We start from the raw sequence: 109856 nt of genomic DNA, 5'->3' as shown, positions 1-109856 counted from the left end.
GGCAGCCAGTGAGCAATGCCGTGACCGGCGTGCGCTTCAGTCTTCGCTTCACCGTGGAACGCGATGAAGATCAGGCGGAAGGTGTACAGCGAGGTCATGAACGCACCGACCAGACCGGCGTACAGCAGACCGTTGTTGCCGCTGGCAAACGCTTCCCAAAGGATTTCGTCCTTGGAGTAGAAGCCTGCAGTCACCAGTGGCAGGGCCGCCAGGGCCGCGCCGCCGACGATGAAGCTGGCGTAGGCCAGTGGCAGCTTCTTCCACAGGCCGCCCATCTTGAAGATGTTCTGCTCGTGATGGCAGGCAACGATCACCGCACCGGACGCAAGGAACAACAACGCCTTGAAGAACGCGTGGGTCATCAGGTGGAAGATCGCGCCATCCCAGGCACCCACGCCCAGCGCCAGGAACATGTAGCCGATCTGGCTCATGGTCGAGTAGGCGAGGATACGTTTGATGTCGGTCTGGACCAGTGCGGCAAAACCGGCGAGAACCAGGGTCACGCCGCCGACGATGCCGACCAGGTGCAGGATCTCCGGCGCCAGGGTGAACAGACCGTGGGTACGGGCGATCAGGTAGACACCGGCGGTCACCATGGTCGCGGCGTGGATCAGTGCCGAAACCGGGGTAGGGCCGGCCATCGCATCCGCCAGCCAGGTTTGCAGCGGCAGTTGCGCGGATTTACCGACAGCGCCGCCCAGCAGCATCAGGGTGGCCATGACCATCCAGAAGTCGCCGGCCTGGAATTTCTGCGGTGCCAGCACCAGCAGTTCCTGGACGTTCAGCGTGCCCAGTTGGGCGAACAGGATGAACAGGCCGATGGCCATGAACACGTCGCCGATGCGGGTCACGATAAAGGCTTTCAGTGCGGCGTTACCGTTGTTGCGGTTGCTGTAGTAGAAACCGATCAACAGGTAAGAGCACAGGCCCACGCCTTCCCAGCCGAAGTACAGGAACAACAGGTTATCGCCCAGCACCAGGAACAGCATGCTGGCGATAAACAGGTTGGTGTAGGCGAAGAAGCGCGAGTAACCGGCTTCACCGCGCATGTACCAGGACGCGAACAGGTGGATCAGGAAGCCGACGCCGACCACGACACCGAGCATGGTCAGGGACAGACCATCGAGGTACAGGGCGAAGTTCGGCGTGAAGCCTTCCACCGCCATCCACTGCCACAACACCTGGGTGTAGTGACCGCCTTCAGGTGGCGCGACGTTGAATTGCCAGATCACGTAGGCCGTGACGATGGCGGACAAGCCGATGGAACCGACGCCGATCAGCGCCGACAGGTTTTCCGAGAGACGTCCACGGGAGAACGACAGCAGCAGGAAACCTATGAGAGGGAATACGAAAGTCAGATAGAGAAGATTCATCCGCGCATCTCGCTGGCAGCGTCGATATCGAGAGTGTGGAAGCGGCGATACAGCTGCAACAGAATCGCCAGGCCGATACTGGCCTCGGCGGCTGCCAGGCTGATCACCAGGATGAACATGATCTGTCCATCCGGCTGCGCCCAGCGGCTACCGGCAACGATGAACGCCAAAGCGGAGGCATTCATCATGACCTCCAGGCTCATCAGCACGAAGAGAATGTTGCGGCGGACCATCAGGCCGACCAGACCGAGGCAGAACAGGATGCCGGCGACCGCCAGACCATGCTCCAAAGGGATAGCAGGCATCGTCATTGCTCCTTGGCTTCGTTGCGGCCCAAGTGGAACGCCGTGACGGCTGCGGCGAGCAGCAGCATCGAGGCGAGTTCGACCACCAGCAGATACGGACCGAACAGGCTGATGCCCACGGCCTTGGCGTCTACGGTGGTGTGACCGATGGCCTGACCGCTCTGGTGGGTGAACAGCACGTACAGCAGTTCAACCAGCAGCAGGGCACCGAGAATCACCGGGCCGAGCCAGATGCCGGGCTTGAGCCAGACGCGCTCTTGCTGAACCGAGGCCGGGCCCAGGTTCAGCATCATCACCACGAACACGAACAGCACCATGATGGCGCCAGCGTAGGCGATCACTTCCAGAACACCGGCAAACGGTGCGCCGAGGGCGAAGAACGTCATGGCCACGGCGATCAGCGAAATGATCAGGTAGAGCAGGGCGTGCACAGGGTTGGTGTGGGTGATCACGCGAAGCGTGGACACCACAGCGATACCCGATGCGAAATAGAAAGCGAATTCCATCTTTCTTCCTTAAGGCAGCAAGCTCTTCACGTTGATCGGTTCGGCTTCATTCTGCGCGGAGCCTTTCGGCTTCCCGGCAATCGCCATACCTGCAACACGATAGAAGTTGTAATCAGGGTTTTTGCCGGGGCCGGAGATCAGCAGATCTTCTTTCTCGTAAACCAGGTCCTGACGTTTGAACTCGGCCATCTCGAAATCCGGTGTCAGCTGGATCGCGGTGGTCGGGCAGGCTTCCTCGCAGAGGCCGCAGAAAATGCAGCGCGAGAAGTTGATGCGGAAGAAGTCCGGGTACCAGCGACCGTCTTCGGTTTCAGCTTTCTGCAGCGAGATGCACCCGACCGGGCACGCCACGGCGCACAGGTTGCAGGCTACACAACGCTCTTCACCGTCAGGGTCGCGGGTCAGGACGATACGGCCACGGTAGCGCGGCGGCAGGTACACGGCTTCTTCCGGGTACTGCAGCGTGTCGCGCTTGCGGAAGGCGTGGCCGAAAATCATCACCAGGCTGCGAAGCTGGGTGAAGAAGCCATGCACGATGTCAAATATGTACTTCATGATTCTCTATCCTCACTGAGCCGCGACGGCGGGCGTGTTGAGCAACACGATCGCAGCGGTCACCAGCATGTTGACGAGGGTCAGCGGCAGGCAGAACTTCCAGCTGAAATCCATCACTTGGTCATACCGTGGGCGCGGAATCGAGGCGCGCAGCAGGATGAAGATCATGATGAAGAACGCGGTTTTCAGCGCGAACCAGATGAACGGGATCTGCGGCAAAATGCCAAACGGACCGTGCCAGCCACCGAAGAACAAGGTCACCAGCAGCGCCGAAATCAGCACGATACCGATGTACTCGCCGACGAAGAACATGCCCCATTTCATGCCGGCGTATTCAATGTGGTAACCGTCGGCCAGTTCCTGCTCTGCTTCCGGCTGGTCGAACGGGTGACGGTGAGTCACGGCGACGCCGGCGATGAAGAAGGTCAGGAAACCGAAGATCTGCGGAATGATGAACCACAGGTTCTGGGCTTGATAATCAACGATGTCGCGCATGTTGAACGAGCCGACCTGGATCACGATGCCCATCAGCGACAGGCCCATGAACACTTCGTACGACACGGTTTGCGCCGAAGCCCGCAAGCTGCCCAGCAGGGCGAACTTGTTGTTGCTCGACCAGCCGGCGAACAACACCGCGTAGACCGACAGACCGGCCATGGCGAAGAAGAACAGAATGCCGATGTTCAGGTCCGCCACGCCCCAGGTCGGGGTGATCGGGATGATCGCGAAGGCAATCAGCAGGGCGCTCATGGCCACGACCGGTGCCAGGGTGAAGATCATCTTGTCGGCGAACGGTGGCGTCCAGTCTTCCTTGAAGAACATCTTGATCATGTCGGCCGCGATCTGGAACGCGCCGAACGGGCCGACGCGGTTCGGACCGTAACGGTCCTGCCAGAGGGCGAGCAAACGACGCTCGACCCAGCTCAGCAGCGCGCCGCACACCACAACGGCGAGCAGAATCACGATGGCCTGGATGACCGAGATGATCACGTCGATCACTTCAGGAGTGAACCAAGTCATAGCGCTGCCTCCTGCAGACCGTCAACGGATTTGCCAAAGATCGCTGGCGGAATGCCGGCGATGCCCGCAGGCAATGCAACCAGACCGGCACCCAGCTCTTCGTTGATGCGCAGCGGCAGACGCAAGGTCTGGCCAGCAACATTCAAGCTCAGCAGGGCACCATCGTTGACACCCAGACGATCGGCTTCGGACTTGGCCAGCGCCACGTAGGCAGCCGGAATGCGTTCCTGAACCGGTGCGGCTTTCGAAGAGTTCTCTTCGCTGCCGAGCAGGTGGAAGAACGGCACAACCTGCCAGGTGCCTGGCGCCGGGTTGAATGCGCGCGGAACAGCGGCGAACCAGTTCAGCGAGTCACCGCTGCTTTCGATCAGGCGAGTGCCCGGGTCGCCAGCGCGGATGTGACCACCGACTTCGTCCTGGAACTTGTTCCAGGCTTGCGGCGAGTTCCAGCCCGGAGACCAGGCAAATGGCACTTGCTGACGCGGTTCGACCGAGCCCGAGTAACCTTCCATCGAGAAGTTGAACGCGGTGTCGTTGTCTTGCGGGGTACGCGGTTCGTGCACGCTGATGTCGGCGCGCATGGCGGTGCGGCCCGAGTAACGCAGCGGTTCGCGGGCCAGTTTCATGCCCTTGATGCGGAACGCGGCGGACGGAGCGGCATCGACGATGCGGTTCAGTTGCGGCGTGCTTGCAGCAACGGCAGCGGTGACGTGGTCCAGCTGGGTCCAGTCGATCGGCTGGTTCAGCAGGGTGGCGCGCAGGGCATGCAGCCAGCGCCAGCCTTCGTGAACCAGGATGCTCGCGTCCATGTATTTCGGATCGAAAACCTGGAAGAAGCGCTGGGCGCGACCTTCCTGGCTGACCAGCGTACCGTCGCCTTCAGCGAAGCTGGCGGCTGGCAGAACCAGGTGCGCGCGATCGCTGGTGGCGGTCTTCTGATGGTCTGCCACGATCACCACTTTCGCGGCGGTCAGGGCAGCATCAACCTTGGCTTTGTCGGTGCGAGTGTACAGATCGTTTTCCAGCACGACGATGGCGTCGGCCTTACCGTCGATCACGGCTTGCAGGGCTGCATCGACCGATTCGCCACCGAGCATGGCCAGGCCGAGGCTGTTGGCCTCAGGCACGATCAGGCTGATGGAACCGTTCTTCTCGCGCAGCTTCAGGGCTTTGGCGATGTTCGCCGCGGCTTCGATCAGCGCTTTGGAACCCAGCGAGGTGCCGGCAATGATCAGCGGACGCTTGGCGGCCAGCAGGGCATTGGCGATGCGCTGAGCCAGTTCAACGGCTTCAGCGTCCAGGCCTTCAACGGCAGGCGCGCTGGCGTCGAGGGCGTGAGCCACGGCGAAACCGATGCGGGCCAGGTCGTCTGGCGCGGCGTGAACGCATTCTTCGGCGATGTCGTCGAGCTTGGTTTCAGCCAGGCTGGCGATGAACAGCGGGTTCAGTTCGTGCTGACCGATGTTCTTCACGGCGGCGTCGAGCCAAGGCTGGACACGCATGGCGTCGGCCATGTCTTCGGCCTTGCCCTTGACCGATTGACGCAGGGACAGGGCCATGCGTGCAGCAGTCTGGGTCAGGTCTTCACCGAGGACGAAGATCGCGTCGTGGTCTTCGATGTCGCGCATGTTCGGGATCGGCAGCGGGCTGTCTTTCAGCACCTGCATGACCAGACGAATGCGTTCCAGCTCGGAGGCTTCGATACCGGAGTAGAAGTGCTCGGCGCCGACCAGTTCGCGCAACGCGTAGTTGCTTTCGAGGCTGGCACGCGGCGAACCGATACCGACGATGTTGCGACCGCGCAGCAGGTCAGCGGCTTTATCCAGCGCTTCGTCGAGGCTCAGCTTGGTGCCGTTGGCCAGCAAAGGCTGGCGCGGGCGGTCTTCGCGGTTGACGTAGCCATAGCCGAAGCGGCCACGGTCGCACAGGAAGTACTGGTTGACCGAACCGTTGAAGCGGTTTTCGATCCGACGCAGTTCACCGTAACGCTCGCCCGGGGAGATGTTGCAACCGCTGGAACAGCCATGGCAGATGCTCGGCGAGAACTGCATGTCCCACTTGCGGTTGTAGCGCTCGGAGTGAGTCTTGTCGGTGAACACACCGGTCGGGCAGACCTCGGTGAGGTTGCCGGAGAACTCGCTTTCCAGGGTGCCGTCTTCAACGCGACCGAAGTACACGTTGTCGTGGGCGCCGAATACACCGAGGTCGGTGCCGCCGGCGTAGTCCTTATAGAAGCGCACGCAGCGGTAGCAAGCGATGCAGCGGTTCATTTCGTGGGAAATGAACGGGCCCAGTTGCTGGTTCTGGTGAGTACGCTTGGTGAAGCGATAACGGCGCTCGTTGTGGCCGGTCATCACGGTCATGTCTTGCAGGTGGCAGTGACCGCCTTCTTCACAGACCGGGCAGTCGTGAGGGTGGTTGGTCATCAGCCATTCAACGACGCTGGCGCGGAATACTTTCGCTTCTTCGTCGTCGATGGAGATCCAGCTGCCGTCGGTAGCTGGCGTCATGCACGACATGACGATCCGACCACGCTTGTCGTTCTCGTCGGTGTATTGCTTGACCGCGCACTGGCGGCAAGCGCCAACGCTGCCTAGGGCTGGGTGCCAGCAGAAATAAGGGATATCGAGGCCTAGCGACAGACATGCCTGTAACAGGTTGTCTGCCCCATCGACTTCGAGCTCTTTGCCGTCTACGTGGATAGTGGCCATGGTTCAAAGTTCTTCGTTGGCCCGGTGTCAGCGGGCGTGGCTAATGGAATCTTGTTATTCGTCCGAATCCAAACAGCCCATAAAAGGCGTCATCGAACGAAAGGCGAAGGGCACGGACCCTTCGCCTTTTTAAGCGTTAAGCGCCGACTACGATCGGCCTTGCCAGAGGCGGGACGACGGCGCTGGTGGGCGCGATGCCGGCTTCGAACTCATGGCGGAAGTATTTGATTGCGCTGCCCAACGGCTCCACGGCACCCGGTGCGTGAGCACAGAAGGTCTTGCCTGGGCCGAGGAAGCCGACCAGACCCAGCAGGGTCTCGATGTCGCCGGCTTGCCCTTCACCGTTCTCGATTGCGCGCAGCAGCTTGACGCTCCACGGCAAACCGTCACGGCACGGGGTGCAGAAACCGCACGACTCACGGGAGAAGAACTCTTCCATGTTGCGCAGCAGGGACACCATGTTGACGCTGTCGTCCACCGCCATGGCCAGGCCGGTACCCATACGGGTGCCCACTTTGGCGATGCCGCCGGCGTACATTTGTGCGTCGAGGTGTTCCGGCAACAGGAAACCGGTACCGGCGCCGCCTGGTTGCCAGCACTTGAGCTTGTAACCGTCACGCATGCCGCCGGCGTAGTCTTCGAACAACTCGCGACCGGTGACGCCGAATGGCAATTCCCACAGGCCCGGGTTCTTGACCTTGCCGGAGAAGCCCATGAGCTTGGTGCCCATGTCTTCACTGCCTTCGCGGGCCAACGATTTGTACCAGTCCACGCCGTCGGCAATGATCGCCGGCACGTTGCACAGGGTTTCAACGTTGTTCACGCAGGTCGGCTTGCCCCACACGCCAACGGCGGCGGGGAAGGGCGGCTTGGAGCGCGGGTTGGCGCGGCGGCCTTCGAGGGAGTTGATCAGTGCGGTTTCTTCACCGCAGATGTAACGCCCGGCGCCGGTGTGGACGAACAGCTCGAAATCGAAGCCGCTGCCCAGGATGTTTTTACCCAGCAGGCCGGCTGCCTTGGCTTCTTCCACAGCACGGTTGAGGTGCTTGGCGGCGGTGGTGTATTCGCCACGCAGGAAGATGTAGCCACGGTAGGTTTTCAGCGCGCGGGCACTGATCAGCATGCCTTCGATCAGCAGATGGGGCAGTTGCTCCATCAGCATGCGGTCTTTCCAGGTGTTCGGCTCCATTTCATCCGCGTTGCACAGCAGGTAGCGGATATTGATGGATTCGTCCTTTGGCATCAGGCCCCACTTTACACCCGTGGGGAAGCCTGCACCGCCGCGACCCTTGAGGCCGGCGTCTTTCACGGTCTGGACGATGTCGTCCTGGGCCATGTCGGCGAAGGCCTTGCGCGCAGCGGCGTAACCGTTTTTGGCCTGGTACTCGTCGAGCCAGACAGCTTCGCCGTCGTCACGCAGACGCCAGGTGAGCGGGTGAGTCTCGGCCGAACGCTTGATGCGGTTGGCAGGACCGAAGGAAGTCAGGGTCATACGTAGCCCTCGAGCAATTTGGCAACGCCGGCAGGCTGCACATCACCGAAAGTGTCGTCGTCGATCATCAACGCCGGCGCCTTGTCACAGTTGCCGAGGCAGCAGACCGGCAGCAGGGTGAAACGACCGTCGGTGGTGGTCTGACCCAGGCCGATGCCGAGTTTGCTCTGGATTTCGCTGACCACGGATTCGTGGCCGCCGATGTAGCAGACCATGCTGTCGCAGACGCGAATGATGTGGCGACCGACAGGCTGACGGAAGATCTGGCTATAGAAAGTGGCCACGCCTTCAACGTCGCTCGCCGGGATGCCAAGGATCTCGCCGATGGCGTAGAGCGCGCCGTCAGGCACCCAGCCACGTTCCTTCTGGACGATCTTCAGGGCTTCGATCGACGCCGCGCGCGGGTCTTCGTAGTGATGCAGCTCGTGCTCGATGGCCGAGCGCTCGGTTTCACTCAAGGTGAAACGGTCTGTCTGGATAAGCGTGCTGTTCATGCTTAGCGGTCCACGTCGGCCATAACGAAATCGATACTACCCAGGTACGCGATCAAGTCCGCGACCATGCTGCCTTTGATCACCGAAGGGATCTGCTGCAGGTGCGGGAAGCTTGGGGTGCGAATCCGGGTGCGGTAGCTCATGGTGCCGCCATCGCTCGTCAGGTAATAACTGTTGATGCCCTTGGTCGCTTCGATCATCTGGAAGGATTCGTTGGCCGGCATGACCGGGCCCCACGAAACTTGCAGGAAGTGCGTGATCAGGGTCTCGATGTGCTGCAGGGTGCGCTCTTTCGGCGGCGGCGTGGTTAGCGGGTGATCCGCCTTGTATGGGCCTTCCGGCATGTTGCGCATGCACTGCTCGATGATCTTGATGCTCTGGCGCATTTCTTCGACGCGCACGATGCAACGATCGTAGGCATCGCCATTGGCGGCCAGTGGCACTTCGAATTCGAAGTTCTCGTACCCGGAGTACGGGCGGGCTTTACGCAGGTCGAAATCGCAACCGGTCGAACGCAGGCCGGCACCGGTGACGCCCCATTCGAAGGCCTCTTTGGTGTTGTAGGCAGCAACGCCGATGGTCCGGCCTTTGAGGATGCTGTTGTCCAGTGCGGCTTTCTGGTATTCGTCCAGACGCTTTGGCATCCACTCGACGAAGTCTTTCACCAGTTTTTCCCAGCCGCGCGGCAAGTCGTGCGCAACGCCACCGATGCGGTACCAGGCCGGGTGCAGACGGAAACCGGTGATGGCTTCGATCACCGTGTACGCCTTCTGACGGTCGGTGAACGTGAAGAACACCGGGGTCATGGCGCCGACGTCCTGGATGTAAGTCCCCAGGAACAGCAGGTGACTGGTGATCCGGAAGAACTCGGCCATCATGATGCGGATGACGTCGACCTTCTCGGGCACCTTGATGCCGGCCAGCTTCTCGACCGAGAGCACGTACGGCAGGTTGTTCATCACGCCGCCGAGGTAGTCGATACGGTCGGTGTACGGAATGAAGCTGTGCCAGGACTGACGCTCGGCCATCTTCTCGGCACCACGGTGGTGGTAACCAACGTCCGGTACACAGTCGACGATCTCTTCACCGTCCAGCTGCAGGATGATGCGGAACGCACCGTGCGCGGAAGGGTGGTTGGGACCGAGGTTGAGGAACATGTAGTCCTCGTTCGCACCGGAACGCTTCATGCCCCAGTCTTCAGGCTTGAAGCGCGCGGCTTCTTCCTCAAGCTGTTGCTTGGCCAGGTTCAGGGTGAACGGGTCGAACTCGGTGGCACGGGCCGGGAAGTCCTTGCGCAGCGGGTGACCTTCCCAGGTCGGCGGCATCATGATGCGGGTCAGGTGCGGGTGACCGGCAAAGTCGATGCCGTACATGTCCCACACTTCACGCTCGTACCAGTTGGCGTTCGGCCAGATACCGGTGACGGTCGGCACGCTGAGGTCGCCCTCGGACAAGGCGACCTTGATCATCACGTCACTGTTACGTTCGATCGACATCAGGTGATAGAACACAGTGAAGTCGGCGCCGCTCGGCAGCCCTTGACGCTTGGTGCGCAGACGCTCGTCCACGCCGTGCAGGTCATAGAGCATGACGTACGGCTTGGGCAGGTTACGCAGGAAGGTCAGGACTTCGACGAGTTTGGCACGGGCAACCCAAAGCACCGGCATGCCGGTGCGGGTAGGCTGGGCGGTGAACGCCTCGGGGCCAAAACGGTTGTTCAGTTCGACGACCACATCCTGGTCGTCTGCCTTATAAGGCGGGATGTACAGAGCACTGCCTGTAGTCATGGTTATTTATCGCTTTCGGTCAACGTAAAGAATGAAGCCAGTGTCTCGTTCTATTAAAGAAGCAGATCTGGATCAGACTTCGTCGGGGCTGCGCAGGTTGGTGACTGCGATTCGCTGTTCGCGGCGCTTTTCCTTCTCGGAAGGCATCTCGGCGCGGTATACGCCTTGATCACCAACGACCCAGGAAAGCGGACGACGCTCCTGTCCAATCGACTCTTGCAAGAGCATCAAGCCTTGCAGAAAAGCTTCAGGACGGGGCGGGCAGCCAGGCACGTAGACGTCCACGGGCAGGAACTTGTCCACCCCTTGAACGACAGAGTAGATGTCGTACATGCCACCGGAGTTGGCGCACGAACCCATGGAAATTACCCATTTAGGTTCGAGCATTTGCTCGTAGAGACGCTGGATGATCGGCGCCATCTTGATGAAGCAGGTACCGGCGATAACCATGAAATCCGCCTGGCGCGGCGATGCCCGGATAACCTCGGCGCCAAAGCGCGCGATGTCGTGGGGCGCCGTGAAGGCGGTGGTCATTTCCACGTAGCAGCACGAAAGACCGAAGTTATACGGCCACAGGGAGTTCTTGCGCCCCCAGTTGATCGTGCCGTTAAGCACGTCTTCGAGCTTGCCCATGAAGATGTTTTTGTGGACTTGATCTTCTAACGGATCGGAAACGGTTTCCCGTTCGCCAATCGGATACTGCTCGTTAGGAGCATCGGGGTCGATCCTGGTGAGATTGTATTGCATTGCCAAAGCCTCATTGTTTCAGCTTCGCTTGCCGCTTACGACGAGCTTCCGGAGCCCAGTCAAGGGCGCCCACTCGGAATAGGTAGACAAGGCCTGCCAACAGAATTGCTATGAAAACGAGAGCTTCGACGAATCCGGTCCAGCCGCTTTCGCGGACGGACACAGACCATGCAAAGAGAAAGAGGGCTTCGATATCGAAGATCACGAAGAGCATCGCGACCAGATAGAATTTGGCTGAGAGCCGCAAGCGGGCGCCACCTGTAGGTAGCATGCCGGACTCGAACGGTTCGTTTTTGCTGCGGCCCCAGGCTTTTGACCCAAGGAGGCTGGAAACACCCAGCATGAAGGCACAGAGGCCGACGACGCCTAGAAGGAAAATGGCAAAGCCCCAGTTGTGGGCCATGAGTCCTGTCGCTTCGGGCATGCTGGTAATCCTTAACAGAGAGCAAAGGTCTCTGAGCTTGAAAAGAAACAAAGCAGTGACGATATGTCGCAGCAATCAATCCCGCTGATTTTATGGCTAAACACCGTGCAAGTAAAATTCAGATAGCGAAATTATTTAGCGGAATAAGGACATAGCGAGCCTCCAAACCCACGCAGCCCATGCATTGCGGGCATTAGCCGGGTTTTCATCAATATTGTTTTGTAGGGATTGTAACGAACATAGTTGCCGCTAAATGATAATCAATATTGTTTGGCTTGGTTTTTAAACTGTTTAACGGGTAGGCGGCTGGGAAGTTGTCTTATATGCGCGTTACTGCAAGTAGCGGGCGGGGTCGTTTTACCCTGTTTTCCTGATCTTGAAACTGCTTTGGATCAAGGTTTTTCGCCGCACATCTGCCCCTGTAGGAGCGAGGCTTGCCCGCGAAGAATACGCCGCGGTGCTTCAGACTTACCGCGTCATCGTTCTTCGCGGGCAAGCCTCGCTCCTACAGGATTAGGTTAAATCGCAGGCAAAAAAACGCCCCGAACCAGTCGGGGCGTCAGATGTGCGGCGTTGCGGTTAGTTTTATTCGGTCCGCAACGGCCGTTTGTTCCGGTGAGTCAGATCAGTGGAACTGCTCTTCTTCAGTCGAACCGGTCAGCGCGGTGACCGAAGACGAGCCGCCCTGGATCACGGTGGTCATGTCGTCGAAGTAGCCGGTGCCCACTTCCTGCTGGTGAGCCACGAAGGTGTAACCCTTGGCGGCGTCAGCGAATTCCTGCTCCTGCAGCTTCACGTAGGCAGTCATGTCGTTGCGGGCGTAGTCGTGCGCCAGGTTGAACATGCTGTGCCACATGTTGTGAATGCCGGCCAGGGTGATGAACTGGTGCTTGTAGCCCATGGCGGACAGTTCGCGCTGGAACTTGGCGATGGTCGCGTCGTCCAGGTTTTTCTTCCAGTTGAAGGAAGGCGAGCAGTTGTACGACAGCAGTTGGTCCGGGTATTCCTTTTTGATCGCTTCAGCGAAGCGACGAGCCTCGTCCAGATCCGGCTTGGCGGTTTCGCACCAGATCAGGTCGGCGTACGGCGCGTAAGCCAGGCCACGAGCGATCGCCTGATCCAGGCCAGCGCGCACTTTGTAGAAGCCTTCCTGAGTACGTTCGCCAGTCACGAACGGCTGGTCGTACGGGTCACAATCGGACGTCAGCAGGTCGGCCGCGTTGGCGTCGGTACGGGCCAGGATGATGGTCGGAGTACCGGCCACGTCAGCTGCCAGGCGAGCAGCGGTCAGCTTCTGTACAGCTTCCTGGGTAGGAACCAGTACCTTGCCGCCCATGTGGCCGCATTTTTTCACGGAAGCCAGTTGGTCTTCGAAGTGAACGCCGGCGGCGCCTGCTTCGATCATGCTCTTCATCAGCTCGTAAGCGTTCAGTACGCCGCCGAAACCGGCTTCAGCGTCAGCCACGATTGGTGCGAAGTAGTCGATGTAGCCTTCGTCGCCCGGGCCTTTGCCGGCTTTCCACTGAATCTGGTCAGCACGACGGAACGAGTTGTTGATGCGCTTGACCACGGTTGGAACCGAGTCCACCGGGTACAGCGACTGGTCCGGGTACATCGATTCGGCGGAGTTGTTGTCCGCGGCGACTTGCCAGCCCGACAGGTAGATCGCCTGGATACCGGCTTTGACTTGTTGTACAGCCTGGCCGCCGGTCAGGGCGCCCATGCAGTTGACGAAATCTTTCTCAGGACGGAAGGACGGCTTGGCACCCTGGGTCACCAGGTTCCAGAGCTTCTCGGCGCCGAGTTTTGCAAAGGTGTGCTCAGGTTGAACCGAGCCACGCAGGCGGACGACGTCAGCAGCGGAGTAAGCGCGTGTCACGCCTTTCCAGCGTGGGTTTTCAGCCCAGTCTTTTTCGAGGGCTGCAATTTGCTGTTCGCGTGTCAGTGCCATGGAGATAAACCTCGTCGCGTCTTTTACGGAAAGTTGTTCTGCGGTGGAAAATTCATGCGCTCGCTGACCAGAAGCTTAGGTGGTCAAGTCGGATTCGGCGGGATTGGCGACGGGATGAACGATGGGCTCGAGGGGAAGTGAGCAGGTAAGGGCGAACTGGCGAGCGCATTCGGGCGTCGTGGGCCTTTTTACGAACTTCAGTGTGATGCCGGGTTTACCTAAATACGCTTCCGTCCCTCGGGACAACTTCGTTCCAGTCGGCAACCTCGTCAAACACACCTTGTGGGCGGTACAGACACGAAACGGCTCGAGGGGTAAATACGAGCATCGCTTCGAAGGCCCTTGCCAGGGCCCCTGATTAGCGGGAGCGAGGCCATCATGCCTTCGCTTTTTTGGCTCGTCAAACGTTTTGTAGTGCTTTTTTTCAAGCACTACATCTTTGGTCTAATACGACTAATCAGTCAGTTTTCGGTGATTTAGTCCAAAGTATCGACTTTCACCCGCAGGGTCATGTCATCCCGACCCTGAGTCGAGTAGCTGCGGGTCAGGCCCTGTTTGTCAGCCTGAGTCTGGCGGTTCATGCCGGCCAGGGTGATCCATTCGCCGAGGCGTCCGGTGACGGTTGTGTCGGTGCTTTGTACGTTCACTACATCGGGACGTTCCTGGCTCATGCGGTCACGGTTGGTACTGATCGACAGGTGAACGATGTCGCCGGTGACGCTCGCGGTGACATAGAAACCCTGGGTGACGTTGCGGTATTCGGTCTGGCTGCGCGGATCGCCATAGGAATCGATCTGCGTGCTGGTCAGCGGCACGCTCTGGCCAACCTGGATCAGCGCCGGTGCGCCTTCGCTGGCCTGGACTTGCTGAATGCCGCCGTCACGGCTTTCGGTGCTGCGATTGATGATTCGGGTCTGGCTCGGTTTGGCGCCGTTGACCGAATAGCCCTGGTCACCCTGGAAGTTGTTTTCGTTGGTGTCGACGGTGATCAGAAGGCGCTTTGGCTGAGTATCGAGTTGGGCGATAAGGGCTTTAAGTTCGTCGATCTTGCGCTGATCGGCATTGACGATCAGTTGGTTGCCATAGGCGCTGACCTGGCCATCCTTGCCGATGAAATCCTGGGCCATCGGCAGCATGTCGGCGCTGGTGTGGTAGTTCAACGGCACGATCTCGGTGGCGGCCATGACCGAAAAACTGCAGGTCAGCAGCAGCGTGGTGAGCAGGGTGCGTAGGGACATATCCGTTATCTCCGACTTCTTGATGTCTTGAGTTTGCCAGTTTGTCGGCCCGCCGTGGGGCAAGTTGAATCGTAGACAGCAAAACGCCCCGGCATCGGTCGATGGCGGGGCGAATTGTGGTGTTCTTTCAGGCCTTTGTGGCGAGGAGCTTGCTCCCGCTGGGGCGCGAAGCGGCCCCAAAATCTTGGGTCTGCTGCGCAGCCCAGCGGGAGCAAGCTCCCTCGCCGCAGGGCTCAGGCGGAATGCCGCACCATGTCCACATGCGGAATCCCGGCTTCCAGGAACTCCTCGCTGACCAGGCTGAAGCCCAGGCGCTCATAGAACGCCGTAGCCTGAACCTGCGCGCTCAGCATCTGCTGCTTCAGCCCGCGCTTCTCGGCTTCACCGATCGCCGCTTGCATCAGCGCATCGCCCACCTTCAGGCCGCGCCAGTCCTTCAGCACCGAAACCCGGCCGATTTGACCGTCGGGCAGCAGGCGGGCGGTGCCAATCGGGAAGTCGCCTTCGAAAGCCAGGAAATGCACCGCTGTCGCATCATCGGCGTCCCATTCCAGTTCAGGCGGAACGGATTGCCCGGCGATGAACACCGTCTCACGAATGCGCCGGATCTCAGCGTTGTCCTTTTGCCAGTCTGCGACACGTACGTGAATTTTATTCATCAGCGAACCCCAGGCTTCCTTGCTTGATCAGTTCGCACAGCAGGCCGCGACCGTCTTCGTCGCTCAGCCACTCGCCAAGGTTGTCGATGTGCAGCGCATCGGCGGCGCAGATCATTTTCAGCAACTCACGCAGTTTGCCTGGCAGGTAACGGCTCTGGCCGCTGGCGAACAGCAGCAGGTCGTCATCGACTTCGGACCACGCCAGGCGCGCGCTCGGATTGCGGATCAGCACGGCGCCTTGCTCGAGGCTGGCGAGCAGGTCGTCTTCTTCGATTTCTTCCGGGCCGACCACCAGTTCCGGGTAGCGCGGCTCGGTCATGAACTGGCCGAACCAGGTCAGCAGCAGACGCTCGTCGCTCATGTGCTCGGCCAGCAGGCCTTTCAAGCGATCAAGAGCGTCGTGCTGGATCTGATGCGGATCGACCGCAGGCAGGGCATCGGCGTCGGTGTAGCGCTCTTCGTCCGTCAGGAACTGGCTGAGGAAGTCAGTGAAGTGGGTCAGCACTTCAGCGGCGCTCGGCGCCCGGAAACCGACGGAATAGGTCAGGCAATCATCAACGGCCACGCCGCAATGAGCCAGGCGCGGCGGCAGGTACAGCATGTCGCCCGGTTCAAGCACCCACTCATCGGTGGCTTCGAAATCGGCGAGGATGCGCAGGTCCGCGTGTTGCAGCAGCGGGCTCTCGGAGTTGCACATCTGACCGATTTTCCAGTTGCGCTTGCCGTGGCCCTGCAGCAGGAACACGTCGTAGTTATCGAAGTGCGGACCGACGCTGCCACCGGGGGCGGCGAAGCTGATCATCACGTCGTCGATGCGCCAGCTCGGCAGGAAGCGGAACTGTTCCAGCAATTCGCTGACTTCCGGCACGAACTGGTCAACCGCTTGAACGAGCAGGGTCCACTCGCGTTCCGGCAATTTGCTGAATTCGTCTTCGGCGAACGGGCCGCGGCGCAATTCCCAGGGGCGCTCGCCGTGCTCGATGATCAGGCGCGATTCGACTTCTTCTTCCAGCGCCAGGCCGGCCAGTTCGTCGGCGTCGATCGGGCTTTCGAAATCAGGAATCGCCTGACGGATCAGCAGTGGTTTTTTCTGCCAGTAGTCACGCAGGAATTCGCGCGCCGTGATGCCGCCCAGAAGTTGAAGAGGAATGTCAGGATTCATGTGTAACCTATTGAAAAAAAGCACTTTTCAGACGGGAATAAAAACGCCCGGCGCTGCCGGGCGTCTCAAACGGGTAAAGCGGTCGATCAGATGCGCTTGGCTTGCTCTACAGCGTTACCGATGTAGTTCGCCGGGGTGAGCAATTTCAGCTCGGCCTTGGCGGCGGCAGGCATGTCCAGGCCGTCGATGAAAGTTTGCAGCGCTTCAGGGCTGATGCCCTTGCCGCGGGTCAACTCTTTCAGCTTTTCGTACGGATTTTCGATGTTGTAGCGACGCATCACGGTCTGGATCGGCTCGGCCAACACTTCCCAGCAAGCGTCGAGGTCAGCAGCGATCTTTTGAGCGTTGAGCTCCAGTTTGCTGATGCCTTTGAGGCTGGCTTCGTACGCGATCACGCTGTGGGCGAAGCCGACACCGAGGTTGCGCAGAACGGTGGAGTCGGTCAGGTCGCGCTGCCAGCGGGAGATTGGCAGCTTGCTTGCCAGGTGCTGGAACAGTGCGTTGGCGATACCCAGGTTGCCTTCGGAGTTTTCGAAGTCGATCGGGTTGACCTTGTGCGGCATGGTCGACGAACCGATTTCTCCAGCGATGGTGCGCTGTTTGAAATAACCCAGGGAGATGTAGCCCCAGATGTCGCGGTCGAAGTCGATCAGGATCGTGTTGAAACGGGCGATCGCGTCGAACAGCTCGGCGATGTAGTCGTGCGGTTCGATCTGCGTGGTGTACGGGTTGAAGCCCAGGCCCAGCTCGTCTTCGATGAAGGCGCGGGCGTTTTCTTCCCAGTCGATCTCAGGGTAGGCCGACAGGTGAGCGTTGTAGTTGCCGACAGCGCCGTTGATCTTGCCCAGCAGCGGAACGGCAGCGACCTGAGCGATCTGACGCTCCAGACGGTAAACCACGTTCGCCAGTTCTTTGCCCAAGGTGGTCGGCGAGGCCGGTTGACCGTGGGTGCGCGACAGCATTGGCACGTCGGCGAAACGGATGGCCAGTTCACGGATGGCTTCGGCAGTCTGGCGCATCAATGGCAGCATCACGTCATCACGGCCTTCGCGTAGCATCAGGGCGTGGGACAGGTTGTTGATGTCCTCGCTGGTGCAGGCAAAGTGGATGAATTCGCTGACGGCAGCCAGTTCCGGCAGCTTGGCCGCTTGCTCTTTGAGCAGGTATTCGATGGCTTTGACGTCGTGGTTGGTGGTGCGCTCGATCTCTTTGACGCGCTCGGCGTGCTCCAGAGAGAAGTTTTCCGCCAGGGTGTTCAGCACAGCGTTGGCTTCGGCGGAGAACGCCGGCACTTCGCTGATGGCAGGGTGAGCGGCCAGGCGCTGGAGCCAGCGCACTTCAACCAGAACGCGAGCACGGATCAGACCGTATTCGCTGAAAATTGGGCGCAGGGCCTGGGTTTTGCCGGCGTAGCGGCCGTCAACAGGGGAAACCGCAGTGAGCGAAGAAAGCTGCATGGGGTGTTCTCGGACAGTCGGGCAACGAAATGGGGCGCGTATCATACATGAAAAAATCCGCCGGTCCGTTGCCAACTGACCAGCGTATTACGCGTTACTGACTACAAAACGGTATTGCGGGCGCGGTTCAGCTGCTGCGCATCAGCGGGTAAAGCTCTTTGAGCAGCTTGCGACGGCTGACCACCAACTGCCAGCGATGACCGCCCAACTGCCGCCACAGGCGCGCCGAACGAATCCCCGCCAGCAACAGCGCGCGAATCTTCGAGGCGTTGCTTGGTTGCTGCAGGTTGCGCATGTCGCCGTGAACCTGGATCCGTTGGCGCAAGGTGCTCAGCGTGTCCTGATACAGCGCACCACACGCCGCGATCACGTTTTCGTGGGCTGGACCGAAGTGCTCGACCTGAGACTGAATCTGCGGCAAGCGCTTGCCGATTACGTCCAGCATGTCGCCGCGTTTTGCCAGTTGACGTTCCAGCCCGAGCATCGCCAGGGCGTAACGCAGCGGTTCGCGCTGAAGGGTGCTGGGGTCGCGTTCAAGGGCGCCGATCAACGCGCGATAGCCTTCGCGCAGGTTGATGTCGTCGCCGCCGTAGACTTCCAGGGTGTCCTTGGGGTCGCGAATCAGCAGGCTGCCGAGCATGCAGGTCAGGCCGGCTTCGGTGGTCTGGCCGGTCTTGGCGATCTTGTCGACCAGCACGGCAGCGAGAAACACGCCGCCCAAGGCCGTCAATTGCTCCTGAGTCGGGCTCATTGCTGCGCGCCTTGAAGAGTGCCTTTGCTCGTCCACGGTTCCGCCACTTCGATCACGCCGCCGCCGAGGCAGATTTCACCGTCGTAGAACACTACGGACTGGCCTGGGGTGACCGCGCGTTGCGGGTCATCGAAGGTCGCGCGGTAGCCGGTGGCGGTCTTTTCCAGCGTGCAAGGCTGGTCGCTCTGGCGATAACGGACTTTGGCAGTCAGCTTGCGCGGTTCGGTCAGGTCGATCGGGTTGACCCAATAGATGTCCGAGGCGAGCAGGGCGCGGGAAAACAGGTAAGGGTGGTCATTGCCCTGGCCAACGATCAACTCGTTGTGCTCCAGGTCTTTGATCAGCACGTACCACGGTTCATCGCTGGCGTCTTTCAAACCGCCGATACCGAGGCCCTGACGCTGGCCGATGGTGTGGTACATCAAGCCGTGGTGGCGGCCGATGACTTCACCTTCGGTGGTCTTGATTTCGCCGGGCTGGGCTGGAAGGTATTGCTTGAGGAAATCGCTGAAACGGCGTTCGCCGATAAAGCAGATCCCGGTGGAATCCTTTTTCTTTGCGGTCGCCAGTTCGTATTTCTCGGCAATCGCGCGGACCTGTGGTTTTTCCAGTTCGCCGACCGGGAACAGCGTCTTGGCAATCTGTTCGCCCCCGACGGCGTGCAGGAAGTAGCTCTGGTCCTTGTTCGGGTCCAGGCCCTTGAGCAGTTCGGTACGGCCATCGATGTCGCGGCGGCGCACGTAGTGACCGGTGGCGATCAGGTCGGCGCCAAGCACCATGGCGTAGTCGAGGAACGCCTTGAACTTGATCTCGCGGTTGCACAGGATGTCCGGGTTCGGCGTGCGGCCGGCCTTGTATTCGGCCAGGAAATGCTCGAACACGTTGTCCCAGTACTCGGCGGCGAAGTTGGCGGTGTGCAGCTTGATGCCAATCTTGTCGCACACGGCCTGGGCGTCCGCCAGGTCATCCATGGCGGTGCAGTATTCCGTTCCATCGTCTTCTTCCCAGTTCTTCATGAACAGGCCTTCCACCTCATAACCCTGCTCGATCAGCAGGAGAGCGGAAACGGAAGAGTCCACGCCGCCGGACATGCCGACAATGACGCGCTTCTTTTGTGTGTCAGAAGGGGCTGGATCACGCATAGGGATTCAATGAGTGTCTTGAAAAAGGACGCGATTCTAGCAGGCCGAAGCCCGCAAGGCTAAAGAGAAGGGCGGATCAGTTCGAGACTGAAGTGTTTGCCGTCCAGATAATCATCGATACAGCGGATGATCAGCTCACTGCGCCAGTTTGCGCGTTGTTCCAGCAGTTCGTCACGTGTCAGCCATTTTGCGCCGACAATACCGTCGTCCAGCTGATAGTCGGGGTGATGCTTGAGCGGTTTTGCACTGAAGCAGACCCGCTGGTAGGTCACGCCGTTGCTCGGGGCGGTGTAGAGATAAATGCCCACCACGCCGGTCGGTTCGACGTCCCAGCCGGTTTCCTCAAGGGTTTCGCGTACGGCGGCTTCGATCAGGGTTTCGTCCGGGTCGAGGTGGCCGGCGGGCTGGTTGAGTACCGTTCGTCCGTGCTTGGTTTCTTCGACCATCAGGAAGCGGCCGTTGTCTTCGACGATGGTGGCGACGGTGATGTGGGGTAGCCAATCCATGAAATATCCTCCGGTCATCAATCTGTAGGAGCGAGGCTTGCCCGCGAAGCAGGCGGCGCGGTCTTTCGCAAGAATCGCGGTGATGCCTTCGCGGGCAAGCCTCGCTCCTGCAGGAGTGGGTGTTGGAAACAGAAACCCCGGCACGGGGCCGGGGCTTCTTTGCATCCTTACAACCTTAAACCAGCGCAGCGATCGCGGCGTTGAAGGTGTTGCTCGGGCGCATGGCCTTGCTGATCAGCTCGGCATTGGCGTGGTAGTAACCGCCGATGTCGACTGGCTTGCCCTGAACGGCGTTGAGCTCGGCAACGATGGTTGCTTCGTTCGCGGTCAGGGTCTTGGCCAGCTCGCCGAACTGCGCTTGCAGTGCAGCGTCTTCGGTCTGGGCGGCCAGGGCCTGAGCCCAGTACAGCGCCAGGTAGAAGTGGCTGCCGCGGTTGTCGATGTTGCCGACTTTGCGCGATGGCGACTTGTTGTTGTCCAGGAACTGGCCGGTGGCCTGATCCAGGGTCTTGGCCAGAACCAGCGCCTTAGGGTTGTTGTACGTCACACCCAGGTGTTCAAGGGAAGCGGCCAGGGCCAGGAACTCGCCCAGGGAATCCCAGCGCAGGAAGTTCTCTTCCAGCAGCTGTTGAACGTGCTTCGGTGCCGAACCGCCAGCGCCGGTTTCGAACAGACCGCCGCCATTCATCAGTGGAACGATCGACAGCATCTTGGCGCTGGTGCCCAGTTCCATGATCGGGAACAGGTCAGTCAGGTAGTCGCGCAATACGTTGCCGGTCACCGAGATGGTGTCCTTGCCTTCGCGGGTGCGCTGCAGGGTGAACTTCATCGCGTCGACTGGCGACATGATGCGGATGTCCAGGCCCGACGTGTCGTGATCCTTCAGGTAAGCCTGAACTTTCTCGATCACTACGCCGTCGTGGGCGCGCATCGGGTCCAGCCAGAAAATCGCCGGAGTTGCGCTTGCGCGAGCGCGGTTGACGGCCAGTTTGACCCAGTCCTGGATCGGCGCGTCTTTGGTCTGGCACATGCGGAAGATGTCGCCGGCTTCAACCGACTGCTCCAGCAGAGTGCGGCCAGCGCCGTCGGAAACCCGAACCACGCCGTTTGCCTTGATCTGGAAAGTCTTGTCGTGCGAGCCGTACTCTTCGGCTTTTTTCGCCATCAGGCCAACGTTTGGCACGCTGCCCATGGTGGTCGGATCGAAAGCACCGTTGGCCTTGCAGTCTTCGATGACCGCCTGATAGATGGTGGCGTAGCAGCGATCCGGGATCACAGCCTTGGTGTCGTGCAACTGACCGTCAGTGCCCCACATCTTGCCGGAGTCACGGATCATTGCCGGCATCGAGGCGTCGACGATCACGTCGCTCGGCACGTGCAGGTTGGTGATGCCTTTGTCGGAGTTGACCATGGCCAACGACGGACGAACGGCATAGACCGCCTGGATGTCCGCTTCGATCGCCGCTTGCTGCTCGGCAGGAAGGGCCTTGATGCGAGCGTACAGGTCGCCGATGCCGTTGTTCAGGTTGAAGCCGATCTGGGCCAGCACATCAGCGTGCTTGGCCAGTGCGTCTTTATAGAACTCGGCAACGATCTGGCCAAACATGATCGGGTCGGAGACCTTCATCATGGTGGCTTTCAGGTGAACCGACAGCAGCACGCCCTTGGCTTTGGCGTCTTCGATCTCGGCAGCAATGAAGCTGCGCAGAGCGTTTTTGCTCATGACCGCGCAATCGAGGATCTCACCGGCTTGCACGGTGGTCTTTTCTTTCAGGACGGTGGTGGTGCCGTCTTGAGCGATCAGTTCGATTTTGACGGCGTCAGCAGCATCGATCAGGGCCGCTTTTTCGCTGCCGTAGAAATCACCGGTGCTCATGTGCGCGACGTGGGACTTGGAGTCCGCAGCCCAGGCGCCCATTTTGTGCGGGTGCTTGCGTGCGTAGTTCTTGACCGACAGTGGGGCGCGACGATCGGAGTTGCCTTCGCGCAGAACCGGGTTCACGGCGCTGCCCTTGATCTTGTCGTAACGCGACTTGGCTTCTTTGTCGGCATCGCTGGTCACGGTTTCCGGGTAGTCCGGCAGTGCGAAGCCCTGGGCTTGCAGCTCTTTGATCGCGGCCTGCAGTTGCGGAACCGAAGCACTGATGTTCGGCAGCTTGATGATGTTGGCTTCAGGCGTAACGGCCAGGTCGCCCAGTTCGGCGAGGTGATCGGCTACGGCTTTGTCACCCAATTGCTCGGGGAAGCTGGCCAGGATGCGCCCTGCAAGAGAGATATCGCGGGTTTCAACGGCGATATCAGCCGAAGCGGTGAACGCTTCTACGATAGGCAACAGTGAATAGGTGGCGAGGGCGGGAGCTTCGTCGGTGAAGGTATAGATGATCTTCGAGCGGGTGGGCATATTCGGATTAACTCTCTCTTCTTTGCTAAAGCGTGCGCAGAAACTCGAGGGGCGCCGGGTAAGCGCGTTCGTTCAAAGTCATCCATGAGCCGAATGTCGAGGTTTCGTTGCGGTGATGTTGGGTGCATCGGTCGAGCGTCAAGCGGGTGGGCTGCGGTAACAACCCTGCTTTTTCAGGCCCCAAGCCTCGTAGTAGAGAGGTCGGCCGTGGTGACTCTGTGGTCAGCGGGCGGCATTATACATAGGTAGCTGGCAATCTGCCGATGGTTCATATGCAACGATTCTCGTCCATTGGTCTAAAGGTCGCAGGGGCGCGTGGGGCGTAGAGTCTTGCACCGTGCTTGAGTTTGGCGCTTTTCCCTTTGCTTTCAGGCTTGTACGTCGCGAACTGTGCAGCTTTGCGGCAGATGGATGGAACATAGGGTTTGCGTGCCGATTTAACTGGGGTACGCTCGAACGAAGCCAGATGTTCAATCCAAACAATGGAGTTCAGCATGGGATACAAGAAGATTCAGGTTCCAGCCGTCGGCGACAAAATCACCGTCAACGCGGACCATTCTCTCAATGTTCCTAACAACCCGATCATCCCCTTCATCGAAGGCGATGGTATTGGCGTTGATATCAGCCCGGTCATGATCAAGGTTGTCGATGCTGCTGTTAAGAAGGCTTACGGCGGCGAGCGCAAAATTTCCTGGATGGAAGTCTACGCCGGGGAAAAAGCGACTCAGGTTTACGATCAGGACACCTGGCTGCCTCAGGAAACCCTGGACGCAGTCAAGGATTACGTGGTTTCCATCAAGGGCCCTCTGACCACGCCGGTCGGCGGCGGCATTCGTTCCCTGAACGTGGCCCTGCGTCAGCAACTCGACCTTTATGTCTGCCTGCGCCCCGTGCGTTGGTTCGAAGGCGTGCCTAGCCCGGTCAAGAAGCCAGGCGACGTCGACATGACGATCTTCCGTGAGAACTCGGAAGACATCTACGCCGGTATCGAGTGGAAAGCCGGTTCGCCGGAAGCGACCAAGGTCATCAAGTTCCTTAAGGATGAAATGGGCGTCACCAAGATCCGATTCGACGAAAACTGCGGTATCGGCATCAAGCCGGTTTCGCTGCAAGGTACCAAGCGTCTGGCGCGAAAAGCTCTGCAGTATGTGGTCGACAATGACCGCGACTCGCTGACCATCGTGCACAAAGGCAACATCATGAAGTTCACCGAAGGTGCCTTCAAGGAATGGGCCTACGAAGTGGCGGCTGAAGAGTTCGGCGCGACCCTGCTCGATGGCGGTCCGTGGATGCAGTTCAAAAACCCGAAAACCGGCAAGAACGTTATTGTCAAAGATGCCATCGCCGACGCCATGCTCCAGCAGATCCTGCTGCGCCCGGCCGAATACGATGTGATCGCGACCCTGAACCTGAACGGCGACTACCTCTCTGACGCCCTGGCGGCGGAAGTGGGCGGTATCGGTATCGCACCGGGTGCCAACCTGTCTGACACCATCGCGATGTTCGAAGCGACCCACGGTACTGCGCCGAAGTACGCTGGCAAGGACCAGGTCAACCCGGGCTCGCTGATCCTGTCCGCAGAGATGATGCTTCGTCACATGGGCTGGACCGAAGCGGCCGACCTGATCATCAAGGGCACCAACGGCGCGATCTCCGCGAAGACCGTGACCTATGACTTCGAGCGTCTGATGGAGGGCGCGAAGCTGGTGTCGTCGTCCGGTTTTGGCGATGCACTGATTTCGCACATGTAAGCGAGTCGGAACAAAAAAAAACCGCCTTCGGGCGGTTTTTTTATGACTGGATGACGGGTGGCGTCAGTTCGACACTGTGTCCTGCCGGGTGGCGGGCGAAGTGTGTTCGTTCGCAACGGTCGCAGCCGTAATCTTCACTGCGTGCAGGCCTTTGGGGCCCTGAACGATTTCGAAGTTGACGGCTTGTCCGGCCTTGAGGGTCTTGTACCCGCCCATTTCAATAGCGGAAAAATGGGCAAAGAAATCGATTTCTTTCCCGTCCTCGTCACGACCTTCTCTGGCGTCGGTGTTAATGAAACCGAACCCTTTGGCATTGTTGAACCATTTCACCTTACCGACTGCCATGCTCATATCCCTCTGCAACAGACTCCATCACTGGAGTATCATCCAGTACATCCGCAGTCAGATCCTGTAAATAAGATTGACTCCGCGGACCTTTTTTACCCACTGTGGGCTCTATTGGTTGTAACACCGTTTTGCCGATAGTCAAGGTGACCAGGCAGTCGGAGTTGAAATCGTTGATAGCCGTCCCCACTACTGTATTCGCACAACTGACGAACCTTTCTTTCCATGCATGCAATCAGCCAGATTCGACTAACATTCAATCAGGATCGCCCTGATTTACACGACGACGATTCCGCAGGCATTGCTGTTCAGGAGGCCAAGCCTGCTTTACAGGCGCCGCCGATGTACAAGGTGGTTTTGTTCAACGATGACTACACACCGATGGATTTCGTCGTCGAAGTGCTCGAGGTGTTTTTTAACCTGAATCGCGAGCTGGCGACCAAGGTCATGCTGGCCGTCCACACAGAAGGGCGGGCAGTATGTGGAGTGTTTACCCGCGACATTGCCGAGACCAAGGCCATGCAGGTCAACCAGTACGCCAGGGAAAGCCAGCATCCGCTACTCTGTGAAATCGAGAAGGACGGTTAATCGCCGACCACTTGGGTATGAGGTGAAGCTATGTTAAACCGCGAGCTCGAAGTCACCCTCAATCTTGCCTTCAAGGAGGCCCGTTCGAAGCGTCATGAGTTCATGACCGTCGAGCATCTCCTGCTGGCCCTATTGGATAATGAGGCTGCCGCCACCGTTTTGCGTGCCTGCGGCGCAAACCTCGACAAACTCAAGCATGATCTGCAGGAGTTCATCGACTCCACCACGCCGTTGATCCCCGTACATGATGAGGATCGCGAGACCCAACCAACCCTGGGCTTCCAGCGTGTCCTGCAGCGTGCTGTTTTCCACGTACAGAGCTCGGGCAAACGCGAAGTGACTGGCGCCAACGTGCTGGTTGCGATCTTCAGTGAGCAAGAAAGTCAGGCAGTGTTTCTGCTGAAACAGCAGAGCGTTGCGCGCATCGATGTCGTCAACTACATCGCTCATGGCATTTCCAAAGTGCCGGGGCATGGCGATCACTCTGAAGGTGAGCAAGATATGCAGGACGATGAGGGCGGTGAGTCTTCTTCTTCAGGCAATCCTCTGGATGCTTATGCCAGCAACCTCAACGAACTTGCGCGCCAGGGTCGAATCGATCCGCTGGTCGGTCGTGAGCTCGAAGTCGAGCGTGTCGCGCAGATCCTCGCGCGCCGCCGCAAAAACAATCCGCTGCTGGTGGGCGAGGCGGGCGTGGGTAAAACCGCGATTGCCGAAGGCCTGGCCAAACGCATTGTCGACAACCAGGTGCCGGACCTGCTGGCCAACAGCGTGGTGTATTCCCTCGACCTGGGCGCCTTGCTGGCCGGGACCAAATACCGCGGCGATTTCGAGAAACGCTTCAAGGCGTTGCTCAACGAGCTGAAAAAACGTCCGCAGGCGATCCTGTTCATCGACGAGATCCACACCATCATTGGTGCGGGTGCCGCGTCCGGTGGCGTCATGGATGCCTCGAACCTGCTCAAGCCGCTGCTGTCGTCCGGTGATATTCGTTGCATCGGTTCGACCACCTTCCAGGAATTCCGCGGGATCTTCGAGAAGGACCGTGCCTTGGCACGACGCTTCCAGAAGGTCGATGTGTCGGAGCCTTCGGTGGAAGACACCATTGGCATCCTGCGCGGCCTGAAAGGGCGTTTCGAGCTCCATCACAATATCGAATACAGTGATGAAGCCCTGCGCGCCGCTGCCGAACTGGCCTCGCGTTATATCAATGACCGGCACATGCCGGACAAGGCGATCGACGTGATCGACGAGGCGGGTGCCTACCAGCGTCTGCAGCCGATCGAGAAACGCGTGAAACGCATCGAAGTGCCTCAGGTCGAGGACATCGTCGCGAAAATTGCGCGGATTCCGCCTAAGCACGTCACCAGTTCCGATAAAGAATTGCTGCGTAACCTTGAGCGTGACCTGAAGTTGACGGTGTTTGGTCAGGATGCCGCAATCGACTCGCTGTCGACCGCGATCAAACTGTCCCGTGCCGGCCTCAAGTCGCCTGACAAGCCTGTCGGTTCGTTCCTGTTCGCAGGCCCGACCGGTGTCGGTAAAACCGAAGCGGCGCGTCAGTTGGCCAAGGCGTTGGGCATCGAGCTGGTTCGTTTCGACATGTCCGAGTACATGGAGCGCCACACCGTATCGCGTCTGATCGGTGCGCCTCCTGGTTATGTCGGGTTTGATCAGGGCGGTCTGCTGACCGAAGCCATCACCAAGCAGCCTCACTGCGTGCTGTTGCTCGATGAGATCGAGAAGGCGCATCCGGAAGTCTTCAACCTGCTGCTGCAGGTCATGGACCACGGTACGCTGACTGATAACAACGGGCGCAAGGCGGATTTCCGTAACGTGATCGTCATCATGACGACCAACGCCGGTGCCGAAACCGCTGCGCGTGCTTCGATCGGTTTCACCCATCAGGACCACTCGTCCGATGCGATGGAAGTGATCAAGAAAAGCTTCACGCCAGAGTTCCGCAATCGTCTGGACACCATTATCCAGTTTGGTCGCCTCAGCCATGAGGTCATCAAAAGCGTGGTGGACAAGTTCCTTACCGAGCTTCAGGCGCAGCTGGAAGACAAGCGCGTGCAGCTGGAAGTGACCGACGCGGCGCGCAGCTGGCTGGCGGCGGGTGGCTATGACTCGGCAATGGGCGCTCGACCAATGGCGCGTTTGATCCAGGACAAGATCAAGCGTCCGCTGGCGGAAGAGATTCTCTTTGGCGAACTGGCCGACCATGGCGGCGTAGTACATATCGACCTGAAGGACGGCGAGCTTACCTTCGAGTTCGAAACTACGGCAGAAATGGCCTGACGTTAAATCGCAACAAAGCAAAAGGCGCCGAAAGGCGCCTTTTTGCTGTCTGGGGTTTGTACACCGCACCCCTGTGGGAGCGAGCCTGCTCGCGATGAGCCCAGCACATTCAACATCAATGCAAGCTGATCCACCGCTATCGCGAGCAGGCTCGCTCCCACATTGGCAATGTGTGGGTCGTCAAATCCCGGACAAACAAAAACGCCCGGCATAAGCCGGGCGTCTTGTATTGACTTGATTAGCGAGCGCGGTAAGTGATGCGCCCTTTGCTCAAGTCATAGGGCGTCAGCTCGACGCGCACTTTGTCACCGGTAAGAATACGAATGTAGTTCTTGCGCATCTTGCCGGAGATATGCGCGGTTACGACGTGCCCATTTTCCAACTCCACGCGAAACATGGTGTTGGGCAGGGTGTCGACGACAGTGCCTTCCATTTCGAAGCTGTCTTCTTTCGACATGCAGTAAAGCCCTCGGTGTCCAATGAATGGCCCGGTGCAACTGCGCCAGGCAAAAGCGGCGTGCATTGTGCCCGAAAAATGGGGTTTAAGCCAAGGGGTTCTAGTTCAGGATGACCCAGCGCTGATTAATCAGCAGTTCGATAGGGCGATATTGGGTCTTGTAGCTCATCTTTTTGCAGTTTTTGATCCAGTAACCCAGGTAGACCGCTTCCAGCCGCAGCCGTTGGGCCTCGGCGATTTGCCAGAGGATCGCGTAGCGTCCCAGGCTGCGTCGTTCTTCAGAGGGTTCGTAGAAGGTGTAGACCGCCGAAAGACCGTTCGGCAGCAAGTCGGTGACGGCCACCGCCAACAGTTGGCTATCCAGGCGAAATTCGTAGAAACGGGAAAACGGCAGGTCACGCACCAGGAAGGTCGAGAACTGGTCTCGGCTCGGCGGGTACATGTCGCCGTCTGCATGCCGTTGTTCGATGTAGCGCTGATACAGGTCGAAGTATTCTTCGCTGAACTTGGGTTTGGCGGGTCGTATCTGCAAGTCGGCGTTGCGCTTGAAAATGCGTTTTTGCTGACGGTTGGGCGTAAATTGCGCCACGGGGATGCGCGCCGGTACACACGCATTGCAATTCTGACAATGAGGCCGGTAAAGATGATCGCCGCTGCGACGAAAACCCATTTCAGACAGGTCTGCATAGACATGCACATCCATGGGCTGACTAGGGTCGAGGAACAAGGTCGTGGCCTGCTCCTCGGGCAGATAACTGCAAGAGTGGGGCTGAGTGGCATAAAACTTCAAACGCGCCAACTCGGTCATGATCAACCCTCGGGATAAGCTTTGAATTAAGTGTAAGCCACCGGCGCAAAAGTCGCTCAGCAAACCCAGCTGGCGCGGTTGGGCTGATCCAGATGCTGCGCCAGGTAGCGGGCAAATTCACGACGAGGAATGGCTCGCGCGCCCAGACTGTGCAAATGGTCGGTGGGCATCTGGCAATCGATCAGCACGAAACCCGAGTCTTTCAGATGTTTGACCAGGGTGGCAAAGCCAAATTTGGAGGCATTGTCGGCGCGGCTGAACATGGACTCGCCGAAAAACAGCTGGCCCATCGCTAATCCATACAGCCCGCCAACCAGTTCACCCTGGTCCCAGACCTCAACCGAATGCGCGTAGCCACGCTGGTGCAGAGCGAGGTAGGCGTTCTGCATGGCTTCGGTGATCCAGGTCCCGTCGGCGTAATCCCGCGGCGCGGCACACGCGCGAATGACCGCGGCAAAATCCTGATCAAAGGTCACTTGATAGCGTTGCTGGCGCAGCAGCTTGTTCAGGCTGCGCGAGACATGCAGTTCGTCGGGAAACAGCACGGTGCGCGGATCCGGTGACCACCAGAGAATCGGCTGGCCTTCCGAGAACCAGGGGAAGCAGCCGTGGCGATAAGCCTGAATCAGACGATCGGCGGACAGATCGCCGCCCGCGGCCAGCAATCCGTTGGGATCACGCATGGCTTTTTCCAGCGGCGGGAACGTCAGGGTATTGCGTTGTAACCAAGTCAGCATGGCATCCGGGCTTACAGAAGGGGAGGGCAGTGGTGGGCGGGTGCGCCCACCGTGAAGTTTGCCGTCAAACGGTCGGAATGTCGTCGAGGTATTTTTCGGCGTCCAGCGCGGCCATGCAACCGGCCCCGGCGGAGGTGACGGCCTGACGATAAACGTGATCCGCCACATCACCGGCGGCGAACACGCCGGGGATCTCGGTGGCCGTGGCATCGCCTTCGCTGCCGCCTCTGACCCGCAGATAGCCGTCGTGCATGTTCAACTGGCCAATGAACAGGTCAGTGTTGGGTTTGTGACCGATGGCGATGAACACGCCGGCCAGCGGCAGTTCGCTGGTTTCACCGGTATGGCTGTCACGCAGGCGGGCGCCGGTCACGCCGCTGGCATCGCCCAGGACTTCGTCGAGATTTTGATTCCAGTGCAGGCGAATATTACCGTTGGCGGCTTTATCGAAGAGTTTGTCCTGAAGGATTTTCTCCGAGCGCAACTTGTCACGTCGGTGAATCAGGTGAACTTCCTTGGCGATGTTGGACAAGTACAGCGCTTCTTCAACGGCGGTATTGCCGCCACCGACGACGGCCACCACCTGGTTGCGATAGAAGAACCCGTCACATGTCGCGCAGGCTGAAACGCCTCTGCCGGCAAAGGCTTCTTCCGAGGGCAGGCCCAGGTATTGCGCCGAAGCGCCGGTGGCGATAATCAGTGCATCGCACGTGTAAGTGCCGCCATCACCGGTAAGTTCGAACGGGCGTTGTTGCAACTTGGCGGTGTGGATGTGGTCGTAAACGATCTCTGTGTCAAAGCGCTCGGCGTGTTTTTGCATGCGTTCCATCAGCACTGGGCCGGTCAGGCCTTCGACGTCACCGGGCCAGTTGTCGACTTCGACGGTGGTGGTGAGCTGGCCACCTGCCTGTATCCCGGTAATGACCACCGGTTTGAGGTTGGCACGGGCGGCATAAACGGCCGCGCTGTAACCGGCAGGGCCAGAACCCAGAATGATCAGGCGGCAATGCTTGGATTCGCTCATAAAACACCTCATAAGCCTTTGTCACAAAAGAGAATGCGTGCTCAAATTGAATCGCGGGTGGTGTGCCGTTAGCTATGCTGATCCATGGCCTGCCAGCATGGCATCGTACGAACAAACCCGTACAATGCGTGCCGGTCACTTGAATATTCAGTGCACGCCGTGTTTATAAAAACCGGAGTGCAGTGTTAAAAGTAGTCCCAGTTGCGCCTGTTAACTTTTTTACCTGCCTGGATTGGGCAGTTTTTTATAGTCATTCAACAGATGGACGCGCCATAGGCGCAGGAAAAGAAGCGTTTTGAAGAAATCCACCGCAGCACCTAAACCAGCCGTCGTTCCGCTTTGGCGCCAGCATTTGCACTACCGACTCAAGGAAGGTGCATTGATCGCCATCGGCGGCTTGTGCCTGTTCCTGATGATGGCCTTGCTGACTTACGGCAAGGACGATCCGGGCTGGAGCCATAACAGCAAGATCGACGATGTTCAGAACTTCGGCGGACCGGTCGGCTCCTACAGCGCCGATATCCTGTTCATGGTGCTGGGTTACTTCGCTTACATCTTCCCGCTGTTGCTGGCGATCAAGGCTTGGCAGATCTTCCGTCAACGCCACGAACCGTGGCAGTGGAGCGGCTGGCTGTTCTCCTGGCGCCTGATCGGTCTGGTGTTCCTGGTGCTGTCGGGCGCGGCACTCGCGCATATCCATTTCCATGCCGCGACCGGTCTGCCGGCCGGTGCGGGCGGGGCGCTGGGCGAAAGCCTTGGCGACCTGGCCCGGAACGCGCTGAACATTCAGGGCAGCACCTTGCTGTTCATTGCCCTGTTCCTGTTCGGCCTGACGGTGTTCACCGACCTGTCATGGTTCAAGGTGATGGACGTCACCGGCAAGATCACCCTCGACCTGTTCGAACTGTTCCAGGGTGCGGCCAATCGCTGGTGGGCCGCCCGTGTCGAGCGCAAGCAACTGGTTGCGCAGTTGCGTGAAGTCGACGATCGCGTGCATGACGTGGTCGCGCCGACCGTCACCGACAAACGCGAGCAGGCCAAGGTCAAGGAACGCCTGATCGAACGTGAGCAGGCCCTGAGCAAGCACATGTCGGACCGCGAGAAGCATGTGCCGCCCGTCATTGCCCCCGCGCCGCCGAAACCCGCAGCGCCGAGCCAACGCGTAGAAAAAGAGAAACAGGCGCCACTGTTTGTCGACAGCGCCGTCGAAGGCACCTTGCCGCCGATCTCGATTCTCGATCCCGCGGAAAAGAAACAACTCAATTACTCGCCTGAATCCCTGGCAGCCGTCGGCCATTTGCTGGAAATCAAGCTCAAGGAATTTGGCGTAGAAGTCTCGGTGGATTCGATTCATCCGGGGCCGGTGATTACCCGTTACGAAATCCAGCCTGCCGCCGGGGTCAAGGTCAGCCGCATCTCCAACCTGGCGAAAGACCTGGCGCGTTCCCTCGCCGTGACCAGCGTGCGGGTGGTGGAAGTGATTCCGGGCAAGACCACTGTCGGTATCGAGATTCCAAACGAAGACCGTCAGATCGTGCGCTTCTCCGAAGTGCTGTCGACGCCTGAGTACGACAACTTCAAATCCCCGGTGACCCTGGCCCTGGGCCACGACATCGGCGGCAAGCCGGTCATCACCGACCTGGCGAAAATGCCGCACTTGCTGGTGGCCGGTACGACCGGTTCCGGTAAGTCGGTGGGTGTGAACGCGATGATCCTGTCGATCCTGTTCAAGTCCGGCCCGGAAGACGCCAAGCTGATCATGATCGACCCGAAAATGCTTGAGCTGTCGATCTACGAAGGCATTCCGCACCTGCTGTGCCCGGTCGTGACCGACATGAAGGACGCGGCCAACGCCCTGCGCTGGAGCGTGGCGGAGATGGAGCGTCGCTACAAACTGATGGCGAAGATGGGCGTGCGCAACCTGTCGGGCTTCAACGCCAAGGTCAAGGAAGCCCAGGACGCCGGAACGCCGCTGACCGACCCTTTGTACAAGCGCGAAAGCATTCACGACGAAGCTCCGCTGCTGACCAAGCTGCCGACCATCGTTGTGGTCGTCGACGAATTTGCCGACATGATGATGATCGTTGGCAAGAAGGTTGAAGAGCTGATTGCCCGTATCGCCCAGAAGGCCCGAGCGGCCGGTATCCACTTGATCCTCGCGACCCAGCGTCCGTCGGTTGACGTGATCACCGGTCTGATCAAGGCGAACATTCCGACGCGTATGGCGTTCCAGGTGTCGAGCAAGATCGATTCGCGGACCATCATCGACCAGGGCGGTGCCGAGCAACTGTTGGGCCACGGTGACATGCTCTACATGCCGCCGGGCACCAGTCTGCCGATTCGGGTTCACGGCGCGTTCGTGTCCGATGACGAGGTTCACCGGGTGGTTGAAGCCTGGAAGCTGCGCGGTGCGCCGGAATACAACGACGAGATCCTGGCCGGTGTCGAAGAAGCCGGCAGCGGCTTTGAGAATGGCGGCGGTGGCGGTGATGACGATGCCGAAACCGATGCGCTCTACGACGAAGCGGTACAGTTCGTCCTGGAAAGCCGTCGTGCGTCCATCTCCGCGGTTCAGCGCAAGCTGAAAATCGGCTACAACCGCGCCGCACGCATGATCGAAGCCATGGAAATGGCCGGGGTCGTGACGTCCATGAACACCAACGGTTCCCGTGAAGTCCTGGCGCCTGGCCCGGTACGCGACTGATTTGATTTGATGCCTTGAATTGAAAAGCGATGGCACAGTGATGCGTCATCGCACTCCCCACGAATGTTAAGAGGACTCCCATGCGTCTTATCCGCATGCTGTTGCTGCCGGTACTGGCTTTGACCACGCTCTCGGCCCACGCCGATGACAAGGACGTGGCGCGTCTGACCCAACTGCTGGAAAAATCCCAGACCCTGACCGCACGCTTCTCGCAGTTGACCCTCGATGGCAGCGGTACCCAGCTGCAGGAAACGGCCGGTGAAATGTCGCTGCAGCGTCCAGGCCTGTTTTACTGGCACACCGATGCGCCGGCCGAGCAAGTCGTGGTTTCCGACGGCAAGAAGGTCACGCTGTGGGACCCGGACCTGGAGCAGGCCACCATCAAGACGCTTGATCTGCGCCTGAGCCAGACGCCGGCGTTGCTGCTGTCCGGTGACGTGTCCAAGATCAGCCAGAGCTTCGCCATCAGCGCCAAGGAAGCCGGCGGCGTGATCGACTTCACCTTGAAGCCGAAAACCAAGGACACCCTGTTCGACAGCCTGCGCCTGTCGTTCCGCAATGGGCTGGTCAATGACATGCAATTGATCGACAGCGTCGGTCAGCGCACCAACATCCTGTTCACCGGCGTGAAGGCCAACGAGCCGATCCCGGCGTCCAAGTTCAAGTTCGACATCCCTAAAGGGGCGGACGTGATCCAAGAGTAAAACGCCGAACCTGTGGAAACGGGCTTCTGTGGCGAGGGAGCTTGCTCCCGCTGGACTGCGCAGCAGTCCCCTTCTTTTCAGTTAAAAAGAGGGGCCGCTTCGCAACCCAGCGGGAGCAAGCTCCCTCGCCACAGATTGATGACATGCTTGGCTGATTGGCATCTGGAATAAGAGGTTTTAGAAAAGCAGTGATGGACCTGTTTCGCAGCGCCCCGATCTCCCAGCCCTTGGCCGCCCGTTTGCGCGCAGCCAATCTGGATGAGTACGTCGGTCAGGAACACGTGCTCGCTCGCGGCAAGCCTTTGCGCGAAGCGCTCGAGCAGGGTGCCCTGCACTCGATGATTTTCTGGGGCCCGCCGGGCGTGGGCAAAACCACACTGGCGCGGTTGCTGGCGGAAGTCTCGGATGCGCACTTCGAAACGGTCTCGGCAGTCCTGGCCGGCGTGAAGGAAATTCGCCAGGCGGTGGAAATCGCCAAGCAGCAGGCCGGTCAGTACGGCAAGCGCACCATCCTGTTCGTCGACGAAGTGCATCGTTTCAACAAGTCGCAGCAGGATGCGTTTCTGCCGTACGTTGAAGACGGCACGCTGATTTTCATCGGCGCGACCACGGAAAACCCCTCGTTCGAACTCAACAACGCGTTGCTCTCCCGAGCACGCGTCTACGTGCTCAAAAGCCTCGACGAAGCGGCCCTGCGCAAGCTGGTGCACCGCGCGCTGACTGAAGAGCGTGGCCTGGGCAAACGGCAACTGACCCTCAGTGATGAAGGTTTTCTGATGCTGTTGTCTGCCGCCGATGGCGATGGCCGGCGCTTGCTCAACCTGCTGGAAAACGCCTCGGACCTCGCCGAAGACAACAGCGAGATCGGCGTCGATCTGCTGCAAAGTCTTTTGGGCGATACCCGCCGGCGTTTCGACAAGGGCGGCGAAGCGTTCTACGACCAGATTTCCGCGCTGCATAAATCGGTGCGCGGTTCCAACCCGGACGGCGCGCTGTACTGGTTCGCGCGGATGATCGACGGCGGTTGCGATCCGCTGTACCTGGCCCGGCGCGTGGTGCGCATGGCCAGCGAAGACATCGGCAACGCGGATCCGCGCGCATTGAGCCTGTGCCTGGCGGCGTGGGAAGTGCAGGAGCGACTCGGCAGTCCCGAAGGCGAACTGGCAGTAGCCCAGGCCATCACTTATCTGGCTTGCGCGCCGAAAAGCAACGCGGTGTACATGGGTTTCAAGGCGGCCATGCGCAGCGCCACCGAACATGGTTCGCTGGAAGTGCCGTTGCACCTGCGCAACGCGCCGACCAAGCTGATGAAACAATTGGGTTATGGCGACGAATACCGTTATGCCCACGATGAACCGGATGCCTACGCCGCTGGCGAGGATTACTTCCCGGAAGAGCTTGAGCCACAACCGTTCTATCAGCCGGTGCCGCGTGGCCTGGAGCTGAAGATCGGCGAGAAACTCAAACACCTTGCGCAACTGGACCGTCTCAGCCCCCGACAGCGGAGAAAATAGTGCTTCCATTGATCGTTGCGGTTTCCGTCGGCGGTGTTGCCGGCACGTTGTTGCGCTTCGCCACAGGTAACTGGATCAACGCTAATTGGCCGCGGCACTTCTATACCGCGACGCTGGCCGTTAATATCGTGGGCTGTTTGCTGATCGGCGTTCTATACGGTCTGTTTTTGATACGCCCGGAAGTACCGATCGAGGTGCGTGCCGGGTTGATGGTCGGCTTCCTCGGGGGGCTGACGACTTTTTCATCCTTTTCACTGGATACGGTGCGCCTGCTGGAAACGGGGCAAATGCCGCTGGCTATAGTCTATGCGGGCATCAGCGTATTCGGCGGGCTGCTCGCCACCTGGGCTGGCCTGTCCTTGACCAAACTTTGATAACGAGAGACCGACATGCTCGATTCCAAACTGTTACGTAGCAACCTTCAGGACGTAGCGGACCGCCTGGCATCCCGTGGCTACACGCTGGATGTTGCGCGCATCGAAGCGCTGGAAGAACAGCGCAAGACCGTCCAGACCCGCACCGAAGCACTGCAGGCTGAACGTAATGCGCGCTCCAAATCCATCGGTCAGGCCAAGCAGCGCGGCGAAGACATCGCGCCGTTGATGGCGGACGTCGAGCGCATGGCGAATGAATTGAGCGCCGGTAAAGTCGAACTGGACGGGATCCAGACCGATCTGGATTCGATCCTGCTCGGCATCCCGAACCTGCCGCACGAGTCCGTGCCGATCGGCGATGACGAAGACGGCAACGTCGAAGTGCGCCGCTGGGGCACCCCGACCGCGTTCGATTTCCCGGTCCAGGACCACGTTGCCCTGGGCGAGAAGTTCGGTTGGCTGGACTTTGAAACCGCCGCCAAGCTGTCCGGTGCCCGTTTCGCTTTGCTGCGCGGCCCGATCGCCCGTCTGCACCGCGCCCTGGCGCAGTTCATGATCAACCTGCACACCAGCGAACACGGTTACGAAGAGGCTTACACGCCTTATCTGGTCCAGGCGCCGGCGCTGCAAGGCACCGGTCAGTTGCCGAAATTCGAAGAAGACCTGTTCAAGATCGCTCGCGAAGGCGAGGCCGATCTGTACCTGATCCCGACCGCTGAAGTGTCGCTGACCAACATCGTTGCCGGCGAAATCGTCGATTCGAAACTGCTGCCGATCAAGTTCGTCGCCCACACGCCATGCTTCCGCAGCGAAGCCGGCGCATCGGGTCGCGATACCCGCGGCATGATCCGTCAGCACCAGTTCGACAAAGTCGAGATGGTCCAGATCGTTGAGCCATCGACGTCGATGGAAGCGCTGGAAGGCCTGACCGCCAACGCCGAGAAAGTCCTGCAACTGCTGGAACTGCCTTATCGTACGATTGCCCTGTGCACCGGCGACATGGGCTTCAGCGCGGTCAAGACGTACGACCTGGAAGTGTGGATCCCGAGCCAGGACAAATACCGAGAGATTTCGTCGTGCTCCAACTGCGGCGATTTCCAGGCCCGTCGTATGCAGGCGCGTTTCCGTAACCCGGAAACCGGCAAGCCTGAACTGGTTCACACCCTGAACGGTTCCGGCCTGGCGGTCGGTCGTACCCTGGTGGCAGTGCTGGAAAACTACCAGCAGGCCGACGGCTCGATCCGTGTGCCTGAGGTGCTGAAACCGTACATGGGTGGCCTTGAGGTCATCGGCTAAATGGACTATCTGCCGCTGTTTCATAACCTTCGCGGCAGTCGTGTGTTGGTCGTCGGCGGGGGGGAGATTGCCTTGCGCAAATCCCGCCTGCTGGCCGATGCCGGTGCGCTGCTGCGGGTGGTCGCGCCTGAAATCGAACCGCAACTGCGTGAGCTGGTTGCCGGCAGCGGTGGCGAGTGCCTGTTGCGTGGCTACGTCGAAGCGGATCTGCAGGGTTGCGGGCTGATCATCGCCGCCACCGACGATGAACCGCTGAACGCGCAGGTGTCCGCCGATGCCCATCGGCGTTGCGTGCCAGTCAATGTGGTGGATGCGCCTGCGCTGTGCAGCGTGATCTTCCCGGCCATCGTCGACCGTTCGCCGCTGATCATCGCCGTGTCCAGCGGCGGCGATGCGCCGGTGCTGGCGCGTCTGATCCGCGCGAAAATCGAAACCTGGATTCCTTCAACATACGGTCAACTGGCCGGGCTGGCGGCGCGTTTTCGCAACCAGGTCAAAGGTCTGTTCCCGGATGTACAGCAGCGCCGTGCGTTCTGGGAAGAGGTGTTCCAGGGCCCGATTGCCGACCGGCAACTGGCCGGGCAGGGCGCCGAAGCCGAGCGTCTGTTGCAGGCAAAAATCGATGGCGAAGCGCCTGTCGCTACTGGCGAAGTCTATTTGGTGGGTGCGGGGCCGGGTGATCCCGATCTGCTGACCTTCCGCGCCTTGCGCCTGATGCAGCAAGCCGATGTGGTGCTGTATGACCGTCTGGTGGCGCCGGCGATTCTGGAGTTATGCCGTCGCGATGCCGAGCGGGTCTACGTCGGCAAGCGTCGCGCCGATCACGCCGTGCCGCAGGATCAGATCAATCAGCAATTGGTGGATCTGGCCAAACAGGGCAAGCGTGTCGTGCGGTTGAAGGGCGGTGATCCGTTCATCTTCGGCCGTGGCGGTGAAGAGATCGAAGAGCTGGCGGCCCATGGCATCCCGTTCCAGGTCGTGCCGGGGATCACGGCGGCCAGCGGTTGCGCGGCGTATGCCGGGATTCCGCTGACCCACCGCGATTACGCGCAGTCGGTGCGATTCGTTACCGGCCACTTGAAGGACGGCTCCACCGATTTGCCATGGGCCGATCTGGTCGCACCGGCGCAAACCCTGGTGTTTTACATGGGGCTGGTGGGCTTGCCGATCATCTGCGAGCAGTTGATCAAGCATGGTCGCGGAGCGGATACCCCGGCGGCGTTGATCCAGCAGGGCACCACGGTCAATCAGCGGGTATTTACCGGCACCCTGGCCGATCTTCCACGGCTGGTGGCGGAGCATGAAGTGCATGCGCCGACGCTGGTGATTGTTGGGGAAGTGGTGCAACTGCGCGAGAAACTGGCGTGGTTTGAAGGGGCTCAATCACAAGTCTGAGCACTGCATTGTCCCCATCGCTGGCAAGCCAGCTCCCACAGGTTTTTTGGTGAAGCTGCAATCTTTGGCATCACCCAAAACCCTGTGGGAGCTGGCTTGCCAGCGATGGGGCCCTCAAAACCTGCAAACATCTCAAGCCCTGCGCCAGACCCCTTTCCCGCTCAACCGCGCCCTATCATGGGCAGCGCTGAAATCCTGCTCCGGCCCTTTCGGCACGATACCCGTCGGGTTGATGGTCTTGTGACTGCCGTAATAGTGATTTTTGATGTGGGTGAAATCCACCGTCTCGGCAATCCCCGGCCACTGATAAATCTCGCGCAGCCAGTTCGACAGGTTCGGATAATCGGCAATCCGTCGCAGGTTGCACTTGAAGTGCCCGTGGTACACCGCATCAAAGCGAATCAGCGTGGTGAACAGTCGAATGTCCGCTTCGGTCAGGTATTCACCCACCAAATAACGATTGGCATCTAACAACGCTTCCAGTCGATCCAGCTCGGCAAACACTTCATCGAATGCCTCTTCATAAGCCTTCTGCGACGTGGCAAACCCGGCGCGGTACACACCGTTGTTCACCGCCGGATAAATCCGTTCGTTCAGCGCATCAATCTCGCCCCGCAGTGGCGCCGGATAAAAGTCCAGGTCATTACCGGTCAGGTCATCGAAGGCACTGTTGAACATGCGGATGATCTCCGCCGACTCGTTGTTGACGATGCGATTCTGCTGTTTGTCCCAAAGCACCGGCACGGTGACGCGGCCGGTGTAGTCGGCGGTATCCGCGGTGTAGCGCTGGTGCATGAAGTCGAAGTGATCGAGCTTGTCGCCGGTCGAGCCAAGGTTCTGGTCGAAGGTCCAGCCGTTTTCCAGCATCAACCAGCTGACCACCGACACGTCGATCAGGCTTTCGAGGCCTTTGAGTTTGCGCAGGATCAACGTGCGATGCGCCCATGGACAGGCAAGGGACACGTACAAATGATAGCGACCTGCTTCGGCCGCAAAGCCACCGACACCGGTCGGGCCAGGCTTGCCGTCGGCGGTCAGCCAGTTGCGACGTTGTGCCTGTTCACGCTGGAACGCGCCGTCCTTGCTGCTTTCGTACCACTGGTCATGCCAGCGACCTTCAACTAACAAACCCATGTTCGAGACTCCTCAACCGATAAGCGTTGGAGAGGAGTCTATTCCGATAGGTTCGATAAAAAAGCGCAAAGCTTGAAGGATTATGATCGGTTAAATCGATCTATCCCGAGCGTCCCAATACTGCCGGGCGGTTTCGAAGGCTTGCTCGCGAGTCTGGCCGAGGCCGCGCAAGGCGAGGGCCATGGTCGCGATCAGCGCCATTTGCGGGTAGCTGTCGACTACGTCGCCACGCCAAACAGCTTTCAAATGCTCGGGGTCGAGCGAGGCGGGCTTGACGTGGCGCTGGCTCGACAGCTGCGGCCATTCCTCGTCCCAGCTCTCGCCGCCGGTGGTGCCATACAGGTGGCTGTCGGCGTCCGGGTTGATCTCGATCTCGCCGCCATCACCCTTGACCACAATCGCCGTGTCGCCGAGCAAACCGCTGGCATCACGGTGCACCGCCTGATAACCGGGGTGGAAAATGCTTTGCAGGCCACAGCGAGCGTTCAACGGGTTGAGAATGCGCGCCAGGGAATGGATCGGAGAACGCAGGCCGAGGGTGTTGCGCAGGTCGATCATCCGTTGCAGTTGCGGTGCCCAATCCACCAGCGGCATGAACGCCAGGCCGCCATTGTCGAGGGCCGAACCGACCTGTTGCCAGTTGCGGCACAGCGGGATGTTCAACTCGTCCAGCAGTTGCTCGCTGTACAGCCGCCCGGCGGTGTGCGCGCCACCGCCGTGCATGAAAATCCGCACGCCGTTCTGCGCCAGGCACTTGGCTGCCAGCAGATACCACGGCAAATGACGCTTCTTGCCGGCGTAGGTCGGCCAGTCCAGATCGACATTCAATGCCGGTGCCTGCAAACGTTCACGCAAGGCTTCGGTGAACCCGGCCATCTCTTCGGCGCTTTCTTCCTTGTGCCGCAACAGCATCAGAAAGGCGCCGAGCTGGGTGTCCTCGACCTTGTCGTCGAGCACCATGCCCATGGCTTCGCGGGCTTCTTGCCGGGTCAGGTCCCGGGCGCCACGCTTGCCTTTGCCAAGGATCCGCACGAATTGGGCGAACGGGTGTTCGGCGGGCGTTTCGAGGGTCAGCGCTGGGTAGTCGGTCATAAGCAGTTCGTCGGTTTGGGCAGGCCCGCCAGTTTCGCGGCGAGTTTGGCAGGGGTGCCTTTGAACAGTCGGTTCAGGTGCAGGCTGTTGCCTTTTAGCGGGCCGAGCTTCAAAGCGGTGTACTTGATCAGCGGGCGTGTCGCCGGGGACAGTTGGAATTCGGCGTAGAAGCTGCGCAGCAGTTCGAGGATTTCCCAATGGTCAGGGCTCAACTCGATGTCTTCGGCGGCGGCGAGGGCGCTGGCTACTTCGGCGGACCAGTCGCTCAGTTCAACCAGGAAGCCATCCTTGTCCAGCTCGATGGCGCGGGCGCCGACGGTCAGTGAATTCATAGCCAACTGTTGACCTTGTCGTAGTGAATCGACAGTTCGACGAAGGCTGGATAGTCGATGGCCTTGGCGGTGTCAGGAATCTCCAGCGCGCGTGCCTGGGCGTCTTCGGCCAGCACGAACAGCGTCGGGTGGCGAGCATTCAGCGCGTTGCAGGGCGCGGTGCCCGGCTGCAACGCGTACACCGCGTCGCCGGTCAGCAGCAGCGCATCGTTCGCGCCGATCACGCGCAGGCAACTGGTCAGGCGATCGTCGCCGAACGGGGAATGAGACAACACATGCAAAGTCGACATCAGAGGGTGATCACCTGGTCGTAACGGTCAATGAGGGCGGTGATTTCGTGGGCGCTCAGCACCTGGGCTTCTTCGAGTGCCAGCCCGGTGGGCTCCAGACCACGTTCAGCGGCGCTGTCGCCACAGACGAACAGGTCTTCGACGCCGAACATCGGCAGCGCTTGCAGGTTGGCGCTCAGGTCTTTCTGTTGCAGGGCCCTGGCGTCCTGTTTCGCGGCGAGCTGGAACACCCCGTCATCGAGAAACAGCAGGCCGATCGGCAGGTCGAATGCGCCGCCGGCCAGCACGATGTCCAGCGCTTCCCGCGCATTCGGCCCGGACCACGGTGCCTGACGGCTGATAATCAGCAGGGATTTGGACATGTCACGCACCTCCGAAGCAAATCAGGCGGCCGGCATCCTGCACCGCGTCATGCAACTGGCCGAGGCCGGACAATTCCCAGGGCGCGCCGACGGCGACCGCTTCGCGCTGATAACGCTGGGCTTCTTCCTCATTCAACACGCCACGGCGCAAGGCGGCGGCGATGCAGACCACGCCGTCCAGCTGGTGCTCGGTGACAAAGGCGCGCCATTGCTTGGGCAAGTCCTGTTCATCCTGCGGCGTGACCACGCTGGCGGAGGCGTTGTACACGCCATCCTGATAGAAAAACAGCCGGACAATTTCATGTCCGCCGGCCAGCGCAGCCTGGGCGAACAGCAAGGCGCGGCGCGAGGAGGGCGCATGGGCGGCGGAAAACAGCGCGATGGCGAACTTCATGACGGACTCGATCAGCGAAACTGCGGCCATGATAAAGCTTTATCGGCGGGGCGGCTAAATCGATGTTGTTCAGGCGGGCCCTATCGCGGGCAAGCCCGCTCCCACAGGGTTTTGTGGCGGATGCCGATTTCATGTACGACAAAAGAACCTGTGGGAGCGGGCTTGCTCGCGATGGGGCCCGAACAGCCAATGCAGATTCAACGCGGCATATACCCCAACTGCCAACGCCGTGGAATCTTCAGCGCCAGCACCCCCAGCGCACCCGCCAGCAATCCGCTGACAAACAGCGCCTTGAGCCCAAGATGATGTTCCAGCACGGCACCCAGCACTGCGCCGGCAAACATGCCGGTCCAGGGGATCAGTTGCACCCGCCAACCGTTGCGCCGCTCGCCGAGCATCCAGCGTCCCAATCCCCGGCCGAAGCGCGACAGGGCGCCGGTGACATAGGTCAGCCCCACCGGCAGACCGTTCACTTCTTCGACGGCCGCATTGAGCATACCCATGGCGATGATCGCTGCCAGCAGCGCCGGCAGTTGTTCGTCATAGGGCCAGGCCGCAGCCGCACACAACAGCATGGCGATGCACAGCAACAACGGCAGCGCCCGACGCCCGCCAACACGACTGACCACAATGCCCAAGGCGTTACCGATGATGAACGTCGCCACGAGGAGCAGCAGGCGCCACGTCAGGCCCATGTCGCCGTCGCTGATCGCCACGGCGAGGCGGGTGGTGTTGCCGCTCATGAAGGAGACGAAGTCGCCGCTGGCCATGAAGCCGATGGCGTCGGTCATGCCGGCGAGTACCGAGAGCGCGGCCACCAGCGACAGGCCGATGCGTCCACGCCATTTCTGGGTGTGCAGGTGCCCCGGACTGGCGTGGGTGGTGGAGGACGAAGGCAGCATCGGCGGCAGGATCCTTGAGCGGCAACGGTTACGGATTCAATCCATATAACTCGCAATATTCCAGCCAGTCCATCCCCGCCATTTCCGCTACTTCCTTGTGCACTTCCATACGCTGGGCCTGATAGTCCTCTGCCGTAGCGGCAGTCAGTTGCAGCGTCAGCTCCCAGGCGAACAATCCCAGGCGCTCGGCCTCGGCTTCGAACGCTTCATGCAAGCGTTCGTCGCGAAATTGCGCCGCTGTCTCACCCTTGGCCTGGGCCAGCAGCGGGTTGAGGTTGTCGAGTTCGTGGCGCAGCTCGGGGCGCTCATCAAGAAACTTCTGCAGCGCCTGCTCGTGTTGCTGTTCGGTTGCCGCCATGGTCGCTCCTTGAGAATGGGTTACGAAGACTGCTTCTTGCTGGCCTTGGCCGCAGCGGCCAGGCATTCGAGGGCAAACTGCTCGCAGTAGGTCATCTGGATCGGCGTGGTTTCGCCCTTGACGGTGCGTTCGCCGTCGAGGATGTAACGAATCCGCTTGTCGGTGACGCCGATTCGCTTGGCGATCCAGGAAGGCGTCTGACCGATCTGGCTGATCAGCTTGTCGGCATATTCAGCGGTCGGTTTGTAAAACTCGGCGTTGGGTGTCATGGACGTTCCAGAAAAAATGGGCCCGGAATGAGGGGCGATGCAGCGTTTGGCGCGACAGGGTGCGCGAATCGTTGCGCGGTGTCGCGGTATAAATGAAGTAAAGCAGAACGATACGCCCGCCCACGGTGATAAAGTCCGCTTTTTCTTGATGAGCACATGCAATGCGAATTCTGATGGTGGCGCTGGCCGCAACGTTGCTGGCGGGATGTGCCGGTTCGGCAATGAACGATGCCCGTACCGGAACCCCGTACAAAACCCTGACGTCGGACAAGCCGGAAAAAGTTGTCGCCCAGTGCGTGCAGTTCTCCTGGCAGGACGAGGCGGTGTTCGGCGTTGATGCGGGCGCGTACCTGCAACCGGGCAAGAAGGGCGGATCGACGGTTTACACGCGCTCGGCGGAATCCTTTGTGGACATCACCGCGGATGCGTCGGGTACGGCGTTGAGTTACTACGCGAAGCATGACGACTTTGTCGCCAAGCGCCGGTTGGCGGCGTTGGCGACTTGCCTCTGATCTTCTGAACACCGCAATACCCTTGTAGGAGCACGGCTCGCCGGCGAAGGCGATTTCACGGACGCCTTCGCTGGCAAGCCATGCTCCTACAGGGAGAGTTCGGCGTTGTTGATCAGACGCTTCTGAAAAAAGAAGCGCTTGTGCCCCGGTGGGTAGTCAGCGATCTGCCCCAACTCGCTATACCCAAACTTCCTGTAAAACTCCGGCGCCTGAAAGTCGAAGGTGTCCAGCCAGATTCCCACGCATTCCTTCTCCCGCGCCAGGTCTTCGGCCATCTGCATCAGCCTGGAGCCGATGCCTTGTCCTCGGCCCTGTTCCGGCACTGACAGCAATTCGATAAACAGCCACTGATAGAAAAACCGGCCATACAGTCCGCCCAGGATTTCACCCTGGTCATCGCGCACCAGCAAGGCCAGCGGTTGTGCGTTGCCGTCCCCCGCTTGCGCGACGTTATAGGCCCGCAACGGTGCAAGGATCGCCTCGCGATCTTCCGGTGTCGGGTTTTGCGACAGTTCGATGCTGAGTGTCATCGGCTACATCCTTATGGCAGTGAGGCACGAGCGTATCCGGGTCGCGACGATTGTTCTATCCCCCCGATGAACAGAGGAACCGTCGCCAGCGCGCAGATGTCTAGCCTTTACAGCGTCATTCCAGAACGCAGCCGATGAGGACTACCTGCCTTGAACATTTTTGAAGCCTTGCGCGAAAGCCATGACCGCCAACGCACCTACGCGAAGGCATTGATCAAGACCAGCGGCGACACCCCGGAACGCGTCGAAGCGTACAAACAGCTCAAGTCCGAACTCCAGGCGCACGAAACCGCTGAAGAACGGCATTTCTATATCCCGTTGATGGAATTCGATAGTGGCGTCGACCTCAGCCGCCATGCGATTTCCGAACACCATGAGATGGACGAAATGATGGAAGAACTCGACGAGACCGAGATGTCCAGCCCGGCCTGGCTGGCGACCGCGAAGAAACTTTCCGAGAAGGTCCATCACCACTTGAAAGAGGAAGAGCAGAAGTTCTTCCAGATGGCCGGCAAGTTGCTCGACGACAAGCAGAAAGAAACGCTCGCCGGGCAATATGAGAAGGAATACAAGGCGCAACTGTCATGAGGGACTTTTCGTCTAAGATGGGCGTCTTCTGACGATATAAGGACGCCTTGTCATGCCGAACACAGCCGAGCGGGTCAACATCATCGAGTCCCAGGTGTTGTCCCACGACTGGTATTTGCTGAAGAAAATCACCTTTGATTACCAGCGCAACAATGGCGAATGGCAGCGCCAGACCCGCGAGGTCTACGACCGTGGCAATGGCGCGGCGATTCTGCTGTTCAACCGTGAAAAGAGAACCGTCGTGCTGACGCGTCAGTTCCGCTTGCCGGTGTTCGTCAACGGTCACGACGGTTTGCTGATCGAAGTGGCGGCGGGGTTGCTTGAAGGTGCTGCGCCGGAAGAGCGCATACGCGATGAAGCGGAAGAGGAAACCGGTTATCGCGTGCACCATGTGCAGAAGGTCTTCGAGGCCTACATGAGCCCCGGCTCGGTGACTGAAAAACTGCACTTCTTCATCGCCGAATACGACGCTTCATCGAAAGTCAGCGACGGTGGCGGGCTGGAGGAAGAAACCGAAGAACTGGAGGTGCTGGAGTGGTCGTTCGATGCGGCGCTCGAGGCGTTTTATCGCGGCGAAATCTGCGATGCGAAGACCATCATGCTGCTGCAGTACGCGGCGATGAAAAACATCTTCGCCTGAGCATGCAGTTATCTGTAGGAGCGAAGCTTGCTCGCGAAGGTGTGTCAGGCGACAGCACCGTTGCTGACACACCTTCGCGAGCAAGCTTCGCTCCTACATCAAGCAAGGTCAAAAGCCTTCGAGACGTCCGGTTTTACCTCGACAACCTTCCAGCGTCAGCAACAATTCCTTCGCCTCAAGCCCACCCGCAAACCCCGTCAGTTTCCCCGATGCGCCGATCACCCGATGACACGGCGCAACAATCGAGATCGGGTTCTTGCCATTCGCCGCACCCACCGCGCGAACCGCGCTCGGGTTGCCGATCTGCTCGGCAATCTGGCTATAGCTGCGGGTTTCGCCGAACGGAATGGTCAACAGTGCCTGCCACACCTTCTTCTGAAAGTCGGTCCCGACGAAATCGAGCTCCAGATCGAAGCGATTTCGTGTGCCGGCAAAGTATTCCGTCAGTTGCTGTCGGGCGCGAACAAGGATCGGGTTGTCCGGGGCTTCACTCAGCGAGCCGAGCCGCACCCGGTTCGGCTTGTCGTTTTCCCAGAGGATGGCCGCCAGTCTTGAGCCGTTCGCGACCAGCTTCAATTCGCCGACCGGGGAGGCCATGGTGGTGAAGGTAAACGTCATGCCGGCGAACTCCGGAAACAGTTGAGCAGGGGGCAAGCATACTGCCTCATCGGGGAGGCGCAATACGTAATCCCAGCCATACTGCGTACTGCTCTTGAAACGTTTTCTCTGTTTTTTACCGACCCTAAAAACAAAAAGAGACCGACTCATGAAGTTCGAACCTTTTGCCAAATCGCTCATCGCGACCTCCTTGGCGCTCAGCTGCCTGATGGCCCACGCGGCCTCCGTCGCGCCCGTCGCAGCCGAAAACGGCATGGTGGTCACTGCCCAGCACCTGGCCAGCCACGTGGGTGTGGATGTGCTCAAGAACGGTGGCAACGCCGTCGATGCCGCCGTCGCGGTCGGGTATGCGCTGGCGGTGGTGTATCCCGCGGCGGGCAACCTGGGTGGCGGCGGTTTCATGACGATTCAACTGGCGGACGGGCGCAAGACTTTCCTCGACTTCCGCGAAAAAGCCCCCCTGGCCGCGACTGCCGACATGTACCTCGACAAGGAGGGCAATGTCGTCCCGGACCTCAGCACCCGTGGTCACCTCGCGGTCGGCGTGCCGGGCACGGTTTCCGGCATGGAACTGGCGCTGAGCAAGTACGGCACCAAACCGCGCAAGGAAGTGATCGAACCGGCGATCAAGCTCGCCGAAGACGGTTTTGTGCTGGAGCAGGGCGATGTCGATTTGCTGGAGTACGCCACCGACGTGTTCAAGAAGGACATCAAGGATTCCGGCTCGATCTTCCTGAGCAACGGCGAACCGATGCAGGTCGGGCAGAAACTCGTGCAAAAAGACCTGGGCAAGACCCTGCGGGAAATTTCCGAGAAGGGCGCCGACGGTTTCTATAAGGGGTGGGTGGCCGACGCCATCGTCACCTCCAGCCAGGCCAACAAGGGCATCATCACCCAGGCCGATCTCGACAAGTACAAGACCCGCGAACTGGCGCCGATCGAGTGTGACTATCGTGGCTATCACGTGGTCTCGGCACCGCCGCCAAGCTCTGGCGGCGTGGTCATCTGCGAGATCATGAACATCCTCGACGGCTACCCGATGAAGGACCTGGGCTACCACTCGGCGCAGGGCATGCACTACCAGATCGAAGCCATGCGCCACGCGTATGTGGACCGCAACAGCTACCTCGGCGACCCGGACTTCGTGAAGAACCCGATCGCGCATCTGCTGGATAAAAACTACGCCACCAAAATCCGCGCTGCCATCAACCCACAGAAGGCCGCTGTGTCCAGCGAGCTCAAACCCGGGGTTGCGCCGCATGAAGGCAGCAACACCACCCATTACTCGATCGTCGACAAATGGGGCAACGCGGTCTCGGTGACCTACACCTTGAACGACTGGTTCGGCGCTGGCGTCATGGCCAGCAAGACCGGGGTCATTCTCAATGACGAAATGGACGACTTCACCTCGAAAATCGGCGTACCGAACATGTACGGCCTGGTGCAAGGGGAGGCCAACGCCATCGCGCCCGGCAAGGCACCGCTGTCGTCCATGAGCCCGACCATCGTCACCAAGGATGGCAAAGTGGTGATGGTTGTCGGCACGCCGGGTGGCAGTCGCATCATCACTGCGACCTTGCTGACCATCCTCAACGTGATCGACTACGGCATGAACATCCAGGAAGCGGTGGATGCGCCGCGTTTCCACCAGCAGTGGTTGCCGGAAGAGACCAACCTGGAAACCTTCACCACCAGCCCGGACACGGTGAAGCTGCTCGAAAGCTGGGGGCACAAGTTCGCCGGGCCGCAGGATGCCAACCATATCGCGGCGATCCTGGTCGGGGCGCCGTCGCTGGACGGTAAACCGGTGGGCAAAAACCGTTTCTACGGGGCGAACGATCCGCGTCGCAACACCGGGTTGTCGCTGGGTTATTGAGGGTTGTGTTTGCAGGGGGGCGGATTTACTTTCTGTCCCCTGACTTACCGATAGATCAAGGACGGAATCATGACTACCGCATTGTTAATCATTGACGTCCAGCGGGCGCTCTGCGCTGGCGAGTACGAGTGCTTCGAGATTGCGCGTGTCATCGAACGCATCAACGGCCTCAGCGCCAGAGCCCGAAAGGCCGGGATTCCGGTGGTGCTGATCCAGCATGAGGAAGAGGGAAGTCCGCTGGCGTATAACGCTGACGGCTGGCAACTGGCCGAAGGGCTGGAAACATCGCCCAAGGATTGGCACGTACGCAAGACCACACCGGATTCGTTCTACCAGACCAACCTGCAAAAGCAGCTGCCGAAGGAAGATTTCGAACGCCTGGTCATCTGCGGCCTGCAAACCGACTATTGCGTGAATGCCACCGTGCGTCAGGCGCTGCAACTGGGTTACGACGTGGTGCTGGCAGCTGACGCTCACTCCACTGTCGATAACGGAAACCTCGCCGCCGAAGACATCATCGCCGAGCACAACAAGGACCTGGCACATTTGACCGGCTCGGTGGCGCGGATCGACGTGACGCCCGCGGCCGCCATCACGTTCTAGCGCCTGTGCCAGAATCGTTTTTTCATAGGAACCTGGCTTGCCGGTGTTGACGCATTCAAGGGCGCCATCGCCGGCAAGTCAACCTCGTGCAACCGCTGCATCAGCGCCTGAAACCGCTCACATTTGTGGCGAGCGAGCTTGCTCGCGCTGGGCTGCGTAGCGGCCCTTAAAATCTGACAATCATTGCCGATTTTTGTGAGTGCTACGCACTCAAGCGGGAGCAAGCTCCCTCGCCACAGGTTTCTCTGATTCAAGACGTTCTTAAGTGAACAGCATTACTGCGGCGAGGGGGCTTGCCCCTAACTCCGAAACGGACGAGCAGAGACCCGAACTGGAACTACACTTAAGAACCGTTCTCGGTTACGGTGTGATTGGTAATTCCTTGCATTGATGGAGGCGAGCCCATCGTGGATGCCCTTGCGGTGCTCTATAACGGCCTGACCGCGTGGGTGATCGAGCCCGTCATCCGCCAGTTCCTGGGCCTTTTCGATCTGAATGGGCGCATGGGTTTACTGTTTCTGTTCTCGTCGTACAGCATCGCCTACGCCCTGTTCCGGTTCAGAAAGCATCGAGGTCTCACCGAAGCACAGTCGTTCGGACAGTTCATCGGCGGGCGACGCGTGTATTTCCATCGTTCGGCGTTGCTCGATTACCGCTACTACTTTGTGCGGGCGATTCTGAAAGTGGCGTTGGTGTTGCCGATTGTCGGCCTGGTGGACCCGCTCGTCCTGCGCTCCGGCGACTACATCGCCTTTTTTACCAACCTGTGGGGTGCGCGGGTGCAAGTGGAGCAAAACCTGTCACTGTCCTTGCTCTACGGCCTGGGCGTTTTCCTGGTGAAAGACTTCATGGCCTACTGGGCTCACCGCGCCTTTCATTCCCGATGGCTCTGGGCCTTTCACAAAGTCCATCACTCGGCGCCGGTGCTGGTGCCGGCGACGGCCAGCCGGGTTCATTTCGTCGAGAAGATTGTCGAAAAGCTCTCGACGATCATCGGCATCGGCGCCTATGCCGGCGTCTTCTGGTACGCCTGTGGTGGCGAGATCAGCCGCTATTCCCTGTTTGGCGTGACGTATCTGGTGTTCATCCTCAATGCGCTGGCGGGAAACCTGCGTCACAGCCATGTCTGGTTGTCGTTCGGCCCAGTGCTCGAGCACGTACTTAACAGCCCGGCCCAGCACCAGATCCACCACAGCGACGCACCGCAACACATCAACAAAAACTTCAGTATCAACCTGTCAATGTGGGACTGGATGTTCGGTACGCTCTACGTCACCACGTCGAAGCCCGAAGTCCTCCGGTTCGGCACCGGTGAACAGGATCACGACAGATACCTGACGGTCTACAGCCTGATTGTCACGCCGTTTATCGACATTACCCGCAGGGTCCGTATGACGAAACGACCTGATCGTTCGCGGACGCCCGTGCGAGCCATTCAGCATGCGTTAGCAGAAATGGAGGTGAGTCATGACAACTGATTCCACAGAAAAAGAGTCTGTCAAAACTACAGTCAAACACTATGTCGAGGGTATGGTCTTCGCTGACGAATCGTTGTTGCGACAGGCTTTTCATCCGTCTTGTCGCATCATCGGTCACTACCACAAAGCACTTGAATGGCTGTCCCTTGATGAGTTTATCGACGCGATCAAAACCGAGGGCCCGGCGGCAAAAGAGGTGAAGCCTTTTTGGGAAGTGATTGACCTGGATATAACGGGCGACGCCGCCGCCGTAAAAATAATCGATGATTATGCGGGGATGAGGTTTACCGATTACCTGTCGCTACTGAAAATCGATGATCGCTGGGTGATCATTAACAAGCTCTACTACTACCATGAGTCTTGAACCAAACGGAGACAGTTGAAATGGATATTCAGGTACATCGCGCCGACGCTACGCACATCGATCAAGTCGCCAGCCTCTTCGACGCCTATCGGGGTTTCTACGGCCAGCCCTCGAACCTGAATCAGTCCCGCCACTTTATCGCCGAGCGCATTACCCGGGATGAGTCGGTGATCTTCTTCGCCCGGGACGCCGCCGGCGAAGCGCTGGGTTTCGTCCAGTTGTTTCCGACGTTTTCCTCCATTGATGCGCACCGCACCTGGCTGCTCGGCGACCTGTTTACCGCACCCGCCGCCCGAGGCCGCGGAGTCGCAACGCAGCTGATGAACACCGCGCGATCCTTCGCGTTGTTGACCGGCGCCAAAGGCATGGTGCTGGAAACGGCCACGGACAATCACCAGGCACAACGCTTGTATGAATCCCTGGGCTACGTGCGCGAAACGGGTTACTACACCTATTGCCTCGATTTGAAGCAGGGCTGATGCATCACCGTTCCGGGAGATTCCAGCGCTCGCGCAAGTGTTCGTATTGCGCCTCGGGCATTTGCACCAGCAGGGGAGACTGACGAGGATCGAGCCAGTCGAACAAACGGGAAATGTCCGTCTGATCCATGGCCGTGCAGCCCGCCGTCGGCGAGCTCGGGCTGCGCCAGATATGGAAGAAAATGCACGAGCCCGAGGCGGGTGACGCCGGTGTGTTGTGCTCGATGACAATGCCTTTGCGATAGCCTTCCTCGCTGCGCATGCGTTCGGCGCTGTTCCAGTCCTTGGCGATCTTCGAGCCGTCGACCAGTTGGTTGTAGCGTGCGGAGTGGCTGTCGTCCACGCATTCGATGGTTGGTGTCAGCGCGAGGTAAGGCAGTTTCGTTTCGGCCGTGTTGTCGTAGCCAAATGCCGTTCCGAGCTTGAATACCCCGGCCGGCGCTTTTCCGTCACCTTCACGTTTCACCGGACCATCGTCTGGCTCTGCGCTGCTCAAGCCCTTGCCCCAGGCCATGCCGTTTTTGCCGACCACTACGGCAAACGGATTACCCGATTTTCGAAAGGTCTTGCCATCCCGTTCATAGCGTTGGGCGGTGCCCTGGATGTCGTCCCAGTTTTTGCTGGTGACCACAATCAGCTGATGGCTGGCGTCGAGGGCTTCGCTGGCGCTGAGCGGTGTAATCGGAAAATCCATGACCTCGTTCGGCGTGCTGGCGCCTGCATAAGTGAAGTGCCACCATTCTTTCGAATACCCGGAAAACCCTTCTTTTTCCATCGCACTGCTTAGCCGCTGGCGATTGTCCTTCGCGGTCGCGTTGATGGTCGGGTTGGCGGTATGCGTCCGCTCATCGAAGCAATCGAAACCGGTGCCCATGTCGAGTGCACCGTCATGCCAGCGCTGAGCATAGGGTGCCGTGCAATCGACCTGCGCGGCCGAAGGCGCCCAGGCTGCGGCGGGCAGGGCCTTCGGTCCGGTCAGTGTCAGGTCCACGGTCGAGCCCCTGGAGTGATTCGACACCCGCGCCACATACCCCAGGCGCCAGAAATCCTGCTTGTCCACGCGCGGGTAGAACTCGGCCTTGCGCGGGTCGCCCGGTTCGTTTGCGAAGCGCCCCATATCGGCGACAGCGCGATTCGGTCGATAACAGTCGAAGACCTTCAAACCATAACCCTGCGAGCGCAGCGCTGTTTGTACTCGAGCGAGCGCCTTGGCGGCGTCGAGCGTCATCAGGCACTCGGCGGCGGCGTACCCGTCGAGTGGGTGACCGGTGAAGTTGTGGGCGCCGGCGTAGCGTATGTCCTGCTCGATGGTCGGATCAATCGTACGCAAGTAGACCATGTGCTCGGGCCGTGGCTCGGCACTGGCCACGGTGGGGATGACGATATTCAGGAACAGCAGTGACTGCAGCCAGGATCGTGCGGTTTTGTAAGAGGAACCCATGCGACTTCTCCTGGGTGAGGGCTACACACTGCCGACCGACATCAGGCGGGTTGTTGCGCCTGATCGCCAAACACGGGCCTGAAAAAACTGCGCTCATAACTGAGAATGCATTTTGTCTCTTCAGCGAACTTGAACGCCGCGATGCACTCGGGATCTTTCATGGAGTCCTGCCGATAACGTTCGTACGCGGCAAGGCTTGGAAAGCTGAACATCGCCAGGGCGATATTGTTCGCGCCTTCGGACGGCAGGAAGTAGCCGTGATGCTGGCCGCCGAATTTTTCAACGAGAGGCATCCACAACTTTCCATAGTGTTCGAACGCTTCAATCTGGTACGGATCAAGCACGTATTTCAGATAACAAGTGATCATGCTTTTGCTCTCTTGGGCTGGAAGATCAAGTCATTTTAAAGTGCGTCGTCCGACTCGCTTTGCTGCACGTGTGCCGTCACCAGGGGAACCTCCTCACGGGGATCACGCTTGAGCCATTCGGCGGGGGGCGAGCCCACCACGTTCAGGAAAGTTCTGGAGAAAGACGCTTGCGAGCTGTACCCGACCGACGCAGCGATGACTTTGATTTGAACGCCGTCGCGAAGCAAGTCCTGGGCGACTTTCATTCGCCACGCGGTGACGTAGCCCATCGGTGAGACCTCCATGATCCGGGTGAAGTACGCCGAAAATTTTGAGCGGGACATGTGTGCCAGCGTTGCCAGTTTTTCGACGGTCCAGGCGGCTTCGGGCTCTTGGTGAATGCGGCTGAATACTGCGCCAAGGCGCCCGTCCTGCAAGGCATAGAGCAGGCCGCCGGAAATCTTTTGCTCCACGACGGAACGCCGCACCAGCAGCACGAAGATGTATTCGAGCAGCAGGTTGAGCGCCTTGGTTCTGCCGGGCGCCTGATCCTGAAATTCGCCGATCAGCGAGCCGATCACCGGGGCGATGTTCTCCAGGTTGCTGATGGGAAATACCAGCGTTTCCTTGAGGCCGAGAGGGAAGGGCTGTAGCGAGTTGCGCCCGAACTGAAATGAGGCGCAGACCAGCTCGGCGCCCTGGGCTGAACTGGAGCGCAACTGGTAGCGGCAACTGCTCGGGCAAAACAGCACGCTGGGTTCGGCAATCGATATCTTCGGCAGCCCGGGCTGAATCATGTCGATACCGCCCTGACTGGGCATTGATCAATTATCGCTACATCGCCAATGCACTGTGGAGTACGGCGCAGACGCTTGAGTATCTTGGTGGCGGGAACCAATGAGGGAGAAAGTGCGGTCGAGCATGAAATAACAGAGGCGGCTCATTCGAGCCGCCTCTGTTTCGTGACTACCCGCGCACGGGCAATTTCCAGCCTGGCCGGATGAAGTGACAGGTGTAGCCGTCGGGCAGGCGTTCGAGGTAGTCCTGGTGTTCCGGTTCGGCTTCCCAGAACGGTCCGGCCGGGGTGATTTCGGTGACCACTTTGCCAGGCCAGAGGCCAGACGCTTCGACGTCAGCCACGGTGTCTTCGGCAACCGCCCTCTGCTCGGCGCTGAGGTAGAAGAGGGCAGAGCGGTAGCTGGCGCCGACATCGTTGCCCTGGCGATTGCGGGTCGTCGGGTCATGGATCTGGAAGAAAAACTCGAGGATCTGGCGGTAGCTGATCTGCTGCGGGTCGAACACAATCTCGATCGCTTCCGCGTGGTTTCCGTGGTTGCGATAGGTCGCATTCGGCACATCGCCTCCTGAGTAACCCACCCGCGTGGACAGCACGCCGGGGTAGCGACGCAGCAAATCCTGCATGCCCCAGAAGCAGCCACCGGCCAGAATGGCGGTTTCGGTTTGTGTCGTCATAAACGTTCATTCCCCTCAAAGTGTTGGCACGTTTGCGATTGGCACGGGCGCACTTTAACGCGCACGGGTGTCGACGGATTTCCTGACACAGAGCAGACGAACTGAAGAGTATAAGTCTGTAGTGGCGATTGATCCGAACCGGTGACCACCGGTGCGGATACCGGAGCACAAACAGCGCAAGCGCGATGAAAATCCGCCTGACCCAATTTCAAAAACAACGACCCTCCATACCTCTACGCGACAACCCTTATCCCTCTACGAAAATTACTTTCGCCTCGTTTGAAAATCGCTCTTCGAAATGTTTTATGAGTTTCACAACCCATTCGACGTGACCCTTTCGAGGAGTACCGCATGACCCTGTCCTTCGGCTATTGGCTGCTGGTGTATGCCGCCATCGCCATCATTGCCCTGATCGTTCTGATCGCCCGTTACCGACTCAATCCGTTCATTGTCATCACCCTGGTGTCCATCGGCCTGGCGCTGCTGGCCGGCATGCCGCCGTCCGGCGTGGTCGGTGCGTACGAGGCCGGCGTGGGCAAAACCCTGGGGCATATCGCGCTGGTGGTGGCGCTGGGCACGATGCTCGGCAAGATGATGGCCGAGTCCGGTGGCGCCGAGCAGGTGGCGCGGACCCTGATCGACCGTTTCGGCGAGAAGAACGCGCACTGGGCGATGGTCTGCATCGCCTTCCTGGTCGGGCTGCCGTTGTTCTTCGAGGTCGGTTTTGTGTTGCTGGTGCCGATCGCCTTTACCGTGGCGCGGCGCGTCGGCGTGTCGATCCTGATGGTCGGTCTGCCGATGGTCGCCGGGCTCTCGGTGGTGCATGCCTTGGTGCCGCCGCACCCGGCGGCGATGCTGGCGGTGCAGGTCTATCAGGCGTCGGTGGGGCAGACGTTGATGTACGCGATTCTGATCGGCATTCCAACGGCGATCATTGCCGGCCCGCTGTACGCCAAATTCATCGTGCCGCGCATTCAACTGCCGGCGGAAAACCCGCTGGAGCGGCAGTTCCTTGAGCGTGAACCGCGCGACAGCCTGCCGGGTTTCGGCATCACCATGGCGACCATTCTGTTGCCGGTGGTGCTGATGCTGATCGGCGGCTGGGCCAACCTGATTTCCACGCCGGGCAGCGGCTTCAACCAGTTTCTGCTGTTCATCGGCAACTCGGTGATCGCGCTGCTGCTGGCGACCTTGCTGAGCTTCTGGACCCTCGGTATTGCCCAGGGCTTCAACCGCGAATCGATCCTCAAGTTCACCAACGAATGCCTGGCGCCGACCGCCAGCATCACCTTGCTGGTCGGTGCCGGTGGCGGGTTGAACCGGATTCTGGTGGACGCCGGGGTCACCGATCAGATCGTCAGCCTGGCCCATGAATTTCACCTGTCGCCGCTGCTCATGGGCTGGCTGTTCGCCGCGTTGATGCGCATCGCCACCGGCTCCGCCACCGTGGCCATGACCACGGCGTCGGGCATTGTCGCGCCGGTGGCCATTGGTCTGGGCTATCCGCATCCGGAGTTGCTGGTGCTGGCGACGGGCGCCGGGTCGGTTATCTTTTCCCACGTCAACGACGGCGGCTTCTGGTTGATCAAGGAATACTTCAACATGAGCGTCGCCCAGACCTTCAAGACCTGGACCGTGCTGGAAACCATCATTTCGGTGGTCGCCTTCGCGCTGACCGTGGGTCTTTCTTACCTGATCTAGCTCGAACCCTCCGACCGCTCTCCAGTTTCAATGCTCATGGTCACTCATTGGGCGCGTCATCGTGCGCGCCGGTGTTGGGTGTCAGCGGCGGATTGCGGTCGTTCAAAACTCAAAAACCATAAAAAAATCACCCTGGAGCACCGTATGTTCAAGCGAGCAATCCCCACCGCACTCTTGTTGGCCACCGGTTCGATCTGCGCACAGGCAGCGGATTCTGCCGCGCACGGTTTTCTGGAAGACAGCAAAGCCAGCCTCTCGATGCGCACGCTGTATTTCAACAGCGATAACCGCGATGGTGCGGCAGATCCCTCGAAAACCGAGGAAGCCGCACAGGGTTTCGTGCTGCGCTATGAGTCCGGGTTTACCCAAGGCGCGGTCGGTTTCGGGCTGGATGCTCAGGCGCTGCTGGGTGTGACATTGGACAGTGGTGCCGGGCGCCACGTCGGTAGCGGCATGATCCCGACGGATGGCGACGGTGCTGCCGATACCTGGAGCAGCTTTGGTCCCACGGCGAAGATGCGGATTGCGAAGACGGAGTTCCGCTACGGTACGTTGCTGCCGAAATTGCCGATCCTGCTGTCGAACGATGCCCGCGTATTGCCGCAATCGTTCACCGGTGCCCAGATCACTTCGAATGACATCGATGGGCTGATGCTGACCAGTGGTGTGCTTGAACATGCGGTCGGTCGCGCTTCGACGGACCGGACCGGTTTGTCCGTACCGGGCGCCACACAGGACAGCAACAAGTTCTACTTCGCCGGGGGGGATTACTTCATCACCAAGGAACTCAAAGCGCAGTATTACTTCGCGCAGATGGAAGACTTCTATAACCAGAACTTCTTCGGTCTGACTCACGTGTTGCCGATCGATAGCAAAAGCTCGTTCACCACTGACCTGCGTTACTTTCGCACGACGTCGACCGGGGCTAACAATTCCGCCGCAGGCCGCGCACAAGGCTATCGCACCTCCGGTTACACCGAGGATAACAATGGCGAAATCGACAACAACACCTGGGTTGCGATGATCACTTATATGAACGGTGGCCACTCGGTGTCGCTGGGGCATCAGCAAGTGGGTGATGGCAGTAACTTCGTCCAGCCCAACCAGGGCAGCCTGGTTGATAAAGGGGCGGGTGGCGGCAGTGTTTACCTGCCGACGGACCGCATGATCCAGAGTTTTACCCGTGCGGGAGAGCAGACGAATTTTGGGCAATACACCTATGATTTCGCGCCTTTGGGTGTGCCGGGGCTGAAGGCGTCGATCGTGTATTTGAAGGGGACGGATATCAAGGTCCGCAATGCTGGGGATCAGTCTGAGTGGGAGCGTGATATGACCTTGGACTATGTGTTGCAGTCGGGGTCGCTCAAGGGGCTTGGGTTCAGTGTGCGCAATGGCAAGTCGAACACTGATGCGGGGCGTAATGTTGACCAGAATCGCTTTATCATCAACTACACCTTGTCGTTGTTGTAAGCGCTCTGTGATTAAAGCCTGAACCTGATTGTGATGGTGTTCGGCTGATTGTAAGGGGTGTACATATCCGTTGCTGCGGTAACGGCGGCTATTGGTTCCGCTTTTACAGCGGGTCACTTGGAGAAGCGCCAAGTAACCAAGCGCTTTTGCCCCTGTCGTTCGGTGCCTCGCCTAGGCTCGGCATGCCCTCGTTCCGGTCCTGCTCCGTGGGCCCGCCGCCATCGGCCATCCATGGCCGGGGGCGGCTAACCCGGCATCCCTGCCGGGTTGCCCACTGCGCAGAACCTCCACTCGGCCTCACGAGGGGGCGACCACCGCCAATGCAACCGAGGCGGCCTACCGGCCGGCCTGTCGTTTGAAGCGTTTCGCGTTCCCTGTGGGAGCTGGCTTGCCAGCGATGGTCGTTAACGATGACGCGTGCTGTCTGAAAGAACACGGTGTCTGGGCATCCATCGCTGGCAAGCCAGCTCCCACAGGTTTTTTTGGCGGTCGTGACATTGGTGTTCACCCCTGATGATCCTGACGAACTTCAGGCCGGCTATCAGGCCGCCTCGCGTTGGTTTTTGATCTTGATCTGCCCCGTCGGAAGGCCGAGCGCAGGTTCTGCGTAGTGGGCAACCCGGCAGGGATGCCGGGTTAGCCGTCCCCGGCCATGGATGGCCGATGGCGGCGGGCCCACGGAGCAGGACCGGAGCGAGGGAATGGCGAGCCAAGGCGAGGCACCGTACGTCAGGGGCGCTTGGCGCTTGGTTACTTGGCGCTCTTCCAAGTAACCCGCCGTAAGGGCGGAACCAATACCAGCCGTGACCGCAGCAACGGATATGCACACGATCAAAAAAAACATCGGCCCACCACATCACTCATCATTCCGTTGGAACTCCCCATCACGTCCCTTCGTCATTTGAACTGAGGGGATGCTACGGGCAATTCGTGGCGAACCCGATAACGCTTTTTCATCCAGAAGGCGAGGGGCGACATGAATACTTCAGACACTACGACCGGGAATCAACACAACCCCGCAAGACCGGAGCATGATTTTCAACACTTGAAGGAGGAAGTCACAGAAGCACTCGGTGGCGCACGACAACAGGCAGATGCACAGTTCGGGCAGTACCGCGACACCGCAGCCGATCAGATCGAAGCTTTGGCCAAGGGCGCGAAATCCGTCGTTTCCGAACTGGAAAGCAAAGACACCCTCGGCATGTCCGACTACCTCGCCGACATGGCCGATTCCATGAGTGGCCTGGCCGGCAACCTGCGCGGCAAAAGTGCCGAACAGCTGCTGCACGATGGCGCAGAACTGGCGCGCAACAACCCGGCACTGTTCATTGCTGGCAGCATTGCGCTGGGCTTTGGCCTGTCTCGGTTTCTGAAAGCCGGCAGCGCTCCGGCAACGACAGTCACCGGCTCCCGCGACCCGGCCGAAGGCCACTCGATGCCACCGTCAGGCGGCTTCGGCGCCCACCATCCCTACGAAACTTCCGTGCCGCCACGCGCCGATCAAGGTCCCGGACTGGCCACGGGCATCACGCCGGCCGCGCCAAGTGAACAGGACCACCCATCAGACTTCGCAACGACCTCGACACCAGGTTCGAGCACCTTCAAAGGAGCTGTGTGATGAACAGAGAAGATCGAGATTTACCGGGCGCAAGACCGATACCCACACCTGAACATGATGCTTCGGTTGTCGGCCTGTTACGTCAGTTATCCCGCGAAGTGCCCGAGCTGTTCAGCAAGGAGCTGGCGCTGGCCAAAGCCGAGTTGCAGGCCAGCCTCACGACACTCAAGGCCGGCATCGCCGGGGTGGCGGGCGGTGCGATTGTGCTGCTGGCGGGGTTCATCATCCTGCTGATGTCCGCGGTCTACGGCTTGAGCATGGTGATGGCGCCGTGGCTGGCCGCGCTGATCGTCGGCGTGCTCGTGATGATTGTCGGGTTCGCCATGCTGCAGTCCGGGAAAAAACAGTTCGAGCCGTCTCACTTCAAGCCTGAACGCACACTGGATGCCTTGAATAAAGACCAGGAAGCGCTGCGGAGGAAAGTCTCATGAACAATGAATACATCACCGAGACGGGAAAAAGCCCCGAAACCATCGAACGTGAAATCGATGCGCAACGGGCGAGTATCGGCAACATTGTCGATGCCCTGGAAAGCAAGTTCACCCCCGGTCAGATGTTCGATCAGGCGTTGGGTTTGATGCAAAGCAACGGCACCACCTTCCTGACCAATCTGGGCACCAGCGTGCGCAATAATCCGGTTCCGGCGGTGCTGACATCCGTCGGATTGTTGTGGTTGATGATGAGCCAAAATCGTCCGCCATCACCCCATCCGGGCTATCGGACCGGTCCGGATCAGGACAGGGTCGGGGAATGGGCCGACGGACTGGCCGATAGCATCGACGGTGCGCGTGAGCATTTGCACCAGACGGCTGACACCCTCAAGGACGGCTACCAGAGCGTCAAGGGCAAGGCTGCGCACCTGGGCGAAAACCTCGGGGCGGCCACGGAAAACATCAGCCATGCGGTGCATGACGCCGGCGACCGTTTGCTGCGCAGCACGCAAGTGATGAGCAACCAGTTCAATCACCTGCTTAAGGAGCAACCGCTGATGGTCGCCGCTGCGGGAATCGCCTTAGGCGCCATGATCGGCGCTGCGTTTCCTTCGACGGCAACCGAGCAACGCTACCTGGGCAAAACCAGTGCGGACCTCACCGACAAGGTCAAGCAACAGGCGCGGGAAGGCTTTGAGGCGGTGCGCGATACCGTGACGAAAACCACGGATCATTCGGATGAGCCCGTCACACCGGGTGGGCAGCAGCGTAGCGGATCGACAACGTCGGCCGACCTGTCGCAAGGCCTGGGTACTTCGTAAACGGGCGTATAAAAGCGGGAGGTCTGACACTGACCTCCCGCTTGTCATCCAGTGAAATACACTGCACACCACAGGCTAATTACCATCGGCGACCTTGCGTTCTATCTCGTCGATTTTCCGCTGGAGTTCCTCGGCGTCCTGCTCCTTGGTTCGGGTGGAAGAGGGCGTAATGGTTTGATCGACACCTTTGGCTTCACCCTCTCTGTCCTGCAAATCCCGCTCGACCACATTCACCGGTTTACCCGACGAATCGGTGGGCGGAGCGTTTGATGTCGCTTGCGATTCGAGCGCGTTGTCACGGTCATCATTGTTCATGTCGCATACCTCCGTTTGCCTACACATTGGATGCGACGGTCACCCGGGAGTTCGAGATTTCTTGCCCACGATAGTCGACTCCCGGTGACAGGATCACCTCCGGTCGGCCGCGATGAACCTGAGTCGTACCCGATCGCTCCATTCAGAAACGACCGTGGAAGCCGCCGCCATGAATTCATTCAGAAATCTGCTGACGAGGGCTCAGGAGCAAAAACTTCATGCGCTGGATGCCTGGCACCGTGCGCTCGAAAACTGTTCGCTGCGCATGGACTGCCCCGATGCCTACCATGAGGAACTGCTGCGGCAGGCCGATGAAATGGATCGCCAGGGCATCATCGATTGGGAGGAGTGGCGAGACTTGCGCACCAAGGGCGACGAGGCTTATTTGCGTGCGGTCGCGGGGGAGGATTATCACGGACGATGAAGCGTGAGCCGGCTGACAAAACGGGAGTGGAGCGTGTGCCCCAATCCCGTTTTTTCCATTATTTACCGGTCGACAACGGTGGGGTTCGAGGCGGGATTTCGCGCTTCGATCCGGTCGATTCAAACGCCGAGGCAAAGCGCAGCAGCGCCGAATCGTCATAGGCACGACCGGCAAAGGTCAGCCCGACCGGCATGCCGATGTCCGGCATGATGCCCATCGGCACAGTGACCGTCGGAACACCGAGGTGACGGATGGCGAGGTTGCCGTTGGCGACCCAGACACCATTGCTCCACGCGATGTCGGCGGAGGCCGGATCGACATCGGCATTCGCCGGCGCAACATCGGCCACCGTCGGGAACAGCACCGCATCGAGGCCCTGCCGGTCCATCCAGTCTTCAAGGTCGATGCGACGGGTCTGTTCAAGTCCGCGCAGTCCGTCGGGAACGGTGGTGATCTGGTCCCACGGCGTGATGCCGCGCTCGGCCATCCGCACGTACTCGTCCATGCCCGCGACGAGGTCGCCTTCGCGGTTGGGCAGGGTGCCCGGGTCGTGGGGGAAAATCAGCGGCCCGTCGACGTCGACCAGGCGGTTCAGTTTCGGATCGCCGTTGGCCTGCAGGAAATCATCGAACGCCCAGGCCGTCAGGTCCCACAACTCATGATGCAGGAACTCTTTCGACACCAGGCCCCGGGTGAACACCGTCGGCGCGCCCGGACGATCACCCTCGCAATTGGACACCAGCGGGAAATCGACTTCGACCACTTCGGCGCCCGCGGCTTCGAGTGCCTTGCGTGCCGCTTCCCAGAGAGCAATCACAGAAGGCCGGGTGTTGATGCGCTGCCCGGTCGGCCCACCAATCCCCGGCGCCTCGCTGGTGCCGGCTTCGGGATCGGCGTTGATGAACATGCGCGGAACACCGAGGCGCTTGCCTGCGAGGGCGTCGGGCTTCGCGGCCAGCTGGGCATAGGAAGCGGGGCGCACCGAGGTGACACTTGGAATTGGCACCCAGGGCTGCATCCGCCACAGGTCGCCGCGGGTGTCGGGGTCTTCCGCCACCACCACGTCGAGCACTTCGAGCAGGTCAGCCATGGTTCTGGCGAACGGCACGACCACGTCCATCGTCGGCGTCAGCGGCCAGTTGCCGCGCACCGAAATCACCCCGCGAGAGGGCGTATAGGCGCACAGCCCATTGTTCGAGGCCGGGCCGCGACCGCTCGACCAGGTTTCTTCAGCCAGGCCAAATGCCGCGAAACTGGCGGCGGTGGCAGTGCCGGCACCGTTGGACGAACCCGAGGCGAAAGGCGCGGTGAGATAGCTGGCGTTGTAGGGGCTTTCCGCACGGCCATAGACCCCGCGCTGCATGCCGCCGTTCGCCATGGGTGGCATGTTGGTCTTGCCCAGGCAGATCGCCCCGGCGGCGCGAAGCCGTTCGATGGTGAACGCATCGCGATACGCAATCAGGTTGGCGAAGGCGGGACTGCCAGAGGCGGCGGTCAGCCCTTTGACCAGGTAGCTGTCCTTGGCCGTATAGGGAATGCCATCGAGTGGCCCCAGCGTTTTGCCCTGCGCCCGCCGGCTGTCGGAGGCCTGCGCTTCCTTGAGCGCCTCGGGATTGCGCACCACCACCGCGTTGAGGGCGGTGGGCGTGTCGGCGCCGTCGTAGGCGTCGATTCTGGCGAGATAGGCCTGGACCAGTTCCACTGCAGTGGTCTGGCCGGATTCGAGCGCCGCGCGCAGTTCGGCAATGGAAACCTCGGTGACCTCGATCATGCTGTTACCGCCGTTTGCTGATGGTGAAGAAGTGAATGCGCGGCATGGTATGTCCAATGAAGGGGTCGTTGCCAGTGCCAGGACATTTTATGGTCGCGCGATCCCACCCTGCGCTGAAGGTTTTTTCGGCCCTTGAGTTTTCATCGGCTTTCAGACTCAAATGGTCCTTTTGCCGACGGTGATGATATGGAACATCGGTGTGAAGTAGCCGTGCTCGGGTTGGGTGCCATGGGCGCTGCGACGGCGTATCAACTGGCAAAATCCGGCGTCAGGGTGATTGGCGTCGACCGATACCATCCTCCCCACACCCAAGGCTCCAGCCACGGCGACACGCGCATCACCCGACTGTCGGTCGGAGAAGGCGCCGCTTATGTGCCCATCGTCCGTAACTCCCACCGGATCTGGCGCGAACTCGAAGCACTGTCCGGTGAGTCGCTGTTCGAGCAGTGTGGCGTGCTGGTCATGACCTCCAGCCCCGACTATGACGCCAACGATGCCAGTGACTTCACCAACCGCACCTTTCAACTGGCGAAAACCTACGGCATCGAGCATGAGGTGTTGTCCGCCGAGCAGATTCGCCAACGATTCCCGCAGTTCTCCCCAGTGCTGGACAGCGCCGTCGGCTACTTCGAACCGAATGGCGGTTATGTCCGGCCGGAACGCTGCATCGCCGTGCAGCTGCGGCTCGCCGAGGAACACGGCGCGACGCTGCTGAAGGGCGAAACCGTCACGGCCATCACCTCGCACGAACAGGGCGTCACCATCACCACTGACCAGCGAACGATCCATGCCGACAAAGTCGTGGTCAGTGCCGGCATGTGGTCGCGGGAGTTGTTGGGTCAACCGTTCGACCGGTTGTTGCGGGTGTGTCGGCAGAAACTGTTCTGGTTCGAACTGGAAGAGAGCGCCCGGTTTGCACAGGTATCGCCGACGTTTATCTTCACCCACGGGCCAGGGCAGTTCCACTACGGTTTCCCGCCGTTGCCCGGCGAAGGCAGCCTGAAAGTCGCAACGGAACAGTACAGCGAAGAATCTTCCCCGGACACCCTGGACCGTACCGTCAGCGCTGCCGAAGCGCGCGACATGTTCGAGACACAGGTGCGCGGCAGGATTGCCGGCGTGACCTCGCGGGTGGTCAAGTCAGCGGTGTGCGCCTACACCGTCACGCCGGATTCGCACTTCATCATCGACGCGCATCCGTCATTGAAAAACACCCTGGTGGTCTCGGCCTGTTCAGGCCATGGCTTCAAACATTCTGCGGCGTTGGGTGAGGCGGTGGCGCAGTGGTGCGTACGGGGCAGCAGCGATCTGGATCTGTCGGCGTTTTCGTTGAAGCGGTTTGCAGGGCAACCCTGATTCATTGTTCGAAGCACGACACCAGAAAACTCATCACCGCCTGCACGGCCGGGGTGTGCCGGATATCGCTGTGCACCACCAGCCACACTTCACGCTCAAGGCCCGCGCCGATCGTCTCGATCGCTTGCAGGCCATAGTGCTCGCCAAGGAACGAGGGCAGGGCGGCGACACCGGCGCCTGCCTGGGCGACGGTGGCCTGGATGTTCAGGTCATTGCTGCGCAGCAGGATCGGCCGGTCACCCGCTTGCTGCTTGAGCCAGATCTGCTGCGGGGTTTGCTCCATGGACTCGTCGTAAGCGATGAACACCCGATCCTGCGCAGCGGTTCTGGACAGATAATCCGCCGAGCCATACAGGTAAAACGACACTGTCGCGACCTTGCGCGCTACCAGGTCGGGCTCCTTTGGACGGCTCAGGCGCACGGCGATATCGGCTTCCCGTCGCGACAACGACGCGCTGCCCAGGCTGCCAATCAACTGCAACGACAGCTGCGGATGTTTCATGCGCAGTGCATTGATGCGCGGTGCGATCAACGCACAGGCCAGCGCCGGCGGAGCGCTGACCGTGACTTCGCCGCTGTAGCTTTCCTGCCCCGCGAGCGCAGTGCGTTGCACCGCGAAGGATTCGCTCTCCATGCGTCGCCCCAACGCGGCTATGCGTTCCCCGTCTTCGGTCATGACGTAGGCGCGAGGTCGCCGGTCCACCAGCTTGAGATTCAGCGACTGCTCCAGCGCGCTGATGCGTCGCGCTACGGTGGCATGGTCGACCTTGAGCGTGCGCGCGGCTGCGGACAACGATTGCTCGTGGGCGAAGACGATGAAGTAACGCAGATCCTCCCAATCGAACATGGGCGTTTTCTCACATCAAGGGTGAATAAATGGGGAATTCTGCCCCGCCGACAAGGCTGCAAGAATTGCCGAAGCATTCAGCGGATTGCTGAGTATCTCGCCCGATTCGTGAGGAAACAGCCATGTCAAAATCAACGCCTCTCGCCTACGCCGGCATTGTCGGCGCCACGTTTTTCTGGGGCACCAACTTCAACGCCGGTGCCTACATCATCAAGAGCATGGCACCGATCAGCGCTTCCATTGAGCGCTTTGCCATTTCGACGCTGTTGTTGGTGCTGATGTTCGGTCTGGCCGGCAAGCTGCGTCTCCACACCTTGAAGAACAATCTGCCGGCTTTTATCGGCCTGGGCCTGCTCGGATTTACCGCATTCAACCTTGCGACGTTTTTCGGCCTGCAAACCACCACGCCGATCAACGGCGCGCTGATCCTGGCGACCACCCCGCTGTGGACGATGATCTTTGCGGTACTGCTGGAAGGCGAGCGCATTGATCGCGGCCAGGGCATCGGTCTGGTGCTGGGACTGTTGGGCGTTGGTCTGGTGATCACCCGTGGCGATATCCACGTTTTACTCGGACTGAAAGTGGCCACCGGTGACGCGTTCATTCTGGCCGGCAGCATGGCCTGGGCGGCGAACATGGTGGGCACCCGGCGTTTCGTCAAAGATTCCACACCGCTGGAAACTACTACTTTTTCCATGTTGTTCGGGGTCATTGGCTTGATTGTGCTGGGCCTGGTTTTTGAAGACCCGATCGCCAGCATCCGCAGTGCTTCTCTGTCGGTGCATGGCGCGGTTATCTACCTGGCGGTGTGCGGTTCACTGATTGCCTATGTGCTGTGGTTCAAAGGTATCCATGCCATCGGCGCGGCGCGCACGTCGATCTTCTTCAACCTCGCCCCGGTATTCACCATGCTGGTGTCTTCGATACTGGGCGTACTGCCCAATATCTGGCAACTGCTGGGCGCCGGCGGCGTGATTCTCGGGGTGGTGTTTGCTTCGGGGCTGGTGTTCAGGCCGGCTCAGCCCACGACGCTGGCGGTGCAGGATTAAGCCAGACCGATGATCTCCCGGTGCACTTCCAGGGCGTTGCGTTCCACCCAGTTGTGCGCCAGCAGGCCGTCCGGACGAACTTCCCAGACCGCCGTCCCGAGCATTTCAAACGCGCTTTGGCAGGCACGCCCCCCGATGAACCCGTTGTTTTTCCCCGCCAGTTTCCAACGGGAGGCGACGCGCGTGCCCTGGGCATTCTGGAAGGTTTCGATGGCAGCAAAATCGAAGTCTTCGATTTTCGACAGGAACACACCGATCCATTCAATGAAGGCTTCACGGCCGACAATGTCGACGCCGCCGGACGTGATCACGAAGTCTTGCGCCACGAAGCGCGCTGCCGCTTGCGGATCCTTTGCCTGCCAGACTTCACGCCAGAAGCGTTCGACTGTTTCTACTGCGTTGTTTTCGGTCATTTCAGATGCCTCGTGTCGGGTTGAAAGGTCTTGAATCAGAGAACCTGTGGCGAGGGAGCTTGCTCCCGCTTGAGTGCGTAGCACTCACAAAAATCGGCAATGGTTGTCAGATTTTTGGGGCCGCTACGCAGCCCAGCGCGAGCAAGCTCGCTCGCCACAAAGGTATGTACGATCCATGAGCGCGCTTAAGTGAACAGCATTGTATCGAGGGGCTTTCGTAGCCCGTTTCAGCACGATGTTCGAAGTTTGCGATCCAGAACTCAAACGCATAAATTTAATGGCATCCAGTCGAGAAGCGAATTCATCATGCAAGCCAGCGACCTTGAGATCGACCTGCTGAGGGCATTCATCGCAGTGGCGGAAACCGGCAGTTTCACCGCCGCCGCCGAGGTGATTGCCCGTTCGCAATCGGCGGTGAGCCAGAAGATCATCCGCCTCGAAGAAATCCTCGGCCTGCGCGTGTTCGAGCGCACCAGCCGTGCACTGACCCTGACCCCGGACGGTGAACGACTGCTGCTGGGCGCGCGCAAATTGATGGTGCAGGTCGACAGCTTCATGCGGGAAATCAAAGCGCCCGCCACGGTCGATCTCCTGCGACTGGGCATCTCTGAAAACCTCGTGCTCACCCAGCTTCCGAAATTGTTGTCGCGCTTCTGCACCTTGTATCCCGACGTGCAGCTGGAACTCACTACTGGCCTGAGCCATGACTTGCTGGCGGACCATGAAGCGGGGCGACTGGACGTTGTGATTGCCAAGCGGAAAATCAGCCCCGGCGCCCAGCGCGGCCGGGTCATCTGGCGTGAACCGCTGGTCTGGATCGCCGCGCAGGATTTTGAGATCGAAGCGTCCCGGCCAGTACGCCTGGTGATGATGCGGCCACCCTGCGCCTACCGGGCAATCATGATCGAGGCCTTGGCGTCGGTGCGGCGGGAATGGACGTGCGCATGCCTGGCCAGCAATTTGATGGGCGTCCAGGCCGCCGTGGCCGGCGGGTTGGGAATTACTGCATTGGGCACTTCGTTTCTGCAGGAGGGGATGCGGATTGTGGAACCGTGCGAAAAACTGCCGACGTTGCCCTCCACCGAAGTGGCCGTGATCGGTGACGAGCCTCGCACACAGCATCTGGTTCAACCGCTGGTTTCACTGCTCACCGAAGGCTTGATGTCGGGTACTCGTCCGGCATGATGCCAATTGGCCACTACCTCCGGTAAAATGTGCGCCGCTCGAGAGATGGATCCCGGGCGTTTTCCCATGGAGTTATTCAGTGAATTACCTCAGCAAAGTGGTTGCCGTTTCCCTGTTCGGTCTGGTTCTGGCAGGTTGCACCGGCGCGCCGATGAAGACTCAGCAATACGACGCCAGCCAATACACTGTTGTTGGCCACAGTGAAGCGAGCGCCACTGGCTTGCTGCTGTTCGGTGTCATCCCGATCCGCCAGAACAGCCGTTTCGTTCGCGCGCAAGACGCGGCGATCAAGGCCAAGGGCGGCGACGCATTGATCAACACTCAGGTGCAGGAAAACTGGTTCTGGGCCTGGGTCCTGACCGGCTACACCACCAAGGTGTCCGGTGATGTGGTCAAGCTGAAAAACGTTCAGTAAGCGGTCACCAGCACAGCCTGCCGCAATGGCAGGCCGCGCTTGTCGCCCCGGTTAAACCAGATTGATCACGACGTCGATGTTGCCACGGGTCGCCTTCGAATACGGGCAGGTCTGGTGCGCGGCATCCACCACCGCTCTCGCAACAGCAGGATCCAGGCCCGGAAGGCTCACGTTGAGACGTGCCTGAAGGAAAAAGGCGTTTTCGGTCTTGCCCAGGTCCACTTCGGTATCGACAGACACGTCGGTCGGCAACGTCACTTTCAATGCAACCGCCGCTTTACCCATGGCGCCGATGAAGCAGGCGGACCAGCCTGCGGCCAGCAGTTGTTCAGGATTGGTGCCACTGCCTGAAGATCCAGGCGCGGAAAGCTTGATATCCAAACGTCCATCGTCACTTCGCGACTCACCGTTGCGGCCTCCGGTCGTGTGGGTCTTGCCGGTGTAAAGCACGGTGTCGATTTGATTGATCATGGCGGGTTCCTGCTGAGGTTTGTGGGCTCTTCAAAATCGTTCATCGGAGAACGTCTGACTGTCCGATGCGGCCCACTTTTTCATCCTCATGTAGTGCGGATGTGTCCTGATCCGGCACTTGTGTAACGCTGTGTAAGATCGCCAGAGAAAAATACAGACCGATACAAATCGAGCACCAGGAATCGCCGAGCGTAAAACCTGTAGGAGCGAGCGGTGCGGCGATCCGACTTGCCCGCGAAGCTTTTGGCGACTTCAAAGGCCCATTCGCGGGCAAGCCTCGCTCCTACTGGTAAAGCCTTTAAACCTGCTTGTTCAACGCCGCTTCAGCCGCCGCAATTTCCGCCTGACGCTTGACGATCAGGTCGCCCATCGGCGGACCCTGAAAGCGCCGCGCTTCAAAACCGAACCAGACGATGGCCGTCAACACCAGGAAACCGATGGTGATGTACAGCGCCCAGTCGTTCGGTGGCTGGATGCCGATGACGAAGATCACCACCATCGAGAGCACCGAGAGGATGGCGAACAGTGAATACAACCCGCGTCCCATGTTCCACGGTCCCATGGTCGGCCACTTCGCGGTCCCGTAGGTGAACAGGCCCAGCACGATAGGGATGATGAAAGAGAAGAACAGGAAGATCACCGTGCACGAGACCACGATGGTGTAGACCGGTGTTGCCCCGATCGAGATCACCGACGAGCCCCAGTCGAACAACACAGCCAGGGTGGCGCCGGTCCAGATGGCGGCCACCGGGCTGCGATATTTCGGCGAGACCGAGGCCAGCGCTTTCGAGCAGGGCAGGCCGCCATCGCGAGAGAAGGCGAAGATCATGCGTGACACCGAGGTCACGGTCGCCAAACCGCAGAGAAACTGCGAGATGAAAATCGCCACGTAAAGCGCCAGTTTGATGTTCGGGCTCACCTGGGTGTTCATGGCCCAGAAGAACACGTTCCAGCCCTGTTTCGCCGCTTCGTCCATGCTCGGCAGCATCAGGACGAACGAACAGAGCATCACCCAACCAAACAGCAACGACCAGACCACCGACATGACCATGCCGCGCGGCACCGACATGGCTGCGTTGCGGGTCTCTTCGGAGGTGTGTGCCGACGCGTCATAACCGGTGATGGTGTAGATCGGCAGCAGCAGGCCGAGCATGAACACCCAGCCGTTCGAAACCTGTGGCCAGACGCTGCCGCCGGCTTCGCCGGAATAGTTGCCGAAGGTCCACAAACGGGCGAATTCATAACTCGGTGCCGAGATCAGGCAGACGATGGTCAAGGCGAGCGCCGTGGCAAAAATCAGGTAACCCGAGAAGTCGGTCAGCTTCGCCGTCAGGCCGATCCCCAGATGGTTACACAAGGCCTGGATACCGGTAAGGATCGCCAGGAATATCACCCTGACTGTGGTGGTGTCTTCCATGCCGAGGGCCGGTCCGAAGGCACCGAAAAAGAAGTAGTAGGTGCCGACGTTAATGGCACCCAGCACCGTGACCAGCCCCAACAGATTGAACCAGGCCGTCAGCCAGCCGGTGAAGCGGTTACCGAGAATCGAGCCCCAGTGATAGAGACCGCCAGCGGTGGGGTAGGCCGAGGAAATCTGCGCCATGGCCAGTGCAAACACGCCGGAGATCAGGCACCCGATGGGCCAGCCGATGCCAATCGACGCACCCCCTGCACCCGACGTGCCCTGGGCCAGTGAGTTGATGCCGCCCGAGAGGATGCAGATGATCGAAAAGGAAATCGCGAAGTTGGAGAAAACCCCCATTCGACGCGAGAGTTGCTGGGCGTAGCCCATGTTGTGCAACGCCTTGACGTCATCGTCATGCGCGTCGGTGCCGGGCTGGCTTGCTGGGTTCATGCTGTGTACCCCATCAGGTTTTGATTCAATCCATTGGCGTGTGCGCAATGGGCTGGCCTTCAACACCTTGTCGTACTGCTCCTTTTTCCAACCGATACCACTACTGCTCCGGATCTAGAGACGGCCGTGAAAAGCCGCGTCGAAAATGTGGGCCACGCCTTCCTTGGTTAACGGCAGCGGGTTGCCGCCGGCCGAGGGGTCGACAATCGCCATGTCCGCGATCAGGTCGGCCTGCCGGTCATCCACGCCCAGTTCAAACAGCGTATGCGGCACGCCGATGTCCTTGCGCAGCTTGAGGACGAAGGCTAGAAAGCTGTCGAAGCCCGGGGAGGGCAGACGCAGGTACGCCGCCAGACGGGTGATGCGCTCCTCGATGGCCTTGCGATTGAACTGCAGGACATAAGGCATGAACGTGGCATTGGTCATGCCGTGATGGGTGTCGTACAAAGCACCCACCGGATGCGACAGCGCGTGCATGCCGCCCAGTCCTTTCTGGAATGCAGTGGCGCCCATCGCTGCAGCGGCGAGCATTTGCGCCCGCGCCTCAAGGTCTGAGGGGGTGTGCACGGCGCGCACCAGGGCATTGGCCACCAGGCGCATGCCTTCCACTGCAATGCCGTCGGCCATCGGATGAAAACCGGGGGCGCAGTACGATTCCAGGCAATGCGCGAACGCATCCATGCCGGTACCGGCGGTGACTTTTGCCGGCATGCCGACCGTGAGCGCCGGGTCGCTGATGACCACCCGCGGCATCATTTTCGGGTGGAAGATGATGCGTTTGGTGTGCGTGCGTTCGTCGATGATCACCGCCGCGCGGCCGACTTCGGAACCGGTTCCCGCGGTGGTCGGCACAGCAATCACCGGGGCGATGTGGCTGTCGTCGGCACGGGTCCAGTAGTCGCCGATGTCTTCGAAATCCCACACCGGTCTTGTCTGCCCGCTCATGAAGGCAATGAGCTTGCCCATGTCCAGGCCGCTGCCACCGCCGAACGCAACCACGCCATCGTGCTTGCCGGTGCGCCATGCTTCGAGCCCGCCGGCGAGGTTGGCTTCGACCGGATTGGGCTTGAGGTCACAAAACAGCGCGACGCCCAGGCCGGCAGCGCGCATGGCCTCCAGCGCCGCCGTGGTAATCGGTGCGCGCGCCAGGCCACTGTCGGTGACCAGCAACGGTCGCTCAATACCCTGGCTGCGACAGACCTCGGCCAGCTCGGCGATGCGGCCGACACCAAAGCGAATGCTGGTGGGGTAGTTCCAGTTTCCAGTCAGGTTCATGGCCTACACCTCGTGGCGCAGATGAAAGGATTTGGCGCGGGTCAGGTGCTCGTAGCCCAGGCGCGAGAGGGTGACGCCGCGTCCGCTGTTCTTGACCCCGGTCCAGGCCAGCGCCGGGTCCAGGTAATCGCAACGGTTCATGAACACGGTGCCGGTGGCGATCTCGTTGCCGAGGCGTTCGGCGGCGGCGAGATCCTGGGTCCACAGGGATGCGCTGAGGCCGAACGCGCTGTCGTTCATCAGGGCGACGGCTTCGTTGTCGCCAGCCACCGGCATGATGCCGACCACCGGGCCGAAGCTTTCGTCGCGCATGACTGACATTTGATGAGTGACGTCGACCAACACCTGCGGCGCCAGGTAGGCGCTGCCTGGCGCGTCGGCGGGGAAAGCCTTTGGATCGATCAACGCCTTGGCGCCTTGCGTGAGCGCTTCGGCGATTTGTCCGCGAACAAAATCAGCGGCGCTCGGTGTCACCAGCGGGCCCAGCGTCGTGGCTTCGTCCAACGGATTGCCCAATACATATTGGCCCGTCAGGGCGATGAAGCGCTCGACAAATGCCGGATAGATTTTTTGATCGACATAGATGCGCTCGATGGCGCAGCAGCTTTGCCCGGAATTGAAGAAGCTGCCGTCCACCAGGTTTTCTACCGCATGTTCAAGGTTGGCGTCGGCGCGAACGTAGGCCGGGTCTTTGCCGCCGAGCTCCAGGCCTACACCGATGAATCGCCCTGTGGCAGCGGATTCCATGGCTTTGCCGGCCTCGACCGAACCAGTGAAGTTCACTTGGTGCACGCGGCCCGAAGCGATGATCTCGGATGTCTGCTGATGGTCGAGCAGCAAGTTACGGAACAGCCCGTCAGGCAGCTTGGCGCGGCGCATGGCTTCAGCGAAACGTTCACCGACCAGCAGCGTTTGCGTGGCGTGTTTGAGGATCACGCTGTTGCCGGCCATCAGTGCCGGGATGATCGTATTCACCGCCGTCAGGTACGGATAATTCCACGGCGCGACCACCAGCACCGTGCCCAACGGTTCGCGTTTGATAAAGCGCCGAAAACCCGCAACAGGCGCGGGCTCTACCGCGGCCAACGCATCAGGCGCGATAGCGATCATGTGGCGGGCACGCTCTGCAAAGCCGCGCAACTCACCGGCGCCGTAGCGCACCGGTCGGCCCATCTGCCAGGCCAGTTCCGGCACGATATCCGCCTGCATCGACAGCATCGCGTCAACGGCGGCGGTACATAAGGCAGCACGTTCGCTCAGCGGCCGGCGCTGCCATAAAACCTGTGCGGTGGCCGCCGTCGTCAGCGCCTGCTCGACTTGCGCCGCATCGGCGCAATCGCGTTCGACATACACCCGGCCATCGACCGGTGAGATGAGCTGAACCTTGGCCGTCATGATGTTCTCAATAGCGCTCGAAGCCGCGCTGCAGTTCCCAGTCGGTGATCCGCCGGTCGTACTCTTTCTGCTCCCACTCGGCGGTGTGCACGTAGTGATCGACCACTTCATCGCCGAACGCCTCGCGCAACATGCTCGACCCCTTGAGTGCGGAGCAGGCGTCGCGCAGGGTTTTCGACACTTCCGGCAGATGCTCGTCGAGGTAGGCATCGCCCTCGAACGGCGCCGCGAGTTCGAGCTTCTCGTCGACACCGGCCAGGCCCGCCGCGATCAGCGCAGCGAAGGCCAGGTAAGGGTTAAGGTCGGCACCGCCGATGCGGCATTCGATGCGGATGGCTTTGCTGCCTTCGGCGCACAAACGAAAGCCGGCGGTGCGATTGTCCCGGCTCCACACCGCCCGCGTCGGCGCGAAGGTGCCGGCCTGGAAGCGCTTGTATGAATTGATGTAGGGCGCGAGAAAACAGGTGATGTCGTTGGCGTACTTGAGCTGCCCGGCGACCCAGGCACGCATCAATTTCGACATGCCGAACTCGGCTTTCGCGTCGAAGAACAGTGGCTTCTTGGCGTTCTTGTCCCACAACGAATTATGGATATGGCTGCTGGAGCCGGCGGCGTCATAGCGCCACTTGGCCATGAACGTGATCGCCTTGCCTTGCAACTGTGCGATCTCTTTGCAGGCGTGTTTGATGATGACGTGGTGGTCGGCCATGGTCATGGCATCGGCGTAACGAATGTTGATTTCTTCCTGGCCCGGCCCCCATTCACCCTTGGAGTTTTCCACGGGAATGCCCGAGGCCTGCAGATGCTTGCGAATCGCCCGCAGCACCGGCTCCTCGCGGGTGGTCTGCAGGATGTTGTAATCCTCGATGTAATGGCCGGCGGTTTTCGGTTGGTGATAGTTGCGCTGGTGGATCGCCTCGTAGCTCTCATCGAACAGATAGAACTCGAGTTCCGAGGCGAACATGCCGGTGTAGCCGCGTTCGCGCAGGCGCTCGACCTGCCTTTTCAGAATCGCCCGAGGGCTGTGCGGCAAGTCTTTTCGATGGTGATGATCAAGCACGTCGCACAGCACCAGCGCCGTGCATTCCAGCCAGGGCACGCGCCGCAGCGTGGACATGTCGGGCTTGAGGACGAAGTCGCCATAGCCCTTGCTCCAACTGGCCGCGGCGTAACCCGGCACTGGCTCCATGTCGATATCGTCGGCCAGCAGGTAATTGCAGCAGTGAGTTTCTTCGTGACCACTGTCGATGAAAAACTCGACCTGGAATCGCTTGCCCACCAGGCGTCCCTGCATGTCGACCATGCAGACCAATACGGTATCGATTTCACCAGCGGCAGCAGCGCGCTTGAGCGCATCAAAACTGAGGAGGGGCTCGGTCATCACGTCAATCCTGCGTGAAAGGGTTGGGCCTGTCTGAGATAGCTGTTGCAGACGCTCTCCAGAACAACCAAAACCCTGCAGAATCGAGCATCGTGAGCAATGAGCTGATCCAAGCTTAGCCTACTGTTGAAAACTGCAAGTCCTTATGAGCCGCTAAATTCACAGCTTGTAGCCAATCTGCCGCAACAGGTTCTTGCGCCACAGGATGTCTTCATCGCCTTCAATATCCGTGGCACAGAAGCCATCCACCACACCGAGAATCGCGCGTCCCTGTGCTGTCTCGGCGAGCACCACTTCGGTGGGGTTGGCGGTTGCGCAAAAGATCCGGCACACCTCAGGAACCGTCTTGACCGTGTTCAATATGTTCAGCGGGTAGAAGCCGTCGCCCAGGAAAATGATGAAGCTGTGCCCGGCGCCGATGGCTTTTGCATTCCTCTGGGCCAGTTCGATCATGGCGGGATCGGTGCCGGACCATCGCACCAGGCATTTGCCCGAGGCTTCGCAAAAGGCCACGCCGAAGCGGATGCCCGGCACCGTGTTGATCAACGCTTCATGAATGTCCTCGACAGATTTGATGAAGTGGGTCTGGCCCAGAATGAAATTCGTGTCTTGCGGCTTGTCGATTTTCTGCGTGATGAGTTGCATCTCGAACACCTCCTCTCGCGACGGTGCTGCCAGGGGCTGGCAACCGTGCAAGTCTCACGATTCATTTTAGGAGACTCGCACGCACGCCGATGTTTGAGTGACCAGTGCCCGTCGGGCGTTCGCAATCGGGTAAGGTAGGCGCGAAAATGCACCGGGTGCGCCGATTGACCCCACGGGAACCGAACATGATGAAAGCTGTAGCCCTCACCTTCGTCCTAACACTGACGGCAGGGGCATTTTGCACACCGGTGGCAGCGGCGGGGGATGTTGAAGCCGGGGCGAAACTGTTCACGCGGATCTGCGGCGGCTGCCATCAAGTGGGCGAGTCGGCGCGGGGCGGTTTCGGCCCACAACTCAATGGCATTTTCGGGCGTCCTTCGGCAAGCGTGGCGGACTACCAATACTCCGACGCGATGAAATCCGCCGGCATTGTCTGGACCCGCGAGACACTGACGGCTTACCTCGAAGCACCGAAGAAAGTGGTGCCCGGTACCCGGATGATTTTCTGGGGACTCAGCGATCCGGAGAAGATCGAGGATGTGCTGGCGTACTTGCAGACGTTTCAGCCGCAGTAGCCCATCAATTCGTCACGCACAAATCCCCGGTGGCGCGGATCAGAGCCTGTCCATGCAGGGCATCCTTGATCAGCGCGGACCGCTCTTTGGCCAGCCATTGGGCGCAGTTCGGGTCTTTGCGATAGGGCGCGAAATCGGCGTAGTACTGCAACAGGCGGTTTTGCAGCTCATCCAGCCGTGGGCGGATTTGCCTGGCAAGGTCGGGCCGTGGCACGTCAGGCGCCTTGCCCGCTGCTTGCCATTGCGCGAGCAGTCCATATTGCACCAGCTTGTTGGCTTCGATCTGTGCGGCGATCAACTCGGCGACCTCGTCCGGGTCGAGTTTGCGGGTAACCGCCTGCTTCCTGGCGTTGGAGATGACTTGCGCTTCCCGGGCGCTGTCCTGGATCGGTTTGCGGCTGTCCCATTTGGTCAGCGCCACCAGATCACCAATATTCAGGCGTTCGTTCATCGTCACCAGCAGCGGTTGCAGACTGGCGGGCGCCGGGGAAGGCGTGCCGGCTTGCGCGCCGCAAGCGAGTAATCCGGAGAGGGCGCAGGTCAGCAGCAGCGGCAGGCGTGGGGAACACAACATGGGCAAACCTCATTGGGTACGGGACTCGCAATCAGGTGCTATGTATCACAGGTGCGACAGAGGCATTAAGGGAGAGCTGATTTTATTTGTGCACGAAAAAGCCCGGCGGGTGAGGCCGGGCTTTTTGTTGAGTACTTCGGTAGGGCTATTCATTCATACGGCGCGGCTTTCGATCAGGCGGTCGGAACCACCTTCGGCAATGCGGCTTTCGATCAGACGGTCGGAACCACCTTCAGCGACGCGGCTTTCGATCAGACGGTCGGAACCACCTTCAGCGACGCGGTTTTCGATCAGACGGTCGGAACCACCTTCAGCAACGCGGTTTTCGATCAGGCGGTCGGAACCACCTTCAGCGACGCGGTTCTCGATCAGACGGTCGGAACCACCTTCAGCGACGCGGTTTTCGATCAGGCGGTCGGAGCCACCTTCGGCGACGCGGTTTTCGATCAGACGATCCGAACCACCCTCAGCCACACGGCTTTCAATCAGACGATCCGAGCCGCCTTCAGCGACAACCGGGTGAGCAGAGGAAGCGGCGAAAGCGTTAACTGCAAAAACCGAGAAAGCGATGCTGAGGAAGAGTTGGCGTTTCATGATGGTGTGCTCCGGGGTGTAGTTGTTTGGTATGGAGCTGATGTTACGCCGCGGATTTTTTATGAGAACTTCATTGAATTGATGGTGACTATCGACGCTGGCAATGGTCCACGGATTCCAATCGCGCCAGCCTGCCGGGGGCACGCTGCAGTCAGGGGTGAACCTCTGAAAGCGGGCATTGGCGCCCGTTTTCAGGCATCGAGAAACGCGTCGATCATCGGCACCAGCCATTCGGTGCGCGCCGTCACCTGCAGGTGATCGGTGCCAGGGAGCACAACAAGCTGCGCGTGCGCCAGGAGCCGGAACATCTCCACGGCATGTTCGGGGCGGATGACGTCGGCGTCGCCGACCACTACCAATGTCGGCGCGGTGATGCGGCGGATATCGTCGTCGGGGATGTCCTTGAAATCGCGCATGCGCCGGGCTGCCTTGTCGTGCATCAGCCGCAGGTTCCCGGGCTGCGGCGCGACCTTGAGATACGCCTCCTGCAAGTGCGGCGGCATGTTCTCCAGCGTGGCGTTGGCCATCGCTTCCCAGAGCCACGGATAGGCGCCGGCGCGATTGACCAGCGCGGACGCCGCCACGATCTTGCGCACGGCGTTCGGATGCCTGATCGCCACCTGCAAGGCGATGGTGCCGCCATTGCTGAAACCGAACAGGTCCGCTTGCTCGATGTGCAGATACGCGAGCAATGCCGCCGTGTCGTCCGCGGATTGCTCGAAGCTGAACGGACGGTCGACGATGTCCGCCGTGTGTCCATAACCCTGTTGCTCAACGGCAATGACCTGACGCTCGGCCGCCAGCACCGGCAGGATCTGGCCGAACGACGTCTCGACGGTATCGCCGCCGCCATGCAGCAGGACGAGGAGCGGTTGAGTGGGGTTCGCAGCGCCGTGAATCTCGAAATAGATCCGCAGGCCGTTGACGGGGGCGTAGCCGGTTTTACGCTGATTCATGGCGGGTTCTCCGCGTATGTTCGGGTTTGCGCATGATGGCGAGTGGATATCTGCGCGAAGGTGATTATGCTTCAGGAAACCTTGCAGCGATGTGAGGCGGTCAGCCTGTTGCCAGGCTTTGTGCATTCCGTAGTCCGATGACTTCAGCCCAAGGCCTGGGTGCGGCAGTGTCAGTGAGGTGCTCCGGCCTACAACAAGAGCAAGACGGAGAAGACTCATGGCCGCAATCGACAACACCACCACGGGCAACGCGCCCCACCACGGGATCACCAGGGAGGAGCGCAAGGTTATCTTCGCCTCGTCCCTGGGCACCGTGTTCGAATGGTACGACTTCTACCTTTACGGCTCCCTCGCCGCGATCATCGCCAAGCACTTTTTCGCCGGCGTCAACGAGACTACCGCCTTCATCTTCGCGCTGCTCGCGTTCGCTGCGGGGTTTGCCGTACGGCCCTTCGGCGCCATCGTGTTCGGTCGCCTGGGTGACATGATCGGGCGCAAGCACACCTTCCTCATCACCATTGTCATTATGGGTATCTCCACTGCCATCGTCGGTTTTCTACCCGGCTACGCGACCATCGGCGTAGCGGCGCCGGTCATCCTGATCACCCTGCGCCTGCTGCAAGGTCTGGCGCTGGGCGGTGAGTACGGCGGCGCGGCGACCTACGTGGCGGAGCATGCGCCGAAGGGCAAACGCGGCTATTTCACCTCGTGGATTCAAACCACCGCGACCCTCGGCCTGTTCCTGTCGCTGCTGGTGATCCTCGCCTGCCGGACAATCCTCGGCACTGAGGCTTTCGAGGCCTGGGGCTGGCGGATACCTTTCCTGCTGTCGATCCTGTTGCTGATCGTCTCGGTGTACATCCGTCTGCAACTCAGTGAGTCGCCGGTGTTCCTGAAGATGAAGGCCGAAGGCAAGGCGTCCAAGGCGCCGCTGACCGAATCTTTCGCCCGCTGGGACAACCTCAAAATCGTGATCATGGCACTGCTCGGCGGCACCGCCGGCCAGGCCGTCGTCTGGTACACCGGGCAGTTCTACGCGCTGTTCTTCCTCCTGCAAATGCTCAAGATCGACCCGCAGACCGCCAACCTGCTGATCGCTGGTTCGCTGCTGATCGGCACGCCGTTTTTCGTCATATTCGGCAGCCTGTCCGACCGCATCGGCCGCAAGGGCATCATCATGGCCGGCTGCATTCTCGCGGCCGTGACTTACTTCCCGATCTTTCACGCGTTGACCAAATACGGTAACCCCGACGTGTTCGCGGCGCAGGCGAAAAATCCGGTGACGGTGGTCGCTGATCCAGACCAGTGCTCGTTCCAGTTCGACCCGGTGGGCAAAGCCAAATTCAACAGCTCCTGCGACCTCGCCAAAACCGTTCTGGCGAAGCGGGCCATTCCCTACACCAACGAAAAAGCCGCGCCAGGCACTGTCGCTCAGGTTCGCATCGGCGGCAAAGTGGTCGAGAGCTTCGAAGGCACCGGCATGCCGGCCGCCGATTTCAAGACCCGCAACGACGCCTTCGCCGCCACCCTCGGCACCGCCCTCAAGGACGCCGGCTACCCCGAGAAGGCTGACCCGGCCAAGACCAACTACCCGATGGTGTTGTTGCTGCTGACCATCCTGGTGATCTACGTGACCATGGTCTACGGCCCGATCGCTGCCTGGTTGGTGGAACTGTTCCCGGCGCGCATCCGCTACACCTCGATGTCACTGCCTTACCACATCGGCAACGGCTGGTTTGGCGGCTTCCTGCCGACGGTGGCATTTGCCATGGTCGCGGCCACGGGGGATATCTACTACGGGCTGTGGTACCCGATCGTCATTGCGGTGATGACGGCCATACTCGGCACGTTCTTTCTGCCGGAAACCAAGGATCGGGAAATCAATCACACCTAGGGTTGGCGTTCGCCCTCTCTCGCGGGGGAGAGGGCAAGGTTGTCATGGCTGACGCTGGCTGCCCCAGTGTTGGCCTACCGCACCTTCCTCACCCTGCACCGGATCGCGCTCGGGAAAGGGCAGCGTGTCGATGCTTGCCTGTTGCCCGGCACTCGGCGCCTCGCGGCAAATATCGGCGTGCTGCCCCGGCGGGTAGGCACCGACTACCAGGAAATCGTCGCTTGAACTCAGGTTGCAGTGGCCGATGCCCGCTGGCAGCAACACCACATCACCCGCACTCACTTCCAGCACATGACCATCCGGACCGCCCAGCATCAAACGCGCATGACCGCTGGCAATGCCAAGCACTTCATGGCCTTCGGTGTGATAGTGGTGAAAGTCGTAGACTCCGTAACGCCATTGCGGTGGCCAGCCATTGGCCTTGAACGTTTTCTCGAACAGCGCCGCTGGATCGCTGCCTTGGACGGCGATTGCCTTGGGGTAAATGAGCACTGGCAGGTGGGGGTTATTGGGGACCCAGGCGTTGGCTTCGAGTAGCAGGGCTTGCGCGGGGGCGGGTGGGGAATGCGAGTGGGTCATTGAAGGAACTCCGGAGCGGGTTACGCTTATTCCAGTGGGACCCGCGACCTGGTTACGAATTCGGTTCGGCAGACGAACAGTAATCTGGAGGTGTGTACTTGTCCGGAGAGGGGATGTGTGGTCACCGCTCCGAATCAAGCGGACGACAGTCGGCGGTTGGTGGATGGGATTGGGGGACATATCCGTTTCTGCGGTTACGGCCGCTAATGGTTCCGCCCTTACGGCGGGTTACTTGGAAAAGCGCCAAGTAACCAAGCGCCAGCGCCCCTGACGTACGGTGGCTCGCTAATGCTCGCCATGCCCTCACTCCGGTCCTGCTCCGTGGGCCCGCCGCCATCGGCCATCCATGGCCGGGGGCGGCTAACCCGGCATCCCTGCCGGGTTGCCCACTGCGCAGAACCTGCGCTCGGCCTTCCGACGGGGCAGATCAAGATCAAAAGCAGGATCAAAAGCCAAAGCAAAAGCCAGATCAACAACTGGAGCGAACTCATACCTGTGGGAGCTAGCCTGCTAGCGATGGACGTCCAGACAGCGCGTTCATTCAGACCGCACGCGTTATCGTTAACGTCCATCGCTAGCAGGCTAGCTCCCACAGGGGAACGCAAACGCTTCAAATGACAGGCCGGCCGGTAGGCCTCCTCGCAGTGCTGTGGCGGTACTCGCCCCCTCAAGAGGCTTCGTTCGGCAGTGGCCGCGGGCCGGGCGGCGACAAGCTTGCTGGGACGTGTCGTGACAGGTCAGTCCACGGTGATTGCCTTCGACACTGCGTTTGTAGCCGTTACCCTGTTTTTTGCAGTCGCCGCGCCCATCCTGGTCGGCATCAAGATCGGGCTGGCGCGACACGCGAAGAGGCGTGCCGCGGCTTCACTTCAATGAAGGACATTCATTTGGTTGACGCAAAAAAGCCCGGCTGATGAGGCCGGGCTTTTTGTCGAGTACCGCGGTAGGACTATTCATTCATACAGCGCGGCTTTCGATCAGGCGGTCGGAACCACCTTCGGCGACGCGGTTTTCGATCAGGCGGTCGGAACCACCTTCGGCGACGCGGTTTTCGATCAGGCGGTCGGAACCACCCTCAGCGACACGGTTTTCGATCAGACGATCGGAGCCACCTTCAGCGACGCGGTTTTCGATCAGACGGTCGGAGCCGCCTTCAGCGACGCGGTTTTCGATCAGACGATCCGAACCACCCTCAGCCACACGACTTTCAATCAGACGATCCGAGCCGCCTTCAGCGACAACCGGGTGAGCAGAAGAAGCGGCGAAAGCGTTAACTGCAAAAACCGAGAAAGCGATGCTGAGGAAGAGTTGGCGATTCATGAGTGTGTGCTCCGGGGTGTAGTTGTTTGGTATGGAGGCGATGTTACGCCGCGGAATTTTTAAGAGAACTTCATTGAATTAATGGTGACCATTGACGAAAGCAATAGATGGATAAAGGTCCATGTTGTCCGAGTGACGGCATCTGGCTATGCGTTGCTTGATTGGATCCACGGTGGCACCCTCAGCGCCCGTTGCACCAAGGAGCAGGTGATCAAGGAATGAGTGGATACGTACCCAACCCCCCGAAAAACTTCTGATACGACGAAGCCAAACCCGTCGACATCTACGCCAAGCGCTGGGCCGAGTATGAGAAATACGGCAAGGCACCGGCGGCTGCGAAAGAGAAAGTCCGAGTCGCGTTGCGCATTGGTGTGTTCTTCGATGGGACGCTGAACAATGCGGGCAACTCGGCGTCAGGATTATTGTGTGGCGCCCATCACCCGATTCGCCCGGAAGACGTCGATGCGAGCTGCAAGCCGTATATGGCGGATCCGGAGGGGAGTTATGGGAATGATGTGAGTAATGTTTTCAGACTGTATGAACTGTACCCAGCCAACAAAGACGTGAAGGGGGAAGGTTCGCCCATACTGGCGTTGCGAAGCCTGTACGTCGACGGAATCGGTACGGAAAGCGGGAACAAAGACAGCTTTGGTAATGCCGCCACCGGACGGGGTGAAACGGGTGTAGCGAGTAAGGTCCAAAACGCATTTTCTCGGTTGAAAGTCCTGATCAAGCAAGTCGTCGATCAAAACCCCGGCAGTGAAATCACTTCACTGACCTTCGATACGTTTGGTTTCAGTCGAGGTGCAGCAGCGGCCAGGCATTTTGCAAATGAGATCGTGCGCTGCCAGCAGGGGCCACTGGGAGAGGTGTTGCGTAGCAATCCCAATGGCTTTAGCGCCAGCTTTACAGGTCAGTACAATAGCGAGATTTCGATGAGCTTTATCGGTTTGTTCGATACCGTTCCTTCTGTCGCGGGATTCACCAATCTGGGGAATATCCAGAGTCCTGTCGCTCCTGGAATCAAGCTTTACCTAGACCGCAAATACTTTACCGATGTCGTTCAAATTACCGCCCGTGATGAGCGTCGTGCCAATTTTGCGTTGAGCACAGTGATTCCTGCGCATCCTGAAATCCCGGTACCAGGGGTACACTCCGATATTGGCGGTGGCTACCGTGAGGAAGTGGAGGAGTGCGTGCTGGTCAGCCCTATGCAGGCACTCACGGTACCCAATGGCACCGATGTCAAAACTACATCCATCTACCGGGATGCGATGCAGCAAAAAGTAAAAATGGTTGCCACTGGTTGGCCTGAGACGATGCTGGAGGTGGTCACTCCAAAGCCAACACTGCCACATGACAAGGAGCAAGGGACGTCAGGACCAAAAAAAATGCGGGTGTATGCAGGAGTGCAACTCAAGCGGATAGTCAGCGGCAAACTATCGTTGGTGTATTTGCGCTTGATGTACAAATTGGCTAAAGAGAAGGGCGTTCAGTTTGAAGTTCTTGATGAGAACGATCCCTCATACAGCTTACCTTCTGAGCTTCAGCCAATTTGCGACAAGATCCTCGCCGGGAATTACAACCTTGATCCCGGCGAAGAGAAATTATTGAAACTCAAATACATTCACACTTCTGCCAATTGGAGTAATCCTATTGGTGCAAACCGCGAGCGCGGCGTGACTGTTCGTTACACCAATGCACCCACTGACGATGGCGTTCGGGTAAGACATCCTCATGTACCTGACTCTAACTGGAGAACGTTTTAATGCGCTCGATCCTAATTTTACTGGGCGCGTTTTTAGTAGCGGGATGTCAGGCAGCCGACCCACTTTCCGGCGAAAACGATCCCAAAGATCAATGGTGGAGCCTCAGCTTCGTTGAGCCCGCCTACATGAAGGTATGGGTGGAAGACTCTGCTGTTGAAGACATTAACGACAAGCTATTTCGTCGCACCGGTGGAGGCACGGCGGGTAGTCACGACTCCGAAGACGGTACCGAAGCAGCTCGTGGCTGGAGTAAATATATCAGCAGCGGTATCCGTGGCGTAGTTGGAGCAGATTTACCGAAACGTATCTTTGTTCGATGGCAATCGGTTGTCGAGTCGAAGACCTATCGTGCGTGGGTCGATATACCCGAAGAAGCACGGCAGATCATGCACGCCTCGGTAAATGAGCGTTGCCCGGCAACGCCCAACGAGCCAGCCAATTACATAACCATGGTTTACCTGGGACTTGCCCCCGGCGGCATCGTACAGGTGTGGGTGACTGATAAATGCTTGAAGTCAGTCAAGGTGGCTCGTGCTCAAGCAGAAATAGAACCCTTGGGGCCACACCTTGGAAAATCAGGCGGCAACTACTACCCGTTGTCCGACGAGTCCAAACGCTACGTCGAGAAATACGGCATCCCCTTCGGCAGTTGGTAAACATCACCGCACAAAAAAACGGGCGCCTATCAAGGCGCCCGTTTTCATTCCTGCATAACGCAATCAAGCCTCACTGATCTGACTGACACTCGTCACCTGCCCATTCCAGATCATCTCGTAATGCGCCGCCTGAATAACCGATAAAACCGGCTTCGGCGTCATCAACGCCCAGCAATGACTGCCGTGCATTCGCACCGAGTGGTAACGAAGCCCGGGACAACCCGCCTCTTTGACCAACTTCCCCAAACGACGGGAATCCGTGTATTCGTCCGGATCATAAACAGGATCGGTCATCGCAATGGACGTCGCATCCTTCATCCCTGCCTCCACAAAAGAGCAGGACAGCCCCCGGAAAACAAACCGCTCATAGTTCAGGCTCGGCACGTTCGACCAATACAGACTCTGGTGATGCTTCACTTCGGCCAGTGCCGTTTCCATGGTGTCCGCCAGGTACAGCACCCCAAAACGGCCGTCGCTGAACCGCGAACCCGCCGGGTTGACGTGGGTGAACGGCGCGGTCGCGTAAGAGCAGCCCGGAATACCGAACGGGATTTCACTGCGGCGAATCAGCTCAAGGCGACCCACTTCATTTTTCAACCTGGGGTTGGTGAGTTCCTGTATCTGATACAGCACCTCGAACTCGTCCGCGTCGGCAACGTCATCAAACAACGCCACCGGTGGGAACTTGGAATTGACCAGTCGATAGGCCTGCAATGGCTCACCGGCAAGTTCTGCCAGTTCGCTCAGCCTCACCATTGCGCACCGCGCAGCACGTCGATGCGGCGGAAGGTTTCATACAGCGAAATCATGTCGCCCTGAGCCATGATCTCTAGCGGCGAGCGACCGTTGAAGAATTCGTTATCGTTGGCCATCGACGGGAAGCCGTAGACGTTCTCTGGGTTATCGAACACCAGGCGCAAGGCGGCGTGGATGTTGAGCACAAAGCTGATGCGCTGCATCTGATCCGCGTCCAGCGCCACGGCCCAGTCGGGATCGCGTTGGCGGGCGCGGGTGTAGGTGCTGCGGGAAATGCGCAGGATACGGCAGGCCTGATCGCTGGACGCCTCCCACTTCTCGAGGATGCCGACAGCGGCACGCAGGCCCGTTACACACTGGCGCTTGCTAAAGGCTTGTTGCTGGAGGGCAACGGCCATGTTCATTACCTCTTTTTGAATCCATAGATCCAAAGTTAGGTAAAAAGCATCTAGAGAGCAAGTTCGTAGCGACCAGTGGGGCTGCTATCGTTATTAACCTTCCGACCGCATAAATGAGAGGAGGCGCAGCATGGACCGATTTACCGGCGGTTGCCTGTGCGGCAACGTTCGAATTGAAGCGTCGGGACGCCCTTACCGGGTCGGCCTGTGCCACTGCCTCGACTGCCGCAAGCATCATGGCGCGCTGTTTCACGCTTCCGCGATATTCCCTCAGGACGCGGTGACGATCACTGGCGAAACACGCGACTACGCCGGGCGTTTTTTCTGTCCGCACTGCGGCTCTTCGGTTTTCGCCCGCACCGACGACGAAATCGAGGTGAACCTGGGGTCCCTGGATGCTCCTGATCAACTGACGCCCACCTACGAAAGCTGGATCACCCGTCGCGAGTCCTGGTTGCCGCCGTTTCCGCTCACGAGACGATACGCGCGCGACCGTGACGGCACGGGGCGTTTTGAGGAGTAGGGCGCACGAAGGGTGCGAAGGCGTCACGCCAATGTCAGGATCGCTTCGCCAGCAAATCTGCGTTCGACCAGTGTCATGACGTCAGTGATTGAAGCTTCTTCAGAATCTCGGCGCTCGAATCAGCGTTCCTGGCTGCGCTGGATTGTTCGCTGTCCGATCCGTCCGTCACGACACCCGCGAGGATTTCAGCCAGGTTGTGAAAGTGTCCGGTCTTTTTCTCGGCGGGGTCCGCGCCACCGCTTTGATTCAATGCCGCTTCCAGCGACAAGTGCTGGGACAGCCACTCAGGGGTGGCTTTTTCTTCAGGGCTCATGTTGTCCATAAAAGCCAGCGCCGCCGTGGCCCGACCGAAAGGGTCATTGATAAACGGGTCTTTCCAGTTTTTTTGCTGGTCCGCCGGGCCGCTGTAATAACCGGTGGCGAGCCGGGCTTGCTGGCGCATCAAGGCTTGCGCCGAGGCTTGTTCTTGCGCGGTGAACTTCCCGCCCTGATTGGTGGCGACGGCGTTCAGTGAGCGTCGGTCCAGATCGCCCATCAACGCATTACGGTCTTCATCGCTGCCGGTGTACGGTTTGCCGCTGGCGATCATCAGCGCGTATTTTTCGTCCATGCGCTTGCGGGCATCAGCGGACACTTCGGCAAAAGTCTTGTCCTTGGAACTGGAGATCGCGCCAGGCTTGGAGACGCCCAGAACGAGTGCATCGGCGTTCATCCCCGAACGCACCGGGAAGAACGGCGCGTTACCCGTGATCGAGGCGCTGTAATCGGTAGAGGTGCTGGACAGGCTCACTGAATCATCGTTCTGCGGCTTTGCCTGATCATCCTGCGTGACGCGTTTTTGCGCATCGGCTGCAGCCTTTGTATCGACGGCAGAGGTGTAGGCAGACATCGCTGCATTCGTTGAAGCTGAAGCAATGATCATTGTTCTTCCTTGAGGAGGGAGGCCAGGTGGCCGCGTTGAGACGCTCAATGTCGGACAAGGTACGCGGAAATTGTGAACCTGGCATTTACATGTACATCGCACTGTCGATTTCGCAGCGTCTCGTTCGACTATGGGTCAGGGAGTGAATCGGATGGTCGCGGTGATCGTCGGCGTTCCCTGCACAAGAATGTTCACGAAGACGAACCGGGAGAAGACCATGCGCACACTCACCGTTGCCGCTTTCATCAGTCTGGATGGCGTGATCCAGGCACCCGGCGGACCCGAAGAGGATCGCAGCGGCGAATTCCGCTTCGGTGGCTGGATCGTGCCCTATGCCGACGAAGCCACCGGCCAGGCCATAACGGATCTGTTCTCGCAGCCGTTCGAGTTGCTGCTGGGGCGTCGTACCTACGACATCTTCGCGGCGTATTGGCCGCGCATCCATAACCACCCGATTGCAGACCCGTTCAACAGCGTGCCCAAGCACGTGGCGACGCATCGAGCCGATACGCTTGCGTGGCACAACAGTCATGCGCTGAAGGGAAACATTGTCGACTTGATTCGCGCACTCAAGCAGCAGGACGGCGCCCGGCTATTGACGCAGGGCAGCGGCGACCTGGTGCGCCAACTGCTGGCAGCCGGATTGGTGGACGAGCTTCGGCTGATGATTTTTCCCGTCGTGCTGGGGCGCGGCAAACGCCTGTTCGACGACAGCGCATTCGCGTCGGCCTTCACGCTGGCACACTCGACCACAACGCCGGGCGGTGTGCTGATCACCCGCTACGTGCGCAGCGGCGAGGTGCGAACAGGAACGTTCGAAGACGCCGAGTAGCGAGCGTCAGTATGGCGCCACTTACCTGACTGAGTGCTTGGCTAGAATGAAATGTCAGCCCACTGTTGGAGAACCAAAATGACCAGCAAAAACACGATTTGTCTCTGGTACGACGGCGACGCACTGGATGCCGCGACGTTCTACGCCAAGACGTTTCCTGATAGCACGGTGGGCACTGTCCTTCGTGCGCCGGGTGACTATCCGGCGGGCAAGCAGGGTGATGTCCTGACCGTCGAATTCACGGTGATGGGCATCCCGTGTCTCGGGCTGAACGGCGGGTCAGGGGTCAAGCACAACGAGGCGTTCTCGTTCCAGGTGGCGACCGACGACCAGGCCGAAACGGACCGCTTGTGGAACGCGATTGTCGGAAACGGTGGCCAGGAAAACGTCTGCGGCTGGTGCCAGGACAAGTGGGGACTGTCGTGGCAGATCACCCCGCGTGTCCTGACGGCAGCGATCAACAATCCCGATCGAGCGGCGGCCAAGCGTGCGTTCGAGGCGATGATGGAGATGGGGAAAATTGATGTCGCGAAGATTGAAGCGGCGCTTGGGCGCTAGCCCGTGGCACTCAGGGTTGGGGGCTTGGACATGTTGGGTGACTCGTGAGTTTTGCCGAGCGCCCCCAACCCTCAATCAACATTGCCCTTATTTCATGCCGATCGTAGCCTGAGCTGGAGCCAGCGTACTTACAGCATTTTTTTGAATCGAATTGGATTTTTCCAGGATGGCGTTAACTTCATCGCTACCCTTGTTTTTGGGTTTGCAGTCGATAAGGTCAAATGTGTAACCGAGTTTTCCATCGAGTATCGCAATGGCCGCTCTGTCATCTGACATGGGCGCTACTTGTACCCCCTTCGTATCCGGGAGACCGCAGTAGGTGGTGGGCAAATGGAATGAGGCGAATGCGATTGCCTGTTTCAGTCGTGGTTCATAAAAATTCTTGCTGGCTATTTTTTCCGATATGGACAGCAAAATGATCACAAAAAAAGTCACGGCCACCAGCGCTGTCACGTCACGCAGATTCGACTCATTTTTTTTATCGTCTTTTTTCTTGCGAGCATCACGGTACAGGCTTCGGAGAAACAGAAAGCCAATCACGGGCAAACTCAAATATCCGAATAACAACGATAAACCCACGAACCAGATGATAAGAGTAAGCAGGAAAGTAAGCAGTAATTGAGCTCCCGGCAGATCCTGCGGTGACAGGCCAGTCAGCTCGGCAATCCCTGCGTCAGAGTAGATTTTCGATACGGTGGCCACGCCAATTGCAAGAGCACCTAAAAGTGCTTTCAATACTCCTTCGTAACTCGTGACAATTGCAGATATTTCCCAGTAATTCCAGAGGTACGCCAGTGCGGTAAGGCACGAAAGCAAGAGTAGCCCCAAGCCCGTCATTGGGCCTGGCTTTATGCCAAACACCGTCAAAAAACCGGCCGCGTACAGCACGATGGTGCAAGCGACGAATGCAGTAAGTGAATACTCAATGGCGGTCCATGCTTTTACCGCTTGAGTTTGCTGGTAATACCAAGTGCGCTTCTCATGTGAGCCGCGAACGTTGGCGATGTAGCCGAATAGTGCAGGCAGAAATCCAAACACTATAAGTAGTGCGAAGGCGGCGAGCATTGATTACCTCTCTATATCCGTATGTTGAGATGTTTTGTTCTTTATAGAAATTGTAGCGAGCACACTTGGATGATTTGGCTACGCAGAAATGTATCGCCATCGCCGCTGGTTTCTTGAATCGGAAGGGCCCTGGGCGTTGGCGTATGCAACCTCCGCGCAATGCCATTGCAGCAGGCAGTTATGGGGTCGTATCAGGCCCTCGGCACGCTGGTTTCACGTATCACGCAGGCTGTAGTTGAAAACCACCTTCCAGCTCTTTTGATCCCCGGGCTGTATCGGCGCATCAAGAAACCTGTAGGTGCTCATGACTTTCAGGACGGCCTGGTCGATGGCTGGATCGCCCGAACTCTCGAGCAGCGAGACCTCGGGGACATCGGAGTCAATAGGGAACTCTAACTGGAGTTTGGCCGGTTTGATCGGTTTGACCAGGGAGCCCGGCTTGATCTCCTTCAACAGGTCTCTTCGCGTAAACCCTATTTTACTGTTGAGCGTGTTCCTTAGGCCTTTAGCCCACATCTCGCTGTACTGTTTTTCTTGCTCTGCATTCAAAGTGAGACCTGTAGCCCGCAGGCGTCGAACGCCTACCCATGCGTCGTCTCCGTAGAGCTCGATCGAGTTCAGGTATAGAGCCAGTGCACCATCAAGATCCTGAGGACCTCCTTTCCCTTCTTCCATGAGCTTGGCCAGCGCAGTTTTGGCGGAGGCGCGCTCGTAGAGCTGCCTGGCCTTTACGTAATCGACGGGTTCGCCGATGCCTTCCTCGGCCATGCGACCCAGGTGGAAATAGGCTTTTTTGTCTACGTCTGCTGCAGCCTGGTAGATTGCCTTGGCCTTCGCAACGTCCTTCGGCATGCCTATACCACGTTCATGCATGTCGCCGAGTATCGTTTTGCACAGGGCGTCGCCGTTTTCGCTTCGATCGCGGATGTATTCGAGGTGCTCCTTCGTTAAAGGACTTTGATCCCGGAAAGCCCAACAGCGGATGGAGGCCCAGTGATCTTCCTGATCATTGCGTGGCCCCGTAAGTTGGCATCCTGTGACCAGGGTAGTGAGCATCAACAAAACAACAGCCTTCTTCATGAACTGCATCCGTACAGTGGTCGGTCACAAGTGATTTAGAGAACCAGTGTATCAAGATGAATGGCGTTGTTTAGAGTTGGCGCCGCTGAACTTGGCGGCGTTGATTGGGAGTCGACTCACCCCTTGGCTCGGTGACGCAAGCGCGAGTATGAAATCAGCATGCTGGTCAGTTCTTGTGTCACTTGGGTGAACGGTGACACTCGACGGCTGATCAAGCACACCTCGCGCGACTCCAACGGCTCGCGAATCGAAATACTGATGAGCGACGAGGAAAACAACTTCATGCCGGGAAGCAGGCTGGGCTCAATGGTCAGGTAATCCGTCTCGGAAATGATGTGCAGGATTTCCAGCAGCGATTCGGTGGTGATCGCGATCTTCGGCGGTGGTAACCCTTGGGCTTTGAACAGCTCGATCAGATGGTGCTCCGAGCTGCCTGCAACCCCGGCCGGCCGAACGCTGATCCACTGGCAATCAGCCAGGTCGCGCACTGAGCGAGCACCCGCCAAGGGATGCCCCTTGCGCGCAATGACGCTGGCTTTCGAGTGGTAAAGCCGTTCAATGTGCAGGTCGATATCGCAAACATCGGGACTCAGGGGACACATCACAAAGTCGAGCCGGCCAGCGCGAATCATCTCGATCAACATCTTCGTCTTTCCACTGGCAACGTGTAACTGCACGTTTGGAAATCGGCGGGTAAAACTGCTGAAGACCGGCATCAAACACGCAGACAGTGGTTCTGCTGAAACTCCCAATGCGATCTGACCGTCGGGCGTGGCATTCCATTGTCGGACGTCCAGTACAGCGCGATCGCAATCCAGGATGATCGAGCGAGCCCGGGTCAGGAAAACCTTACCGGCCAGGGTCAGACTGATGCCTTGATTGGAGCGCACCAACAAGGTGACCCCCAGTTCTCTTTCCAGACTTTGAATCGACTCTGTCAACGTGCTCTGGGCAGAGTCCAGTTCTCGTGCCGCCGAACGAAAGCTGCCCATGTCGACAACTGAGCAGAAGGCTCGCAGCTGGATCAGCTTCATGAATCCGTGACCCAGTTGTTGCCGTTGTGGCCATGGAAACCGTAATCGGTAGAGGTAGACATTGTGTGGCTGCTTGCGGTGTTCATGGCTGAATCTCCAAACGGCAAGGGCTGTGGCAACTGCTTATCGTGATCGATTAGATCGTATGCGATTTATATTCAACCAAAGACCCAGTGATGTCAAACCCCATGCTGCGTCTTGGCGACAAGCGGTGGTGTGATTCCCGAAGGGCTGCGGGTGAGCGGAAAAGCCGAAGGTGATCGGTTTTTCCGTTCTTCTCGGTGCTAGGTCGCACCTATAAAATCAGTCCTGTCAGATAGTTACGTGTCATTTGTGCTATTTGACTCTAATAAAAACCTCAAGGAATCACCTGATGAGCAAAATCGAAAAAGTACTGGTGACCGGCAAAACTCACACGACTTTGAGCCGCTCCGGCAACACTTCACGCGGGCACAACGGCAGTCTCGACATCGAACTCTCAACACCCGGGAGCGCCAAACCGGCCCACGTATTTGCCGACACCCAACCGCATCCGACGGCCGAGCAGTTGTTTGCCGGCGCATGGTCGGCCTGCTACATCGCAGCGCTTGGCCTTGCGGCCAAAGAGTTGAAGGTGACGATTCCAGCCGACGTGTCCGTCGATATCGAGATCGATCTGGGGCAAACCGGGAACGCTTACTTCCTGCAGGCGGGTCTTAATGTTCACCTGCCAGGCCTGCCTCATGAAGTCGCTACCGCTATCGCGCATGCTGCGGATCAAATTTGCCCCTACTCGAAGGCAACACGCGGCAACATTGACGTTTATTTGAATGTCCAGACAGCGTGATTGAACGGGCTGCTTTGTCACTCGGCAGACTATAAAAACCTGGTGATCAAAGTGTGTTGCAACACCCTCTATAAATAACAATTTATCGTTACTTCTCCCTGCTCAATCAAACAGGCGCTCTCGTGAGACTTCGTGCCTTAGGAGCCTGTATGCCAAAAAACATCAAACTGCCTTCTCTAACCAGACGGAAATTTTGCGGCGCAGCAGCAGTGACATGTGCTGTCGCACCGCTGGGATTACTCGGTTTCTCAATCAGGACTGACGCGATGACTAATACTTCATCAAAAACAAATAATGCTTCCACTGAAATACGCCCCTTTCACTTCATCGCCCGGGATACTGAACTTACAGAGTTGCGTAGACGTATAGAAGCAACGAGATGGCCGGACAAGGAAACAGTCAATGACTCCTCTCAAGGTGTACAGCTGGCGACGATTCAGAAACTGGCCAGACACTGGGCGACCGAGTATGACTGGCGAGTCATTGAATCGAAGATAAATGCAGTTCCAAACTTCATCACAACTATCGATGGACTGGATATCCATTTCATTCATATCCGCTCAAAACACGAAAATGCATTACCGCTCCTTATGGCCCACGGATGGCCAGGTTCGGTGATCGAGTTGATGAAAGTCATCGGGCCACTCACCGATCCGACGGCTCACGGTGGCAGCGCCTCCGACGCGTTCAGCCTGGTGATTCCATCGATGCCGGGTTACGGCTTCTCGGAGAAACCGAAAGTAGCCGGTTGGAATCCCGAGCGTATCGCCGATGCCTACGTCGAGCTGATGAAACGCCTCGGATACACCCGGTACGGTGCGCAAGGGGGTGATTGGGGGTCTATCGTCGTCGACTTGATGGCTGTAAAGGCGCCACCTGGCTTGATCGGCATTCATTCGAACATGCCTGGCGTTATCCCGCCTGAAATCGACGCGGCATTGTTTCGTGGCGACCCGGTACCAAGCGGTCTTTCCGAGGAAGAGCAGCGAGCGGCTGATCAACTCGCCAATACCTACAAGCACATTGGCTACGCCATCATGATGGGTGACAGGCCTCAGTCGCTGACAGGCCTCACTGATTCACCCGTGGGTCTGGCGGCTTTCATGCTGGATCACGATCCCAAAAGCTACGAGATGATTGCGCGTTCCATTGACGGGCAACCGGAAGGCCTCACGCCCGATGATGTCCTCGACAACATCACGTTGTTCTGGCTGACCAACACGGCCGTTTCCTCGGGGCGGCTCTATTACGAGAACAAGTCGACATTCTTCGCCGTCAAGGGCGTCAACATCCCGGTGGCGGTCAGCGTGTTTCCTGATGAACTGTATGAGGCGCCGAAAAGCTGGTCGCAGAAGGCCTATCCCAAGCTTGTGCATTACAACAAGCTTCCCAAAGGTGGCCACTTTGCTGCGTGGGAGCAGCCGGAGCTTTTCTCACAGGAAGTCCGGGCCGGGTTCAAGTCGCTGCGATAAGTGACAAGCCCACAGGCAGTGAACACCTGACTCTTACTGTGTAAATGGTCAGGCTGGTCCGGGTCGTTATCGTGTTACCGGCAGATCTGGCCGTCGACATCGAGATCGACCTGGGCCAGACTGATCCAGCCTACTTCCTTCAGGCCCGACTGACCCTGCGCGTGCCGGGGCTGGCACACGGTGTCGCGACCGATCTGGCGCACATCGCCGAGTCCATCTGCCCATATTCCAAAGCTACACGCGGCAATATCGACGTTGTCCTGAGCGTTACGGCGTGATGTCTGGATGTGTCACTGACGTCGCATGCGATACAAGCGCGTGCGCATAACTTGCAAACTTGAGGGAATGATCATGAGCAAGATCGAAAAAGTACTGGTCACCGGCAAAACCCACACCACCCACAGCAGTGCCGGCACCACGTCGCGCGGCCATAACGGCAGCCTCGACATAACGCTATCGTCACCCGGCAGCGCCAAACCGGAACACGAGCTCACCGCCGTCCAGCCGCACCCGAAAGCCGAGCAATTGTTCGCCGGGGCATGGTCGGCCTGCTACATCGCGGCGGTGGGTCTGGCCGCCCAGCAGATGAAAGTGACATTGCCGGCCGATACGGCCGTCGACATCGAAGTTGATCTGGGTCAGACCGGTCCGGCCTACTTCCTCCAGGCCCGACTGACCCTGAGCGTGCCGGGTCTGGATCACGATGTCGCGACTGAACTGGCTCATAACGCTGATCAAATCTGCCCCTACTCCAAGGCAACACGCGGCAACATTGACGTCGCCCTGAACGTCCGCACCGAGTAACGCACGACATGGCCGGTTCACCAGGTTCATCCTGGTCAACCGGCCGTCGGCTGCTACAGGTCTGAAACGCCTGCGTCGCACTGTTGATGGGTTGAGCTCTTCCGATACCATCGCATACGACGTATAGTTTCAGTCTTGCAAGACTGGCCAAAGAGAATGCCCATGAAAACCACCGACAAGACAGCCGCCCTCGACCTGAAGCTTTCCGAATTCCTGTGTTTTGCGGTCTATTCCTCCAACCTCGCCTTCGGCAAGGCATACAAGCCAATGCTCGAACGGCTCGGACTGACCTATACGCAATACATCACGCTCGTCGCGTTGTGGGAGGAAGACAACCAGACCGTTGGCAGCCTCGGCGAAAAGCTGTTCCTCGAATCCAACACCCTGACGCCGATCCTGAAGAAGCTGGAAGCGATGGGTTATGTGCTGCGCCAGCGCGACCCGGAAGATGAACGCCAGGTGCGGATCAGCCTCACGAAAGAGGGGCGAAAACTGCGTGAAGGTCTCTCGGAAGAAGGTTTCCCGCAAACAGGTCTTGACCCCGACGACTTCGTGCAAATGCAGAAGGCGATTGTGAAATTACGGGGCAATCTCATCCGTTCGACGAAAGACCGGGGGTAAGAGGGCGCAGGTTAGGTTAGAGAGTGGTTAACCCCGCATCTGCTCGATGAACAGACTGTGTGGATGAGCCTCCAGCGCAACCCTCTGCGCCGGCACCGGCCAGGCCGCCGCAGCGTCGGTGAACTGAGGCAACAGCGCCAGGAACAGCACTCATTTGTCACCCTTCATGACAGTAGTTTTCAGGGCTGCGCCCAATTAAGTCTCGGCGACTCGCCAGAGGGTGTAGTATCAATATCAATCCATCAGATATCAGTTTGCCATGTCCGCGCTAAGCGAAGAGAGCCGCCAGATCGTAGCTTCTCTGGCGCACCGTGTTGGCCCCGACGCTGACACTGCAAGGATCGCCCAGGCGATTGTTTCAACCTTGCAGGATATGGACGCCGCCCTCACACCCATCATTGGCCAGCAAGGGGCTGCCGCGCTTTATCGCCGCAGCCTTCATCTGTGCGCCTCCCAACATCCGCGTCTGGCCGGTATCTGCGACAGTGTGCAGGCCTCCCCTGATCCGACTGCCCTCAACTCCGCGCTCATTGCGCAAAGCGAAGCCGATGCGTGGTTTTTCGGTGAGGCATTGCTGATGACCTATTACGAGCTGCTGACCACGCTGATCGGGCCCTCGCTCACCGCACGTTTGCTTCGTGGCGTGTGGGAACCTTCTTTGAGCGACACCCTTTCGCAGGAAAATTCGCCATGAGCACCAAAGTGACTATCAACCGCCTGGCCACCGGCGTGCCAGGACTGGACGAGGTGCTGGGCGGAGGTTTGCCGGAGTTTTCGTTCAACCTGATCGCTGGCCCTCCAGGCTGCGGCAAGACCACTCTGGCACACCAGATGATGTTCGCCCTCGCGACGCCCGAGCGTCCGGCCCTGTTCTTTACCGTGCTCGGCGAGCCGCCGCTGAAGATGCTGCGTTACCAGCAGCAATTCGACTTTTTCGACAGCGAAGCGATCAACCACTCGATCCACTACGTCAACCTGGCCGCCGACACCCTGGCCGGGAATCTGGACGAGGTGCTGCGGCGCATCGTCAGCGAGGTCGAGGCGCATTCCCCGTCGCTGGTGTTCGTCGACTCGTTCCGTTCCGTGGTGCTGGCCAGCCAGACCCAGGACAACCCCAACAACAACCTGCCGCAGTTCGTACAGCAACTGGGCATGTTGATGACCACCTGGCAGGCGACGACCTTCCTGATTGGCGAATACTTCACCGAAACCGACACCAACCCGATTTTCACCGTGGCCGATGGCCTGATTTGGCTGCGCCAGAGCGTCCAGCGCAACTCTATGGTGCGCAAGATGGAAATCATGAAGATGCGCGGCCAACCGACACTGCCGGGGCTGCACACTTTCCGTATTGCCACCTCTGGCATCAAGGTGTTTGCGCCGGCCGCTTTCAAACCGGATGAAGCGCCGCTGGAGTTCCCGATCAAACGCCTGAAAATGGGCGTACCAGAGCTCGACGAGATGCTGGGTGGCGGCCTGCCTCGGGGTTATTCCTTGCTGGTGGCCGGGCCGTCGGGCTCGGGCAAAAGCATTCTGGCCTCGACCTTCCTCGCCGAAGGTGCGCGCAACGGTGAAACCGGCGTGATCGCGGTGTTCGAGCAACGCCCCAATCATTCCCAGAACGCCACCCTCGCCAACCTGATCCAGAGCGGGCAGGTCGCCCTGGTGGATAGCCGCGCCCCGGACCTGTCCATCGACGAGATCGTGCATCTGCTGTTGAGCGAGATCAGCCGACTGAAAGCTACCCGCGTGGTGATCGACTCTCTGTCGGGCTTCGAACTGGCGCTGGCGCCAACCTTCCGCGAAGACTTTCGCGAGTCGCTGTCGCGCATGGTCACCGCCCTCACCAGCGTCGGCGTCAGTGTATTGATGACTTCGGAGCTGGAGGACCGCTACACCGACCTACGCTTCAGCCCTTACGGCACGGCATTTCTCACCGACGCAATCATTGTCCAGCGCTATATTGAAGTGCAGAGTCGCTTGCTGCGCATCATGGCCGTGGTCAAGATACGGGCCAGCGCACATTCAGATGAGTTACGTCAGTACCACATCGACGATAACGGCATGCACATCGGTGAAACGCTGCCTGATCAGGAGGGGCTGCTCGGGGGCCGTCCTACGCGTCACCGGCTGATCAAAGACGACGGATGAGCAACCAACATGGATGAGGCCAACGGCAAGAACGAACCAGCGGTAGCTTCCGCTGCTCGTGAACTGTTCCTGCTTGGCCAGAAAACGGTCGAGGCGCGCGCGGTACTGGCGGCGTTGAACAAGCAACTGAACGAGGCCAATGCGCAGCTCGTCGACAGTGCACAAGTCGAGCAACTGATCGAGGCCAATCAGCAATTGGTCCTGGCGATTCTATCGGCGCAGTCGGAAGCGGAACTGCCCCGGCGTTCAGCCGAGGAGCACCAGCGTTATCTGGAGATGCGCGAGGCCAACGAACAATTGGTGCTGGCCGTCCTCAGTGCGCAACACTTGCAGGCCTCGGCCGAAAAGAGCCTGCTACAACAACGAAATATTTTGAGCCAGGTGGCCCACGAATTGCGCAACCCGTTGGCGCCGATCAGCATGATTGCGGGCCGGCTGGTGCGTGTGCCGAGTGAAGAGTTGCCGCGCATGCAGGCGCTGATCGAAGGGCAGGTAAAACACATCTCGCGGCTGGTGGATGACCTGCTCGACGTCTCCCGCGTCAGCACCGGCAAGCTGCGTCTCGACCGCAGCATCGTCGACATGGCGCAGATCATCCAGGAGGCCATCAGTGTGTGCAGCCCGGTGATGATCGCTCAGCACCTGAACTTCATGTCTGAATTGACCGAAGGTGAGCTGGCGGTCAACGGAGACCCCATACGACTCGCGCAGATTCTTGGCAACCTGCTGGGCAATGCGAGCAAATACACGCCGGCGGGCGGTACGGTCCGACTTTCGGTCACCGCCGACGACAACTTTCTACAAATGAGCATCAGTGATAACGGCATCGGTATCTCCGCCAACGCGCTGCCGTTTATCTTCGAACCTTTTGTGCAGGATAACCATGCCGTCGGTTTTAACGGCGCAGGCCTTGGCATTGGTCTGACGGTGGTGCGCGAGTTGGTTGAAGCCCACGGCGGCACCGTGACAGGCATGAGCGAGGGTTACGGCAAAGGCAGCGAGTTTGTGGTGACGCTACCGTTGGTGGGCTATCCGGAAAAGACCAGGGGCAACACGTATCGTGCAGATTGAGCCCCGGTTACCCCAGCCTCAGGATCTGCGCTCATCGAGCGTTCACTCAAGCCTTGCGATCTGGCCATGTCTGTAAACCCGTTTTTCGTCATGTACCTATGCCTGTGTTTTATATGGGTCGCGGTCGTCCTTGGCGTGATGTATGGGTTCAGTTTTGCGGCACTTTGACAGGGCTGGTTTTGGCCAATAGCTGTGAGGTGAGAAGGGCAGGAACCGATTCGAGGCAAATCTCCCCGCACCGATACGCTGCCCGAAAACGGCTACTCGTTATCCGCGTTATGACAGGCGCGATTCACCTGTCGCGCTGCTCAAGCGCTCAGCCGTGACACCGATGCGCGAGAACACCAGCCACGCAAACAGCAGCACACTGCAGCCTATCAGGACGGACGCGACGGCAATCAACGGTTCGACTGACGCGAAGCCCTTGAGGCGCAGCGTCAGTGCGCCGAGCATCACCGGGACGCCAACGTTGTACGTCCAGAACTGGGCTGCCGCAACGCGCCCTTCGGTGATTGACGGGTGCGCGGTGCCGATGATTCCGAACAGGGCCATCGACACCCATCCCAACAGATTGACATGGGCATGTACCGCGAACAGCGAGTGGTCGCCGGAAGCGCCCATCGCCACGCCCAGCACCACGCCAATGGCAAAGTAGAGGGCCGCGAGCCGAAACCAGGTCCGCGAACGGGGGTTGTGATTCATGGCATTCACCTCATGCGCCCTGAGGCGCGCTCAGTTGCAGAAACAGACTTGTAGGTGGGTGGTTGCATGTCTATTATGAGACTAGGTCTCATGACAAGACAGAGTCTCAATTACTCCATGCCGATCCCGAAGTCAAGCCCGTCACACCCAGACGGCGATCCGCCAGGCCGCGCCAACCAGAAGCTGCGAACGCGCCAGGCGCTGATCGATGCCGCCATCGCCTTGCGCGACGAGGGTCATCACCCGACGGTTGCGCAAGTGGCCGAACGCGCGCTGGTCTCGCGCGCCACGGCGTATCGCTACTTTCCCTCGACCGAGGCGTTGATCAGCGAGATGGCCGCCGATCGCGAAATGAAGCCGTTGGAAAGTTTCTGGCGGCCGGGAGACGATCCGGTAAAGGGCATTGGCCTGGCCGCGAACGCGTTGAACAAACTCTTGATCGACGACGAGATCGGCCTGCACGTGATGGAACGTTCGTTCATGTCGGTGTGGCTGGAAAGTGAGACCCACGAGCCCCTGCGGCCGGGCCGGCGCATGAGTTACATCGAGCCGATCGTCGACTCGCTGAAGGACGTGCTCACTCCCCGGGCGCGCAAACGCCTGAAGCAGGCGCTGTCGATCGTCATCGGCACCGAGGCGTTGATCGCCGTGCGCGATATCAGTGGCGCGAGCATTGAAGAATCACTCGACACCGCCGCCTGGGCGGCGAGGGTGCTGGTTCGTCAGGCGTTGGCGGAGGAGGAACAGGCTCGGCAGAAGCGAAGGTGAGTCCGGGCGCCATCGCTTACCCTCGGCGTACAGGCTCGGCTATCAATAGCAACGACTGCGGCACGGGACTTTGTGGGTGCTGCGGTTCTTGCAGGCCGGTCAGCCGAAAACCGGCCATGTCCAAAGCATTGAGCCAGCTGGACAAGGTGCGGAAGTACCACGGCATGGGTTGCCACTGTCCCTTGAACCCGGCAAAGGTCTCTGTGCGCCAGCCATCCTGATAATCACCCGCCGCTGCGGTCCACGGATGCAGTGTCTGGATCGCCAGCGCACCGTCAGGGGCGAGCAGGGTGTTCATGGCGGCGAGCAGAGGGATGATGTCCTGGTGCAGCAAGGCGAAGTTGGCGCAGATCAGGTTGTAGTCACGACCGATAGCGACTTTCGCCTCCACCAACGCTTTGTAACTCGCCAAATGCACCACAGAAGTTCCCGTCGCCCGAGCCGCTTCGACCAGCGTCGCATCGCCATCCACGCCGATCGCCTCGATGGACCGTTCAGTCAGCGCACGCAACAGCCAGCCCTCGCCGCAGCCCAGGTCGAGCACGCGTTCGGGCTGACGACCCAGCACCGCCAGCAGGATCGCCTGGTCAGTGACCATGTGGCGGCTTTCTATGGTGCCGGCGCGGATGGCTTCGATCCAGGATCGGGCGTTATGGTGCCAGCTTTGGAGGAGGGTGGATTCGGGGGCGGGCATAGCGGCGACCGGCGTTGTGGGTTGGATGAAGGATAGGACAAATGTTGAAAGGCAAATGGGGTTAGGCAGGCAGTAGCGGTTGGGGGCCTGATGCTGAAGCGTCAGCGACAAATATCATCCGCCAATCTCCTGGCCTGCTGAGTCGCAGCCTTGCGCGCGCCACGATCAACGTCTTCGCCCAGGATGGTTTTCTCCACAATCACCGAATGCACATCGCTCACGCCGATGAATTGCAGCCAGGCTTCCAAATAGGGCTTCTGGAAGTCGAAGCGCTCCGCCGGCGTGCTCGACTGCGCCGAAAAGTCCAGGCCGCGGGCGTACGTCACGATGGCGATTTTGTTGTGCAGCATGCCTTCCAGACCGCGTTCCGGGTCAACGCTGAACAGGATGTCTTTCTGCGATACCAGGTCGATGAAGTGCTTGAGTTTGTACGGGATGCTGAAATTCCAAAGCGGTACGGACATCACTAGTACATCCGCGCGGTGCAGGTGCGCAGCCAAATCTTTCAATGTGTTCCAGGCGTCCTGTTGCGCCGGGGTCAGGGCGGTGCCATTGAGTCCTGCGTATTTGGCCTCCATGGCCTGATCATCGAATTCCGGCAACGCCATGCTCCAGAGGTCGAGCGTGATGATTTCGGTGTCGGGGGTGTGTTCTTGATAACGCGCAATGAAGTTGCGGGCGACTTCAAGGGAAGCCGAACGCTGCTTGCGTGGAGAGCATTCAATATGGAGAAGAGTAGTCATGGCGCGCCTCGAGTGCCGGGGTAGGGGAGGCATTGCAACATAGTTATATTTGAAATATAAATCGTAAATTAACACTCGATTGATCACGAATAAAACTATGTTCGATGCGCTGCTACTCAAAACATTTGTCACTGTCGTCGATGAAGAAGGCTTCAGCCGTGCAGCCCAGAAGCTGCACCTGACTCAGTCTGCGGTCAGCGGCCATGTGCGGCGACTGGAAGAACAGATTGGTAAACCGCTGTTGACGCGTACCACCCGCTCCCAGCAACTGACGCCCGATGGCGAGCGCTTGCTCTCTTATGCGCGCACGATCCTTGTGCTGAACCGTGATGCCTGGGCAGAGCTGACGCGTACGCCGTTTCACGGGCGGCTGCGGATCGGGGTGTCCGAGGACTTTGTCGAGTCTCGACTACTGCGCGCTTTTCAGGATTTCGCGGCGCAGTACCCCGGGATGGAGATCGACGTGCAAGTGAGCATTCCTGGAACGTTATTGGCGCTGATGAAGCAAGGGCATCTGGAGTTAGTCATCGGTTCGCTGTGCGAAACCAGCGAAGCGGGGCTATTGCTTTGGCAAGAACCGCTGGTGTGGGCCTGGTCGGCACAACCCGTCACCCCATTACCGACGCCGTTGCCGCTGGCTCTCTTCCCCGAGCCGTGCCCCTATCGCGAAGTAGCGCTGAAGAGACTGGCTGAGGCGGGCATCGCCCAACGCACGGCAATGTTATGCAGCAGCACGGCCGGGTTGCGGTCGGCTGCGCTTGCAGGCTTCGCGGTAGCGCCCATGCCACTCAGTCAGTTGAGGCAAGGGCTGGCGGTGCTTGGGGTGGAACAAGGGTTACCGGAGTTGCCCGATGCGCAATGTCGGTTGTTTACCTCACCCGAAGCGGATCAGGCGATTGTGGCAGCGGTCACTCAGTTCATTGTGGAGTATTGCTCCACGCGCAGGGTTTAACAGTCATTTCAAAGGCCAGGTGTTGAATGCTCTTGGTCGATAGCCCTCATTGGTTACCGGGATTTAATTGCCGAGGACTGCTGGAATGAATGGCAACTTTACGGCTTTCAATAAAGGGTAATTCCCCTCGCCGGTTCCGATACTTGTTTTCAGTCGCTGTAATGAACTGCTGTAACTGGCCGATTGCTGCCCTCATGAAGGGCTGCTATCGACCCCATAGCTGTCGTTCATTTGTGTCTATAAAATCCAGGGACCATTCGGTAAATAGTAGCGGGAGTAAAAGGTGCTTTCAGACAGCTTGCGGAATGTGAACAAGCAAATCGAAAAAACCATCGCTGCAATTCGAGACAAATGCATCGCGTCTGATGAAGTCGTCGTAGCTGATTACTTAAAGCGGTACGAGGCAAGCTTGGCGCTAATCGGTACTGGCTCAAAACAAAAACTGGAGGTGAGCTTGAGGGGGCTCTTGAACTGCACGCGAGGCTACCTGGAAACCACCAGTCATTATGATCAGGAATTTCTCGGTGAAATGTGTGAGACGGAACGACTGATCAAGCAGCTGCTGAAGGACAAACTGCTGTGAGTTGGTGAAAAAGCCTGACATCTACCAGAAAAATATCTTCCAAAGTACGGGCTTACTAGCGGGGACGTCCGTCCGCTCTTGGCCGATTGCTGCCAGTCGCGAGGGACTGCAATCGACCCGGAGCGGACGGTTCGCCGAAAGTGTAAGGCGAATGGTTGCGCGCTTTTTACTGGGACTCCAGCTCCGACCACAAAGGACTGCGCCCGATTCCCATCATTAGCGTTCCGTAGTCTTCAAACTTGCTGACGTTGACTTCTTCTTGGCTTTTCCATGTCGCTTCACACTCCTCGCAGACCCACAGCAATATGTGCGTAGAACGGATGCGCATCGCTCGGACGGAACCTTGACTGCACCTTTGGCACTCAATCGGCATACTAAAAATCTCTTATTGTTCTTCGACGCAACCGACGGATGTGTCCGCTTCTGGACGATTATTGCCTGTCGTCACAGTTAGACCCAAGTCTGCTTTTCCTGCTTAGCTATGCGTATTGCGGTTTCCATGTAAGCAGAGTATGCAGGCAGGTCAGGCGTGATGATGGGAGTGTCTTGTTACCTCGTCACTGACCGCCACGTCACCAGTCCATCCAGGTCATGGTTGGACTTCAGGTATTTGAGTACGTTTTGCGCCTCGGCCTTTTCTTCAAACGGGCCTGCGAAAACGTGGGGCGCTTCATCGAGAATTGTTGGTATGTCGATCAGCGTCATCTGTGCAGCCATCCGTTCAAATTCGTCATCGGTATGGGCAGTAATGCGTGCTACCCAGCCGCTGCGATTTCTCAGGGCGATAGGCTCCACTTCGGCTCCGCAGCGCTTACATCGTGAGGCCGCAGCTTTGATGGCTTGGGTGCAGGCAGGGCAGGGGCGCAGATCTTCGTGCACTAGAGCGTCAACACCGGTCTTTGCCAACCGTGGCATTAACAACACGGCGATCAGGGCGACGCCGGGAAGGAAAAGAGCGATTGCAAACCATCTTGGCCCTGATCGTCCGCGTGTACTCGCAACGTAAGCGGTCATGCCCGTGAGAATAAGCCAGAGGGGGAGTGGGACGCCCATTGCACTTCCTTGTTTTGAAATTTGAGTGAGAACCCCGCTGACCGGGTTCATCAAAGTATTTACTCTTTGTCATCAACGCCACAAATAGAGAACAAAGGCTGCAACCGACCCAAAGCAGCCGTCATATTCATAGGCGAATGAAGAGTGATGCTTGTTACCTGATCTGAAAGATTCCAGCAATTGCACTCAGGGCTTTCTTGTCGTGAGATTCATAAAGACCCTGTAGCAACCTCTGGTCGCTCAGACGATGCAGACGGAAATGGTTGTAGAAAGCCTGACCCAACCGCTGGTTCTCGAATGCGCCTGTGCCCCAAAGTTCCAGGAACTCTTCATAGGCCGCTCTCTCAATTTCCGGTCTTATTCGACTTTCCAATGCAGACCTCAATTGATGGTGAGTGCTGGCAGAATCCTACAAAGCCAAAACCCTAACGTGCAGGCCCAGCGAACGTGGTGTCCATCGCGCAGCGGTCGTAGTCCAGCAGGTAGGTATTGTGTTGGTGATACAGCTGTGAAAGCAGGTCTTTATTGGGGCCAGCCACATCCATGCCTCGGTCATCATAGGGGAAAACCATGACGTGCCTCTGCAGATTGAAGAGATATACAGTGCATTTGGGATTGGGCTGAATTTCGCCAAAATCTTTAGCCAATGCACACCAAAGAAACGCTTGAAGCAGGGTGACAGGCGCTTCGAATGCGATGTTGATCCAGCACTCCGGCTCACTCTCACAACACCACTCTTCGGGATCTATCTCCTCGCTCCAGACTGACCGCTCAGCAGGTATGACAATGCCAGCAGATCGAAGAGCCTGAATCGCGGCCCGATGGGCAAATCGATTGCTGCCAGAGTGAATGCGCAGACAGGCCACAAGCGCCGTCTCATCAAGGAAGACATCGCCGCAGATCTTTGTGGATTTTCGTAGTGCTGTCAGGAATTGCTCAATAACCCCACCCGATTCGGAGAGTTCAAAGCGGAGTGCTCCTGGACAGGAATGGAAAAGGGGTCTGGCAAATGCTTTGCCCCCAAAAATGCTCTCGATTTCAATCTGTAGATTCACTTTATCCCTTCGTGACTAGTAGCCCGACGCCTTGGCCTGGACGGTGCAGCCAGATTTTCAGGCGTTGCGGGCAAGCTATCGATAAACGCGTCAATCTGCCCGGCACCGCGCAAGTGCACCACAGGAATTTGCGGGCCGATGGCCAGGCGCACCGCGTCGATTCCCGGGCGGTAGCCACGATCGAAATTCCACACGAAGTCCAGAAACGTCAGGAACGCCCGGTCGAGTTTCTCTGTACAGCCAGCGGCAAGGTCCGGGCGAGGGCGGTTCATAACGCTGCGCATGATCACCCGCGTGAAGCAGGTGAGCCGCGAGGTATCGAGCCAGATGATCAGGTCGGTACGGGGCAGGCGAAGGTCGAAGGTTCGCCGTGCATAGTTGCCTTCACAAATCCAGGCATCCGCTGCGATCGCTTCGCGGACCCGCGCGCGGAACTGATCAGCGTCGGGTTCGACCCAGCCAGGCTCCCAGAACAGCGTGTCCAGGTGAACCACGGGCAGGCTCAGGCGCTTGCCGAGCGCGCGGGCGAGGGTAGATTTGCCGCTACCGGCATTGCCCAGAATGACAATCCGTTGCATGGGGACTTCCTGTCGCGAAAAAAGCCGGCAATTGTGCAGGTTTTGAAGGGCCAGTGAAAGGCGGCCTCCACAAGCGACGGGTATCGCAACAGTCAGGTGTGTGGCGCCCGGTTGTCTTGAGCCGCAAGCGGCCTCGACAAGCGGGCGCGTCGAGCGCGCTGTGCTACATCAGTCTCGTCAGTCGGTTTTAGCACTCGCTAAAAAGTACGCAACCAAAGCGTTGGCATGGCCATGGCCCATGCCGTGTTCAGTTTTGAGCAAGGCAACCATTTCCATATGCTTCTTGCCGCTGACTGTTTTGAGCAGGTTTAGCCAGTGGGTAATTGGGTGCCGATACTTTTTTTCAATAGAGGGGAAGTACGACGCTGGCCCTTTTGCTTTTGGTTCGTCGGTCATGACGCAAACCCCTTTTTTGCTTGAGAACTATCGGGAGACATTACCCAGAGAGAACCACGACAACGATGACGGCAAACCCTGCGTCTTTCCGGATTCGAAAGCAGTATAGAAAATCATTCGATGGAGGTTGATCAGCCGGGCAGCCGGTCGAGGTGCGCGGCTGAAGCCACGTATTCACCACCCGCCGATCCAGTTCCTCCCAATCCGCCATGCCCAACACCCGGGTGGTGTTCAACCCGCGCAAGTAACCGCGCAACTGATTGGCGGTGGCCTGCGCAAGCTGCGGGTCGGGCGGGTTTTCGCCCAGCAATACGGTTTCGTACTGGACCAGGTACTCGGCCACCCGGTCTCGGAAATCGGGCAGAACAGCGTCGCGGATCAAGTCAAAAGTTCTCAAGGAGAGATCCTCATCCATCTTTTCCAGTGGTAATTGAGTGTGTATCCGTCTGCGCGGCGCGCAACTATTGCTAGAGGTAATAGTGACCATCAAGAAACGCAAGTTCTACTTTGATGGCAATACCCGGAAAATCACCTCCAACGACACACCACTCACGAAAATTTGCGTGATTTGATGAACGAACCTTTCAGGATGAGACCGATGCGTCTTTTACATGTGCCTGCCATGGCGATTGGCGCTTTGTTGCTCGCCGGTTGCGCCTCCGCGCCGAACGACCCGACCCTGACCTTGCAGACCAGCAAGACCCCGGCCCAATACGCTGAATGCGTCGTACCGAAATTGCAGGGCAATGCGTTGACCCCGACCGTCTCGCAGACCCAGCGCAGCTACCGGATCGTGGTGCCGAGCAAAGTCTCGGCGGACAACGTGCTGGAAGCCTACAAGGCCGGCAATGGCGGCAAGGTGTTCATCTACGAGCGGCACTTGCTGGCGTCGAACTTGTTGCCTTCGAGTTTTGAACGCGCCGCACAGGATTGCATCTGACCCCGGCCCGTAAGCGTTTTCTACAGAGCTCCTTTGGTTGGCCGCAACCAACCAATTTTCTGCCTCGCACCCCATTTGGTTGCGGGGCTTTTTTTTGTCTACGAATGAACAACAGCTGCCTTTCCACTCGTCTAAATCGACAGGCCAAACCGATATTCCTGGTCTGTCTTTCCTTGCCGAGATGTATGTTCGATCAAGAAGCCACAGCGCTTGAGTACCTTGGCCGAGCCGATGTTTGCAGCGTATACGTTGGCAACCAGTTGTTTAAGGTTCCAACGCAACTGCGCCTCCCGGACCAGATGCCTCACCGCCTGTGTGGCCAGTCCTTGTCCGCAAGCACTTTGAGCAATCCGATAGCCGACTTCTGCCGACCGCCCGGACGTGTCGATGTCTTTCAGGTTCGCTCGACCCACTATTTTTCCGCCAGAGTCTTCGATGACAAAGGGGTGCCAGGTTCCGGCGGCATAATCAGACAAGTAAGCCGTGATGTGCTCGGTGACACCCTGCACCGAGTAAAAAGCCGCATCACGCGGGTCAATGTGGCGCTCGAACCACTCGCGATTGTCCAATTCAAATGTCAGCAACGCCGCAGCATCATTGCTTTCCAGGGTTCGAATCCTGACGGGTTTCATAAGTACGCTCCCTCCTTGGTAAAACAACCTGGATCATTGTGCAGAGGGACACCTGTCCGCTCCTGGCCGCCAGCATCCTCTCACAAATAACAGACACCGCTAACGCAAAGACTTGAACGCTGTGCGGAGTTCTTCAGTAAAGAGTTGCGGCTGTTCCCAGGCTGCAAAGTGACCGCCTTTATCGGCTTGATGGAAGTAGATCAGATGGCTGTAGGCGCGTCGGGCCCAGGATTGCGGAGGGCAATAAACGTCATCTGGAAACACCGTGACCGCCACGGGCAGGGAAATTTCGGTGGTCTTCTGTGCGGCTGAGGAAAGAGGGCTGCGTCCCATGTTTTCCCAATACAGCCGTCCTGCCGAAGCGGCGCTGTTCGTCAGCCAGTACAACGTGAAGTTATCCAGCACCTGATCCTTTGTCGGCAGTTGTTGAGCGTCGGCGCCGTACATCCATTTTGCAAATCCCGGGTGAACGAGCAGGAGCGCAGCGAGAAAGGTCGGTGAATCCGCCACGCCATAGCCCATCATCTGCGGTCTTGCGGCCATCATTGCGCTGTACGCCAGATTCCCCTGTTTGATCAGTGTGGCAACGGCGTCGAAGGTTGCGCGTTCCTGCTCGGAGAAGTTCTCCGGTGCCGGCCCACCGGCCGCGAGTGCCGCAGTCGCTTCCGGCGGTATCGTGGCCGGCAGGTTGAGATGAATGCCGAGCAATCCGGCCGGTGCCTGGCGCGCCATCGCGCTGGTGATAGGGCCACCCCAGTCGCCACCCTGGGCCACGTACCGCGTGTACTCGAGGCGTTTCATCAACTGCGCCCAGGCCCGTGCAATATGATCCGGGTCCCAACCAATCCCCGTCGGTTTACCGGAGAAGCCATAACCAGGGATCGACGGAATCACCACATCAAATGCATCCGCCACGTTGCCCCCGTGAGCGGTGGGGTCGGAGAGCGGGCCGATGACATTGATAAACTCGAGAATGGAGCCTGGCCAACCGTGGGTCATGATCATCGGCAAGGCGTTCGGACGGGGAGAGCGCACCCAGATGAAATGGATGTCGACCCCATCGATCGTCGTTACGTACTGCGGCAAGGCGTTGAGCCGGGCTTCCACTTTGCGCCAGTCGTAACCCGTGCCCCAGTAGTGAGCCAGCGCCTTCAATTGTTCCAGTTGAGCGCCCTGGGACCGATCGGAAACCGTCTCTTTATCCGGCCAGCGGGTCGCCGCAAGTCGGTCACGCAGATCCGCAAGTTCGCGGTCAGGAACATGGATTTCGAAGGGGCGGATGGCTTCACTATCTTCGGTGGAAACCGCATGGGCGGGAAGCGATGAGGTGAGCATGACGGCGACTGCGGCAGCGACGAATGCGAGTTTCATTTTCACTTCCCCGGATAAGAGCATGCTGGGCATCATTGCAATTGAAGGTTAGCAGTTCAGCCGCGTGCACTACGCTCACCCTGAGGATCCCGCCATGCGCCAGTACACTGTGGAATACCTGTTCAACGGTGAGCCCCGCACTTACATGTTCGAGTTCAAGCCACCTCGGCTACCCGTACACGAGGCGGCCATGCACCTGCTGCAACTGCATTTTGGGGATGGCGAGAACAGCCTGATCATGCCCAATGCGGATGCCACGCCAGCGGAGATTTTAGAGCAGGCTGAGCGGGTAGGGCTGACGCAGATACAGGTCGTCGATTAGTGTGTACCAAAGCAAAAAAACCTATTGAATAAAAACTCTATAAACGGGAAGCTCACTGGCACATTGCTAGCAACCACTCAGTGAGTATCGCCAGTTACTGGCTCAGGGAGCGCTGATGAGTGTTCGTCCATTAACCGACTCTGTGCGGCAACCGAACGATTGCGACGTTGTCGTATCTCAGCTTAAAGGAAATTCGGACACTCTCGGCATGGCTGACGCTGGCAACGCGGAAACGATTGAACAATTGCTGGACTCAGCGCGCAACTGGGCGCACACCACCGCATGGGTGGTTTACCGTGCCGGTGAACAAATGCATCTGGTCGGGCAGGGCGACCCACGGGCGCAGTGGCCGGCGAGTGTTGCAAATGAAGAGTTCGAAGCCTTTTGCCTGACCTGGCACTTGCATCGCTGGCCGACCGGCAAGGGCGAAAGTGAGCT

At 59.1% G+C, this 109856-nt stretch carries 116 protein-coding genes and 5 pseudogenes (2 of these 121 cut by a window edge); 49 read left to right on the top strand and 72 right to left on the bottom strand.

Annotated elements, in window-relative coordinates:
• The 20 genes from nuoL to KJF94_RS15500 all read right to left on the bottom strand — a co-directional run.
• Positions 1–1373, bottom strand: the 5' portion of a protein-coding gene (gene nuoL, locus KJF94_RS15595) for an NADH-quinone oxidoreductase subunit L (protein ID WP_214377219.1). It extends 481 nt beyond the left edge of the window; the window shows 1373 of its 1854 coding nt (coding positions 1–1373); the start codon lies at positions 1371–1373; its stop codon lies beyond the left edge, outside the window.
• Entirely contained in the window at positions 1370–1678 is a 309-nt protein-coding gene (gene nuoK, locus KJF94_RS15590; RefSeq protein WP_007940879.1) for an NADH-quinone oxidoreductase subunit NuoK, read from the bottom strand. The genes nuoL and nuoK overlap by 4 nt, the downstream gene beginning before the upstream one ends.
• Before the next feature lie 2 nt (positions 1679–1680).
• Positions 1681–2184, bottom strand: coding sequence for an NADH-quinone oxidoreductase subunit J (gene nuoJ, locus KJF94_RS15585; protein ID WP_214377218.1), 504 nt, complete (start codon positions 2182–2184; stop codon positions 1681–1683).
• Between the two features lie 9 nt (positions 2185–2193).
• Positions 2194–2739, bottom strand: coding sequence for an NADH-quinone oxidoreductase subunit NuoI (gene nuoI / locus KJF94_RS15580; RefSeq protein ID WP_157712570.1), 546 nt, complete (start codon positions 2737–2739; stop codon positions 2194–2196).
• Between the two features lie 12 nt (positions 2740–2751).
• Entirely contained in the window at positions 2752–3759 is a 1008-nt protein-coding gene (gene nuoH / locus KJF94_RS15575) for an NADH-quinone oxidoreductase subunit NuoH (RefSeq protein WP_214377217.1), read from the bottom strand.
• Positions 3756–6470, bottom strand: a complete 2715-nt coding sequence (nuoG, locus tag KJF94_RS15570) for an NADH-quinone oxidoreductase subunit NuoG (RefSeq protein WP_214377216.1) — start codon at positions 6468–6470, stop codon at positions 3756–3758. Before nuoG ends, nuoH begins: the two co-directional genes overlap by 4 nt.
• Positions 6471–6606: 136 nt before the next feature.
• Complete coding sequence (nuoF, locus tag KJF94_RS15565; protein ID WP_017339604.1) at positions 6607–7962, bottom strand: NADH-quinone oxidoreductase subunit NuoF; 1356 nt, start codon at positions 7960–7962, stop codon at positions 6607–6609.
• Positions 7959–8456 (bottom strand): NADH-quinone oxidoreductase subunit NuoE, encoded by a 498-nt coding sequence (gene nuoE, locus KJF94_RS15560; protein WP_008053447.1) that lies wholly within the window; start codon positions 8454–8456, stop codon positions 7959–7961. The genes nuoF and nuoE overlap by 4 nt, the downstream gene beginning before the upstream one ends.
• A gap of 2 nt (positions 8457–8458) precedes the next feature.
• A complete protein-coding gene (nuoC, locus tag KJF94_RS15555) occupies positions 8459–10243 on the bottom strand; it encodes an NADH-quinone oxidoreductase subunit C/D (protein ID WP_214377215.1) in 1785 nt (594 codons plus the stop codon).
• A gap of 72 nt (positions 10244–10315) precedes the next feature.
• Positions 10316–10990, bottom strand: a complete 675-nt coding sequence (locus KJF94_RS15550) for a NuoB/complex I 20 kDa subunit family protein (RefSeq protein WP_007946424.1) — start codon at positions 10988–10990, stop codon at positions 10316–10318.
• Positions 10991–11000: 10 nt separating this feature from the next.
• Positions 11001–11414 carry an NADH-quinone oxidoreductase subunit A gene (locus KJF94_RS15545; protein ID WP_003223812.1) on the bottom strand — a complete coding sequence of 138 codons (414 nt, stop codon included), beginning with the start codon at positions 11412–11414 and terminating at the stop codon, positions 11001–11003.
• A 625-nt stretch (positions 11415–12039) separates the two neighbouring features.
• Positions 12040–13365, bottom strand: a complete 1326-nt coding sequence (aceA, locus tag KJF94_RS15540; protein WP_008032724.1) for an isocitrate lyase — start codon at positions 13363–13365, stop codon at positions 12040–12042.
• 476 nt (positions 13366–13841) lie between these two features.
• Complete coding sequence (locus KJF94_RS15535; RefSeq protein WP_214377214.1) at positions 13842–14603, bottom strand: secretin N-terminal domain-containing protein; 762 nt, start codon at positions 14601–14603, stop codon at positions 13842–13844.
• Positions 14604–14836: 233 nt separating this feature from the next.
• Entirely contained in the window at positions 14837–15262 is a 426-nt protein-coding gene (locus KJF94_RS15530) for a GNAT family N-acetyltransferase (protein WP_214377213.1), read from the bottom strand.
• Positions 15255–16424 (bottom strand): ribosomal protein uL16 3-hydroxylase, encoded by a 1170-nt coding sequence (locus KJF94_RS15525; RefSeq protein ID WP_214377212.1) that lies wholly within the window; start codon positions 16422–16424, stop codon positions 15255–15257. Before KJF94_RS15525 ends, KJF94_RS15530 begins: the two co-directional genes overlap by 8 nt.
• Before the next feature lie 86 nt (positions 16425–16510).
• Positions 16511–17881 (bottom strand): adenylosuccinate lyase, encoded by a 1371-nt coding sequence (purB, locus tag KJF94_RS15520; protein WP_017339599.1) that lies wholly within the window; start codon positions 17879–17881, stop codon positions 16511–16513.
• Positions 17882–18008: 127 nt separating this feature from the next.
• Positions 18009–18632, bottom strand: coding sequence for a high frequency lysogenization protein HflD (hflD, locus tag KJF94_RS15515; protein ID WP_017339598.1), 624 nt, complete (start codon positions 18630–18632; stop codon positions 18009–18011).
• Positions 18629–19774 (bottom strand): tRNA 2-thiouridine(34) synthase MnmA, encoded by a 1146-nt coding sequence (gene mnmA / locus KJF94_RS15510; RefSeq protein WP_084321300.1) that lies wholly within the window; start codon positions 19772–19774, stop codon positions 18629–18631. Before mnmA ends, hflD begins: the two co-directional genes overlap by 4 nt.
• A gap of 59 nt (positions 19775–19833) precedes the next feature.
• Entirely contained in the window at positions 19834–20280 is a 447-nt protein-coding gene (locus tag KJF94_RS15505) for an NUDIX hydrolase (RefSeq protein WP_214377211.1), read from the bottom strand.
• 175 nt (positions 20281–20455) lie between these two features.
• The gene (locus tag KJF94_RS15500) at positions 20456–22681 is read right to left on the bottom strand and encodes an NADP-dependent isocitrate dehydrogenase (RefSeq protein ID WP_214377210.1); all 2226 of its coding nucleotides are present in this window, start codon (positions 22679–22681) and stop codon (positions 20456–20458) included.
• Between the two features lie 494 nt (positions 22682–23175).
• On the opposite strand from KJF94_RS15500, the gene icd reads away from it, so the two are divergent.
• Complete coding sequence (gene icd, locus KJF94_RS15495) at positions 23176–24432, top strand: NADP-dependent isocitrate dehydrogenase (protein WP_017339594.1); 1257 nt, start codon at positions 23176–23178, stop codon at positions 24430–24432.
• Positions 24433–24495: 63 nt separating this feature from the next.
• Here icd and KJF94_RS15490 read toward each other — a convergent pair whose 3' ends face one another.
• A complete protein-coding gene (locus tag KJF94_RS15490) occupies positions 24496–24777 on the bottom strand; it encodes a cold shock domain-containing protein (protein WP_214377209.1) in 282 nt (93 codons plus the stop codon).
• A gap of 225 nt (positions 24778–25002) precedes the next feature.
• Here KJF94_RS15490 and clpS point away from each other — a divergent pair, with 225 nt between their 5' ends.
• Positions 25003–25365, top strand: a complete 363-nt coding sequence (clpS, locus tag KJF94_RS15485; RefSeq protein ID WP_015094394.1) for an ATP-dependent Clp protease adapter ClpS — start codon at positions 25003–25005, stop codon at positions 25363–25365.
• A 30-nt stretch (positions 25366–25395) separates the two neighbouring features.
• Complete coding sequence (gene clpA, locus KJF94_RS15480) at positions 25396–27666, top strand: ATP-dependent Clp protease ATP-binding subunit ClpA (RefSeq protein WP_214377208.1); 2271 nt, start codon at positions 25396–25398, stop codon at positions 27664–27666.
• Between the two features lie 238 nt (positions 27667–27904).
• Here the strand turns inward: clpA and infA are convergent, their stop codons facing one another.
• The 4 genes from infA to trxB all read right to left on the bottom strand — a co-directional run bounded on the left by infA (position 27905) and on the right by trxB (position 30692).
• Complete coding sequence (gene infA, locus KJF94_RS15475; RefSeq protein ID WP_002553999.1) at positions 27905–28123, bottom strand: translation initiation factor IF-1; 219 nt, start codon at positions 28121–28123, stop codon at positions 27905–27907.
• 100 nt (positions 28124–28223) lie between these two features.
• Positions 28224–28931: an arginyltransferase gene (locus KJF94_RS15470; RefSeq protein WP_214377207.1), complete on the bottom strand. Its 708-nt coding sequence runs from the start codon at positions 28929–28931 to the stop codon at positions 28224–28226.
• A gap of 56 nt (positions 28932–28987) precedes the next feature.
• Complete coding sequence (gene aat, locus KJF94_RS15465; protein WP_214377206.1) at positions 28988–29668, bottom strand: leucyl/phenylalanyl-tRNA--protein transferase; 681 nt, start codon at positions 29666–29668, stop codon at positions 28988–28990.
• Positions 29669–29732: 64 nt separating this feature from the next.
• A complete protein-coding gene (gene trxB / locus KJF94_RS15460; RefSeq protein WP_214377205.1) occupies positions 29733–30692 on the bottom strand; it encodes a thioredoxin-disulfide reductase in 960 nt (319 codons plus the stop codon).
• Between the two features lie 295 nt (positions 30693–30987).
• Between trxB and KJF94_RS15455 the strand changes: the two genes are divergently transcribed.
• The 6 genes from KJF94_RS15455 (at position 30988) to cysG (ending at position 38679) form a co-directional block, all read left to right on the top strand.
• The gene (locus tag KJF94_RS15455; RefSeq protein ID WP_214377204.1) at positions 30988–33396 is read left to right on the top strand and encodes a DNA translocase FtsK; all 2409 of its coding nucleotides are present in this window, start codon (positions 30988–30990) and stop codon (positions 33394–33396) included.
• Between the two features lie 80 nt (positions 33397–33476).
• A complete protein-coding gene (lolA, locus tag KJF94_RS15450) occupies positions 33477–34100 on the top strand; it encodes an outer membrane lipoprotein periplasmic chaperone LolA (protein ID WP_214377203.1) in 624 nt (207 codons plus the stop codon).
• A 191-nt stretch (positions 34101–34291) separates the two neighbouring features.
• Positions 34292–35614, top strand: coding sequence for a replication-associated recombination protein A (locus tag KJF94_RS15445; protein ID WP_214377202.1), 1323 nt, complete (start codon positions 34292–34294; stop codon positions 35612–35614).
• Positions 35614–35988 carry a fluoride efflux transporter CrcB gene (gene crcB, locus KJF94_RS15440; protein ID WP_084321280.1) on the top strand — a complete coding sequence of 125 codons (375 nt, stop codon included), beginning with the start codon at positions 35614–35616 and terminating at the stop codon, positions 35986–35988. Before KJF94_RS15445 ends, crcB begins: the two co-directional genes overlap by 1 nt.
• Positions 35989–36003: 15 nt before the next feature.
• Positions 36004–37284: a serine--tRNA ligase gene (gene serS / locus KJF94_RS15435; protein ID WP_214377201.1), complete on the top strand. Its 1281-nt coding sequence runs from the start codon at positions 36004–36006 to the stop codon at positions 37282–37284.
• Positions 37285–38679, top strand: coding sequence for a siroheme synthase CysG (gene cysG, locus KJF94_RS15430; RefSeq protein ID WP_214377200.1), 1395 nt, complete (start codon positions 37285–37287; stop codon positions 38677–38679). It abuts the gene before it with no gap.
• A 132-nt stretch (positions 38680–38811) separates the two neighbouring features.
• Here cysG and KJF94_RS15425 read toward each other — a convergent pair whose 3' ends face one another.
• From KJF94_RS15425 to KJF94_RS15385, 9 genes are all read right to left on the bottom strand, one after another.
• Positions 38812–39813, bottom strand: a complete 1002-nt coding sequence (locus tag KJF94_RS15425; RefSeq protein WP_214377199.1) for a glutathione S-transferase family protein — start codon at positions 39811–39813, stop codon at positions 38812–38814.
• Positions 39814–39903: 90 nt separating this feature from the next.
• Positions 39904–40905 (bottom strand): glycosyl transferase family protein, encoded by a 1002-nt coding sequence (locus tag KJF94_RS15420; protein WP_214377198.1) that lies wholly within the window; start codon positions 40903–40905, stop codon positions 39904–39906.
• Complete coding sequence (locus KJF94_RS15415; protein WP_214377197.1) at positions 40902–41237, bottom strand: TusE/DsrC/DsvC family sulfur relay protein; 336 nt, start codon at positions 41235–41237, stop codon at positions 40902–40904. Before KJF94_RS15415 ends, KJF94_RS15420 begins: the two co-directional genes overlap by 4 nt.
• Positions 41234–41527, bottom strand: a complete 294-nt coding sequence (gene tusB, locus KJF94_RS15410) for a sulfurtransferase complex subunit TusB (protein ID WP_214377196.1) — start codon at positions 41525–41527, stop codon at positions 41234–41236. Before tusB ends, KJF94_RS15415 begins: the two co-directional genes overlap by 4 nt.
• Complete coding sequence (gene tusC, locus KJF94_RS15405; RefSeq protein WP_214377195.1) at positions 41527–41889, bottom strand: sulfurtransferase complex subunit TusC; 363 nt, start codon at positions 41887–41889, stop codon at positions 41527–41529. Before tusC ends, tusB begins: the two co-directional genes overlap by 1 nt.
• Position 41890: 1 nt before the next feature.
• Positions 41891–42283: a sulfurtransferase complex subunit TusD gene (tusD, locus tag KJF94_RS15400; protein WP_214384882.1), complete on the bottom strand. Its 393-nt coding sequence runs from the start codon at positions 42281–42283 to the stop codon at positions 41891–41893.
• Between the two features lie 197 nt (positions 42284–42480).
• On the bottom strand, positions 42481–43185 hold the full coding sequence (locus KJF94_RS15395; RefSeq protein ID WP_214377194.1) for a YoaK family protein: 705 nt from the start codon (positions 43183–43185) through the stop codon (positions 42481–42483).
• 28 nt (positions 43186–43213) lie between these two features.
• Complete coding sequence (locus tag KJF94_RS15390) at positions 43214–43543, bottom strand: DUF6388 family protein (RefSeq protein ID WP_214377193.1); 330 nt, start codon at positions 43541–43543, stop codon at positions 43214–43216.
• A gap of 20 nt (positions 43544–43563) precedes the next feature.
• Entirely contained in the window at positions 43564–43812 is a 249-nt protein-coding gene (locus KJF94_RS15385) for a hypothetical protein (RefSeq protein WP_214377192.1), read from the bottom strand.
• A gap of 161 nt (positions 43813–43973) precedes the next feature.
• Between KJF94_RS15385 and KJF94_RS15380 the strand changes: the two genes are divergently transcribed.
• On the top strand, positions 43974–44324 hold the full coding sequence (locus tag KJF94_RS15380) for a hypothetical protein (protein ID WP_214377191.1): 351 nt from the start codon (positions 43974–43976) through the stop codon (positions 44322–44324).
• 86 nt (positions 44325–44410) lie between these two features.
• Here the strand turns inward: KJF94_RS15380 and KJF94_RS15375 are convergent, their stop codons facing one another.
• On the bottom strand, positions 44411–44854 hold the full coding sequence (locus tag KJF94_RS15375) for a GNAT family N-acetyltransferase (protein ID WP_214377190.1): 444 nt from the start codon (positions 44852–44854) through the stop codon (positions 44411–44413).
• Between the two features lie 150 nt (positions 44855–45004).
• On the opposite strand from KJF94_RS15375, the gene KJF94_RS15370 reads away from it, so the two are divergent.
• Complete coding sequence (locus tag KJF94_RS15370; RefSeq protein ID WP_214377189.1) at positions 45005–45442, top strand: hemerythrin domain-containing protein; 438 nt, start codon at positions 45005–45007, stop codon at positions 45440–45442.
• Positions 45443–45494: 52 nt separating this feature from the next.
• Positions 45495–46082 (top strand): NUDIX domain-containing protein, encoded by a 588-nt coding sequence (locus KJF94_RS15365; protein WP_214377188.1) that lies wholly within the window; start codon positions 45495–45497, stop codon positions 46080–46082.
• 108 nt (positions 46083–46190) lie between these two features.
• Here KJF94_RS15365 and KJF94_RS15360 read toward each other — a convergent pair whose 3' ends face one another.
• Complete coding sequence (locus KJF94_RS15360) at positions 46191–46700, bottom strand: methylated-DNA--[protein]-cysteine S-methyltransferase (RefSeq protein WP_214384881.1); 510 nt, start codon at positions 46698–46700, stop codon at positions 46191–46193.
• Positions 46701–46848: 148 nt separating this feature from the next.
• Here KJF94_RS15360 and ggt point away from each other — a divergent pair, with 148 nt between their 5' ends.
• From ggt to KJF94_RS15335, 5 genes are all read left to right on the top strand, one after another.
• On the top strand, positions 46849–48576 hold the full coding sequence (gene ggt, locus KJF94_RS15355) for a gamma-glutamyltransferase (RefSeq protein ID WP_214377187.1): 1728 nt from the start codon (positions 46849–46851) through the stop codon (positions 48574–48576).
• Between the two features lie 69 nt (positions 48577–48645).
• Positions 48646–49179, top strand: a complete 534-nt coding sequence (locus KJF94_RS15350) for a cysteine hydrolase family protein (protein ID WP_214377186.1) — start codon at positions 48646–48648, stop codon at positions 49177–49179.
• Between the two features lie 407 nt (positions 49180–49586).
• Positions 49587–50657, top strand: a complete 1071-nt coding sequence (locus tag KJF94_RS15345) for a sterol desaturase family protein (RefSeq protein WP_214377185.1) — start codon at positions 49587–49589, stop codon at positions 50655–50657.
• Positions 50647–51021, top strand: a complete 375-nt coding sequence (locus KJF94_RS15340; RefSeq protein ID WP_214377184.1) for a nuclear transport factor 2 family protein — start codon at positions 50647–50649, stop codon at positions 51019–51021. Before KJF94_RS15345 ends, KJF94_RS15340 begins: the two co-directional genes overlap by 11 nt.
• A gap of 20 nt (positions 51022–51041) precedes the next feature.
• The gene (locus KJF94_RS15335) at positions 51042–51500 is read left to right on the top strand and encodes a GNAT family N-acetyltransferase (protein WP_214377183.1); all 459 of its coding nucleotides are present in this window, start codon (positions 51042–51044) and stop codon (positions 51498–51500) included.
• A gap of 4 nt (positions 51501–51504) precedes the next feature.
• Here KJF94_RS15335 and KJF94_RS15330 read toward each other — a convergent pair whose 3' ends face one another.
• The 4 genes and pseudogenes from KJF94_RS15330 to msrA form a co-directional block, all read right to left on the bottom strand.
• Positions 51505–52941 (bottom strand): M15 family metallopeptidase, encoded by a 1437-nt coding sequence (locus KJF94_RS15330; RefSeq protein ID WP_214377182.1) that lies wholly within the window; start codon positions 52939–52941, stop codon positions 51505–51507.
• Between the two features lie 41 nt (positions 52942–52982).
• Positions 52983–53309 (bottom strand): NIPSNAP family protein, encoded by a 327-nt coding sequence (locus tag KJF94_RS15325; protein WP_214377181.1) that lies wholly within the window; start codon positions 53307–53309, stop codon positions 52983–52985.
• Positions 53310–53344: 35 nt separating this feature from the next.
• Positions 53345–54103: pseudogene (locus KJF94_RS15320) on the bottom strand (AraC family transcriptional regulator); the annotation flags it as partial.
• 151 nt (positions 54104–54254) lie between these two features.
• Entirely contained in the window at positions 54255–54761 is a 507-nt protein-coding gene (gene msrA / locus KJF94_RS15315) for a peptide-methionine (S)-S-oxide reductase MsrA (RefSeq protein ID WP_214377180.1), read from the bottom strand.
• Positions 54762–55112: 351 nt separating this feature from the next.
• Between msrA and KJF94_RS15310 the strand changes: the two genes are divergently transcribed.
• The 5 genes from KJF94_RS15310 to KJF94_RS15290 all read left to right on the top strand — a co-directional run bounded on the left by KJF94_RS15310 (position 55113) and on the right by KJF94_RS15290 (position 60802).
• Positions 55113–56462: a GntT/GntP/DsdX family permease gene (locus tag KJF94_RS15310; RefSeq protein ID WP_090473933.1), complete on the top strand. Its 1350-nt coding sequence runs from the start codon at positions 55113–55115 to the stop codon at positions 56460–56462.
• A gap of 144 nt (positions 56463–56606) precedes the next feature.
• The gene (locus KJF94_RS15305; RefSeq protein ID WP_214377179.1) at positions 56607–57932 is read left to right on the top strand and encodes an OprD family porin; all 1326 of its coding nucleotides are present in this window, start codon (positions 56607–56609) and stop codon (positions 57930–57932) included.
• Between the two features lie 976 nt (positions 57933–58908).
• On the top strand, positions 58909–59550 hold the full coding sequence (locus KJF94_RS15300) for a hypothetical protein (protein WP_214377178.1): 642 nt from the start codon (positions 58909–58911) through the stop codon (positions 59548–59550).
• A complete protein-coding gene (locus tag KJF94_RS15295; protein WP_214377177.1) occupies positions 59550–59981 on the top strand; it encodes a phage holin family protein in 432 nt (143 codons plus the stop codon). Before KJF94_RS15300 ends, KJF94_RS15295 begins: the two co-directional genes overlap by 1 nt.
• On the top strand, positions 59978–60802 hold the full coding sequence (locus tag KJF94_RS15290; protein WP_214377176.1) for a DUF3618 domain-containing protein: 825 nt from the start codon (positions 59978–59980) through the stop codon (positions 60800–60802). Before KJF94_RS15295 ends, KJF94_RS15290 begins: the two co-directional genes overlap by 4 nt.
• 75 nt (positions 60803–60877) lie before the next feature.
• Here KJF94_RS15290 and KJF94_RS15285 read toward each other — a convergent pair whose 3' ends face one another.
• A complete protein-coding gene (locus tag KJF94_RS15285; RefSeq protein ID WP_214377175.1) occupies positions 60878–61117 on the bottom strand; it encodes a hypothetical protein in 240 nt (79 codons plus the stop codon).
• A gap of 169 nt (positions 61118–61286) precedes the next feature.
• On the opposite strand from KJF94_RS15285, the gene KJF94_RS15280 reads away from it, so the two are divergent.
• On the top strand, positions 61287–61541 hold the full coding sequence (locus KJF94_RS15280) for a hypothetical protein (RefSeq protein WP_214384880.1): 255 nt from the start codon (positions 61287–61289) through the stop codon (positions 61539–61541).
• A gap of 58 nt (positions 61542–61599) precedes the next feature.
• Here KJF94_RS15280 and KJF94_RS15275 read toward each other — a convergent pair whose 3' ends face one another.
• Positions 61600–63312, bottom strand: coding sequence for an amidase (locus KJF94_RS15275; RefSeq protein ID WP_214377174.1), 1713 nt, complete (start codon positions 63310–63312; stop codon positions 61600–61602).
• A gap of 186 nt (positions 63313–63498) precedes the next feature.
• On the opposite strand from KJF94_RS15275, the gene solA reads away from it, so the two are divergent.
• Positions 63499–64668, top strand: coding sequence for an N-methyl-L-tryptophan oxidase (gene solA, locus KJF94_RS15270; RefSeq protein ID WP_214377173.1), 1170 nt, complete (start codon positions 63499–63501; stop codon positions 64666–64668).
• A 1-nt stretch (position 64669) separates the two neighbouring features.
• Here solA and KJF94_RS15265 read toward each other — a convergent pair whose 3' ends face one another.
• Positions 64670–65515 (bottom strand): LysR family transcriptional regulator, encoded by an 846-nt coding sequence (locus tag KJF94_RS15265; RefSeq protein ID WP_214377172.1) that lies wholly within the window; start codon positions 65513–65515, stop codon positions 64670–64672.
• A 122-nt stretch (positions 65516–65637) separates the two neighbouring features.
• On the opposite strand from KJF94_RS15265, the gene KJF94_RS15260 reads away from it, so the two are divergent.
• The gene (locus KJF94_RS15260) at positions 65638–66564 is read left to right on the top strand and encodes a DMT family transporter (protein WP_214377171.1); all 927 of its coding nucleotides are present in this window, start codon (positions 65638–65640) and stop codon (positions 66562–66564) included.
• Here KJF94_RS15260 and KJF94_RS15255 read toward each other — a convergent pair.
• The gene (locus tag KJF94_RS15255) at positions 66561–66977 is read right to left on the bottom strand and encodes an ester cyclase (protein ID WP_214377170.1); all 417 of its coding nucleotides are present in this window, start codon (positions 66975–66977) and stop codon (positions 66561–66563) included. The two genes, KJF94_RS15260 and KJF94_RS15255, sit on opposite strands and share 4 nt — an antisense overlap.
• Before the next feature lie 306 nt (positions 66978–67283).
• On the opposite strand from KJF94_RS15255, the gene KJF94_RS15250 reads away from it, so the two are divergent.
• Positions 67284–68162: a LysR substrate-binding domain-containing protein gene (locus tag KJF94_RS15250; protein ID WP_214377169.1), complete on the top strand. Its 879-nt coding sequence runs from the start codon at positions 67284–67286 to the stop codon at positions 68160–68162.
• 79 nt (positions 68163–68241) lie between these two features.
• A complete protein-coding gene (locus KJF94_RS15245) occupies positions 68242–68577 on the top strand; it encodes a hypothetical protein (protein WP_084323843.1) in 336 nt (111 codons plus the stop codon).
• Positions 68578–68628: 51 nt separating this feature from the next.
• Here KJF94_RS15245 and KJF94_RS15240 read toward each other — a convergent pair whose 3' ends face one another.
• From KJF94_RS15240 to KJF94_RS15215, 6 genes are all read right to left on the bottom strand, one after another.
• Positions 68629–69048 carry an organic hydroperoxide resistance protein gene (locus KJF94_RS15240; RefSeq protein WP_214377168.1) on the bottom strand — a complete coding sequence of 140 codons (420 nt, stop codon included), beginning with the start codon at positions 69046–69048 and terminating at the stop codon, positions 68629–68631.
• 298 nt (positions 69049–69346) lie between these two features.
• On the bottom strand, positions 69347–70903 hold the full coding sequence (locus KJF94_RS15235; RefSeq protein ID WP_214377167.1) for an amino acid permease: 1557 nt from the start codon (positions 70901–70903) through the stop codon (positions 69347–69349).
• A 114-nt stretch (positions 70904–71017) separates the two neighbouring features.
• The gene (locus KJF94_RS15230) at positions 71018–72178 is read right to left on the bottom strand and encodes an iron-containing alcohol dehydrogenase (RefSeq protein WP_214377166.1); all 1161 of its coding nucleotides are present in this window, start codon (positions 72176–72178) and stop codon (positions 71018–71020) included.
• A gap of 3 nt (positions 72179–72181) precedes the next feature.
• Positions 72182–73573: an aldehyde dehydrogenase family protein gene (locus tag KJF94_RS15225; protein WP_214377165.1), complete on the bottom strand. Its 1392-nt coding sequence runs from the start codon at positions 73571–73573 to the stop codon at positions 72182–72184.
• 7 nt (positions 73574–73580) lie between these two features.
• Positions 73581–74954 carry a glutamine synthetase family protein gene (locus KJF94_RS15220; RefSeq protein ID WP_214377164.1) on the bottom strand — a complete coding sequence of 458 codons (1374 nt, stop codon included), beginning with the start codon at positions 74952–74954 and terminating at the stop codon, positions 73581–73583.
• Positions 74955–75113: 159 nt separating this feature from the next.
• Positions 75114–75599, bottom strand: coding sequence for an adenosine-specific kinase (locus KJF94_RS15215; protein WP_214377163.1), 486 nt, complete (start codon positions 75597–75599; stop codon positions 75114–75116).
• Positions 75600–75784: 185 nt separating this feature from the next.
• Here KJF94_RS15215 and KJF94_RS15210 point away from each other — a divergent pair, with 185 nt between their 5' ends.
• Positions 75785–76174 carry a c-type cytochrome gene (locus tag KJF94_RS15210; protein WP_214377162.1) on the top strand — a complete coding sequence of 130 codons (390 nt, stop codon included), beginning with the start codon at positions 75785–75787 and terminating at the stop codon, positions 76172–76174.
• A 4-nt stretch (positions 76175–76178) separates the two neighbouring features.
• Here KJF94_RS15210 and KJF94_RS15205 read toward each other — a convergent pair whose 3' ends face one another.
• The 3 genes from KJF94_RS15205 to KJF94_RS15195 form a co-directional block, all read right to left on the bottom strand.
• Positions 76179–76748: a chorismate mutase gene (locus tag KJF94_RS15205; RefSeq protein ID WP_214377161.1), complete on the bottom strand. Its 570-nt coding sequence runs from the start codon at positions 76746–76748 to the stop codon at positions 76179–76181.
• A 153-nt stretch (positions 76749–76901) separates the two neighbouring features.
• On the bottom strand, positions 76902–77342 hold the full coding sequence (locus KJF94_RS15200) for a phage infection protein (protein WP_214377160.1): 441 nt from the start codon (positions 77340–77342) through the stop codon (positions 76902–76904).
• Positions 77343–77533: 191 nt separating this feature from the next.
• Entirely contained in the window at positions 77534–78298 is a 765-nt protein-coding gene (locus KJF94_RS15195) for an alpha/beta fold hydrolase (RefSeq protein ID WP_214377159.1), read from the bottom strand.
• A 217-nt stretch (positions 78299–78515) separates the two neighbouring features.
• Between KJF94_RS15195 and KJF94_RS15190 the strand changes: the two genes are divergently transcribed.
• Positions 78516–80192 (top strand): MFS transporter, encoded by a 1677-nt coding sequence (locus KJF94_RS15190; RefSeq protein ID WP_214377158.1) that lies wholly within the window; start codon positions 78516–78518, stop codon positions 80190–80192.
• Positions 80193–80234: 42 nt separating this feature from the next.
• Here KJF94_RS15190 and KJF94_RS15185 read toward each other — a convergent pair whose 3' ends face one another.
• Positions 80235–80771, bottom strand: coding sequence for a cupin (locus KJF94_RS15185; protein ID WP_214377157.1), 537 nt, complete (start codon positions 80769–80771; stop codon positions 80235–80237).
• Positions 80772–81455: 684 nt separating this feature from the next.
• Here KJF94_RS15185 and KJF94_RS30255 point away from each other — a divergent pair.
• A pseudogene (locus tag KJF94_RS30255) lies at positions 81456–81647 on the top strand (MFS transporter); the annotation flags it as partial.
• A gap of 81 nt (positions 81648–81728) precedes the next feature.
• On the opposite strand, the gene KJF94_RS15180 reads toward KJF94_RS30255, so the two are convergent.
• Positions 81729–82091: a hypothetical protein gene (locus tag KJF94_RS15180; RefSeq protein WP_214377156.1), complete on the bottom strand. Its 363-nt coding sequence runs from the start codon at positions 82089–82091 to the stop codon at positions 81729–81731.
• Between the two features lie 359 nt (positions 82092–82450).
• Here KJF94_RS15180 and KJF94_RS15175 point away from each other — a divergent pair, with 359 nt between their 5' ends.
• Together KJF94_RS15175 and KJF94_RS15170 are read left to right on the top strand one after the other, a co-directional pair.
• The gene (locus KJF94_RS15175) at positions 82451–83860 is read left to right on the top strand and encodes a phospholipase effector Tle1 domain-containing protein (RefSeq protein ID WP_250548168.1); all 1410 of its coding nucleotides are present in this window, start codon (positions 82451–82453) and stop codon (positions 83858–83860) included.
• Positions 83860–84516, top strand: a complete 657-nt coding sequence (locus KJF94_RS15170; RefSeq protein ID WP_214377155.1) for a DUF2931 family protein — start codon at positions 83860–83862, stop codon at positions 84514–84516. The genes KJF94_RS15175 and KJF94_RS15170 overlap by 1 nt, the downstream gene beginning before the upstream one ends.
• Before the next feature lie 63 nt (positions 84517–84579).
• On the opposite strand, the gene KJF94_RS15165 is transcribed toward KJF94_RS15170, so the two are convergent.
• Together KJF94_RS15165 and KJF94_RS15160 are read right to left on the bottom strand one after the other, a co-directional pair.
• Positions 84580–85272, bottom strand: a complete 693-nt coding sequence (locus KJF94_RS15165) for an RES family NAD+ phosphorylase (protein ID WP_214377154.1) — start codon at positions 85270–85272, stop codon at positions 84580–84582.
• The gene (locus tag KJF94_RS15160; protein WP_214377153.1) at positions 85266–85670 is read right to left on the bottom strand and encodes an antitoxin Xre-like helix-turn-helix domain-containing protein; all 405 of its coding nucleotides are present in this window, start codon (positions 85668–85670) and stop codon (positions 85266–85268) included. Before KJF94_RS15160 ends, KJF94_RS15165 begins: the two co-directional genes overlap by 7 nt.
• Positions 85671–85800: 130 nt before the next feature.
• Between KJF94_RS15160 and KJF94_RS15155 the strand changes: the two genes are divergently transcribed.
• The gene (locus KJF94_RS15155) at positions 85801–86193 is read left to right on the top strand and encodes a GFA family protein (RefSeq protein WP_214377152.1); all 393 of its coding nucleotides are present in this window, start codon (positions 85801–85803) and stop codon (positions 86191–86193) included.
• 73 nt (positions 86194–86266) lie between these two features.
• Here KJF94_RS15155 and KJF94_RS15150 read toward each other — a convergent pair whose 3' ends face one another.
• On the bottom strand, positions 86267–87082 hold the full coding sequence (locus KJF94_RS15150) for a hypothetical protein (RefSeq protein WP_250548167.1): 816 nt from the start codon (positions 87080–87082) through the stop codon (positions 86267–86269).
• A gap of 250 nt (positions 87083–87332) precedes the next feature.
• Here KJF94_RS15150 and KJF94_RS15145 point away from each other — a divergent pair, with 250 nt between their 5' ends.
• Together KJF94_RS15145 and KJF94_RS15140 are read left to right on the top strand one after the other, a co-directional pair.
• Positions 87333–87947, top strand: coding sequence for a dihydrofolate reductase family protein (locus tag KJF94_RS15145; RefSeq protein WP_214384879.1), 615 nt, complete (start codon positions 87333–87335; stop codon positions 87945–87947).
• A 78-nt stretch (positions 87948–88025) separates the two neighbouring features.
• The gene (locus tag KJF94_RS15140; RefSeq protein WP_214377150.1) at positions 88026–88505 is read left to right on the top strand and encodes a VOC family protein; all 480 of its coding nucleotides are present in this window, start codon (positions 88026–88028) and stop codon (positions 88503–88505) included.
• Between the two features lie 87 nt (positions 88506–88592).
• Here KJF94_RS15140 and KJF94_RS15135 read toward each other — a convergent pair whose 3' ends face one another.
• The 3 genes from KJF94_RS15135 to KJF94_RS15125 all read right to left on the bottom strand — a co-directional run bounded on the left by KJF94_RS15135 (position 88593) and on the right by KJF94_RS15125 (position 91684).
• Entirely contained in the window at positions 88593–89570 is a 978-nt protein-coding gene (locus KJF94_RS15135; protein WP_214377149.1) for a hypothetical protein, read from the bottom strand.
• A 213-nt stretch (positions 89571–89783) separates the two neighbouring features.
• On the bottom strand, positions 89784–90650 hold the full coding sequence (locus tag KJF94_RS15130; protein ID WP_214377148.1) for a tetratricopeptide repeat protein: 867 nt from the start codon (positions 90648–90650) through the stop codon (positions 89784–89786).
• Between the two features lie 116 nt (positions 90651–90766).
• Positions 90767–91684, bottom strand: a complete 918-nt coding sequence (locus KJF94_RS15125; RefSeq protein WP_214377147.1) for a LysR substrate-binding domain-containing protein — start codon at positions 91682–91684, stop codon at positions 90767–90769.
• 373 nt (positions 91685–92057) lie between these two features.
• Between KJF94_RS15125 and KJF94_RS15120 the strand changes: the two genes are divergently transcribed.
• The 5 genes and pseudogenes from KJF94_RS15120 (at position 92058) to KJF94_RS15100 (ending at position 95407) form a co-directional block, all read left to right on the top strand.
• Positions 92058–92510, top strand: a complete 453-nt coding sequence (locus KJF94_RS15120; protein ID WP_214377146.1) for an Ohr family peroxiredoxin — start codon at positions 92058–92060, stop codon at positions 92508–92510.
• A gap of 266 nt (positions 92511–92776) precedes the next feature.
• Positions 92777–93982 carry an epoxide hydrolase family protein gene (locus KJF94_RS15115; protein WP_214377145.1) on the top strand — a complete coding sequence of 402 codons (1206 nt, stop codon included), beginning with the start codon at positions 92777–92779 and terminating at the stop codon, positions 93980–93982.
• A 68-nt stretch (positions 93983–94050) separates the two neighbouring features.
• Positions 94051–94260, top strand: a pseudogene (locus KJF94_RS15110) (OsmC family protein); the annotation flags it as partial.
• Positions 94261–94333: 73 nt separating this feature from the next.
• On the top strand, positions 94334–94786 hold the full coding sequence (locus KJF94_RS15105; protein WP_214377144.1) for an Ohr family peroxiredoxin: 453 nt from the start codon (positions 94334–94336) through the stop codon (positions 94784–94786).
• A gap of 162 nt (positions 94787–94948) precedes the next feature.
• Positions 94949–95407, top strand: a complete 459-nt coding sequence (locus KJF94_RS15100; protein WP_214377143.1) for a MarR family winged helix-turn-helix transcriptional regulator — start codon at positions 94949–94951, stop codon at positions 95405–95407.
• A 17-nt stretch (positions 95408–95424) separates the two neighbouring features.
• On the opposite strand, the pseudogene KJF94_RS30250 reads toward KJF94_RS15100, so the two are convergent.
• Positions 95425–95557, bottom strand: a pseudogene (locus KJF94_RS30250) (LysE family translocator); the annotation flags it as partial.
• A 109-nt stretch (positions 95558–95666) separates the two neighbouring features.
• Between KJF94_RS30250 and KJF94_RS15095 the strand changes: the two are divergent.
• Genes KJF94_RS15095 through KJF94_RS15085 form a run of 3 tightly spaced genes read left to right on the top strand, consistent with a single transcriptional unit; the run spans position 95667 to position 98629 of the window.
• A complete protein-coding gene (locus KJF94_RS15095) occupies positions 95667–96101 on the top strand; it encodes a hypothetical protein (protein WP_214377142.1) in 435 nt (144 codons plus the stop codon).
• A complete protein-coding gene (locus KJF94_RS15090; protein ID WP_214377141.1) occupies positions 96098–97558 on the top strand; it encodes an ATPase domain-containing protein in 1461 nt (486 codons plus the stop codon). Before KJF94_RS15095 ends, KJF94_RS15090 begins: the two co-directional genes overlap by 4 nt.
• 9 nt (positions 97559–97567) lie before the next feature.
• Positions 97568–98629 carry a sensor histidine kinase gene (locus tag KJF94_RS15085; RefSeq protein ID WP_214377140.1) on the top strand — a complete coding sequence of 354 codons (1062 nt, stop codon included), beginning with the start codon at positions 97568–97570 and terminating at the stop codon, positions 98627–98629.
• 276 nt (positions 98630–98905) lie between these two features.
• Here KJF94_RS15085 and KJF94_RS15080 read toward each other — a convergent pair whose 3' ends face one another.
• Complete coding sequence (locus tag KJF94_RS15080) at positions 98906–99331, bottom strand: DUF2871 family protein (protein ID WP_214377139.1); 426 nt, start codon at positions 99329–99331, stop codon at positions 98906–98908.
• A gap of 117 nt (positions 99332–99448) precedes the next feature.
• Between KJF94_RS15080 and KJF94_RS15075 the strand changes: the two genes are divergently transcribed.
• Positions 99449–100099: a TetR/AcrR family transcriptional regulator gene (locus KJF94_RS15075; RefSeq protein WP_214384878.1), complete on the top strand. Its 651-nt coding sequence runs from the start codon at positions 99449–99451 to the stop codon at positions 100097–100099.
• A gap of 16 nt (positions 100100–100115) precedes the next feature.
• Here KJF94_RS15075 and KJF94_RS15070 read toward each other — a convergent pair whose 3' ends face one another.
• Together KJF94_RS15070 and KJF94_RS15065 are read right to left on the bottom strand one after the other, a co-directional pair.
• Positions 100116–100793 (bottom strand): class I SAM-dependent methyltransferase, encoded by a 678-nt coding sequence (locus KJF94_RS15070; RefSeq protein ID WP_214377138.1) that lies wholly within the window; start codon positions 100791–100793, stop codon positions 100116–100118.
• A gap of 101 nt (positions 100794–100894) precedes the next feature.
• Entirely contained in the window at positions 100895–101536 is a 642-nt protein-coding gene (locus tag KJF94_RS15065) for an FMN-dependent NADH-azoreductase (RefSeq protein ID WP_214377137.1), read from the bottom strand.
• 97 nt (positions 101537–101633) lie between these two features.
• Between KJF94_RS15065 and KJF94_RS15060 the strand changes: the two genes are divergently transcribed.
• Positions 101634–102488 (top strand): LysR substrate-binding domain-containing protein, encoded by an 855-nt coding sequence (locus tag KJF94_RS15060; RefSeq protein WP_214377136.1) that lies wholly within the window; start codon positions 101634–101636, stop codon positions 102486–102488.
• Positions 102489–102771: 283 nt separating this feature from the next.
• Positions 102772–103071 (top strand): hypothetical protein, encoded by a 300-nt coding sequence (locus KJF94_RS15055; RefSeq protein WP_214377135.1) that lies wholly within the window; start codon positions 102772–102774, stop codon positions 103069–103071.
• Between the two features lie 549 nt (positions 103072–103620).
• Here the strand turns inward: KJF94_RS15055 and KJF94_RS15050 are convergent.
• The 5 genes and pseudogenes from KJF94_RS15050 to KJF94_RS15030 form a co-directional block, all read right to left on the bottom strand.
• Complete coding sequence (locus KJF94_RS15050) at positions 103621–104175, bottom strand: zinc ribbon domain-containing protein (RefSeq protein ID WP_250548166.1); 555 nt, start codon at positions 104173–104175, stop codon at positions 103621–103623.
• Positions 104176–104549: 374 nt separating this feature from the next.
• On the bottom strand, positions 104550–105179 hold the full coding sequence (locus KJF94_RS15045) for a DUF3885 domain-containing protein (RefSeq protein ID WP_214377134.1): 630 nt from the start codon (positions 105177–105179) through the stop codon (positions 104550–104552).
• Entirely contained in the window at positions 105176–105757 is a 582-nt protein-coding gene (locus tag KJF94_RS15040) for a P-loop NTPase family protein (protein WP_214377133.1), read from the bottom strand. The genes KJF94_RS15045 and KJF94_RS15040 overlap by 4 nt, the downstream gene beginning before the upstream one ends.
• Before the next feature lie 177 nt (positions 105758–105934).
• The gene (locus KJF94_RS15035) at positions 105935–106153 is read right to left on the bottom strand and encodes a DUF4287 domain-containing protein (protein ID WP_214384665.1); all 219 of its coding nucleotides are present in this window, start codon (positions 106151–106153) and stop codon (positions 105935–105937) included.
• Positions 106154–106316: 163 nt separating this feature from the next.
• A pseudogene (locus tag KJF94_RS15030) lies at positions 106317–106550 on the bottom strand (hypothetical protein); the annotation flags it as partial.
• A 201-nt stretch (positions 106551–106751) separates the two neighbouring features.
• On the opposite strand from KJF94_RS15030, the gene KJF94_RS15025 reads away from it, so the two are divergent.
• Positions 106752–107093: a YajG family lipoprotein gene (locus tag KJF94_RS15025; RefSeq protein WP_214384663.1), complete on the top strand. Its 342-nt coding sequence runs from the start codon at positions 106752–106754 to the stop codon at positions 107091–107093.
• 131 nt (positions 107094–107224) lie between these two features.
• Here the strand turns inward: KJF94_RS15025 and KJF94_RS15020 are convergent, their stop codons facing one another.
• A complete protein-coding gene (locus tag KJF94_RS15020) occupies positions 107225–107725 on the bottom strand; it encodes a GNAT family N-acetyltransferase (RefSeq protein WP_214384661.1) in 501 nt (166 codons plus the stop codon).
• A 99-nt stretch (positions 107726–107824) separates the two neighbouring features.
• On the bottom strand, positions 107825–109096 hold the full coding sequence (locus tag KJF94_RS15015; protein ID WP_214384659.1) for an epoxide hydrolase family protein: 1272 nt from the start codon (positions 109094–109096) through the stop codon (positions 107825–107827).
• A gap of 94 nt (positions 109097–109190) precedes the next feature.
• Here KJF94_RS15015 and KJF94_RS15010 point away from each other — a divergent pair, with 94 nt between their 5' ends.
• Positions 109191–109418: a hypothetical protein gene (locus tag KJF94_RS15010; protein ID WP_214384657.1), complete on the top strand. Its 228-nt coding sequence runs from the start codon at positions 109191–109193 to the stop codon at positions 109416–109418.
• A gap of 115 nt (positions 109419–109533) precedes the next feature.
• Positions 109534–109856, top strand: the start of a protein-coding gene (locus KJF94_RS15005) for an EAL domain-containing protein (RefSeq protein WP_214384655.1). Its footprint extends 2575 nt past the window's final position; only the first 323 of its 2898 coding nucleotides appear in the window; its start codon is at positions 109534–109536; its stop codon lies beyond the right edge, outside the window.

Source organism: Pseudomonas hormoni, from assembly GCF_018502625.1.
Classification (GTDB): domain Bacteria; phylum Pseudomonadota; class Gammaproteobacteria; order Pseudomonadales; family Pseudomonadaceae; genus Aquipseudomonas; species Aquipseudomonas hormoni.
The sequence above is the reverse complement of the archived record's forward strand: the minus strand, read 5'-3'. Positions and strand labels throughout refer to the sequence as shown.

What these genes read in the sequence shown, in the direction of transcription:
- infA (WP_002553999.1), bottom strand. Translation starts at nt 28,123, where the DNA reads ATGTCGAAAGAAGACAGCTTCGAAATGGAAGGCACTGTCGTCGACACC.
- tusD (WP_214384882.1), bottom strand. Translation starts at nt 42,283, where the DNA reads ATGAAGTTCGCCATCGCGCTGTTTTCCGCCGCCCATGCGCCCTCCTCG.
- KJF94_RS15155 (WP_214377152.1), top strand. Translation starts at nt 85,801, where the DNA reads ATGGACCGATTTACCGGCGGTTGCCTGTGCGGCAACGTTCGAATTGAA.
- KJF94_RS15010 (WP_214384657.1), top strand. Translation starts at nt 109,191, where the DNA reads ATGCGCCAGTACACTGTGGAATACCTGTTCAACGGTGAGCCCCGCACT.
- KJF94_RS15300 (WP_214377178.1), top strand. Translation starts at nt 58,909, where the DNA reads ATGAATACTTCAGACACTACGACCGGGAATCAACACAACCCCGCAAGA.
- KJF94_RS15325 (WP_214377181.1), bottom strand. Translation starts at nt 53,309, where the DNA reads ATGATCACTTGTTATCTGAAATACGTGCTTGATCCGTACCAGATTGAA.
- KJF94_RS15060 (WP_214377136.1), top strand. Translation starts at nt 101,634, where the DNA reads ATGTTCGATGCGCTGCTACTCAAAACATTTGTCACTGTCGTCGATGAA.
- KJF94_RS15250 (WP_214377169.1), top strand. Translation starts at nt 67,284, where the DNA reads ATGCAAGCCAGCGACCTTGAGATCGACCTGCTGAGGGCATTCATCGCA.
- KJF94_RS15390 (WP_214377193.1), bottom strand. Translation starts at nt 43,543, where the DNA reads ATGGCGGCAACCGAACAGCAACACGAGCAGGCGCTGCAGAAGTTTCTT.
- KJF94_RS15120 (WP_214377146.1), top strand. Translation starts at nt 92,058, where the DNA reads ATGAGCAAAATCGAAAAAGTACTGGTGACCGGCAAAACTCACACGACT.
- KJF94_RS15225 (WP_214377165.1), bottom strand. Translation starts at nt 73,573, where the DNA reads ATGACGGCCAAGGTTCAGCTCATCTCACCGGTCGATGGCCGGGTGTAT.
- KJF94_RS15080 (WP_214377139.1), bottom strand. Translation starts at nt 99,331, where the DNA reads ATGAATCACAACCCCCGTTCGCGGACCTGGTTTCGGCTCGCGGCCCTC.
- KJF94_RS15115 (WP_214377145.1), top strand. Translation starts at nt 92,777, where the DNA reads ATGACTAATACTTCATCAAAAACAAATAATGCTTCCACTGAAATACGC.
- KJF94_RS15145 (WP_214384879.1), top strand. Translation starts at nt 87,333, where the DNA reads ATGCGCACACTCACCGTTGCCGCTTTCATCAGTCTGGATGGCGTGATC.
- tusB (WP_214377196.1), bottom strand. Translation starts at nt 41,527, where the DNA reads ATGTCGACTTTGCATGTGTTGTCTCATTCCCCGTTCGGCGACGATCGC.
- aat (WP_214377206.1), bottom strand. Translation starts at nt 29,668, where the DNA reads ATGCTGACTTGGTTACAACGCAATACCCTGACGTTCCCGCCGCTGGAA.
- KJF94_RS15260 (WP_214377171.1), top strand. Translation starts at nt 65,638, where the DNA reads ATGTCAAAATCAACGCCTCTCGCCTACGCCGGCATTGTCGGCGCCACG.
- KJF94_RS15065 (WP_214377137.1), bottom strand. Translation starts at nt 101,536, where the DNA reads ATGACTACTCTTCTCCATATTGAATGCTCTCCACGCAAGCAGCGTTCG.
- KJF94_RS15550 (WP_007946424.1), bottom strand. Translation starts at nt 10,990, where the DNA reads ATGCAATACAATCTCACCAGGATCGACCCCGATGCTCCTAACGAGCAG.
- purB (WP_017339599.1), bottom strand. Translation starts at nt 17,881, where the DNA reads ATGCAGCTTTCTTCGCTCACTGCGGTTTCCCCTGTTGACGGCCGCTAC.
- KJF94_RS15340 (WP_214377184.1), top strand. Translation starts at nt 50,647, where the DNA reads ATGACAACTGATTCCACAGAAAAAGAGTCTGTCAAAACTACAGTCAAA.
- KJF94_RS15265 (WP_214377172.1), bottom strand. Translation starts at nt 65,515, where the DNA reads ATGTTCGATTGGGAGGATCTGCGTTACTTCATCGTCTTCGCCCACGAG.
- nuoC (WP_214377215.1), bottom strand. Translation starts at nt 10,243, where the DNA reads ATGACTACAGGCAGTGCTCTGTACATCCCGCCTTATAAGGCAGACGAC.
- KJF94_RS15310 (WP_090473933.1), top strand. Translation starts at nt 55,113, where the DNA reads ATGACCCTGTCCTTCGGCTATTGGCTGCTGGTGTATGCCGCCATCGCC.
- KJF94_RS15335 (WP_214377183.1), top strand. Translation starts at nt 51,042, where the DNA reads ATGGATATTCAGGTACATCGCGCCGACGCTACGCACATCGATCAAGTC.
- KJF94_RS15070 (WP_214377138.1), bottom strand. Translation starts at nt 100,793, where the DNA reads ATGCCCGCCCCCGAATCCACCCTCCTCCAAAGCTGGCACCATAACGCC.
- lolA (WP_214377203.1), top strand. Translation starts at nt 33,477, where the DNA reads ATGCGTCTTATCCGCATGCTGTTGCTGCCGGTACTGGCTTTGACCACG.
- KJF94_RS15415 (WP_214377197.1), bottom strand. Translation starts at nt 41,237, where the DNA reads ATGAATTCACTGACCGTCGGCGCCCGCGCCATCGAGCTGGACAAGGAT.
- icd (WP_017339594.1), top strand. Translation starts at nt 23,176, where the DNA reads ATGGGATACAAGAAGATTCAGGTTCCAGCCGTCGGCGACAAAATCACC.
- KJF94_RS15050 (WP_250548166.1), bottom strand. Translation starts at nt 104,175, where the DNA reads ATGAACCCGGTCAGCGGGGTTCTCACTCAAATTTCAAAACAAGGAAGT.
- KJF94_RS15180 (WP_214377156.1), bottom strand. Translation starts at nt 82,091, where the DNA reads ATGAATCGCCAACTCTTCCTCAGCATCGCTTTCTCGGTTTTTGCAGTT.
- KJF94_RS15295 (WP_214377177.1), top strand. Translation starts at nt 59,550, where the DNA reads ATGAACAGAGAAGATCGAGATTTACCGGGCGCAAGACCGATACCCACA.
- serS (WP_214377201.1), top strand. Translation starts at nt 36,004, where the DNA reads ATGCTCGATTCCAAACTGTTACGTAGCAACCTTCAGGACGTAGCGGAC.
- KJF94_RS15235 (WP_214377167.1), bottom strand. Translation starts at nt 70,903, where the DNA reads ATGAACCCAGCAAGCCAGCCCGGCACCGACGCGCATGACGATGACGTC.
- KJF94_RS15505 (WP_214377211.1), bottom strand. Translation starts at nt 20,280, where the DNA reads ATGGATTGGCTACCCCACATCACCGTCGCCACCATCGTCGAAGACAAC.
- KJF94_RS15360 (WP_214384881.1), bottom strand. Translation starts at nt 46,700, where the DNA reads ATGACGTTTACCTTCACCACCATGGCCTCCCCGGTCGGCGAATTGAAG.
- aceA (WP_008032724.1), bottom strand. Translation starts at nt 13,365, where the DNA reads ATGGCACTGACACGCGAACAGCAAATTGCAGCCCTCGAAAAAGACTGG.
- KJF94_RS15040 (WP_214377133.1), bottom strand. Translation starts at nt 105,757, where the DNA reads ATGCAACGGATTGTCATTCTGGGCAATGCCGGTAGCGGCAAATCTACC.
- cysG (WP_214377200.1), top strand. Translation starts at nt 37,285, where the DNA reads ATGGACTATCTGCCGCTGTTTCATAACCTTCGCGGCAGTCGTGTGTTG.
- KJF94_RS15170 (WP_214377155.1), top strand. Translation starts at nt 83,860, where the DNA reads ATGCGCTCGATCCTAATTTTACTGGGCGCGTTTTTAGTAGCGGGATGT.
- solA (WP_214377173.1), top strand. Translation starts at nt 63,499, where the DNA reads ATGGAACATCGGTGTGAAGTAGCCGTGCTCGGGTTGGGTGCCATGGGC.
- KJF94_RS15500 (WP_214377210.1), bottom strand. Translation starts at nt 22,681, where the DNA reads ATGCCCACCCGCTCGAAGATCATCTATACCTTCACCGACGAAGCTCCC.
- mnmA (WP_084321300.1), bottom strand. Translation starts at nt 19,774, where the DNA reads ATGCGTGATCCAGCCCCTTCTGACACACAAAAGAAGCGCGTCATTGTC.
- nuoF (WP_017339604.1), bottom strand. Translation starts at nt 7,962, where the DNA reads ATGACCCTGACTTCCTTCGGTCCTGCCAACCGCATCAAGCGTTCGGCC.
- hflD (WP_017339598.1), bottom strand. Translation starts at nt 18,632, where the DNA reads ATGAGCCCGACTCAGGAGCAATTGACGGCCTTGGGCGGCGTGTTTCTC.
- KJF94_RS15385 (WP_214377192.1), bottom strand. Translation starts at nt 43,812, where the DNA reads ATGACACCCAACGCCGAGTTTTACAAACCGACCGCTGAATATGCCGAC.
- KJF94_RS15095 (WP_214377142.1), top strand. Translation starts at nt 95,667, where the DNA reads ATGTCCGCGCTAAGCGAAGAGAGCCGCCAGATCGTAGCTTCTCTGGCG.
- nuoH (WP_214377217.1), bottom strand. Translation starts at nt 3,759, where the DNA reads ATGACTTGGTTCACTCCTGAAGTGATCGACGTGATCATCTCGGTCATC.
- KJF94_RS15130 (WP_214377148.1), bottom strand. Translation starts at nt 90,650, where the DNA reads ATGAAGAAGGCTGTTGTTTTGTTGATGCTCACTACCCTGGTCACAGGA.
- KJF94_RS15275 (WP_214377174.1), bottom strand. Translation starts at nt 63,312, where the DNA reads ATGATCGAGGTCACCGAGGTTTCCATTGCCGAACTGCGCGCGGCGCTC.
- KJF94_RS15100 (WP_214377143.1), top strand. Translation starts at nt 94,949, where the DNA reads ATGAAAACCACCGACAAGACAGCCGCCCTCGACCTGAAGCTTTCCGAA.
- KJF94_RS15525 (WP_214377212.1), bottom strand. Translation starts at nt 16,424, where the DNA reads ATGAATCCTGACATTCCTCTTCAACTTCTGGGCGGCATCACGGCGCGC.
- KJF94_RS15545 (WP_003223812.1), bottom strand. Translation starts at nt 11,414, where the DNA reads ATGCCCGAAGCGACAGGACTCATGGCCCACAACTGGGGCTTTGCCATT.
- KJF94_RS15230 (WP_214377166.1), bottom strand. Translation starts at nt 72,178, where the DNA reads ATGAACCTGACTGGAAACTGGAACTACCCCACCAGCATTCGCTTTGGT.
- KJF94_RS15020 (WP_214384661.1), bottom strand. Translation starts at nt 107,725, where the DNA reads ATGAAACCCGTCAGGATTCGAACCCTGGAAAGCAATGATGCTGCGGCG.
- tusC (WP_214377195.1), bottom strand. Translation starts at nt 41,889, where the DNA reads ATGTCCAAATCCCTGCTGATTATCAGCCGTCAGGCACCGTGGTCCGGG.
- KJF94_RS15025 (WP_214384663.1), top strand. Translation starts at nt 106,752, where the DNA reads ATGCGTCTTTTACATGTGCCTGCCATGGCGATTGGCGCTTTGTTGCTC.
- KJF94_RS15535 (WP_214377214.1), bottom strand. Translation starts at nt 14,603, where the DNA reads ATGTCCCTACGCACCCTGCTCACCACGCTGCTGCTGACCTGCAGTTTT.
- KJF94_RS15420 (WP_214377198.1), bottom strand. Translation starts at nt 40,905, where the DNA reads ATGACCGACTACCCAGCGCTGACCCTCGAAACGCCCGCCGAACACCCG.
- KJF94_RS15035 (WP_214384665.1), bottom strand. Translation starts at nt 106,153, where the DNA reads ATGACCGACGAACCAAAAGCAAAAGGGCCAGCGTCGTACTTCCCCTCT.
- KJF94_RS15205 (WP_214377161.1), bottom strand. Translation starts at nt 76,748, where the DNA reads ATGTTGTGTTCCCCACGCCTGCCGCTGCTGCTGACCTGCGCCCTCTCC.
- KJF94_RS15375 (WP_214377190.1), bottom strand. Translation starts at nt 44,854, where the DNA reads ATGACACTCAGCATCGAACTGTCGCAAAACCCGACACCGGAAGATCGC.
- msrA (WP_214377180.1), bottom strand. Translation starts at nt 54,761, where the DNA reads ATGACGACACAAACCGAAACCGCCATTCTGGCCGGTGGCTGCTTCTGG.
- KJF94_RS15210 (WP_214377162.1), top strand. Translation starts at nt 75,785, where the DNA reads ATGATGAAAGCTGTAGCCCTCACCTTCGTCCTAACACTGACGGCAGGG.
- KJF94_RS15085 (WP_214377140.1), top strand. Translation starts at nt 97,568, where the DNA reads ATGGATGAGGCCAACGGCAAGAACGAACCAGCGGTAGCTTCCGCTGCT.
- KJF94_RS15135 (WP_214377149.1), bottom strand. Translation starts at nt 89,570, where the DNA reads ATGCTCGCCGCCTTCGCACTACTTATAGTGTTTGGATTTCTGCCTGCA.
- KJF94_RS15090 (WP_214377141.1), top strand. Translation starts at nt 96,098, where the DNA reads ATGAGCACCAAAGTGACTATCAACCGCCTGGCCACCGGCGTGCCAGGA.
- KJF94_RS15470 (WP_214377207.1), bottom strand. Translation starts at nt 28,931, where the DNA reads ATGACCGAGTTGGCGCGTTTGAAGTTTTATGCCACTCAGCCCCACTCT.
- KJF94_RS15380 (WP_214377191.1), top strand. Translation starts at nt 43,974, where the DNA reads ATGCGAATTCTGATGGTGGCGCTGGCCGCAACGTTGCTGGCGGGATGT.
- KJF94_RS15165 (WP_214377154.1), bottom strand. Translation starts at nt 85,272, where the DNA reads ATGGTGAGGCTGAGCGAACTGGCAGAACTTGCCGGTGAGCCATTGCAG.
- KJF94_RS15290 (WP_214377176.1), top strand. Translation starts at nt 59,978, where the DNA reads ATGAACAATGAATACATCACCGAGACGGGAAAAAGCCCCGAAACCATC.
- KJF94_RS15215 (WP_214377163.1), bottom strand. Translation starts at nt 75,599, where the DNA reads ATGCAACTCATCACGCAGAAAATCGACAAGCCGCAAGACACGAATTTC.
- KJF94_RS15195 (WP_214377159.1), bottom strand. Translation starts at nt 78,298, where the DNA reads ATGAATCAGCGTAAAACCGGCTACGCCCCCGTCAACGGCCTGCGGATC.
- KJF94_RS15075 (WP_214384878.1), top strand. Translation starts at nt 99,449, where the DNA reads ATGCCGATCCCGAAGTCAAGCCCGTCACACCCAGACGGCGATCCGCCA.
- nuoG (WP_214377216.1), bottom strand. Translation starts at nt 6,470, where the DNA reads ATGGCCACTATCCACGTAGACGGCAAAGAGCTCGAAGTCGATGGGGCA.
- clpA (WP_214377208.1), top strand. Translation starts at nt 25,396, where the DNA reads ATGTTAAACCGCGAGCTCGAAGTCACCCTCAATCTTGCCTTCAAGGAG.
- ggt (WP_214377187.1), top strand. Translation starts at nt 46,849, where the DNA reads ATGAAGTTCGAACCTTTTGCCAAATCGCTCATCGCGACCTCCTTGGCG.
- KJF94_RS15200 (WP_214377160.1), bottom strand. Translation starts at nt 77,342, where the DNA reads ATGAAACGCCAACTCTTCCTCAGCATCGCTTTCTCGGTTTTTGCAGTT.
- KJF94_RS15140 (WP_214377150.1), top strand. Translation starts at nt 88,026, where the DNA reads ATGACCAGCAAAAACACGATTTGTCTCTGGTACGACGGCGACGCACTG.
- trxB (WP_214377205.1), bottom strand. Translation starts at nt 30,692, where the DNA reads ATGAGCGAATCCAAGCATTGCCGCCTGATCATTCTGGGTTCTGGCCCT.
- KJF94_RS15530 (WP_214377213.1), bottom strand. Translation starts at nt 15,262, where the DNA reads ATGAATAAAATTCACGTACGTGTCGCAGACTGGCAAAAGGACAACGCT.
- KJF94_RS15105 (WP_214377144.1), top strand. Translation starts at nt 94,334, where the DNA reads ATGAGCAAGATCGAAAAAGTACTGGTCACCGGCAAAACCCACACCACC.
- KJF94_RS15305 (WP_214377179.1), top strand. Translation starts at nt 56,607, where the DNA reads ATGTTCAAGCGAGCAATCCCCACCGCACTCTTGTTGGCCACCGGTTCG.
- KJF94_RS15395 (WP_214377194.1), bottom strand. Translation starts at nt 43,185, where the DNA reads ATGCTGCCTTCGTCCTCCACCACCCACGCCAGTCCGGGGCACCTGCAC.
- KJF94_RS15160 (WP_214377153.1), bottom strand. Translation starts at nt 85,670, where the DNA reads ATGGCCGTTGCCCTCCAGCAACAAGCCTTTAGCAAGCGCCAGTGTGTA.
- KJF94_RS15125 (WP_214377147.1), bottom strand. Translation starts at nt 91,684, where the DNA reads ATGAAGCTGATCCAGCTGCGAGCCTTCTGCTCAGTTGTCGACATGGGC.
- KJF94_RS15280 (WP_214384880.1), top strand. Translation starts at nt 61,287, where the DNA reads ATGAATTCATTCAGAAATCTGCTGACGAGGGCTCAGGAGCAAAAACTT.
- KJF94_RS15240 (WP_214377168.1), bottom strand. Translation starts at nt 69,048, where the DNA reads ATGATCAATCAAATCGACACCGTGCTTTACACCGGCAAGACCCACACG.
- clpS (WP_015094394.1), top strand. Translation starts at nt 25,003, where the DNA reads ATGCATGCAATCAGCCAGATTCGACTAACATTCAATCAGGATCGCCCT.
- KJF94_RS15150 (WP_250548167.1), bottom strand. Translation starts at nt 87,082, where the DNA reads ATGTCTGCCTACACCTCTGCCGTCGATACAAAGGCTGCAGCCGATGCG.
- KJF94_RS15255 (WP_214377170.1), bottom strand. Translation starts at nt 66,977, where the DNA reads ATGACCGAAAACAACGCAGTAGAAACAGTCGAACGCTTCTGGCGTGAA.
- KJF94_RS15185 (WP_214377157.1), bottom strand. Translation starts at nt 80,771, where the DNA reads ATGACCCACTCGCATTCCCCACCCGCCCCCGCGCAAGCCCTGCTACTC.
- nuoK (WP_007940879.1), bottom strand. Translation starts at nt 1,678, where the DNA reads ATGCCTGCTATCCCTTTGGAGCATGGTCTGGCGGTCGCCGGCATCCTG.
- KJF94_RS15365 (WP_214377188.1), top strand. Translation starts at nt 45,495, where the DNA reads ATGCCGAACACAGCCGAGCGGGTCAACATCATCGAGTCCCAGGTGTTG.
- KJF94_RS15285 (WP_214377175.1), bottom strand. Translation starts at nt 61,117, where the DNA reads ATGAACAATGATGACCGTGACAACGCGCTCGAATCGCAAGCGACATCA.
- nuoE (WP_008053447.1), bottom strand. Translation starts at nt 8,456, where the DNA reads ATGAACAGCACGCTTATCCAGACAGACCGTTTCACCTTGAGTGAAACC.
- KJF94_RS15490 (WP_214377209.1), bottom strand. Translation starts at nt 24,777, where the DNA reads ATGGCAGTCGGTAAGGTGAAATGGTTCAACAATGCCAAAGGGTTCGGT.
- nuoJ (WP_214377218.1), bottom strand. Translation starts at nt 2,184, where the DNA reads ATGGAATTCGCTTTCTATTTCGCATCGGGTATCGCTGTGGTGTCCACG.
- KJF94_RS15425 (WP_214377199.1), bottom strand. Translation starts at nt 39,813, where the DNA reads ATGGGTTTGTTAGTTGAAGGTCGCTGGCATGACCAGTGGTACGAAAGC.
- KJF94_RS15015 (WP_214384659.1), bottom strand. Translation starts at nt 109,096, where the DNA reads ATGAAACTCGCATTCGTCGCTGCCGCAGTCGCCGTCATGCTCACCTCA.
- KJF94_RS15330 (WP_214377182.1), bottom strand. Translation starts at nt 52,941, where the DNA reads ATGGGTTCCTCTTACAAAACCGCACGATCCTGGCTGCAGTCACTGCTG.
- KJF94_RS15190 (WP_214377158.1), top strand. Translation starts at nt 78,516, where the DNA reads ATGGCCGCAATCGACAACACCACCACGGGCAACGCGCCCCACCACGGG.
- KJF94_RS15445 (WP_214377202.1), top strand. Translation starts at nt 34,292, where the DNA reads ATGGACCTGTTTCGCAGCGCCCCGATCTCCCAGCCCTTGGCCGCCCGT.
- nuoI (WP_157712570.1), bottom strand. Translation starts at nt 2,739, where the DNA reads ATGAAGTACATATTTGACATCGTGCATGGCTTCTTCACCCAGCTTCGC.
- KJF94_RS15350 (WP_214377186.1), top strand. Translation starts at nt 48,646, where the DNA reads ATGACTACCGCATTGTTAATCATTGACGTCCAGCGGGCGCTCTGCGCT.
- KJF94_RS15220 (WP_214377164.1), bottom strand. Translation starts at nt 74,954, where the DNA reads ATGACCGAGCCCCTCCTCAGTTTTGATGCGCTCAAGCGCGCTGCTGCC.